This window comes from Pseudomonas sp. EpS/L25 (assembly GCF_001512295.1).
GTDB lineage: Bacteria > Pseudomonadota > Gammaproteobacteria > Pseudomonadales > Pseudomonadaceae > Chryseomonas.
Genome location: NZ_LNUP01000013.1, coordinates 2735 through 115512, shown reverse-complemented (window position 1 = coordinate 115512; position 112778 = coordinate 2735). Strand labels below are relative to the sequence as shown.

Sequence of the window (112778 nt, the reverse complement as noted above, 5' to 3'; positions counted from 1 at the left end):
GGTCGAGCCGTTGCCGGGCGGCGTCGCGGTCGGGGGCCCAGGCGATCAGCTTGGCCACCAGGGGATCGAAGTAGGGCGGGATCTCGCCGCCGGCTTCGACCCAGGTGTCCAGGCGCAGGGCGCGGCCGTCCGCCGGCGGGAAGTCGACCTGGGTGAGCAGGCCGGGACTGGGCTGGAAGTCGCGGCCCGGGTCCTCGGCATAGAGCCGTGCCTGGATGGCATGCCCCTGGGGGACGAGGCTGCGGGCGAGTTCGGCCAGCGGTGGCAGGTCGCCGGCGGCCAGCTCGATCATCCAGCGCACCAGGTCCACGCCCCAGACCTGCTCGGTGACCCCGTGCTCGACCTGCAGCCGGGTATTCACCTCCAGGAAGTAGAAGCGGTCGGCACCGCTGTCGTAGACGAATTCCACGGTACCGGCACTGCGGTAGCGCACCGCGCGGGCGAGGTCCAGGGCGGCAGCGCAGAGCGCCTCGGCCATGCCGGCGGGCAGGTTGGGCGCCGGGGTTTCCTCCAGCACCTTCTGGTTGCGCCGCTGCACCGAGCAGTCGCGCACGCCCAGGGCGAGCACCTCGCCCTGGCCATCGCCGAACACCTGCACCTCCAGGTGGCGCGCCCGCTCGATGTACTTCTCGAGGAAGACGCCGGCATCGCTGAAGTTGTTCTGGCCCAGGCGGCGCACCGCCTCGAAGGCGTCGCCGAGTTCGCTGGCGGAGCGGCAGACGCGCATGCCGATGCCGCCGCCCCCGGCGGTGCTCTTGAGCATCACCGGATAGCCGATCCGCTCGGCGGCGATGAGCGCCGCGGCCAGGTTCTCCAGCAACTCGGTGCCTTCCAGCAGCGGTACGCCCTGGGCACGGGCCAGGGCCCGGGCGGTGTGCTTGAGGCCGAAGGTGCGCAACTGCTCCGGGGTGGGGCCGACGAAGGCGATGCCGGCGGCTTCGCAGGCCTCGGCGAAGGCGGCGTTCTCGGAGAGGAAGCCATAGCCGGGGTGGATGGCCTGGGCGCCGCTCTGGCGGGCCACGTCGAGCAGCTTGGCGGTGTCCAGGTAGGTGGCGGCGGCCGCGCCTTCGCCGAGGCTGAAGGCCTGGTCGGCACCGCTGACGTGGCGGCTGGCGCGGTCCGCCTCGCTGTAGACGGCGACGGAGGCGACGCCCAGCTCGCGCAGGGTGCGCTGGATACGGCAGCCGATGGCGCCACGGTTGGCGATGAGCAAGGTGGTGAACATTCGAGGCGTCCTCGAAGGTGACGGGCCGTCCCGCCGGATGAAGGCTCCCGAGGTCGTCCCCGGGAGGCGCGCGATGCGGCGGACTAGGGCTTGCGCGGCGTGGGATAGCGCGCGGCGCGCAGTTCGCAGAAGCGATACAGCCACGGCCGCAGCCACCGCCAGAGACGCTGGGCGCGGCTCAGTTCCATATCAGCACCTCCGCCGGGGTGGGATTCCAGCCGTTGCAGGGGTTGTTGAGTTGCGGGCAGTTGGAGATCAGCACGATGACGTCGGTCTCGGCGCGCAGCTCCACGTACTTGCCGGGGGCGGAGAGGCCGTCCTCGAAGGTCAGGCCGCCCTCGGGGGTGATCGGCACGTTCATGAAGAAGTTGATGTTGGCGCCCAGGTCGCGCTTGCCGAGCCGGCCATCGTGCAGGGCGGCGCGCAGGAAGTTGTCGCGGCAGCTGTGCATGTGGCGCTTGTCCAGGGCGTAGCGCACCGTGTTGCTCTCCTGGGCACAGGCGCCGCCGAGGGTGTCGTGGCGCCCGCAGGTGTCGGCGACGATGGTCAGCAGGGCATTGCCGCGGTTGGAATAGAGCACCGTGCCGGTGGTGAGGTAGACGCGATTCTGCCGGCGCAGGGTGCGCTGGGGGTCGAAGCGCTCGCGCGGGTCCTGGGCGGCGAAGAACAGGGTGTCGATGGCCTGGTTGCCCTCCAGGTCGTGCAGGCGCAGGGTCTGTCCGGCCTTGACCTCGAACAGGTAGGGCTCGCCGGCCGGGATGGTGTGGCGGAAGACCGCGGTGTCGGGATGCAGCTCGCTTTCGATCAGGCTCATGGCACGGCCCTCAGAGGTACTGGCGTTCGGTGTTGTGGAAGCCGCGGCCGTTCTCCGGGCGCGAGCTGCGGCAGAGCAGGGTGATGCCGTCGCTGGCGACCTTCTGCCAGCTCAGGCGCACCGGCTTGGGCGCATAGACGGGATTGGGGTCCAGCGGGTGTTGCAGGGCGGTGAGCACCACCAGGGTGTCCATGGGCGCATAGAGCTCGACGTAGTCGCCGGCCTGGGAATTCTCCGGGTGGAAGCGGAAGGCGCCGTCGGCGTCCACGTCGACCCGGCTGAACAGGTTGATGGTCATCAGCAGGTCGGCCAGGCCCAGGTCATGCTTGCCCAGTTCCACCAGCAGGTTGTCGGTGCCGTTGCGGAAGAAGCCGTTGCGCAATTCCTGGTAGCGGCCCTGGCCGTACTTTTCCCGGACTTCGGCGGCATCGAGGACACCGCCGAAGCTGTCGTGCCAGCCGCAGGTGTCGGCGGTGAGGGCGGCGAGCACGCGGCCCATGTCCGAATAGAGGCAGTGACCGGCGGTGAGGCGGGCGGTGTGCTGGCACTTTAGGGTGTCCGGCAGGTTCAGGCGCTCGCTCTTGTCCAGGGCGTTGAACAGCAGCAGGCTGACGTTGGCGCCGCCTTCCTGGTCGGTCAGGCGCAGCAACTGGCCGCGGCGCAGCACGAAGGAGGTGTGGCCACCGCCAGGGAGGATTTCGTCGTAGAGGGTGGGGCTCAGGTTCAGAGAAGCGGTCATGGCAGGTCTCGAGGCTCGTGGCGGGGCGCGGACCGCCCGCTGCGGTCCGCGCGACTCGGAAGGGAGGGGTCAGAGCTTGCCGTCGGCGGCCAGTTGGACGTAGCTGGGGTCGAAGTGCAGCTTGAGGTTGCCGCTGTCGCCGGTGACCACGCCCTTGGCGAAGCTCATGCCGATGGCCTCGGGGCTGCGCGCGCCTTCGCCGAGGATGCCGTGCTCGAAGCTGAAGCGGGCGACCCGGGTCATGGTTTCGGGCAGGCTGGGGCTGGTGGCGAAGGCCAGCGCCTCCTGGGGCGTGTAGAACAGCTTGGTGGTGGCCAGCTGCGCCTGGTAGCCGGCGAGGTCGGTACCGGAGGCCTTGGCCATGCTGGTCAGGGCCTCGGTGGCTGCGGGGGTGCCGGACTGCATCAGGCCGAGGATCTCGAACCAGGCGCCGACCAGCACCTTGCCCAGGGCCGGGTTGTCCTTGAGGGTCTGGGTGTTGACCACCAGCATGTCGAGGATCTCGCCGGGAATCTGCGAGGAATCGAACACCTGGGTGCTGCCCGGCTGGCGGCGAATCTCCGCCAGCATCGGATTCCAGGTGGCGGCGGCCTTGACGTCTGGGGTGGCGTAGGCAGCGACGATGTCGGCGTCCGAGGTGTTGACCACCTTGACGTCGCGCTCGCTGAGTCCGGCCTTTTCCAGGGCGCGGGCGAGGAAGTAGTGGGAAACCGAGAGCTCCACCAGGTTGACCGTCTGCCCCTTGAGGTCGGCCAGGGTCTTGCCCTCACCCTTGATCAGCAGGCCGTCGTTGCCGTTGGAGTAGTCGCCGACGATCAACGCCGTGGAGTCCACGCCACCGGCGGCGGGAATGGTCAGGGCGTCCATGTTGGTCATGGCGCAGCCATCGAACTGGCCGGCGGTGTACTGGTTGATGGACTCGACGTAATCGTTGAGCTGCACGACCTCGACGTCGATGCCGTACTTCTTCGCCCATTTGTCGATGATGCCGGCGGAGCTGGCGTAGCCCCAGGGCATCCAGCCGGCGTAGAGCGTCCAGCAGACGCTGAATTTGTCTTTCTTCTCCGCCAGGGCGGAACAACTCAGGGCCAGGGCGAGGCCGGCGACAGCGAGGGAGAGCAGGGGCTTACGCATGGAAACCTCCAGTTCAGGGTCGGATGAGGCGCAGGAGCCGCGGCACTTGACGAACTACTTCGCAAGTCGCGTTCTCCCGGGCTTTTGTCCCGCCGTGTAACCTCGCTGGAGGTCGATGGCTCTCGGACCAGACATCCGCCTGCGCGGATCGGAACCCTAGCCATCCATTTACCTGATTGTGGTGCCGCTTTACCGGGATGTACCCGGTCAGGTCCTGCACGAGACTGACCGAAGCGAATAGCGTGCCAGCCGCACGAACCGCGCCAGCGGTGGGCCGTGGCGCTGCCTCAGGCGACCGGGGTGTCTTGTCTTGGCGCGCGTTGGGCGCCCGCTGCACCGATGCGGGGCGGAAAAGACCCGTGGAAGGGTGCTTCGATGCCTGGCATGGATATCGCTGCGTGGCCGTGGCAGGAGCGGCCTGGCGGTCGCTCGCGGGACGACCCGCCGCGCTGCTCGTCTGGACGACCAGGTAACCTCGTCAGCACGGAGGGTTGCCATGGCGCATACCCCGTTCACGTCCATTCCCCTCATCGATATCGCCGGTCTCGCCTCCAGCGATCTGGCCGAGCGCCAGCGCGTGGCCAACGAACTCGGTCGCGCCGCTCGCGAGGTGGGCTTCCTGCAGATCGTCGGCCACGGCCTTTCTGCCGAGCTGCGCGCCGGGCTGATCGAGCAGGCGCAACGCTTCTTCGCCCGCCCGCTGGAAGAAAAGCTGCGCTTCTACATCGGCCAGTCGAGCAACCACAGCGGCTACGTCCCCGAAGGGGAGGAACGCTTCGCCGGCGGCAGTCGCGATCTTAAGGAAGCCTACGACGTCAACTACGACTACACCGCGGGACCGCAACGCTATCCGCTGCTCGGGCCCACGCTCTGGCCGGACGATCCGGCGTTCCGCGGGGCGGTGGGCGCCTACTACCGCGCCGCCCTGGCCCTGGGCGAACGCCTGTTCCGCGGCTTCGCCCTGGCCCTGGGGCTGGCCGAAGACACCTTCGCCGCCGTTACCCGCCACCCCACCAGCCAGTTGCGGCTGATCCACTATCCGCTGGACCCCGATCCCCAGGCGGATCGCCCCGGCATCGGCGCCCATACCGACTACGAATGCTTCACCCTGCTGCTGCCCACCGCGCCAGGCCTGCAGGTGCGCAATGGCGAGGGCGACTGGATCGAGGTGCCGCTGATCGCCGACGCCCTGGTGGTCAACATCGGCGACATGCTGGAGGTACTCAGCAACGGCCAGTTCCTGGCGACCGCCCACCGGGTGCGCAAGGTCAGCGAAGAGCGCTATGCCTTTCCGCTGTTCTGCGCCTGTGACTATCCCACCCGCATCGCGCCCCTGCCGGGCCTGCCCGCCCGCGAGGGCCGCCACTATGAGCCGGTGATCTGCGGCGATCACCTGTTCGCCCAGACCGCCCAGACCTTCGCCTACCTGCAACGGCGCCTGGCCGAGGGCAGCCTGACGCTTCCCGCCGGCAGCCTGGGCCTGGCCCGCTTCGGTCCGGGGCAGGAGGTGTCGGCATGAACCTCCTCGAACTGGCCCGCCGTCATCCGCAACGGCCCGCGGACGGCGTGCCCGCCTGGATGCTCGGCCACTTCCGCCGCCGCAGCATCACCTTCGCCGACGGCCACAGCGATGCGCGTACCCAGGTGCATTGGCTGCAGAGTCGCAGCTTCACCCTCGACCTGCGCCTGCCGGATGCGCCAGCGCCGCCGCTGAAAGCCTGGGCGGACTACCACGCCGAGGAGTTGCGCCAACTGGCCAACCAGGAAGGCTGGATGGCCGACAGCCATTGGGTGGACGGCCAGCTCGGCTGGCACGGCGGGGTCTCCCTGCAAGTCCATAACCGCTGGCCGGAGCCGGCGCGGCTGCAGCGCATCGGCAACTGCCTGATGGAGTTCGCTCCCAGCGGCGCCTACGTCGAAGACTGGCGCCTGCAGGCCGAGGGCGGCCCGCTGATCGGCCTGCGCCTGTGGGAAGAGCGGGAGGTCGCGAGCGGTCGCCTGCTGGGCCGGGGTGGCGGCCTGATCCTCTGTGGCGATCGGCTCGGCTGGGTGCGCGGTCGTCCCGCGGCGTTGGCCGAATCGTCCCTTACCCTGCGCGAGCAGGTGGCCCAGGCCCAGGGCGATCCCGCCGCGCTGGCCCGGTTGTTCGACGTCGAGACCTCCCTGGCGCTGGCCGATGGTCAGGGCGGCTATCGGGTGGCCCTCTCCACCCTGCCGGCGCGGCTAGGGCAGCCAGTGGCGCTGGACGGCTTCGCCTGGGACGCTGCCGGCCACCTGCGGCAGCAACTGGTCGACGCCGAAGGTTGCCTGATCGAGCGAACCTTCGAGGTCGACACCCTGGAGCCGGACTGGCGCGCCGAGGTCGCTACACCCTGTTCCGCGGCGGCGCAGGCCTGGTTCGTGGCCGAGCGGGAAACCCTGGCCCGGCATCTCGAGATCCTGAGTTGAGAGGAACGCCGGGGCCTGGCGCCCCGGTGTCCTCAGGTTCTCAGCGCGCCAGTCGCTCCTCCAGGGCCTCCGGCAATTCCGGGTGCGCCGCCCGGCGTTCGGCGTTGAGCGGGATGTCGTAGGTGATCCGCGCGCCATAGGCGCCGGGTGCCTGGGGATCGTGACGGATCTTGTCGAACACCAGCAGCCGGGTGCCGAGGCTGAAGCCCTCGGCGAGATCATGGGTCACCATGAACACCGTCAGCCGCGTCTCCTGCCATAACTCCAGCAGCAGGGCGTGCATGTCCTTGCGGATGCCCGGGTCGAGGGCACCGAAGGGTTCGTCGAGCAGCAGCATCCGCGGTTGCATGATCAGCGCCTGGGCGATGGCCAGGCGCTGCTGCATGCCGCCGGAAAGGGCGCTGGGATAGCGCTCCAGGGCGTGACCGAGACCGACCTTGACCAGCAGGGCCGCCGCGCGCTCGCGGGCCTCGCGTCGCGCCTGGCCGAACAGCCGGCCCAGCAGCGGCGAACGGGGCAACTCCAGGCCGAGGGCGACGTTGTCCAGCACGCTCAGGTGGGGGAACACCGAGTAGCGCTGGAACACCACCCCGCGGCTCGGGTCGGGCTCGGCCGGCAGCGGCTCCCCGGCCAGGCGCAGGCTGCCGCGACTGGGGCGCTCCTGGCCCAGCAGCAGCCGCAGGAAGGTGGACTTGCCGCAGCCGGAGGCGCCGACCAGGGTGCAGAACTCGCCCTCGGCCACCTGCAGGTCGAGGCGTTCGAGTACCACCTGGTCGCCGTATTCCTGCCATACGTTGCGGGCCTCGATGAAGGCCGGGGCAGCCATGGGAACAGCCGGGACGCCGTTCATGCCTTGCCTCCTTCGTGCCAGGGAAAGGCGCGCCGGGTCAGGCTGCGCAGGCCCAGGTCCATCAGCCAGGCCAGCAGGGTGATCCAGGCCACGTAGGGCAGGATGACGTCCATCGCCAGATAGCGGCGCACCAGGAAGATGCGATAGCCGAGGCCGTCGGTACTGGCGATGGCCTCGGCGGCGATCAGGAACAGCCAGGCCGAGCCGAGCATCAGCCGCAGGGAGGTCAGCAGCCGCGGCAACAGCTGCGGCAGCACCAGGCGCAGGATCAGCGTCCAGGAGTTGGCGCCCAGGGTCTGGGCCTTGATCAGCAGCTCGCGGGGGATCTCCCGGGCGCGCTGCTCCAGGTCGCGGGCGATGCAGGGGGTGACGCCGATGGCGATCAGCAGCACCTTGGACAGCTCGCCGAGGCCAAGCACGATGAACAGGATCGGCAGGATCGCCAGCGGCGGGATCATCGCCAGGACCGTCAGCAGCGGCGACAGCGGCGCGCCCAGCAGGGGCACGCTGCCCGCGGCGATGCCCAGGGCCAGGCCCACCAGGGCGGCGATACCCAGGCCGAGGCCCAGGCGTTGCAGGCTGGCGAGGGTGTCCTGCCAGAACAGGTAGTCGCCCGAGCGCTTGTCCGCGGTGAAGGCCAGGCGGTCGACGGCCGCGGCCATCTGGCCGAAGCTGGGCAGCAGCTTGTCGTTGGGATTTTCCGCCAGGCGTTCGGCGGAACTGGTCAGGTAGAGCAGCAGGAGCAGGGCGAAGGGCAGCAGCACCAGGAACAGGCGACCGCCGCTACCGGGTTGGCGATTGATCAGGCGCATGAGCGGACCTCGCCAGGCAGGAGGGGCGGGCGTGATGGCGTCCGTTGCAACGAAAGGGTGAGCAGGACGTAAGGGCGATGCATGACAGGCCTCCGGGAGGTGAGAGACGAAAGACAGGAGCCAGCGTCTGACGCTGCGTCTCCCGGGCTTTTGTCCCGCCGTGTAACCTCGCTGGAGGTCGACGACTCTCGGACCAGTCACTCGCCAGGCGAGCCGGAACCCTAGTCGTCCATTGCCGATTGTGGTGCCTCAAACCGGTCGAGCCGGCGCTCCTGCACGTCAAGGGTCTAGCCAGATACGTGCCAGGGCACCAGCCCCGGATTCCCGCCGCCGCCAGCGGCGAGCGAGCCTGACTTTAGTGCGCCCCGAGGACTGTGTGCACCGCTAGAGGGCGTAAGAGCCTGTTCAAAATCTGCTGCGCGGCGGCCAAACGGCGTTGAAAATGGCCTGGGTCGCCAGCCCCGCCTGGGCGGCCCGTCGGAATGCTCATTTACCACTCGTAAACCCGAGCGCGGGTCCGATCCGCTTCCTCAGCCCTTTGATTCGCTGGCGCTCACCCTTCGGGCCAGCCGTTGGCTGTGACTTCCGCTGGTCGTTGCGCCTTGTTTGGCTCTAGCTCGCGAGATTATGAACAGGCCCTGAGAGGTGCGGGCCGAATGGACAGCCCTGAGGGCGCCTGGCGTCTCTTAATCCCGGCTGAATGAATGCGCGATAATCGAGCGCGAGCGGCGGGCGCGGCTTAAGCTTTCCCTAGGCCCATCCGGGCCGTCCTGGAGATCTCCCATGCGCCATTTCCTCTTGGCGTCGCTCTGTGCCCTGACCTTCACCGGCTGCACCGTCTACGACACGTCCCCCCGTTATTACGCCCGTCCGGCACCGCCCGCGGCGGTCTTCTACGGCACGCCGGCCTATCCGCCGCCAGCGGTCATCGTCCGGCCCTATGGCTACGGCTACTACTATCGTCCGGTGCCGCTGCCCCCGCCGCACTGGGGCCCCGGCCCCGGTTGGGGCCCGCCGGGCTGGGGACCGCGCCCCGGCTATGGTCCGCCGGGTTGGGGGCCGCATCCTGGTCCGCGCTGGTAGCGGGTTTGACAGGGGCAGCCGGCTTTTCTAGGGTGCTGCCCTGGTCTTGAACAGGAAGCCGAAGCGTGGACGACGATCGCATCAAGCTCGACCCCCAATGGAAAGCCGCGCTGCGCGACGAATTCGAGCAGCCCTACATGCGCCAGCTGGGCGATTTCCTGCGGCGCGAGAAGGCCGCGGGCAAGGTCATCTTTCCGCCCGGCCCGCTGATCTTCAACGCCCTCAACACCACGCCGCTGGACCAGGTGAAGGTGGTCATCCTCGGCCAGGACCCCTATCACGGGCCGGGGCAGGCCCATGGCCTGTGCTTCTCGGTACAGCCCGGCGTACCGGCGCCGCCCTCGTTGCAGAACATCTTCAAGGAACTCAAGCGCGACCTGAACCTGCCCATTCCCAACCACGGCTATCTGCAGCACTGGGCGGAGCAGGGCGTGCTGCTGCTCAACACCTCGCTGACCGTGGAGCAGGCCAACGCCGGCTCCCACGCCAAGGCCGGTTGGCAGCGTTTCACCGACCGCATCATCGAGGTGGTCAGTGCCGAACGGGAGAACCTGGTGTTCCTGCTCTGGGGTAGCCACGCCCAGAGCAAGCAGAACCTCATCGATCCGCAGAAGCACCTGATCCTCAAGTCGGCGCACCCTTCGCCGCTGTCGGCCCACCGCGGTTTCCTCGGCAATGGCCACTTCGGGCGCACCAACGAATTCCTGCGCAACGCCGGCCTTGCGCCCATCGACTGGGCCCTGCCGCCGCTGTCCTAGAGCGGTTCAGGCGTTTACACCTTGTAATCCTCCGGTGCTTGTTGACCGACCGGTCATCCAGGACAGTCGAGGGGCATGTCCCCGCACCGGAGAGAGCTCATGACCGAGAACAACAACAAGGTCGCGCCCGCCCCCTCGGCGACCGATTCCGCCCAGCCGCCGAGCGGCACCCTGGCACGCTGGAAGCTGGTGGGCCCCGGCATCGTGGTCGCCGTGACCGGCGTGGGTGCCGGGGACCTGGTGGCCACCCTCATCGCCGGCTCGCGCTTCGGCTATGCACTGCTCTGGGCCGCGGTGGTGGGCTGCATCGTCAAGATCGCCCTGGCCGAGGGCTCCGCCCGCTACCACCTGGCCACCGGCTCGACCATGCTCGAAGGATGGCGCTCCCTGGGCATCTGGACCTACTGGTACTTCGGCATCTACATCGTGCTCTGGGGCTTCGTCTACGGCGGTACCGCCATGAGCGCCACGGCCCTGCCGCTGGCCGCCCTGTTCCCCGATGTACTGCCTTTCTGGGCCTGGGGCGCGCTGTCGGGGGTCGCCGGGGCGGTCTTCGTGCTGCTCAATCGCTATGCCGTGTTCGAAGCGGCGATGAAGTTCTTCATCGGCGTGATGTTCGTGGTGGTGGTGGGCCTGGCCATCCTGGTCATGCCCAACCTCGGCCATGCCGTTACCGGCCTGGTGCCGACCATCCCCGAGGGCTCGGCGATCTACACCCTGGGCCTCATCGGCGGGGTCGGCGGCACCATCACCATGGCCGCCTACGGTTACTGGGTGAACGCCAAGGGCTGGCGTACCCCGGCCTGGATGGGCGTGATGCGCCTGGACAACCAGGTGGCCTACATCGCCACCGGCATCTTCGTCATCGCCATGCTGATCGTCGGTGCCGAGTTGCTCCATACCGCGCAGATCACCCTGTCCAGCGGCGACCGCGGCCTGCTCGACCTGGACGAGGTACTGGAGCAGCGCTTCGGCCCGGTGGTTTCCACCATCTTCCTGATCGGTTTCGCGGCGACCACCTTTTCCTCGATCCTCGGCGTCTGGCACGGCGTTTCCCTGCTGTTCGCCGACTTCGTCCGCCAGGCTACCGGGGGTACCGGCGACCGGGGTGATCTGGAGAAGACCCCCGCCTTCCGCTTCTATGTGCTCTGGCTGACCTTTCCGCCGATGGTCCTGCTGCTGCTCGGCCGGCCCTTCGGGCTGATCATCGCCTACGGGGCCTTCGGCGCCTTCTTCATGCCCTTCCTGGCGCTGACCCTGATCTGGCTGCTCAACTCCAAGCGGGTACCCCAGGAGTGGCGTTCGGGTTGGTTGTCCAATGGCCTGTTGGGTCTGGCCGCGGCGCTGTTCATCGTCCTCAGCCTGAACGAGATCGCCCGGCTGTTCTGAGCGGGAACGTCATCGGGGTGAGCACTAGGCGCCCGCCCCGGTTGACGCCACGAGCGGGGTGGGCTGCTGGTGGCACCTCAGGCACCAGAGCACCCCCATGATCAGCAGGCCGATGGCCAGGGCTTCCAGCAGCGTCGGCCACCGCCATTGCCAGAGAAAGCCATAGAGCAGCGAAGACAGCGTTTCGATGACGATGGCCTGGCCGCTCAGGGTCAGCGGCAGGCGACGACTGGCCTGGTTCCAGCAGAAACCGCCGACCACCGAGGCGAGCAGCGCCACGCCAGCGGCCACCAGCAGCGGCTGCACCCAGGCCTGCGGCGTCCGCACCAGCAGTTCCGGCCCCAGTAGGAAGGGCGCAGCCAGTAGCGCCTGGAGGCCGCTCATCCCGCCCAGCAGCAGGGCCCAGTCATGGCTGCCGACGAGTGTCTTGCCGAGGTGACGGGTATTGACCACGGCGAACCAACTCCAGGCCAGCAGGGCGCCACCGGCGCAGAGCAGACCCAGGGCCGGTTGGGCACCCAGGGCCGTGACGGTCAGCGCCTCGTAGCTGATCAGACCCACCCCGAGCAAGGCGCAGCCCAGCGATGGCCAGAGCCGGGTGAAACCCACGGCCCCGGCGTCGGCGCGTCCGGCCAGGGCCACCAGCAGCGGAATCAGGCCGACGATCAGGGTGGTCGCGGCGACGCCGGCCTGCTGCACCCCGGCGCCGACCAGCGCGTAGTAGCCCAGGTTGCCGATCAGGCTCAGCCAGAACAGGCGTCGTCCGTCCACGCGGGTCAGCTGGCTGCGCAGCCGCTGCCAGCGCGGCACGAGCAGCACCAGGGAGACCCCGCCGTAGCAGAGAAAGCGCAGCACGGCGAACTGGGCGCCGCTGAGGTCGGGCACCAGCGCCGGGGCGAGAAAGATCACGCCCCAGCACAGGCCTGCCGCGACCCCATAGCCGACTCCCCCCGCCGATACCCCTCGTTCGTTCATGTCGCTCGCCTTCGTTGGTTCGGCAGCAGTCTGGCGAGCGGGAGAGGGACAGGTCTTGCGCGAGGCTCTGGCGTTTTTTACCCAGGCAGGAACTATCCAGGCGTGCGCTGGCTGCGCCGCCAGGCGGCCGGGCTGATGCCCTGGCGGCGAGTCATGGCCCGGGTGAGTGCGGCCTGATCGGAAAAGCCGACACGCAGGGCGATCTCGGCGATGGGCAGGCGACTGTCTCCCAGCCAGCGCTGGGCCTGGCGCAGGCGCATATCGGTCAGCCAGGCCTGGGGTGTCTGCCCGAAGCGCTCGTGAAAGAGCAGGTGCAGACGGCTCAGGCCGACCCCGGCCAGGTTGGCCATGGTCGCATTGGTCCAGCTACCCGCAGGCTGGGCCTCCACCTGCGCCAGCAGGCGGTCGAAGGCCGAGGCCGGGGCAGTGACGGTTAGGGAGTGCAGAAGCAGGCGCGTGAGATCGCTGGCGTGCCGGGCGAGGGTCGCTGCCGGCGTCAATTCGGCGAAGGCGAGCAACTGCCGCGCCGCCGGTGGAATCGGCAGGCCGGGTTGGCGCAGCGCCTGGTCCAGGGTCTGGGCCGGCAGCCAGTCGGCGGCGCAGTCGATCACCAGGAAACGGCTGTCCGGCGCTGAGCGCTGCGCATGACCGCAGTCGGGCGCCACCAGGGCGGCCAGACCGGTATGCAGCCGCGCGCCGCGGCGGCCTTCTACCTCCAGCTCCATGCCGCCCTGGATGGGCAACACCAGCTGGGCGAAGGGATGGGCGTGGGGCTGGTGGTCGCCCTCATAGCGCTTGATGGCGAGGCGTGGAGTCAAGGCGCACCTCGGCGAGGGGCTGAAGGATCGAAGGTCCCGATCCTAGCACGTCACCGTGGCGACTCAGCGCACCGGCTGCAGCGGCAACTCCACCTCGCCCGCGTCGTTCAGGTCGACCACCACCGGCTCCTGGGTCAGGTACAGCGGCCGGCCGCCGAGCAGGATGCGTCCGCTGAGCAGGTAGCGCTCACCGCTCTTGACCCGCGAGGGGGCGTAGTCGAGGCGGAAGGGCACCTGGCCTTGCTGTTTGACGAACAGGGTGCGCTGGGCGAGGCGACCGGCTGGGGTGTCGCCGGCGCTGGCGCTGTAGAGGCTGACGGTGAGCTTGGCGGTGGGTGGTACCGGTTCGTTGGCGGTGAAGGTGGCCTGGCCGCTGAGGCTGGTCATGCTCGGCTGGGCCGGGGCGCCGGGGGTGGTCTGCGGCTGCTCGGTGGGCGGCAGCGGCTGGCCAGGCGAGGGCGGCGGCGTGGCCGGGCCGGGGCGCAGCCCGCTACAGGCGCTGAGCAGCAGCGAGGTGGCGAGCAGGGTGGCGATTCTTTTCATGGGTAGATCCTGGTTGAAAGCGACTGCTGTGACCCATCCGCGCCGGCTTAGTTGCCCGCCGCGGGTGGCGATTCACGCTCTGGCAGGTCCGGGGCGTCTGGGCGATCCAGCGCCACCTGGCGGATCGACAGGCGAATCTCCGCCGGCAGCACCCGCTTGCCCGCGCCCTCGGCCAGCTCGCCGAGCAGTTCGTGATGACCCAGGGTGCCGTCGTCGGCCTTGCGCAACACCCCTTCGGCCAGCAGCGTCTGGATGAAGTGGCGGAACAGCGACTTGTCGAAGAACTCCGGCGCATTGAGGCCGTGCAGCACCGACAGCCGCTGGGCCATCACCGTGCAGAGCTCTTCCAGCTGCGGCGCGGTCAGGCTGTTCTGCCCATGGTTGAGGATCAGCGCGGTGGTCATGTAGTAGCGCTGCAGCGTCTGCAGGATGGCCCGCGCCAGGAGGGTGAGACGGACGAACTGCCGGGAGCTGGGCGCCGCACGGACGAAGACGTCGTCTTCGATGCGCAGCAGGCCGCGTTCCACCATGGCTTCCAGCCAGCCGTCCACCACCAGCGGCAGTTCCTCGCGCTCCCAGTGGATGAACAGTTCGGCCTGCAGGTAGGGATAGAGTGCCAGGGCGAATCTATGGATCAGCTCGCGGGTCATCCGCCCGGTGTTCTGGAAGAAGCTGGCGATCAGCGCCGGGATGGCGAAGAGGTGCAGGACGTTGTTGCGGTAGTAGGTCATCAGGACCGCGTTCTGCTCGTCCAGGTAGAGGATGCGGCCCAGGGCGTCCTGCTGCTCGGAGAGGAAGCCCAGGCCGCGCACCTCTTCGATCATCGACTGGCCGTCGCCTTCCGGCAGGGTGACGCTGGTGGAGTAGGGCACCCGCCGCAGCAGGTCCAGGTAGAGGTCGATGGCACGCACCAGGGCGCCTTCGTCCAGCGCCTGGCGGTTGGTCGACAGCAGCGCCAGGGCCACCAGGTTGACCGGGGTGACGGCCGCGGCAGCATTGATGCGCCGCACGATGCGCTCGCCCAGTTCATGGGTGACCGGGTTGAACCAGCTGGGTTTCAGATCTTCGTCGAGAGGTTCGTCGCGCCAGCCGGGGCGACGGGCATCGAGGAAGCTCTGCAGGGGGATGGGCTCGCCGAAATTGACCCAGACCCGGCCGAAGCGCTGGCGCAGGGCGCCGAAGACCTTCACCAGGTCGAAGATGGATTCCTTCTTCTTCGCCGCGCCACGCAACTCGCCCAGGTAGGTGCGGCCCTCGAAGACCTTCTCGTAGCCGATGTAGACGGGCACGAAGACGATGGGTCGGCGCGAATCGCGCAGGAAGCTGCGCAGGGTCATGGCCAGCATGCCGGTACGGGGTTGCAGGGTCCGCCCGGTCCGCGAACGGCCACCTTCGACGAAGTACTCGGTGGAGAAGCCGCGGCTGAACAGGCTGTGCAGGTATTCGTTGAACACCGCCGCATAGAGGGCGTTGCCCTTGAAGCTGCGCCTCATGAAGAAGGCACCGCCGCGTCTGAGGATGTTGCCCACCACCGGCATGTCCAGGTTGATGCCGGCGGCGATGTGCGGAGGCGTCAGGCCGTTCTGGAACAGCAGGTAGGACAGCAGCAGGTAGTCGATGTGGCTGCGATGGCAGGGCACGTAGACCACGGTATGGCCGGGCGCCATCTCCTGGATGCGCTCGATGTGGCTGACCGTCACGCCCTGGTAGATGCTGTTCCAGAACCAGCGCAGGCCGACGTCCAGGCAGCGCACCACCGGATAGGAGAAGTCCGAGGCGATTTCCCGGGCATAGTGCGCTGCTTCGTCTTCGATGCGCCCGGGTGTGGCCTTGCGCTGGGCGATCTCCCGGGCGATGGTCGCGCGGACCTGGGGTGCCCGCAGCAGTCCGCGCAGCAGCGTACGCCGGTGCGACAGATCGGGGCCGATCACCGCTTGGCGCACGTTGCGGAAGTGGATGCGCAGGCGACGCATCACCAGTCGCTCCAGACGCTGCGGATCGGGGCGCTGCGTGGCCAGTTCGCCGAGCGACAGCGGCTTGGAGAACTGCACCCGGGTCAGCCGGCCCAGCACCAGGATGCGCGCGGCCTTGCGCAGCCGTCCGGTCACCACCCAGTTGTCGGCCCAGAGCAGCTTCCAGGGGCTGGTCTCGCGATCCGGCGATTGTCCCCAGAAGACACTGACCGGCACCAGCTGGACGTCGTCCAGTCGCTGCTCGGTCACTGCGGCCACCACCCGGCGCAGGGTGGGCGGCACCGAGCGCCGCGCCGGTCGCCCGCGCCAGTCCGGCTTGCCCATGGCATTGAAGTAGGCCAGCGGCTCGGTCTTGCTGCCCAGCACCAGCGGGCGGAGTGGCCGCGGCAGGCCGGCCTTGCGGCACTCCCGGTCGAGCACCGCCAGGTCGCTCAGCGAGGCTTCGGGTAGCACATAGAGCACCGGCTTGCTCGGGTCGATGCGGCTGAGCAGGCTGGCGGCCTGGGTGGTCTCGGAGCGAACCCAGAGATAGAGCAGGCGCTTGAGCAGCGAAAAGGCCAGGAGACGCAGCGGCGAAAGAGTCATGAAGGGCTACCGGATTGACGAGGCGGCAGTGTGCCGGAAGGCCTGGCGGGCGTAAAACCACCCGTCTTGTGCAGACTTCGACCCGCCCGCCGCGGTCTTGTCACCCGTCCTGGGAAATTGCCTGGCAAATTCAGGGAAACCCGGCGCTGGCGTGGCTTCCAGCCATGATGGCACTTTGCGTAAAGAACGTTGATTTTGCCGGGTAAGCCATGCTTCATAAGGCATCGGCAAGTTTTTGCCGATGCTTGGCAGGGCTGCCCACGGGTGGCGTTGCCGGCACGCAGTCCGTACCGACACAACAAGGCAGCCCGGTTGCCCGCACTTGGGCGACCAGGGATAGGAAATCCAGAAAGCTTCGGAGAGATGTGATGGGTGAGCAACGCGAAACCGGGACCGTCAAGTGGTTCAATGACGCCAAGGGCTATGGATTCATTCAACGCGAAGGCGGTGCCGACGTGTTCGTTCACTACCGCGCCATCCGCGGTGAAGGCCACCGCTCCCTGGTCGAAGGCCAGCAGGTGGAGTTTTCGGTGATCGAAGGCCAGAAGGGCCTGCAGGCCGAAGACGTCGCCCGGCTGTAAGAGCCTATTCGCAGCCTGCTGCGCGTCGACCAAACGGCGTTGAAAATGGCCTGGGTCGCCAGCCCTACCTAGGCGGCCCCGTCGCGATGCTCATTTACGTCGTGTAACCCGAGCGCGGGCGCGATCCGCTTCGTCAGCCATCTGATTCGCTAGCGTTCACCCTTCGGGACAGCGGTTGGCTGTTACTCCCGATGGTCGTTGCGCCTTGTTTGGCGCTAGTGTGGTGTTTCAGCAGTTCGCGCAAGAATTGGCGAGTGATTTTTGGGCGGTTCGGCGCTGCGGCCGAAAAAGCACCGCCAAAATGCTGAAACACCACACTAGCTCGCGAGCCTTTGAAAGGGCGCTGGGCCCGTCTCGCGAAGAGCGCCAGGCTCCTCGCGAACTCAGATCATTCGGTCCGCCAGACGATCTCCTCGACACCCGCGTCCGTGACCTTCAGCCAGCGATCCGCGGCGTCCTCGTCTTCCTCTTCGCTCCAGCCACTCGGCGCGCAGCGTACCTGCACCTGCAACGCCGCCTGGGCATCGCGCGCGCACGCCAAATCGTCCACCCAGGGCGAGACGTCGCTTTCCAGCAGCAGGCTGTGCCACTTGCCCACCGCCTTCGGCAGCCAGGTGACCGGAATGGACTCGCCGCCGTAGCGTAGGGTGCATTTGAAGGTCTGCCCCCGGGCCTGCCATTCGCAGGGCATGGCGAACACCTGTTCGAGCCAGGCCGAGACGGCGTCCCGGTCGACGTCCTTGAGGTAGATTTCGATATCGGGCTGGCGCATGGGACTTAGGCTCCGGATTTGACGATCCAATCGTAACGCACGGCCACTCGTACCTCGAAGGGCTCGGCCAGCACGCGCTCGCGGCGTTCGGCATTGACCCGCCAGCCGTGGGGCGTCATGGCCAGCAGATCTTCGCGGGTCTGGCGCTCGGCCAGTGGCAGCACGAATTCGAGCCCCTCGCTGTGGGCCAGTTCCAGCCCCGGCGGTAGATCCTGCAGGTGCTTGTCTTCGGCATAGTCGCGCACCTCATCGTAGAGCCGCTGGCGCAGCTCCAGCAGGTGGGCGCTGGCCGGACCCAGGCGCAGGATGCCGCCACCGGGGGCCAGCACGCGCTGGGCTTCGGTCCAGTCGATGGGGCTGAAGACGCTGGCCAGCAGCTGGCAACTGGCGTCCGGTAGCGGCAGACGCGCCATGCTCGCCACCAGCCAGGTCACCGCCGGGGTACGCCGGCAGGCGCGCCGCACCGCTTCGCGGGAGATGTCCAGGGCGTAGCCGTCGGCGCCGGGCAGGGCCTGGGCCAGGCGCGCGGTATAGAAGCCTTCGCCACAGCCTACGTCGATCCAGCGCTGGGGCGCGCGTTCGGCGGCCAGGTGCGCCAGGCGTTCGGCCAGGGGTGCATAGTGGCCGGCATCGAGAAAGCGCCGGCGGGCCTCGACCATGGCGGCGTTGTCGCCCGGGTCCAGGCTTTTCTTGTGCTGCACCGGCAAGAGGTTCAGGTAGCCCTGGCGGGCACGGTCGAACCTATGGCCGGCGGGGCAGCCGACGCCACCCTCGAATTCGGCCAGTGGCGCCTGGCAGAGCGGACAGATGAGCTTCATGCCAGCAACCGTACCAGGGTGCCGTAGTACACCTCGGTCAGCAGATCCAGGTCGCTGGCCAAGACGTGCTCGTCCACCTGGTGGATGGTGGCGTTGACCGGCCCCAGTTCCACCACCTGGGCCCCCAGGGTGGCAATGAAGCGGCCATCCGAGGTGCCGCCGCTGGTCGAGGCCTCGGGGCGGTAACCGGTGACGGCTTCCACGCTGGCGGCGACGGCGTCGAGTAGCTCGCCCGGCTCGGTGAGGAAGGGCAGGCCGGACAGCGACCAGTCGAGGTGCCAGTCCAGGCCATGGCGGTCGAGGATGGCTTCGACCCGGGCCTGCAGGCCCTCCACGGTGGATTCGGTGGAGAAGCGGAAGTTGAACAGCGCCTGCAGCTCGCCGGGTACCACGTTGCCGGCACCGGTGCCGGAATTGAGGTTGGAGATCTGGAAGCTGGTGGGCGGGAAGAAGGCGTTGCCATCGTCCCATTGCTCGGCGGCGAGATCCGCCAGGGCCTGGGCCGCCAGGTGGATGGGGTTGCGCGCCAGGTGCGGATAGGCCACGTGGCCCTGCTTGCCGCGCACGATCAGGCGGCCGTTGAGCGAGCCGCGACGCCCGTTCTTGACCACGTCACCCAGCAGGCGGGTGCTGGAAGGTTCGCCGACGATGCACCAGTCCAGCCGCTCGCCGCGCGCGCGCAGGCGTTCCACCACGGCGCGGGTACCGTGCAGGGCCGGGCCTTCCTCGTCGCTGGTAATCAGGAAGGCAATGGCGCCACGGTGGTCGGGATGGTCGGCGACGAAGCGCTCCACGGCGATGATCATGCTCGCCAGGCTGCCCTTCATGTCGGCGGCGCCGCGGCCACGCAGCATGCCGTCGGCATCCACGTGGGCATTGAAGGGTGCCTGCTGCCAGGCCTCCAGCGGGCCGGTGGGCACCACGTCGGTGTGACCGGCGAAGCACAGCACCGGCCCCGCGCCGCCACGGCGTGCCCAGAAGTTGTCCACCTCTTCGATCCGCAGGGGCTCGAGGGCGAAGCCCAGGCGCTCCAGGCGCTGCATCATCAGTGCCTGGCAGCCTGCGTCCAGCGGCGTGACCGAGGCCCGGCCGATCAGGTCGCAGGCGAGTTCCAGGGTGGGGGTGAGGGCGGTGGTCATGGCGGGTCCCGGGAGGCGGCTAGGGTTCAGGGGGGAGCGGTATGGTAAAGGAAAACCTATACTGTGGCTTTTGTGGAAAGCCTTCATGACGTTCGATGAACAACGCTTCGGCGGGATCGCCCGGCTCTATGGGCAGGAAGCCGTCGAGCGCCTGGCCGCCAGTCACGTCGCCGTGGTCGGTATCGGTGGCGTGGGCTCCTGGGCCGCCGAGGCCCTGGCCCGCAGTGGCGTCGGCCGCATCCGCCTGTTCGATCTGGACGACGTCTGCGTCAGCAACACCAATCGCCAGGTGCATGCTTTGGCGGGCCAGGTGGGGCGGCCCAAGGTCACGGTGATGGCCGAGCGCATCCAGGCCATCAACCCGGCCTGCGCGGTCAAGGCGGTGGCGGACTTCGTCACCCGCGAGACCATGGCCGACTACATCACCCAAGACCTCGACCTGGTGCTGGACTGCATCGACAGCGTGGCCTCCAAGGCGGCGCTGATCGCCTGGTGCAAGAGGCGCAAGATCGCCATCGTCACCACTGGCGGCGCCGGCGGCCAGATCGACCCCACCCAGATCCAGGTGGTGGACCTCAATCGTACCTACAACGATCCCCTGGCCTCGCGGGTACGCTCGCTGCTGCGTCGCGACTACGGCTTCTCGCGCAATCCCAGCCGTCACTACAGCGTGCCCTGCGTCTTTTCCACCGAACAGCTGCGCTATCCCAAGCCGGACGGCAGCGTCTGCCAGCAGAAGAGCTTCGTCGGCGAAGGCGTCCGCCTGGACTGCGCCGGCGGCTTCGGCGCGGTGATGATGGTCACCGCCACCTTCGGCATGGTGGCCGCGGCGCGAGCGGTGGACAAGCTGATCCAGAAGCCCAGGGGCTAGTTCGGACCGGTAGTGTGGACAACGGCGCAGCCTTGTCCGCGTGGGAGGTGTGTGGGGGGCGACAGTGGAAAACGCTGGCGCGGTTTTCCACGCGACGGGGTTTCGAGCGGGGCGGCCCTCACATATCCTGCGGCGCTTCCTGGGCCGGGCGGGCGTCGGACACGGCGGGGACGTGCAGGCCGGTCTTGGCCAGTTGCTGGCCTTCCATCTGCGGCTGGGTGGTCCAGGTGAGGATGTCGTAGTAACGGCGTACGTTCTGCACGAATTCCACCGTCTCGCCGCCGCGGGCGTAGCCGTAGCGGGTCTTGCTATACCACTGCTTCTGCGCCAGGCGCGGCAGCATCTTCTTCACGTCCAGCCAGCGATCCGGGTCCAGGCCCTGGGATTCGGCCAGCCGGCGCGCGTCGAGGATGTGGGCGATGCCGATGTTGTAGGTGGCCAGGGCGAACCAGGTGCGGTCCGGTTCCTTGATGCTGTCCGGCAGTTCGTCGCGGATCTGGTCGAAGTACTTGGCGCCACCGGTGATGCTCTGCTCGGGGTCCAGGCGGTTGGACACGCCCATCGCCTGGGCGGTGTTGTTGGTCAGCATCATCAGCCCACGCACCCCGGTCTTGGAGGTGGCGTCCGCCGTCCACAGCGATTCCTGGTAGCCCATGGCGGCGAGCAGGCGCCAGTCCAGCTGGTGCTTCTGCGCCACCTTGCGGAAGTGCTTCTCATACTTGGGCAGACGCTCCTGCAGGTGCTGGGCGAAGGTATAGGCGCCCACGTAGCCGAGGACGTCGACGTGGCCGTAGTAGCGCTCCTTGAGCTGCTGCAGGGTGCCGTCGCGACGGACCTTGTCCAGGTAGGCGTTGACCGCGTCGAGCAGGCTGTTGTCCTCACCGGGCTGCAGTGCCCAGGCCTGGCCCTGGTTGTCGCCCAGGTCGAAGGCCACGCGCACGTTGGGGAAGTACACCTGGTTCATGGCCAGTTCGTTGGAGTCCACCAGGGTCAGGTCGATCTGGCCTTCGTCGACCATGCGCAGCAGGTCGCTGACCTCCACCTGGTCGGACTCGTCGAAGGTGAGTTCCGGCACCTGGGCCTGCAGCGCCCTGAGCTGCTGTGCCTGGCTGCTGCCCTTGAGCACCAGGATGCGCTTGCCGACCAGGTCCTTGGGGGTGCTGGGGCGAACGGTGCCGTTGCGGTAGATGACCTGGGGCACCACGTCGAGATAACTGCGGGAGAACTTCAGGCCCTGGCGATTGGCGGAGGGCGTGAGGCCGGCGGCGGCGATGACCGGGCCGTCCGGCGCGGTCAGGCGATTGAAGAGGTCGTCGAGGTTGTCGGCAGTGCTGATTTCCAGGCGCACCTTGAGCGATTCGGCGAAGCCCTTGACCAGTTCGTACTCGAAGCCGGTCTCGCCGTTACGGTCCTGGAAGTAGGTCGCCGGGCTGTTGCGCGTCACCACGCGCAGCACGCCCGCCTGCTTGACCTGCTCGAGGGCGGTCGGCTTGGGCGGCGCGGGCACGTCCGCCTCCCCGCAACTCATGAGCAGGGCGAGGAAGGGCAGGGTAAGCCAGGCGAATCGCTTGAAGGCTCTATTCAAATGGGCTAGCTCGGCCATACGGCATCAAAACGGCACTGGCGCCTTGCTGACGCGCCTATCGGTCGGCCCTCCTGGGGCCTTTCGTTATCGTCGGGACGCTCCGCGCCACCGGTTCGGCCAAAGGCTCTATCCTGAGCCCAATGGGGAGCCGCGTCCATGGGGCGCGGCAGGCCGTATCGGCGGGCAGTATACGCGAGAAGTGGCAAAGCGCCCATTTTATACATACAGCGTTGGTGGTAAGCCTGGATGAACCCTCGTCGCCGGAAGGTGTCCCGGGCGCGCCTTTAGGCTAGAATGCACGGCCCCAAAGTGACTTGGCCCCGAGGCTGTCCCCGATGCTGATCCTGCGCGGCGCTCCCGCTCTTTCTTCGTTCCGTCACGGCAAACTTCTCGACCAGCTGACTCGTCTGGTTCCCGGCGTCTCCGGGCTCTATGCCGAGTTCGTTCATTTCGCCGAAGTCGCCGGCACCCTGAGCGCGGAGGAAGAGGGCATCCTCGGCCGACTGCTGCAATACGGCCCCAGCGTCCCCCAGCAGGAACCCAGCGGCGCGCTATTCCTCATCGTCCCGCGCCTGGGCACCATCTCGCCCTGGTCGAGCAAGGCCACCGACATCGCCCACAACTGTGGCCTGGCGCAGATCGCGCGTCTGGAGCGCGGTGTGGCCTACTACGTCGCCGGCGAGCTGGACGCCGCTGCCCACGGGCAGCTGGCCGCGGCCCTGCACGACCGCATGACCCAGCGGGTGCTGCCGACCCTGGACGCCGCCGCCGACATCTTCAGCCATGCCACGCCCAAGCCGCTCACCGCGGTGGACGTGCTCGGCGGCGGTCACGCTGCCTTGGAACAGGCCAACCTGGCGCTGGGCCTGGCCCTGGCCGAGGACGAGATCGACTACCTGGTCAAGAGCTTCACCGCCCTGGGGCGCAATCCCCATGACATCGAACTCATGATGTTCGCCCAGGCCAACTCCGAGCACTGCCGGCACAAGATCTTCAATGCCAGCTGGGACATCGACGGCGAAAGCCAGGAGAAGTCCCTGTTCGGCATGATCAAGAACACCTACGAGATGAACCGTACCGGCGTGCTGTCCGCCTACAAGGACAACGCCGCGGTCATGGAAGGCTTCACCGCCGGGCGCTTCTACCCCGATGCCGATTCCCGCGAATACGGCGCGCACAGCCAGCCCGTGCACATCCTGATGAAGGTGGAAACCCACAACCACCCGACCGCCATCGCCCCCTTCCCCGGCGCCTCCACCGGTTCCGGCGGCGAGATCCGCGACGAAGGTGCCACCGGTCGCGGCTCCAAGCCCAAGGCGGGCCTGACCGGCTTCACCGTCTCCAACCTGAACATCCCCGGTTTCGAGCAGCCCTGGGAGCAGCCCTACGGCAAGCCCGAGCGCATCGTCACCCCGCTGGACATCATGATCGAAGGCCCGTTGGGTGGCGCCGCCTTCAACAACGAATTCGGCCGTCCGGCCCTGGCCGGCTACTTCCGCACCTTCGAGCAGCAGGTCGAGACCCCTCGTGGTCCCGAGGTGCGCGGCTACCACAAGCCGATCATGCTCGCCGGCGGCCTGGGCAACATCCGCGCCGACCACGTGCAGAAGGGCGACATCTCGGTGGGCGGCAAGCTCATCGTGCTGGGCGGCCCGGCCATGCTGATCGGCCTGGGCGGTGGCGCGGCTTCGTCCATGTCCACCGGCGCCAGCTCCGCCGACCTGGATTTCGCCTCGGTGCAGCGCGAGAACCCGGAAATGGAGCGTCGCTGCCAGGAGGTCATCGACCGTTGCTGGCAGCTGGGTGAAAACAACCCCATCACCTTCATCCACGACGTGGGTGCGGGCGGCCTGTCCAACGCCTTCCCCGAGCTGGTCAACGATGCCGGTCGCGGCGGTCGTTTCGAATTGCGCAACGTGCCCAACGACGAGCCGGGCATGAGTCCGCTGGAGATCTGGTGCAACGAGTCCCAGGAGCGCTACGTGCTCTCCGTGGACGCCGAGAACTTCGAGACCTTCAAGGCCATCTGCGAGCGCGAGCGCTGCCCCTTCGCCGTGGTCGGCGAAGCCACCGAGGAACGCCAGCTGACCGTGGCCGACAGCCACTTCGGCAACAACGCCGTGGACATGCCGCTGGAGGTGCTGCTGGGCAAGCCGCCGCGCATGCACCGCAGCGTGACCCGGGAAGCCGAGCTGGGTGATGGCTTCGACGGTGCCGGCCTGGACCTGACCGAGTCGGTGGAGCGTGTCCTGCGCCACCCGGCCGTGGCCAGCAAGAGCTTTCTGATCACCATCGGCGACCGCACCATCACCGGCCTGGTGGCTCGCGACCAGATGGTCGGTCCCTGGCAGGTCCCGGTGGCCGACTGCGCCGTCACCGCCACCAGTTTCGACGTCCATACCGGCGAAGCCATGGCCATGGGCGAGCGCACCCCGCTGGCCCTGCTCGACGCCCCCGCCTCGGGCCGCATGGCCATCGGCGAGACCATCACCAACCTGGCCGCCGCGCGCATCGAGACGCTCGGCGACATCAAGCTCTCCGCCAACTGGATGGCCGCCGCCGGCCACCCGGGCGAAGACGCGCGGCTCTACGAGACCGTCAAGGCGGTGGGCATGGAGCTGTGCCCGCAGCTGGGCATCACCATCCCGGTCGGCAAGGACTCCATGTCCATGAAGACCCGCTGGCAGGACGGCGGCGAAGACAAGAGCGTCACCGCACCGCTGTCGCTGGTGATCACCGGCTTCGCTCCGGTGCAGGATATCCGCCGCACCCTGACCCCCCAGCTGCGCCTGGACAAGGGCCAGACCGACCTGATCCTCGTCGACCTGGGCCGCGGCCAGAATCGCCTCGGCGGTTCCATCCTCGCCCAGACCCACGGCAAGCTCGGCCAGGCGGCTCCCGATGTCGACGAAGCCGAAGACCTCAAGGCCTTCTTCGCCGTGATCCAGGGCCTCAACCAGGACGGCCTGCTGCTGGCCTACCACGACCGTTCCGACGGCGGCCTCATCACCACCCTGGTGGAAATGGCCTTCGCCGGTCACTGCGGCCTGGCCCTGCGTCTAGACGCTCTGGCCGCCGACCGTGACGAGCTGACCCGTGCCCTGTTCGCCGAAGAGCTGGGCGCCGTCATCCAGGTGCCCCAGGACTTCACCCACGAGGTGCTGGCCCAGTTCAGCGCCGCCGGTCTGGAAGACTGCGTGGCGGTGATCGGCAACCCGGTCAACGGCTACGAGATCAACATCCACTACCACGACGAGCACCTCTACCGGGCCGAGCGGCGCCTGCTGCAGCGCGTCTGGAGCGAGACCAGCTTCCAGATCCAGCGCCTGCGTGACAACGCCGAGTGCGCCCAGCAGGAATTCGACGCCCTGCTGGAGGAGGATCATCCGGGCCTGTCGGCCAAGCTGTCCTACGATCCCAACGAGGACATCTGCGCGCCCTACATCAAGAAAGGCGTGCGGCCCCAGGTCGCCATCCTGCGCGAGCAGGGCGTCAACGGCCAGGTCGAGATGGGCGCGGCCTTCGATCGCGCCGGCTTCGCCGCCATCGACGTGCACATGAGCGACATCCTCTCCGGCCGCATCGACCTGGCGGACTTCAAGGGCGTGGTGGCCTGTGGCGGCTTCTCCTATGGCGACGTCCTCGGCGCTGGCGGTGGCTGGGCCAAGTCCATCCTGTTCAACGCCCGTGCCCGCGATGGCTTCCAGCAGTTCTTCGAGCGCACCGACACCTTCACCCTGGGTGTGTGCAACGGCTGCCAGATGGTCGCCAACCTGCGCGAGCTGGTGCCCGGCAGCGAATTCTGGCCGCGTTTCGTGCGCAACCGCTCCGAGCAGTTCGAGGCGCGGGTGGCCATGGTCCAGGTGCAGGATTCGCCTTCGCTGTTCCTGGCCGGCATGGCCGGATCGCGGCTGCCCATCGCCATCGCCCACGGCGAAGGCTTCGCCGAGTACTCGAACCAGGAAGCGCTGATCGCCGCCGATGTCTCCGGCACCGTGGCGCTGCGCTACGTCGACGGCCACAGCAAGGTCACCGAGACCTATCCGGCCAACCCCAACGGCTCGCCGCTGGGTATCACCGGTCTGTCCAGCCAGGACGGTCGCGTGCTGCTGATGATGCCGCACCCCGAGCGTTGCTTCCGCGCCGTGCAGAACTCCTGGATCCCGGCCGACTGGCAGGGCGAGGACGGCGGCTGGATGCGCCTGTTCCGCAATGCGCGGGTCTGGGTGGACTAAGGGGGCGGCAACGTTCCAGCTCTTCTTAGCCTTCGGGCGAGAAGGGCTGGATCATACGCCAGCCTTCACCAAACCGGCAGCGGGCCGCCATGCATCCCCCGTAGTGCTCTTGCCCCCCTCTCCCTCAGGGAGAGGGCCGGGGTGAGGGCCATCCAGCTGGAGAGTCCCACCCATGCTCAAACTCTGCTTCTACGTCCCCGACGCCCACCTGGAAACCGTCAAGCAGGCGATCTTCGCCGCAGGCGGTGGCCGCATCGGTCTTTACGACAGCTGCTGCTGGCAGGTCCAGGGCCTCGGCCAATTCCGCCCGTTGGCGGGCAGCCAGCCGCACCTGGGCGAGCAGGGCAGTCTCGAACGGGTAGCGGAATGGCGCGTGGAGCTGGTGCTGGCCGACGAACAGGTCGCCCGCCAAGCCGTGGCGGCGCTCAAAGCTGCGCATCCCTACGAGACGCCGGCCTATGACGTGATGCAGGTGCTGGATTTCTAACGGTCCGGTCGTGGGCGGGGTTCAGGGATAGCCGAGCACGGCCTTGATCCGCTCCAACTCCCGCTCCACCCAACGTGGGTCCACCGCGCCCCAATCGCGAATCTCGTAGCCACCGGCATTGTTGCGGGCACCTTCGCCCTGCACGAACTGGCAGTCGATATCCAGATCGGCCAGGGCCAGCAGGGTATCCTGGGCGGTACGCCGCGGCATGCCGGTGGCAGCCATCAGCGCGGGCACGCTGGTAGCGTTGCCGCTGGCTACCAGCCAGGCCACATAGAGGCGACGGTAGAAGCTGGTCTTGGTCTTGCTCACGTCCATGAGAGTCGTCCTGGGTAATAAAAAGCCCACCGCGAGGGTGGGCTTCAGGGGCATCAGAGGGTGGCGATGCGCTGCCGCTGGTCCACCAGCTTGGCCAGGGCCTGTTCGGCTTCGGCCAGCTTGGCGCGCTCCTTCTCCAGTACCTCGGCCGGGGCCTTGGCAACGAAGCCTTCGTTGCCCAGCTTGCCGCCGACGCGCTTGACCTCGCCTTCCAGGCGGCCGATCTCCTTGTCCAGGCGCGTAAGCTCCGCGTCCTTGTCGATCAGGCCGGCCATGGGCACCAGCACTTCCATCTCGCCGACCAGGGTGGTGGCGGACATCGGCGCTTCCTCGCCGGCGGCCAGTACGCGGACCGATTCCAGCTTGGCCAGCTTGTTCAGCAGCGGCTCGAAGTCGGCCAGGCGGCGCTGGTCTTCGGCACTGGCGTTGGCGACGATGATGTCGATGCGCTTGGCCATGGAGATCTTCATCTCGCCGCGGATCTGCCGCACGCCCAGCATCAGTGCCTTGACCCACTCGATATCGCCTTCGGCGGCGGCGTCGATGCGCGCCTCGTTGACCACCGGCCAGGGTTGCAGCATCAGGGTCTCGCCCTGGACGCCGGCCGGTGCCTTGAGGCGCTGCCAGATTTCCTCGGTGATGAAGGGCATGAAGGGATGCGCCAGGCGCAGCACCACTTCCAGTACCCGCGCCAGGGTGCGGCGGGTGCCGCGCTGACGCTCCAGGGAAGCGTTCTCGTCCCACAGCACCGGCTTGACCAGTTCCAGGTACCAGGCGCAGTACTCGTCCCAGACGAATTCGTAGAGCGCCTGGGTGGCCAGGTCGAAGCGGAAGGCGTCGAGCTGACGAGTCACCTCGGCCTCGGTGCGCTGCAGCTGGGAGATGATCCAGCGATCCACCGAGGACAGCTCCACGGGTTCGTCGTTGACCCCGGTGTCCTGGCCCTCGACGTTCTCCATGACGAAGTTCGCCGCGTTCCACAGCTTGTTGCAGAAGTTGCGATAGCCCTCGACGCGACCCATGTCGAACTTGATGTCGCGGCCGGTGGTGGCCAGGGAGCAGAAGGTGAATCTCAGGGCGTCGGTGCCGTAGCTGGCGATACCGTCCGGAAATTCGGCGCGGGTCTGCTTGGCGATCTTCTCGGCCAGCTTGGGCTGCATCAGGCCGCTGGTGCGCTTCTGCAGCAGGGTATCCAGGTCTATGCCGTCGACGATATCCAGCGGATCGAGCACGTTGCCCTTGGACTTGGACATCTTCTGGCCCTGGCCGTCACGCACCAGGCCGTGGACGTAGACGGTCTTGAACGGGATCTGCCCGGTCAGGTGGGTGGACAGCATGATCATCCGGGCGACCCAGAAGAAGATGATGTCGAAGCCGGTGACCAGCACGTCGGTGGGGTGGAAGGTCTTCAGGTCCTCGGTCTGCTCGGGCCAGCCGAGGGTGGAGAAGGTCCACAGGCCGGAGCTGAACCAGGTGTCCAGCACGTCGTCGTCCTGGCGCAGGGCGATGTCACCCAGGTCGTGCTTGGCGCGTACCTCGGCCTCGTCACGACCGACATAGACGTTGCCGGCCTGGTCGTACCAGGCGGGAATGCGGTGGCCCCACCAGAGCTGGCGGCTGATGCACCAGTCCTGGATGTCGCGCATCCAGCTGAAGTACATGTTCTCGTACTGCTTGGGCACGAATTGCACCTCGCCGCTCTCGACCACGGCGATGGCCTTCTCGGCCAGGGGCTTGGTGGAGACGTACCACTGGTCGGTCAGCCAGGGCTCGATCACGGTGCCGGAGCGGTCGCCCTTGGGCACCTTGAGGGCGTGGTCGTCGATCTTTTCCAGGCGGCCGGCGGCCTCCAGGTCGGCGACGATGCGCTTGCGCGCCTCGAAGCGGTCCAGACCAGCGTAGGTGGCGGGGAGGGTGGCGTCGAACATGCCGTTGACGCTGCCGTCCAGGTTGAACACTTGGGCGCCGGGCAGGATGGCCGCATCGGCGTCGAAGACGTTGATCAGCGGCAGGTTGTGTCGCTTGCCGACTTCATAGTCGTTGAAGTCGTGGGCCGGGGTGATCTTGACGCAGCCGGTGCCGAATTCGGGGTCGCAGTAGTCGTCGCCGACGATGGGGATGCGCCGCCCCACCAGGGGCAGCTCGACATACTGGCCGATCAGGTCCTTGTAGCGCGGGTCTTCCGGGTGCACGGCCACGGCGGCGTCGCCCAGCAGGGTCTCGGGACGGGTGGTGGCGACCACCAGATGGTCCATGCCCTCGGCGGTACGGGCGCCGTCCGCCAGCGGATAGCGCAGGTGCCAGAGGTGGCCCTTCTCGTCATGGCTTTCCACTTCCAGGTCGGAAATGGCGGTGTGCAGCTTGGTGTCCCAGTTGACCAGGCGCTTGCCGCGATAGATCAGGCCATCCTCGTGCAGGCGCACGAAGGCTTCCTTGACCGCCTCGGAGAGGCCGTCGTCCATGGTGAAGCGCTCGCGCGACCAGTCCACCGAGGAGCCCAGGCGACGAATCTGCCGGCTGATGTTGCCGCCGGATTCGTTCTTCCATTCCCAGACCTTCTCCAGGAATTTCTCCCGGCCCAGGTCATGGCGCGACAGGCCCTCGGCACCGATGCGGCGCTCCACCAGCATCTGGGTGGCGATGCCGGCATGGTCGGTGCCCGGCTGCCAGAGGGTGTTGCGACCCTGCATGCGACGGAAGCGGATCAGGGCATCCATGATGGCGTTGTTGAAGCCATGGCCCATGTGCAGGCTGCCGGTCACGTTCGGCGGCGGGATCATGATGGTGTAGGGCTCGCCCGACCCCTGGGGCGCGAAGTAGCCCTGGCGTCCCCAGGTCTGGTACCAGGAGGTTTCGATGGCGTGCGGCTGGTAGGTCTTGTCCATGGAGGGGGCTTTTGTCGCTGGAAGAGGAAAGCCTCCGAGTATAGCGACTCCCGCCCGTCGACGGCAGGGCGCCTTGGCGCCCCGGGTCAGGGACGCTGCAGCAGATCGTCCAGGCGCTGCGCCAGTCGGCGCTGAAGTTCGGCCTCCAGGCGCGGCAGCTCTTCGTCCAGCAGTTCCTTGAGAATGGCCGGTGCCTCCTGGCGCAGCCGGACGCGGGCCAGGTCGTCCCGCGGTTCCTGGGGGCTCACGTCTTCGATGGCGTCCGGCACGATCTGGTCGAGCAGGGGCGGGATGGCCTTGAGGCGTTCGGCGCTGGGGGCGATGACGTCGGAAAGGATGGGAATGCCATCGGCGCTGCTCGGGGTGACCGCGTTGCGGCTTTTATCGAGCACCTGGCGGATGGCTTCGAGGTCTTGCAGGACGTGCGCGGGGGGCTTGGTGCTGGTCATGAAATCAGACACGTGACAGCTGATGGTCCTGTAGAGCATAGCCAAGCTTGCGGTAGAAGCGAAAACCTTCGCGCATCGCCTGGCGCACGTCGGGGGCCTCGACGACCACCTCGGCGATCCGGGCGAAACCCGCGTGGCAGGGCGGTGGGGCCAGGCTGAGGTTGACCAGCAGCTCGCCTTTCTGCTCGGCGGGCGTGGTCACGCCCAGCACCACGGGGCTGTCGCTGGCGTTCTCCGCCAGATCGTGGGGAACGAAGCTGTCCGGGCGGAAGGCCCACAGTTGCTCGTCCAGGCGCTGGCGCTGCTCGGCGTCTGCGCAATGCACATAGACCGGTATGCCCTGTTTCCAGGCCTTGTCCACCAGGCGACAGGCGAAGGCCAGCCGCGCCGCGGGATCGGTGGAAGGCAGGACGTAGAAATCGACACGGGTCATGGGCTATCACGGGCAGGGGAGGGAAGCGGCAAGGCCGCGACGTAAGAACCTGTTCACGATCTGCTGCGCGTCGGCCAAACGGCGTTGAAAATGCCTTCGGAATGCTCATTTACCACTCGTAAACTCCGCTTCCTCAGGCATTTGATTCGCTAGCGCTCACCCTTCGGGCCAGCCGTTGGCTGTTACTCCCGATGGTCGTTGCGCCTTGTTTGTCTCTAGCTCGCGAGATCGTGAACAGGTTCTAAGGGCGTCGCGGCCTTGGGCAGGAGCTTAGGCTTCGCTGCTACGGTCGAGCAGGTACTGCACCAGCAGCGGTACCGGACGACCGGTGGCGGCCTTGTCCTTGCCGCCGCTGATCCAGGCGGTACCGGCCACGTCCAGGTGTACCCAGGGATAGGCCTTGGCATAGCGCGACAGGAAGCAACCCGCGGTGATGGTGCCGGCCTTGGGCCCGCCGATGTTGGCCATGTCGGCGAAGGGGCTGTCCAGCTGCTCCTGGTACTCGTCGTGCAGTGGCAGTTGCCAGACACGGTCGTCGGCCTGGTCGCCGGCGCTCTTCACCTGGGCGATCAGGGCCTCGTCGTTGCCCATCAGGCCGGAGACCAGCGAACCCAGTGCGGTGATGCAGGCGCCGGTGAGGGTGGCGATGTCGATCACCGCCTTGGGCTGGAAGCGCTCGGCGTAGGTGAGGGTGTCGCACAGCACCAGGCGGCCTTCGGCGTCGGTGTTGAGGATCTCGATGGTCTGGCCGCTCATGCTGGTGACGATGTCACCCGGACGGGTGGCGGTGCCGCTGGGCATGTTCTCGGCCAGGGCCAGCAGGCCGACCACGTTGATCGCCGGCTTGAGCTCGACCAGGGCGCGGAAGGTGCCCAGGACGCTGGCGGCGCCGCACATGTCGTACTTCATCTCATCCATGCCGGCGGCGGGCTTGATGCTGATGCCGCCGGTGTCGAAGGTGATGCCCTTGCCCACCAGGGTGTAGGGCTGGGCATTCTTGCCCGCGCCCTTGTACTGCAGCACCACCAGGCGCGGCGGCTGGGCGCTGCCCTGGGCCACGGCGAGGAAGGAGCCCATGCCCAGTTCGCGCATCTTCTTCTCGTCGAGCACCTCCACGGAGAGACCGGCGTCCTTGAACTGCTTGCCCAGGGCCTTGGCCTGGTCGGCGACGTAGACCGGGTTGCAGACGTTCGGCGGCAGGTTGCCGAAGTCCTTGGCATAGGCGGTGCCGTGGGTGATCGCCAGGGCGTGGGCCAGGGCACGCTCGGCGTCCGCCTGGGAGGCCTTGGTGGTGACCAGGGTGAGCTTCTGCAACGGCCGTGGATCGGCCTTCTTGCTCTTGAAGCGGTCGAACACGTAGTCGCCATCGGCCAGGGTCTCGGCCAGCAGGCGCAGACGACCGTAACCGTCGCGGTTCTTCACCGGCACATCGCCCAGGGCGAGGGCGGCGTCACCGCCGCCGAGGCTCTTGAGCACGCCCAGGGCGCCGCTGGCCAGCTTGCGGTACTGACGATCGGACAGCCCTTCGGCGGCACCGCTGCCGACCAGCAGGACGCGCTCGGCCTTGATGCCGGGCAGATTGGTGAGCAGCAGGGTCTGACCCGCCTTGCCGGCGATATCGCCACGCTTGACTGCCGCGCTCAGGGCGCCGGACGTCGCGACATCGACGGCGCTGGCCGCTGCGTCGAGCGCACCGCCTTCACCGACGGCCACGACCAGGGTGGCGGTTTTCAGGGTTTCCGGACGAGCGTTTTTGACGACGAATTCCATTAGGAGAAGCTCCCCAAGACAAACACATGAGTTCGCAGGATATAATGCGGGGCTTTCGCCAGGGCCTTTTCCCGGCGATCGGCCTTCAACGGGTGGGCCTTGCGACGCAAGCCGTGTAGCCGAGCTAGTGTGAGCGTTCGCGCCAGAGCCTGACAACCCTGGAGAATCCTGTTTGATCGTCTTCCGCTATCTGTCTCGAGAAGTTCTCACCACCCTCGGTGCGGTCAGTGCCGTGCTGCTGGTGATCATCATGAGCGGCCGTTTCATCAAGTACCTGGCCCAGGCGGCCCAGGGGCTGCTGGACCCCGGCGTGCTGCTGCTCATCATGGGCTACCGCATTCCCGGGTTCCTCCAGCTGATCCTGCCGCTGGGGCTGTTCCTCGGCTTCCTGCTGGCCTATGGGCGCCTGTACCTGGACAGCGAGATGACCGTGCTCACCGCCACCGGCCTGAGTCCGCGGCGGCTGCTGGCCTACAGCATGGCGCCGACCGCGGTGGTCGCCCTGGTGGTGGCGTGGCTGAGCCTGTCGCTGGCGCCCCTGGGCGTGCAGAAGGTCACCGCCATCCTCAACCAGCAGGATGCCATGACCGAATTCGATACCCTGGAGCCCGGGCGCTTCCAGTCGCTGCGGGACAACTCCCGGGTCACCTACACCGAGCGCCTGTCGGCCGATCGCAGCCAGTTGGGCGGCGTGTTCATCTCCGAGCGCAACACCTCCACCGCCAATGGCAAGGACCGTGGCGTGGGCGTGCTGGTGGCCGACACCGGGCGTCAGGAAATCCACCCCGACGGCAGTCGCTACCTGATCCTGCAGAACGGCTTCCGCTACGACGGCGTCCCCGGGCAGGCCGACTACCGGGCGGTGCAGTACGACACCTATGGGGTGCTGCTGCCCAAGCCCGCGGTGAGCGAGGACATCAGCGAGCGGGATGCCGTCACCACCGGCGAACTCATGCGCAGCAACGACCTGCAATACCGCGGCGAGCTGCAATGGCGACTGTCCCTGCCGATCCTGGTGTTCATCGTCACCCTCATCGCCGTGCCCCTGGCCAAGGTCAATCCGCGCCAGGGTCGTTTCCTCAAGCTGCTGCCGGCGATCCTGCTGTACATGGCCTACCTGTCGCTGCTGATCGCTGCCCGTGGCGCCCTGGACAAGGGGCGCCTGCCGCCGGCCATCGGCCTCTGGGGCGTGCACCTGCTCTTCCTGGTGCTCGGCCTGCTGCTGTCCTTCTGGGAACCGCTCAAGGCGCGGTTGCGTGGTAACAAGGCGGGGGTGCCGGCATGAACAAGCTCGACGGCTACATAGGGCGGACCGTCTTCGTCAGCATCCTCGCGGTGCTGGGGGTGATCGTCGGCCTGGCCCTGCTGTTCGCCTTCATCGACCAGCTCGGCGACTTCGATGACAACTATGGCGTCGTCGAGGCGCTCAAGTTCGTCCTGCTCACCACGCCGCGCCGGGCCTACGAGATGCTGCCGATGGCCGCATTGATCGGCTGCCTGATCGGCCTGGGCACCCTGGCCAGCAGCAGCGAGCTGATCGTGATGCGGGCCGCCGGCGTTTCCCTCGGTCGCATCGTCTGGGCGGTGATGAAGCCGATGTTCGTGCTGCTCATCGCCGGCATCCTCATCGGCGAGTACGTGGCGCCCTGGTCGGAAAACCTGGCCCAGAGCGGTCGCGCCCTGGCCCAGGGGGCCGGCAAGGCGCAGAGCTCTCGTCACGGTCTGTGGCACCGCCAGGGACACGAATACATCCACATCAACGCCGTGCAGCCCAACGGCCTGCTGCTGGGCGTGACGCGCTACGAATTCGACGACAAGCGCCACCTGCTGCAATCCAGCTTCGCCCAGCGCGGCGTCTATCACGGCGATCACTGGGAGCTGGAGAACGTCAGCATCACCGACTTCGGTGACCGCCAGACCAGCGTCCGCCAGGAGCCCACGGTGATCTGGAACGTCGAGCTGACCCCGCAGGTGCTCGATACCGTGATCATGGAGCCGGATGCGCTGTCGATCTCCGGGCTGTGGTGGTACATCCACTACCTGGCCGATCAGGGCTTGAGCAACAAGAGCTACTGGCTGGCCTTCTGGTCGAAGGTCTTCCAGCCGCTGGTGACCGCCGCCCTGGTGCTGATGGCCATCTCCTTCATCTTCGGCCCGCTGCGTTCGGTGACCCTGGGGCAGCGCATCTTCACCGGGGTGATCATCGGTTTCGCCCTGCGCATCTTCCAGGACCTGCTGGGCCCCTCCAGCCTGGTGTTCGGCTTCTCGCCGCTGGTAGCCGTGCTGGCGCCGGCGCTGCTCTGCGCCCTGGCCGGGCTGTTCTTGCTGCGCAGGGCCGGCTAGGCGCGCGCGACCACCCTGCACGCGGCCGTCAGACGGGCGCGTGCAGGGCGCGGAAGGCGCCGATCAATGGGCATACACGGCACGCGTCCCTGGAGCACCCTTCTTCACCTTCGTGTAGGGCGAGCTCCAAGTCGATGTCGCGCGCTAGGCGGCACCCTGGGCCCCTGACGTGGGCTGCAGCCAGTTGGCATGCTCCGCGCAGAAGGCCAGGATCCGCTGGACCCGGCGGATCTGGTCTCGGTGGCGGCACTCACCCGTCACCGTGCGCACCAGCAGATCGACATTCTGCATGTGGATCAGGCGCAGGTCGGGGCTCATGTCGGGAAAGTCCTCCATCTCGCCCATGCGCGTCTCGCAGCGCGAGAGCAGGCGATCGATGAAGTCCGGGGAAAAGCGGGCGGGAGACTGAGCGGTTTCCAGGTCATTGACCGCAACCTGGGAGCAGGGGGCAAGCGTTTCCATGCGCAATGTCTCACGTCCGTAGCGAAACCTTACTATTGCACGCTTTGCCCGCAGGATTCAGCTGCCGATTGTCAGCTGCTTTTCGGTAGGCTCTCGGGTCCTGGCGGGATGCTCGCTCTCCTTGGCCGCCGCCTCTAATAGCGCAGCCCGTGCCCTGAGGTATGACTCCTTGCGCTGCAGGTCGGCGGGATGCTCGATGTTTAGACTGGCCAGATAGGCCTGCCAGGTCGCCAGATAGGTCTTCTGCGCATTGCGCAGCAGACGATCCTGTCCACTGGGTAACCGATGCGTTGCCTCCCGAGCCGCTGTCGCCGCCGCGCCCTGGCAATCGCCCAGCTGCCGCCGGAATCCGGGCAAGCGCTCCTGCTCACCGGCCAGCCGGGCGTTGTTGCCGTTCAGCACCAGCAATTCGCAGCCATAGAGCGCACTGTGCAGCCGCGCCTGCAGCAGCCAGCTGGACGAGCGGCCGAATTCGGCCGCCGTGGCGGGCGGTGGTGAGACTGGCTGGCGCACCGCACAGCCGGAGAGGCCGAGCAGCAGCAACAGCGGTAGAAGGGCGGATCGGCGCATATCCCGGTCTCGGCAAGCCATGGTGAATCCCAAGCCTACCGGTAGCCTTCCCATTCCTGATACCTATCCTGCACCTGGTTACCGGCCGGCTGCCAGTGTAGGCAGTCCTTGCCGCTCAAAAGGCTAGGTTCGCAGCCGAGTGGACTGACGATCGCTATGACAGCCGACTAGCAGCAGGGCGAGGCTAGTGTGGTTTAACAGGCTTCCTTCTCCCCGAGGATCGAAGGTACACCCGACATTGGGTGGGTCCGTTTTCAGGATCGAGCAACTACATCGAGTGCAGATTGGGGCAGAGGGCGCTGCCTGGTGCCGGTACGGACTAAAACGAGTGGACGCTACCCAGCCACTGCCAGTACCTGGAATCCGTTCGATCTGTATCTCTTGGCCTTAGTACCGCCTGGGTATCATGCCTCTTTCGCTCCCGGTCGAGGTCACCATGCAACTCAACGACATTCCATTCGGAACCACCGACTGGTCGAAAGTCGAACCTACGGTCCATCCTGGAGCAACCGGCTCAGCCCTATGGCGGACCTGCCACTTCGGTACGGCAAGGGTTCGTATGGTCGAGTACAGCGCGGGTTACCTTGCGGATCACTGGTGCAGCAAGGGACATGTTCTACTTTGCTTGGCGGGTCGGCTGGACACCGAGCTGGATGATGGTCGCGCCTTTACCCTGACTGCCGGCATGAGCTACCAGGTAGCCGACAATGCCGAGGCGCACCGGTCCTCGACCGTTACCGGCGCTAAGTTATTTGTCGTGGATTGAGGCTGTGGGTGCCAGGGCTGCCGAGGACCGCCAGGCACAAAAAAACCGCCTCGAAGGGCGGTTCCTTGACCTCCACGACGATCATGGAGGGTGATGCTTGGTGCCCCGGGGGAGACTCGAACTCCCACTCCTTTCGGAAACGGATTTTGAATCCGCCGCGTCTACCGGTTCCGCCACCGGGGCAATGGCGGCGGAGTATAGGGACGCGGGGAGGCCCGGTCAATCCAAAGTGCGTTGGTGAAAAAGGCCGCTTCCGGTAAGCTGTGCGGCCTTTCGAGATCTACCTGCCATGCACGTCGCCGACTTCCATTTCGAGCTTCCCGAATCCCTCATCGCCCGTCATCCGCTGGCCGAGCGCCGCGGCAGTCGATTGCTGGTGCTCGACGGCCCCAGCGGTGAGTTGAGTCATCGCCACTTCGCCGATCTGTTGGGTTATCTGCAGCCGGGCGACCTGATGGTGTTCAACGACACCCGGGTGATTCCGGCGCGGCTGTTCGGCCAGAAGGCCAGTGGCGGCAAGCTGGAGATCCTGGTGGAGCGGGTGCTGGACGAAGAGCGGGTGCTGGCCCACGTGCGTTCCAGCAAGTCGCCCAAGCCGGGCAGCCGCATCCTCATCGACGGCGGTGCCGAGGCCGAGATGGTGGCGCGCCACGAGGCGCTGTTCGAATTGAAGTTCGCCGAGCCGGTGCTGCCGCTGCTGGAGCGGGTCGGCCACATGCCGCTGCCGCCCTATATCGACCGGCCCGACGAGGCCGAGGATCGCGAGCGCTACCAGACCGTCTATGCACGCAACGCCGGTGCCGTGGCGGCGCCCACCGCCGGGCTGCACTTCGACGAGCCGTTGCTGGACGCCATCCGGGCCAAGGGTGTGGAGACCGCCTTCGTTACCCTGCACGTCGGCGCCGGTACCTTCCAGCCGGTGCGAGTGGAGCGGATCGAAGACCATCACATGCACCGCGAGTGGTTGCAGGTGGAGCAGGCCGTGGTCGATGCCGTGGCCGCCTGCCGGGCACGCGGCGGCCGGGTGATCGCCGTCGGCACCACCAGCGTGCGCTCGCTGGAAAGCGCGGCCCGCGACGGCGAGCTCAAGGCCTTCGCCGGCGAGACGGACATCTTTCTCTATCCCGGTCGACCCTTCCATGTGGTCGATGCGCTGGTGACCAATTTCCACCTGCCCGAATCGACCCTGCTGATGCTGGTGTCGGCCTTCGCCGGTTACCGCGAGACCATGGCCGCCTATGCGACCGCCGTGGCCGAGGGCTATCGCTTCTTCAGTTATGGCGACGCCATGTTCATCACCCGCAATCCCGGGGCCCAGGGCCCGGAGAGCTGATATGAGTTTCATGAATTTCGAATTGCTGGCCACCGAGGGCAAGGCCCGTCGCGGCCGCCTGACCTTCCCGCGCGGCGTGGTCGAGACCCCGGCCTTCATGCCGGTCGGTACCTACGGCACGGTCAAGGGCATGCTGCCGGACAGCGTCGCCGACATCGGCGCCCAGATCATCCTCGGCAACACCTTCCACCTCTGGCTGCGCCCGGGGACCGAGGTGATCCAGCGCCATGGCGACCTGCATGACTTCATGCAATGGCAGGGACCGATCCTCACCGATTCCGGCGGCTTCCAGGTGTTCAGCCTGGGCGCGCTGCGCAAGATCAAGGAAGAGGGCGTCTACTTCGCTTCGCCGGTGGATGGCGCCAAGGTCTTCATGGGGCCCGAGGAATCCATGGCCGTGCAACGCGCCCTGGGCTCGGACATCGTGATGATCTTCGACGAGTGCACCCCTTATCCGGCGGATTTCGACACCGCGCGCCGTTCCATGGAGCTGTCGCTGCGCTGGGCCAAGCGTTCCCGCGAAGCTCATGGCGACAACCCCTCGGCGCTGTTCGGCATCGTCCAGGGCGGCATGCACGAAGAGTTGCGGCTGCGCTCCTTGGACGGTCTGGAGCAGATCGGCTTCGACGGCTACGCCATCGGCGGCCTGTCGGTGGGCGAGCCCAAGGAAGAGATGATCCGCGTACTGGACTTCCTGCCGCCGCACCTGCCGGCGGACAAGCCACGCTATCTGATGGGTGTCGGCAAGCCGGAAGACTTGGTGGAAGGGGTACGCCGTGGCGTCGACATGTTCGACTGCGTGATGCCCACCCGCAATGCGCGCAACGGCCATCTGTTCATCGATACCGGCGTGCTGAAGATCCGCAACGCCGTGCATCGCCACGACGAGACGGCGCTGGATCCGAGCTGCGACTGTTACACCTGCAAACATTTCTCCCGGGCCTATCTGCACCATCTGGATAAATGCGGGGAAATGCTGGGCAGTATGCTGAATACGATCCACAACCTGCGGTATTACCAGCGCGTGATGGCCGGTTTGCGCCAGGCTATCCAAGAGGGTAAATTGGCCGACTTTGTGGACGCCTTCTATGCTCGGCGCGGCCTGCCTACACCGCCGCTCGGCAGCTGAAAGCCCCTGTCCGATCGATGCAGCGAGACGGCGCTAGCCCGCCGTCCGCCGCGGTCGTGAACCGGGGAACCAGGCTCGTCGAGGTGGTCGCGAGCGACCGCCGGCATGTCTTCTCTTTCCGTCATCCAACTCTGCAAGGAGTAGTGCAATGAGTTTTCTGATTTCCACGGCCCAGGCCCAGGAAGCTGCCGCGCCGGCCGCCAACGCCGCACCGGGGGGTGAATACATTCAGTTCATCTTCCTCATCGGCTTCGTGGTGATCTTCTATTTCCTGATCTGGCGTCCCCAGGCCAAGCGCACCAAGGACCACAAGAACCTGCTCGGCGGCCTGCAGAAGGGCGACGAAGTGGTGACCACCGGTGGCATCGCCGGCCGCATCAACAAGGTCACCGACGATTTCGTGGTGCTGGAAGTGTCCGACAACGTCGAACTGAAATTCCAGAAGGGCGCCATCGCCGCGACCCTGCCGAAGGGCACCCTGAAGGCCCTCTGAGCCTTCCTCACTCTAGCTAACACCGGGGCGCGCAAGGCGCCCCGCCTTTATCTCGGGCGGTGTCATGCTCAACAAATATCCCCTCTGGAAGTACCTGCTGATCCTGGCCGTACTGGTCGTGGGCGTCATCTATTCGGTTCCCAATCTGTACCCCGACGATCCGGCCCTGCAGATCAGCGCTTCCAGCACCGAACGCACGGTGACCCCTGCCGATGTACAGCGGGTCAACGCGGCGCTGGCTCAGGCGCAGCTCGCCGTGAAGTCCAGCGACGTCAACGAGAGCGGCAGCCGGCTATTGATCCGCCTGGCCCGTGCCGACGACCAGTTGCCGGCCCAGGAAGTGGTCCGCCGTACCCTCGGCGACGACTTCGTGGTGGCGCTTAACCTCGCGCCCACCACGCCGCAATGGCTGCGCAAGCTGGGCGCCAGCCCGATGAAGCTCGGCCTGGACCTTTCCGGCGGGGTGCACTTCCTGCTGGCCGTGGACATGGACAAGGCCGTGGATGCACGGTTGAGGGTCTATGACAACGAGGTCAAGACCCTGCTGCGCCGGGAGAAGGTGCGCTATCGCAGCATGCCCGACCAGAACGGTGCCCTGCAGCTCGGCTTCACCGACGCCGCCGACCTGCAGCAGGCGCAGAGCCTGATCCGCAAGAACTACACCGATTTCGACCTGACCACCGACACCCGTGGCGACCTGCAGGTGCTGCGTCTGCAGCTGACCGAGGCCAAGCTGCGCGAGATCCGCAACTACGCCGTCACCCAGAACCTGACCACGGTGCGCAACCGGGTCAACGAGCTGGGCGTGGCCGAGCCGCTGGTGCAGCGCCAGGGCGCCGACCGCATCGTGGTCGAGCTGCCGGGTGTGCAGGACACCGCCGAAGCCAAGCGCATCCTCGGCAAGACCGCCAACCTGGAATTCCGCCTGGCTGCCACCGCCGATACCCCACGCGCGTCCACCGAGAGCTTCGAGTTCCGCGAGCCGGGTCGTCCGGCGGTGCCGCTGGAGCGTAACGTCATCATCACCGGTGACCAGGTCACCGACGCCTCGGCGAGTTTCGACGAGAACGGTCGGCCCCAGGTCAACATCCGCCTGGATGGCCACGGTGGCGATCTGATCAATCGCGCTACCCGCAGCAACGTCGGCCGCAGCATGGCCGTGGTGTTCATCGAGCAGCGTCCGGTCACCCGCTATACCACCCAGACCGTGGACGGCGTGCAGAAGGAAGTGGCGGTGCCCGGCTTCGAGGAAGAGCGGCGCATCATCAGCCTGGCGACCATCCAGTCGGCCCTGGGCAACAGCTTCCGCATCACCGGCCTGAACGGTTCGGGCGAAGCCTCGGAACTGGCGTTGCTGCTGCGCGCCGGTGGCCTGGCTGCGCCGATGTACTTCGCCGAAGAGCGTACCCTCGGCCCGAGCCTGGGCGCCGACAACATCGAGAAGGGTATCGATGCCTCCCTGTGGGGCATGCTCTTCGTCTCGCTGTTCCTGATCGCCATCTACCGCTTCTTCGGGCTGCTGGCGACCATCGCCCTGGGCTTCAACATGGTGCTGCTGATGGCCTTGATGTCCATCCTGCATGCCACCCTGACCCTGCCGGGTATCGCCGGTATCGTCCTGACCATGGGCCAGGCGGTGGACGCCAACGTGCTGATCTTCTCGCGGATCCGCGAAGAGATCGCCAACGGCATGCCGATCCAGCGCGCCATCCATGAAGGCTTCAGCCGTGCCTTCACGGCGATCCTGGACTCCAACCTGACGACCCTGCTGGTGGGCGCCATCCTGTTCGCCATGGGCACCGGGCCGGTCAAGGGCTTCGCCGTGACCATGTCGCTGGGTATCTTCACCTCCCTGTTCACCGCCATCTTCGTGACCCGTGCCATGGTCAACCTGATTTATGGCGGCCGGAACGTCAAGAAGCTGTGGATTTGAGGACGCGGCGATGAAAAAGACCATCAACTTCATGGGCGTACGCAACATCGCGTTCGCCATCACCGCCCTCCTGACCGTCCTGGCATTGTTCAGCTGGTTCTACAAGGGGCTTAACTTCGGCCTGGACTTCACCGGCGGTACCCTGATCGAGCTGCGCTACGAGCAGCCCGCCGATCTCGGCAAGATCCGCCAGGAACTGCAGGGTGCCGGCTTCGAAGAGGCCGTGGTGCAGAGCTTCGGCGCCACCACCGACGTGCTGGTGCGGATGCCCGGCGACGATCCCCAGCTGGGCCAGAAGGTGACCACCGCGCTGAAGCAGGCGAGCACCGATGGCTTCTCCCTGACCCGTACCGAGTTCGTCGGTCCGCAGGTAGGCGAGGAACTGCGTGACCAGGGTGGTCTGGGCATGCTGCTGGCCCTGGGCAGCGTCCTGGTCTATGTGGCCTTCCGCTTCCAGTGGAAGTTCGCCGTGGGCGCCATCATTTCGCTGATCCACGACGTGGTGGTGACCCTGGGCCTGCTGTCGTTCTTCCAGATCACCTTCGACCTGACGGTGCTGGCGGCGGTCCTGGCCATCATCGGCTACTCGCTCAACGACACCATCGTGGTGTTCGACCGGGTCCGGGAGAACTTCCGGGTCCTGCGCAAGGCCAGTCTGATCGAGAACATCAACGTCTCGACCACCCAGACCCTGCTGCGGACCCTGGCGACCTCGATCTCGACCCTGCTCGCCGTGGTGGCGCTGCTGGTCTTCGGTGGCGACAACCTGTTCGGCTTCTCCCTGGCGCTGTTCATCGGCGTACTGGCCGGTACCTACTCGTCGATCTACATCGCCAACGTGGTGCTGATCTGGCTGGATCTGAAGAGCGAAGACCTGATCCCGCCGCAGACCAAGGAACTCGACGAACGTCCCTGATGTCCTAGGCATGGTAAAGGGCCTTATGCCCGCTATGACAGTAGTCAGGAGGTTGTAGTGAACAAGTCGATGCTCGTAGGTACGGTTCTGGGTGTCGTCGTCGCCACTGCGGGTGGCGCCGTGGCCTACAGTTTCGTCGACCGCGGGCCTCAGTACGCCGAGGTCGTCGCCGTCCAGCCGGTGAAGGAAACGGTCAAGACGCCCCGCGAGGTCTGCAAGGACGTGACGGTGACCCACCGTCGCCCGGTCCAGGACCAGCACCAGATCGCCGGTACCGCCGTAGGTGCGGTAGTGGGTGGCCTGCTGGGCAACCAGGTCGGCAACGGCAGCGGCAAGACCCTGGCGACCATCGCCGGTGCGGTCGGCGGTGGTTACGCCGGCAACAAGGGTCAGGAATACATGCAGAATCGCGACACCTATACCACCACCCAGACCCGCTGCAACACGGTCACCGACAGCAGCGACAAGGTGGTTGGCTATGACGTGAAGTATCTGCTGGACGGCAAGATCGGCCAGGTCCGCATGGACCACGAGCCGGGCAAGCAACTGGAAGTGAAGAACGGCCAGGTGCTGGCCAGCCAGTGATCCGCGTCAGCGGCTGAGGCCCCAGGGCTTCAGCCAACAAAAAACCCGCTAGCTGGTGACAGGTAGCGGGTTTTTTGTTGTGTCTTGCGCGGTGATCCGAAAACTCTGCCGCTCCGGCCAAGGGCGCAAGGCGCCCCTGGCCAGTGCACTCACTCAGACGGCGGGGCGGGGCGTTTCAGCTTTGGGCCGAAGCCACCGCCGGGCGGAGATCCACGCCGGCGCCTCGAACAGTCCGTTGATGTTGCGTGCTTCCAGGAATTTGGCGACGGCCACCGGCACCAGGATGCCGAAGGCGCAGCCGGCCAAGATATGCAGCAGGCCGTCATTGATGTGCAAGCCCTTGCTCAGGATGATGCGGGCGCCACTGCCGGTCAGCACGTGCATGACGTAGATGGGCATGGACAGGGTGCCCAGGGTCAGCAGCCACTGCAGCGGACGCTGCGCCAGTACCATGCAGGTGGCGCTGACGAAGATGATGCCATTGAGCGCCAGTACCAGGGTGGCCAGGCCGCGGTCGGTGTAGACCAGACCCAGCAGGCCGTGGAACCAGTATTCCAGCACGACGAACAGCAGCCCCGAGCCCAGCATCACCCGGCCGGCCTGCTCCTCGATGGCCTGCTTGAAGTTGTTGAACCAGACGCCGAAGGCGAAGAAGACGAAGTTCTGCGCGGTGAAGGTGAAGAAGAAGTCTTCCGGACCGGCGTTCTGGAACAGATAGACCAGGGCGCCGAAGGCGAACACGGCGAAGAAGGCCATGGGCTTGGCCCAGCGGTAGGCGAGCATGGCCAGGCAGAACACCAGGAACAGCGCATAGAGGAACCAGAATTGCTGGCGTGGCTCCCAGACCGTCAACACCTCGCTGAAGCTCACGCCGCCGTTGGTATAGCGCGACATCAGCGCCTCGACCGAGCCCTGCAGCAGCGACCAGACCAGGAACGGATAGACGATGGTGTCGATCTTGTTCACCAGCAGACCGCCGGTACCGCGCTTGACGAAGGAGTTGTAGAAGAAGAGTCCGGACAGGAAGAAGAACAGCGGCATGTGGAAGCTGTAGATGACGCTGTCCACCAGACCGTGGAATTCGGCGTCCTGCAGGATGCCGGCGTTGAGCAGACCACGGACGACGTGGCCATAGACCACCAGGATGATGCCAATGGCCTTGGCATAGTCGACCCAGAGATTGCGAGTGTTCATTGAATGATCCTTTTCAAAAGAGAACCTGTGCCGCTGGAGCCAAGCGCTGGTGCAAACGAAAGCGTGATCGCTGCGGCGCCAGGGGCGCGCATCGCGACAGGTTCGATCATGGTAGGACTCCCGGAGGAACGACGTCCGTAAGTAGCCGGTGACAGGATGGGGCTCCTTGCCCGCGTTCTGACCGTGGCTATCTGCCATTGTTCATGGCTTGTTTCCTGCTGGACGTGAACCGGACGACACTTTGATGGCTAAGAGCCCCATTGTCCGACGAGCTGTTACCGAATGTTTAGAGGGACTGCTTGAGCAACAGCAGTTGTTTCTCCTTGAGCAACTGCTCGTAGCGGGGCGAGGTATAGATCAGCAGGACCTGTTTCTTGCGGGCGGCACGGGCGCTGAATTTGTAGAAGACGGTGTCGTGATCGAAGGCCAGGTAGGCCTGGGCATCGTCATCGTGGGACAGCTGCTCGAAGGCCTCGGCGGATGACTGGGACGAGGGCTTGCCGTACTTCTGGGTGAGGCCCTCGGCGATCAGGAAGGATTGGGCCAGGGGCGTGACGATGGAGAAGCGCAGGAACTTGCCATTGATGAAGAAGGCGCCGGCCTCGACCTTCTCGCCCGCGAAGGCAAGGTCGTCGCAGCCGAGGTAGTCGACGCCATTCACGTCGCTCTTGCGTGGCTGGAAGTTGCACAGGCGCTTGGCGAGGAAGGTCTTCTGATCGGTGCCGAAGGCGATGCCCGCGTAGCCGTCGACGGCCCGCACGCAGGGCGCGACGAGCATCAGCAGAGTGACTGTGACGAGCGCAAGGAGGGGCGACAGGCTGGACCTGACGGGCATGGTGACTTCGATTCCCTTCACGAAGGCCCAGGGGCCGACTTATCCCGGCCGATGCTAGAAGCTCCGCCAAGGCTTTGCCACCCTCGTCGGCGGCTTTTGTCGAGGGGTTCAGGGTTGGCGTCAGGCGACGCCCGGCGGGATCTGGTCCCGGCCATAATCCTTGAGCTTTTCCAGGTTCTCCGGCTTCTGGTGCTCGGGGACATCGTCCGGCTCGACCGGGGTATCCAGGGGCTCCTGGTCTCGGGTGTCTTGGCTCATGGCAGGGCTCTCGGCAGGGGATTCCCGGCTTTGAGCGGCGTGTCACCCGGTCGGTTCCGCCGGCTCAGTTGCCGGGGGCATCGGTCAACCAGCCTTCGCGCCGCGCCAGGCGCCAGGCCAGGATCGCCGAGATCAGGCCACGCAGGGCCATGAAGGTGAGGAAGGCCAGCCACAGGCCATGGTTGCCGAGTCCACGCAGCAGCCAGCCGAGCGGCAGTGCCAGCAGCAACGCCAGCAGCATCGAGTTGCGCATCTCCCGGGCGCGAGTGGCACCGATGAAGAGGCCGTCCAGCAGGTAGCTGACCATGGCGACCAGCGGCAGCAGGGCCAGATAGGGCAGATATTGGTGGGCTTCCTGGCGCACCGCGGCGATGTCGCTCTGCAGGGCGACGAAGAGATCGCCGCCCAGGGCGAAGGCAACGGCGAACACCAGGCTGGCCAGCAGCGACCAGCCACCGGCGATCACCAGTACCCGGCGTAGGATGGCCCCTTCGCGGGCGCCCAGGGCGTGGCCGGCCAGGGCCTCCACCGCATGGGCGAGGCCGTCCAGGGCGAAGGCGGTGACCAGCAGGCCGTTGAGCAGCAGGGCATTGGCGGCGACGGTGGTCTCGCCCAACTGGGCGCCCTGGGTGGCGAACAGCAGGAACACCGCCTGCAGCGCCAGGGAGCGGATGAAGATGTCGCGATTGACCGCCAGCAGCGGGCGCCAGCTGGCCAGCCGACGCAAGGCCGGGCGGTCGATCCGTCCCGGCCACAGCCGTAGGCGGCGGAGCACTAGCCAGAGGCCGAGCAGCACGCCGCTCCATTCCGCCAGGACCGAGGCCAGGGCGATGCCCTGCACCCCGGCGCCGAGACCGAGCACGAAGACGGTCACCAGCAGCAGATTCAGGGCGTTGGTGGTAAGCAGCAGCACCAGCGGCGTGCGTGCATCCTGGGTGCCGAGCAGCCAGCCGATCACGGCGTAGCTGAGCAGGGCTGCCGGCAGGCCGAGCAGACGCAGGTGCAGGAAGCGCGCGGCCAGTTCGGCGAAGGCGGGATCCAGGCCGAGCCAGGCGAGCAGGGGATCGAGCGCCAGGCTGGCGATCAGCAGCAGGAGCAGCGACAGGCCCAGGCCCAGCAGGCCGGCCTGCAAGAGGATCTGGCGCAGGCCGGCGCCATCGCGCCGGCCACTGGCCTGGGCGGCGAAGCCGGTGGTGCCCATGCGCAGGAAGCCGAGGATACCCAGCAGTGCCGTGTAGAAGGCGCCACCCATGGCCACCGCGGCGAGCTGGCGGGCTTCCGGCAGATGGCCGGCGATGGCGCTGTCGACCAGGGTGACCAGCGGCACGCTGAGGTTGGACAGGATCATCGGCGCGGCCAGCGCCCAGACGCGGCGGTGCAGGACGGGGTGGCGCCAGTCGGCGAGCAGGGTGGTCATGGACGATTCGCAGCGGCCGCAAAGCGCCCATTGTAGGGCAGCTGACGCGAGCGGTCCTCTCCTTGCATGCCGAAAGGATTCGTTACCCCAGTTGGAGCTTTGCCATGTTCAAGCACTACCCCGCCGCCTACCAGCCGTCGCCCGGTACCGCCTTCGAGGTCGACAAGGCCTTCTACGACCGCATCCGCCACCAGCCGGAGGGCCGTACCCTGGTCGAGGCGTTCGAGGTGCCGATCCGTACCGGGCGCGCCTGGCAGGTCCCGGCCGACCACGTGTTCCGCGTCACCGCGCCCCACGGGCCCCAGGTGGGCGATTTCAATGTCTGGAATGCCCAGGATCCCCGCGAGCGCCTCTGGGCGGCGCGCACCCGGCAGCTGCAAGGCGCGCATGTCTCCACCCACGACCGGCTGTGGTCCAACCTGCCGTTCCTGCGGCCGCTGTTGACCATCACCGACGACACCCTGGCCAGCTATGGCACCGACGAGCACGGCGGGCGCATCCACGATCTGCTGGGCACGCGCTGCGATCCCTACGTCAACAAGCTGCTGACCGGCGAAGACTTCCACCACCACTGCCATTCCAACCTGACCCGTGCGGTGCTGCCTCATGGGTTGACCGAGTTCGATGTGCACGATGTGCTGAACATCTTCCAGGTCACCGGGCTGAACGAGGACGGCATGTACTTCATGAAGGCCTGTCCGGCCCAGGTAGGCGACTACCTGGAATTCTTCGCCGAGATCGACGTGCTCTGCGCGCTCTCCACCTGTCCGGGCGGCGATCTGTCGGTGGCGCTCTGGGGACCGGAGAAACAGGACCCGCTGTCGGTCTGCCGGCCGCTCGGGGTGGAGGTCTATCGTCTCTCCCCCGAGTTGCTCGACGGCTGGCGCTCGCCGGAGCGGGCGCCCTATCGAGGCAACCATGGGCTGGAGGTGGTCAAGCCGGCCTGGGAGCGATAGCGGCTATCGGCGCGGGCAGGCGTTTTTCGTTGGACAGCGGTGGTCGTTCTTTCCGACACTCAGACCACTGCCTTCGAGGACCCTGTCATGCCCGCCCGCCTGCTGCTCAATTGCGATTCCGGTGAAAGTTACGGTACCTGGACCCTGGGCGACGATGCCCATGCCATTCCCCTGGTCGACCAGGCCAACCTGGCTTGCGGTTTCCATGCGGCCGATCCCCTGACCATGCAGCGCGCCGTGACCCTGGCGGTAGCCAACGGCGTGCAGATCGGCGCCCATCCGGCCTATCCCGATCTGGTGGGTTTCGGTCGCCGTCCCATGGCCTGCACGCCAGACGAGGTGGAGGCCATGATCCTCTACCAGATCGGCGCGCTGGACGCCTTCTGCCGCGCCGCTGGCGTGCGCGTCGAATACGTCAAACCCCATGGCGCCCTCTACAACGCCCTGGTCAAGGACGATGCCCTGCTCGCCGCCGCACTGCGTGCCTGCGCCCGTTACCGCGAAGGCCTGCCGCTGATGGTGCTGGCCAAGGCCGACAACATCCGCGAGCAGCGCCTGGCCGAGGCTGCCGGTGTGCCGCTGTTGCTGGAGGCCTTCGCCGACCGCGCCTACCTGGCCGACGGCTCCCTGGCGCCGCGTGGCCAGGTCGGTGCCGTCCACCACGATCCCGAACGTATCCTCGCCCAGGCCATCGCCATCGCCCGTGGCGACGACTTCCCCGGCTTCGATGGCCAGCCCATGCGCCTGCAGGCCGACAGCCTCTGCGTGCACGGCGACAACGCCGAGTCCCTGGCGGTCCTGCGGCGCCTGCGCGCGGCGCTGGACGCCCTATGATCGTCCTCAAGCCCTTCGGCGTGGCGGCCCTGCTGATCGAGCTCGCGGAGCGCCCGGATGCCGAGCTGCCGTTGCGCATCGCTCGCCTCGGTGAGGGTATCCGCACCCTTTTCGGTGCGGCGGTGACCGATCTGGTGGCGGGCTGGACCAGCCTGCTGGTGCACTACGACCCGCTGCGCCTGAGCCTGGCCGGATTGCAAGCCGGGTTACAGCCGTTACTGGCTGACTGGCCAGGCGCGGTGAACGCCGCCGTGAGTGGGCGTCTGCACCAGGTGCCTACGCTCTATGCCGGGCCCGATCTGGCCGAGGTGGCCGAGCGCTGTGGCCTGAGCCAGGCCGAGGTCATCGCCCTGCACTGTGGTCGTGATTATCAGGTGGGTGCTATCGGCTTCATGCCGGGCTTCGCCTTTCTCGGGGAGCTGGATGAACGCCTGGCGCTGCCCCGGCGGAGCACGCCGCGTACCGCCGTGCCCGCCGGCAGTCTGGCCATCGCCGAGCGCCAGACCGCCGTCTATCCCCAGGCCTCGCCGGGCGGCTGGAATCTCATCGGCCGCTGCCTGTGGACCGTCTTCGATGCCCAGGCCGAGCCGCCCTGTCTGCTGGCTCCCGGTGACCGGGTGCGTTTCGTGCCGGTCGATGAAGCGACCTTTCGTGCCCAGGGAGGCCGTCCATGAGCGGCATGCAGGTCATCAAGCCCGGTCCCCTGACCCTGCTGCAGGACCTGGGGCGCCAGGGCTGGCAGCACCTGGGCGTGTCACCCGCGGGGCCCATGGACGGCCAGGCCGCGCGCTGGGCCAACCGGCTGGTGGGCAATCCCGTCACCGCGCCGCTGCTGGAGATCGCCCTGGGCGGTGCGGAGTTCGAGATCCAGGCGGACACCTGGCTGGCCCTCACCGGCGCGCCCCTGGACGCCCGGCTGGACGGCGAATCCCTGCCGCCCTGGTCGTGCTTTCCGGTCCACGCTGGCGCGCGCCTGCGCCTGGGCTTCGCCCAAGCCGGCCAACGGGCCTACCTGGCCGCCGCGGGCGGCGGCTTCCAGGCGTCACCGACCCTGGGCAGCGTAGCGAGCAACAGGCGTGAGGGTCTGGGCGGCGCGGATGGTCGGGGCGGGCCCTTGGTGGCTGGACAGGTTCTGGCGTGCGCCAAGGTGCGCGGCCTGCACGAGCGCCGCTGCGGGCCGGCCTGGCGCTTCGTGCCGGACTACCGGCAGAGCCCGACGCTGCGGGTGATCTTCGGCGGCGATGCCGAGGCCTTCGGCATGGCGCAGCAGGAGGCGTTCTGCGCACAACCCTGGCGGCTCAGCCCACAATCCGACCGCATGGGCATCCGCCTGGGCGGTGCCACGCCCCTGGTGCCACCGCGCCGGCAATGGTCACTGGGAGTGGTGACCGGCGCCATCCAGGTGCCACCCGACGGCCAGCCCATCGTGCTCATGGCCGATCGGCAGACCATGGGCGGTTATCCGTTGCTGGGTTTCGTCCATCCGTTGGACCTCGGGCGCCTGGCGCAGTGTCCGGCCCACCACGAGGTGCGCTTCGCCCCGGTGGAGCTGACCGAGGCCCAGGCCGACTGGCGTCGTTTCCTGGCCTTCTTCGGTGGGTGAACGCGCAGTCGGTCTTGCAGGAGGAATCTTGTCCGCTTCGATGAGTCGCACGCTCAGAGGCGATGCCGACTTCCCTTTCTCGGCGGCTGGCTTGAAACTTGCCTCGCCCGTCCCGTTGTGACGACCGACAAGAAGGAGCTGGAACCGGCGATGAAAACTCCCAAACGCATCGAGCCGCTGATCGAGGACGGCTTGGTCGACGAGGTGGTACGGCCCCTGATGAGTGGCAAGGAGGCAGCGGTCTACGTGGTGCGCTGCGGTAGTCAGGTACGGTGTGCCAAGGTCTACAAGGAAGCCGACAAGCGCAGCTTCCGCCAGGCCGCGCAATACCAGGAGGGACGCAAGGTCCGTGGCAGTCGGGAAAACCGCGCCATGGCCAAGGGCACCAAGTTCGGTCGCCGCGAGCGCGAGGACAATTGGCAGAACGCCGAGGTGACGGCGCTCTATCGGCTGGCCGATGCCGGGGTCCGGGTGCCCAAGCCCCACGATTTCCTCGACGGCGTGCTGCTGATGGACCTGGTCACCGACGGCAATGGCGAAGCCGCGCCGCGGCTCAACGACGTGACCCTGAGCGCCGAGGAGGCCCGTCGCTACCATGACCTCATGATCGGCCAGATCGTGCGTATGCTCTGCGCCGGCCTGGTCCACGGCGACCTTTCCGAATTCAACGTGCTGCTGGCCGAGGACGGTCCGGTGATCATCGACCTGCCCCAGGCGGTGGATGCGGCCGGCAACAACCACGCCTTTCGCCTGCTGGCCCGGGACGTGGAGAACATGGCGCAGTACTTCGGCCGCTTCGCCCCGGAGTTGCGCCAGACCCGTTATGCGCCGGAGATGTGGGCGCTCTACGAGAAGGGCGAGTTGTTCGTTCATTCGCAGCTGACCGGTGAATTCGCCGAGCGCGAAGGCCAGGCCGACGTCCGCGCGGTGATGCGCGAGATCGAGGCCGCCCGGCGTGACGAGGAACGCCGTCAGGCTGCGCGCCGCGAGCAGGACGAACCGAGCGGGCGCGAGGAGCCGCCACCACCTTGGTTAAGCTGAGCGTTAAGCAGAACGATTAGCGCTGCGATGAGACGAACGGCCCCAGTGGTCGGGCGATGAACGGCGCCTGTGTGGGACTGGCGCGCTAAACTGGCGACTGAACAGCACAGGACTCTTTTCATGCAAGGCCATCCGGACGTCATCAACTACCTCAACCAGCTGCTGCGCGGCGAGCTGGCAGCGCGTGACCAGTACTTCATCCACTCGCGGATGTACGAGGACTGGGGCCTGATGCGGCTGTACGAACGGATCGGCCACGAGATGGAGGAGGAAACGCAGCACGCCGATGCCCTGCTGCGCCGTATCCTCTTCCTCGAGGGCACCCCGGACATGCGGCCCAACGCCATCACCGTCGGCCAGACCGTGCCCGACATGCTGCGCGCGGACCTGGCCCTGGAGTACGAGGTGCGCGAGGCCCTGGCCCAGGGCGTGGCGCTGTGCAATCAGCACAAGGACTTCGTGACCCGCGAGATCCTGGTCGTCCAGCTGGAAGACACCGAGGAAGACCACGCCTACTGGCTGGAACAGCAACTCGGCCTGATCGACAAGATCGGTCTGCAGAACTACCTGCAGTCGCAGATGAAGGGCGGCTCCACGCCCCACGGCACCGGCCTGTAGCGACCATCCAGCGGCGCCGGCAGGCGCCGCTCAGGCGTCGCGGGCGTCGTCGTCCGGCGCCCGCGGCAGATAGAGCGAGATGGAGGTGCCGACGCCGGGTGTGGTGTCGACCTGGATCTGGCCACCGGATTGGTGCACGAAGCCATGCACCATCGACAACCCCAGCCCCGTCCCTTGCCCTGGCGGCTTGGTGGTGAAGAAGGGATCGAAGATCCGCTCGCGGATATCCGGCGCAATGCCTGTGCCGGTGTCGCTCACCTGTACCCGCACATAGTCGCCTATGGGCAGGCGCTCCGGACGGTCCGGAGCGGTCTGCGGGAGATTGGCCGTGGACAGCAGCAGTTGGCCGCCCTGGGGCATGGCATCGCGGGAGTTGATCGCCAGGTTGAGCAGGGCGCTTTCCAACTGCACCGCATCGATCACCGACGGCCACAACTCGGGCGCCAGACGGGCCTGGACGTCGATGGCCGGGCCGACGCTACGGCGGATCAGCTCCTCCATGGCCAGCACCAGCTCGTTGACGTCGGTGGACTTGGCTTCCAGGGTCTGCCGCCGGGAGAATGCCAGCAGCCGCTGGGTCAGGGAGGCGGCGCGCTCGGCATAGGCCTGGGCTCCGCCGAGCAGGCGGTCGAGCTGGTCGGTGCGCTGCTGCTGCTGCAGGCGGCGTTCGATCAACTCCAGGCTGCCGATGATGCCCGCCAGCAGGTTGTTGAAGTCATGGGCGATGCCGCCGGTCAGTTGGCCGATGGCCTCCATCTTCTGCGCCTGATGCAATGCCTGCTGCGCCTGGGTCAACTCGGCGGTGCGCTCGGCGACCCGCTGTTCGAGGGTCTCGTTGGCGGTGCGCACCGCCTGGAACAGTTGCGCCTGCTCGATGGCGATGGCCGCGCGGGCGGCGAGCGCCGCCATCAGGCGTTCATGGCGCGGCGTGAAGCACGCCGGTTCGGGATGGCCGAAGAACAGTCCGCCGAGCACGTTGCCGTTGCGTGCCACCACGGCGACCGCGAGGTAGCTGCGCACGGGCGGCAAGCCGGGCGGGGGTGCCGATGCTGCACGGTAGGAGTCGCTGGCGAGGTCGTCGCAGCGCACCACGCCCTCGTCACGCACCGTAGGTGCGAACAGTGCCCTGGCATGGGACTGATCGAGACGTTCGAAAGACGCGCGTCCGGCACCCGACAGGGTGAGACGTTGCAGGCCGCTGTTGTTCTCATCGGCCTGGTGGTTGAAATAGGCGCCGACACCCGCCCCGGTGAGTTCGACGCCCGCGTCGGTCACCGTCTGCACCAGGTGGGCGAGATCGAGTTGCGCGGCCAGTTCCGTATCGATGCGCTTGAGCGCTTCCAGGGTGCGGGTCTCTTCGCGCAGTTCCGCCTCGGCGTGCTTGCGATCACTGATGTCGACGATGAATTCGAAAGCACTGCCATCGGGCAGGCGCTTGGCCGCGACCAGCGCCCAGCCGGTGGTGCCGTCGCGTCGCTGGTAACTACGCTCCGCGGGTGGCAGCTGGTCACCATCGCGGCGCAGGTAGGGGGGCGGCCAGGCGATGCGGCCGGCGTGAAGGTCATCGTGGTCGTGACCGCTCATGCGCAGGAAGGCGTCGTTGGCATCGATCAGGCGGCCGGCGGGATCGAAGCAGAGGGCGCCCACCGTCTCGATCTCCAGGGCGGTGCGGAACCGCCGCTCGCTGGCCTCCAGCGCGGCCTTGGCCAGGTGGGCCTCGGTGACGTCCTGCCCCTGGCAGAAGATACCGATCACCTGGCCGGCCTCGTCGGTCAGGGGCTCGTAGATGAAATCCAGGTAGAGGGTCCGCGCCGGTTCGCCTGCGCGCTCCAGCCGCAGCGGGGTGCGCTCGGCGACGAAGCGTCGACCGCTACGGTAGACCTGATCGAGCCACTCGAAGTAACCCTGGTCCTGCAGTTCGGGAAAGACCTGGCGGACCGCATGCCCTTCGAAGGTACGTTCGCCGAACAGCCGGCGATAGGCGACGTTGACGAAGTCGAAGACATGTTCCGGACCGCGGACGATGGCGACGAAGCCGGGTGCCTGCTCGAACATGCGGCGCTGGCGGGCGGCATCGGCGGCACGGCGACGCTCTTCGAGGATTCGTTGGGTGGTCTCGTGACCCTGGTTGAAGATGCCGGCGATCTCGCCCCCTTCGCCACGGATCGCGGTGAAGCTATAGTTCCAGTAGGTCTCGCTGACCACACCTTGGCGCGCCATCGGCAACATCTGGTCGAAGACGGAAAAGCCTTGGCCTGTGGTCATCACCTGGGCGAACTGCGGCCCGACCACTGGCCAGATATCCTGCCAGACCTCTCGCGCCGGACGACCGAGCGCCCAGGGGTGGCGCTCGGCGGGGACGGGCGCCCAGGCATCGTTGTACAGCAGCAGGAGGTCGGGGCCCCAGTAGATGGCCGTGGGAAAGCTCGAGTTGAGGCAGATGCTCAGCGCGGACCTGAGGGATTGCGGCCACAGGGACGGCGGTCCCAGGGGCGATTCGGACCAGTCGTAGGTGCGCAGTCGTGCGCCCATCTCGCCGCCTCCGGCGAGAAAGTCCACCTCGTTCCAGTCGGCAAGCTGCGTTGCCATCTCTCCCACTCCCCTGATACGGCCCTCGTTCCTGGCGTTCTGACCACGGGCGCAGCGCAACTGCAGCAGCGGTCCGCATTTTTTTAGCGGCCCGGGCGTGTTCAGGCTCTCGGAGCGTAGCGCTCGATGGCGTCCGGCAGCGCCCAGCCGGCAGCGAACACGAAGAGCAGCAGGACCAGCGGCAGCAGCACCAGCCAGAAACGGGTGGGCACGGGCTCCAGGCGATTGCCGCCGGTCTTCTGCAGCAATGCCAGGCTCAGGCCGCAGAAACCACCGGCGAGCAGGGCGCCGGCGAGGATGTCGGTGGGCCAGTGCACGCCCAGGTAGACGCGGCTCAGGGCGATGAGCACCGCCGGCAGGGCGGCGATCACCAGCCAGGCCAGGCGCCCGCGCGGTCCGTAGCGACGGCCGACGAGGATGCCCAGGGTGAGGAAGAAGGCGAAGGAAGCCGAGCTGTGGCCGCTGGGCAGGCTGTAGGTGGTCAGGGGCTCGGCGAGCACGTCCGGTCGGGCGCGCGCCAGCAGGTTCTTCAACTGACCGTTGGCCAGCGCGGTGCCCAGGGTGGTGCCCAGGGCGAACAGCAGCGGGCGCCACTGGCGGAAGGCGGCGAGCACCAGGATCAGCAGTGCGGCGGCGATCAGCTGGGTACGGAAGTCGCCCAGCCGGGTGATGACCACGGCGACCCCGTTGAGCCAGCTCTCGCGGTGCTCCTGGACCAGCGCCATCAGGCCTTCGTCGAAGGCGCGCAACTGGTGCCAGCCGAACAGCAGCGCCAACAGGCCGGCCAGGCAGAGGGCGCCGCTGAGCAGGGTGGTGCCGGCGCGCTCGCGCCAGGCGCCATGGGCGATGACCGCCACCAGTACCGCGACGCCGCCGAGGATGACGCCGGCCTGCTGCCAGAAGCCTTCCGGCAGGGGCAGGCGGAAGGCGGCGCCGGTCACCCAGCCCGGGCCGAGGTAGGCGATGGACCAGCCGGCAGCGGCCACCAGGCTGACGCTGACGAACTTCACCAGCGGCATGTCGAGCATGCCGGCGATCAGGGGCAGCAGCGGGCGCAGCGGCCCGATGAAGCGGCCGACCAGCAGGCTGGCCACGCCGTACCTGTGGATGAAGCCTTCGGCCGAGCCGATCCACTCCGGATGGGTGCGCAGGCCGGGCAGGGCGCGGATGCCCTGGTGGAAGCGACGGCCGATGAAATAGGACACCGCATCGCCGAGGATACCGCCGAGAAAGCCCAGCAGCAGGGTGTCGAACAGCCCCAGCGCACCGTTACCGGCGGCGATGGCCACGGCGAAGAGCACCACCGTGCCGGGCACCACCAGGCCGGCCAGGGCCAGGCATTCGAGAAAGGAGATGATGAAGATGGCCGTGCCCAACCATTGATGATGCTGGTTGATCCACTGGGTCAGGCCGGCGAGCAGTTCCGTCATCGAAAGGCTTCCTGGGGTCCGGGGGTCGCGTCCTCAGACCGGCAGGAATTGCCTTTGGTTGCCTCAAGGACGCGGATCGAGACGTAGCGCCTCGGGGCCGGGGGATTGTAAATCGCGCTCGGGAATTTCCCAGACCAATAACTGTGGCGGGGTTTGTCGAAACGCGGGCTGGGGAAGTAGTCGCGCGCCGCGCCGGCGAAGTGCCCGCCGTCCTTGGCGAAGCGCCCGACGCTGGCACCCAGGGCCTGTTCGAGGAAGGGCAGGAAGTTGGAATTGCGCGAGAAGGAGGTGCCGATCAGCGCGACGTTGGGCAGGTCGCCATCACCGAACAGATCATCACTGGCATCGGCCGTGGCGCGGCTGTCGACCCGGGTCAGGCGCAGCACCTCGGGTGCAGGTTGCAGCCGTGGCGGCAGCCAGTCCAGGCCGGCCAGGCGGACCAGATCACCGAGTCGCGGCGCCGGCGCCAGGGGCGTACGAGCGAAGGCCCGCGCCGGGGTGGCCTGGAAGGGCAGCGCCTGGATACGCGCCCCCAGGGCGCTGGCCGCGGCCTCGGCGCCGGTCTCGTTCCAGTGGGTATCGGTGCGCAGGAAGGCTGCTCAGCGGCGCGAGTACCGGAGTGAGATCGAGCACCGGCACGCCGGCGGCGCTGAGCAGTCGGGTCCAGTCGGCGATACGGCTGGCAAAGGCGGCCGGACGGCTGCGCTGGACGAGCGCGGCTCACGGCTGAACCGGCGTGCGAGGTTGTTTGCTGACGCCAAGAAAAAGGCCCGCTTGCGCGGGCCTCCGTCCTTACTCTTCGTTGCGCGACCGGTAGGGCTGCGGCCGCGAGAGTTGCGGTCGACCCTCCTGCTCTTCGAAGAAGTAGCGCAGGTAGAGGTTGCCGTTGACGTCGCGCTCGTCCTGGGCGTTGTCCATGCCCAGGCGTCCGCCCAGGGCGAACTGCCCGCTGAGGCGGTACTCGCCATTGGCCGAAAGGCTGTAGGCCACACCGGTCTTGCTCTTGCTGCCGTACTGGCCTTCGCCCGCGGCTTCCGCCGCGGCCTGCAGGGCCGCATCGTCGGGGTAGCGATCGGCGGCGTCCTGGCGAATGGTCTGCACGCCCAGCATGCCCTGCACCTGGTAGGCCCAGAGATCGCCGCGCTGCGCCCACACCAGGGGTACGCCGATGGCGAAGTAGCGCTGCGGGCTGAAGTAGCCGCCGTGGCCGTAGGTCAGGTGGTTCTGGTTGTTGTCGTAGCCGATCGCCGTGGCCGACAGGCCCACGGTGAACAGGCTGTCCGGACCGTTACGCAGGTAGTAGTAGACCCCGGTGCCGATCTCGAAGCGGTCGTTGTCCTTGACGTCGTGGCCGGTCAGGCGATGGGCCGCGCCGTAGATGTAGGAGCCATAGCGGCCGTCGTCATAACGCAGGCGGGCCAGGCCGCCATTGGCGGTGACGCCACCCCATTCCTGGCCGGTGCGCGGATCGCGGATGCCGCCGTAGGAGGCCAGCGAATCCGTCACCGAGCGACGCGATACGCTCAGGGCGTAGAGCAGGTTCTCGCTGAGGCTGCTCAGCGGGCGTTCCAGGGTCGCGCCGCCAACCACGGTGCTGTATCTCAGGCCCACCGGCGAGACGCCGATGTCGCCCTTCAGGCCGCGACCGGCGTCTTCCACGGCGATGGACGCCGCCACGCCGTTTTCCTTCTGGCTGCCGTCGCTGCTGCTGTCGTTGATGCGGGTCGGGGTGACGCGCACGGCCAGGCGCTGGTCGCCGGCCGGGAAGGAAATTTCCAGGGGCGCGCTGACGGTGGTCTGGCGCGAGCTGCCACTGGGGTCGTAGCTGCGCACGTTCAGGCCCTGGGTGATGCGGATGCTGCGCTCGCGCTGCAGCTGGCCGAGGATCTGCTCGGTGGCCAGGCTGCTCGACAGGCTGCTGGTGGGCACCACGGACAGATCGCTGAAGGGGTTGTCGGCGGCCTTCTGGGCCTGCAGCGGATCGCTCCAGGCGTAGTCGGCGCTACCCGTATTGCCACCAACGGCGGCCGGGACGGCGGTCAGGGCGTCATCGCTGCGTGTCTGGCCGGGCAGGGCGGCAAAGGGGTTGTCGCTGGCGCCGGCGGCACGGGCGGCGGACTCACGATCCTTGCGCTCCACCTGGACCACCTGCTCCAGCAGGCCGGTCGCGGTGCCGGCCATGCCGATGTCGCGATAGAGCAGGGCGGCGCGGCGCAGCACCTGCGGATCGCTCTGGCCGAGCTTGACCGCCCGGTCCAGGTACTGGCGCGCGGTGACGCTGTCCTGCGACTTGGCGGCGATCTCGGCGGCGCCCAGATAGAGCTCGGCGTCCTTGGGGTTGTCGCTCAGGACGTCACGATAGAGCTGGCGGGCTTTCTGGGTGTCGCCGCTGGCCAGGTACATGCGCGCCAGGGCCGCCTGGGCGGCCTTGTCGTCGGGCCGTGCCTTGAGTGCCGGGGCCAGGGTGTCGTAGGCGGCGGCCAGCTTGCCCTGATCGGTGAGGCGGTCGGCCTGGCGGATGCGGTAGCGGGCGAGCAGGTCGTCGTACTGCTGCTTCTCGCCGCTGTCGAGGACCACGCCCTGGAGATCGCGCAGCACGTTGCCCACGGTCTGGTCCTGATTCATCTGCAGCTGGATGCTGGCGTAGTGCAGCTGCATGGCCGGAGCCGGACGGGTATCGCCGCTGATCAGCGGCTTGAGCAGTTCCAGGCCGTGTTCGGGATCGCCAGCGCTGGCGAAGGCCTCGGCCAGGTCGCCGATCAGGTCGGGGTTGCGACCGGCGCGGGCTTCCAGACGCTGCATCAGGCTGCGGGCCTCTTCGCGCCGACCCTGCCTGGCCAGGGCCACGGTTTCGGCCAGCTGTTCGTTGAAGGTGATGCGCGCGGCCAGGGCGTTCATGTCGGGCGAACGCTGCGCCTGGGGGATGCGCATCAGGGTCTGCATGGCCCGCTGGTATTCACCCAGCTCGTTGGACAGCAGGGCGCTGGCGTAGAGTACCTCGGGGCGCTGGGCACCATCCTTGACCAGGCTGTCCACCAGGTCGCGCGCAGCGCGCGGACGGCCCTGGCGAACTTCCAGGCGGGCCTGGGCGAGGCGCAGCCAGGGGTCGTCCGGCGATTCCTTGCGCGCCTGCTCCAGCAGGCGCGAGGCGCCCTGCAGATCGCCGCGGGCCTCGGCGGCCTCGGCTTCCTGCATGGCCTGGCCGGCGCGCAGGCGATCCAGGCCCTTGACCTGGGTCTGGGCGCTCGGCTGCAGGTTCTTGGTCAGTTGCATGGCTTCTTCGGTGCGACCCAGCTCGTTGAGCGCGGCGATGCGGCCGTAGTAGGCGTCGACGTTGGCCGGTTCGCGCATCAGCACCTGGCGATAGGTGGCCTCGGCCAGGTCCCACTGGCGCTTCTGGCTCTGGATACCGGCGAGGAACAGCTGCGCCTCGACCGCCTCGGGCTTGAGGCGAATGGCCTCGACGCTGAAGTCGCGCGCCTCGTCCAGGTTGCGCTTGGCCTCGGCGGCATGGGCGCGCTCCAGCAGGTGGTGGTAGCGAGCCTCGTCCAGGGCCGGCTGCCAGGTCTTGCCGCCTTTCTGGACGGCCTGGGTGAGCAGGCGCTCGGCATCGGCATAGCGTTTCTGCGCCAGGCGGGCGGTGCCCAACTTGCCCAGGGCGTCTGGGTCTTGGGGCGTCTTCTTCAGCTGGGCTTCCAGGGCCTGCACGGCAGCGGCGGTCGGCGGCGCATCGGCAGCGGCCGCCCAGGTGGCTTCGGCATGGATCAGCAGGGCGAGCAAGCCGAGGGACAGGGTGAGGTGCTTGGGCATGGTTCTTTCCGTGAAGGCTGTTAGGCGTCGCTGCAGCACCCGGTCGACGCAGGGCTGGAACGGTTCCGGCTACTTGGGAATAGCTGAACGCAAGCTGAACGGCAAATCTAGCCGCGGATGATTCCCGACAGGCCGTGGCGAGTCAACCGAATCGAAATCGCAATACCATATCCCAGGGCCCTCGGCGCTGGTCGCCCGGGGCGTGGCGACGCTATACTGCACAGCTTTCCCATCGTCTTTCGCAGGCTGCCGACCATGACCGAGTCCGTCTCCGCCTACATGACCCGTCTTGGCCAGGCAGCGCGTGCCGCGTCGCGGGTTGCCGCCCGGGCCAGCACCGCCCAGAAGAACCGTGCCCTGCTGGCCGCCGCCGCTGCCCTGGACGCCCGCCGCGCCGAATTGAGCGCCGCCAACGAGCAGGATCTGAATGCCGCCCGGGCCAATGGCCTGGAGCCGGCCATGCTCGATCGCCTGGCGCTGACGCCCAAGCGTATCGACGACATGATCGAGGGCCTGCGCCAGGTCGCGACGCTGCCCGATCCCATCGGCGAGATCCGCGACATGAGATACGTGCCCTCGGGCATCCAGCTGGGCAAGATGCGCGTACCGCTGGGCGTCATCGGCATCATCTACGAGTCGCGGCCCAACGTGACCATCGATGCCGCCAGCCTCTGCCTGAAATCCGGCAACGCCACCATCCTGCGCGGCGGCTCCGAGGCCATCCATTCCAACCAGGCCATCGCGGCCTGCATCCAGGCTGGCCTGGCCGAAGCCGAGCTGCCGGCCGAACTGGTCCAGGTGGTGGAGACCACCGACCGGGCCGCTGTCGGTGCGCTGATCACCATGCCGGAATACGTGGACGTCATCGTGCCGCGCGGTGGCAAGAGCCTGATCGAACGCATCAGCCGCGATGCCCGCGTCCCGGTGATCAAGCACCTGGACGGTATCTGCCACGTCTATATCGACCGCGCCGCCGACGTCGACAAGGCCATCCGCATCGCCGACAACGCCAAGACCCAGCGCTACGCACCCTGCAACACCATGGAGACGTTGCTGGTGCATGCCGCCATCGCCGAGCGGGTGCTGCCGCCCCTGGCCGCCATCTACCGCGACAAGCAGGTGGAACTGCGCGGTTGCGAACGGACCCGGGCGCTGCTCGGTGCTGACGTCCTGCTCGCCACCGAGGAGGATTGGCGCACCGAGTACAACGCGCCGATCCTGTCCATCCGGGTGGTGGATGGCCTCGAGGCTGCCATCGAGCACATCAATGCCTATGGCTCGCAGCACACCGACGCCATCGTCACCGAGAACTTCAGCGATGCCCGGCGCTTCCTCACCGAGGTCGACTCGGCGTCGGTGATGGTCAATGCCTCGACCCGCTTCGCCGACGGCTTCGAATACGGCCTCGGCGCCGAGATCGGCATCTCCACCGACAAGCTGCACGCCCGTGGGCCGGTAGGCCTGGAAGGGCTGACCAGCGAGAAATACGTGGTCTTCGGCGACGGTCACGTCCGTAGCTGATGAGCAGCCTGCCCACCCGCATCGGTCTGTTCGGCGGTACCTTTGATCCCGTGCACATCGGCCACCTGCGCGCTGCGCTGGAGGTGGCCGAGGCCCTGGCACTGGACGAACTGCGGCTAATCCCCAGCGCCCGGCCGCCGCACCGCGAGGCGCCCAGCGTCGCGGCCGAGGACCGACTGGCGATGGTCCGGCTGGCGGTGGCGGACAGCGCGCCGCTGGTGGTCGATGACCGGGAACTGCGCCGGACGCGCCACTCCTATACCATAGAGACCCTGGAAAGCCTGCGCGCCGAACTCGGCGATGAGGTGCAGCTCCTGCTCATGCTCGGTTGGGACGCCTTTTGCGGCTTGCCGACCTGGCATCGCTGGCGTGAGTTGCTGGAGCTGTGTCACATCCTGGTCCTGCAACGGCCCGATGCCGACAGCGAGCCCTGTCAGGAACTGCGAGATTTCCTGGCGGCGCGCAGTCAGCCCGATCCCCAGGCCCTCAAGGGGCCGGGCGGGCAGATCACCTTCATCTGGCAGAACCCGCTCGCGGTGTCCGCTACCCAGATCCGCGGCCTCCTGGCCACCGGGAAGTCCATCCGCTTCCTGGTGCCCGATGCCGTGCTTGACTACATCCGGACGCACGGACTTTATCCGGCGTCCTCCGAACCGAGGTAAGAGCTACACCATGCAAAGCGAACAACTCGTCCAGGTGGCCATCGCCGCCCTGGAAGACATGAAGGCCCAGGACATCATTTCCCTGGACGTGCGCGAGAAGACCAGCGTGACCGACATCATGGTCATCGCCAGCGGCACTTCCAGCCGCCACGTCAAGTCGCTGGCCGACAACGTGCTGGAGAAGGTCAAGCAGCAGGGCGTACGCCCGCTGGGCAGCGAAGGCCTGGAAGGCGGCGAATGGGCCCTGCTGGACCTGGGCGACGTGGTCGTCCATGTCATGCTGCCGACCACCCGCGAGTTCTATGACCTCGAGCGCCTCTGGCGCGGTGCCGAGCAGAGTCGCGCCGCCCACGGCGAATAACGCCCGTGCGCCTGCGTCTCATCGCCGTCGGCTCGCGCATGCCGCGCTGGGTCGAGGAGGGCTGGCACGAGTACGTCAAGCGCCTGCCGCCGGAGCTGCCGCTGGAACTCGTCGAGATCCCGCTGCAGACCCGCGGCAAGAACGCCGACGTCGCCCGGCTGATCCGCCAGGAGGGTGAGGCCATGCTGGCCAAGGTGCAGCCGGGCGAGCGCGTGGTGACCCTGGAGGTCACCGGCAAGCCCTGGAGCACCGAGCAACTGGCTGAAACACTCCAGCAGTGGCGCCTGGAAGCCCGCACCGTCAACCTCATGGTCGGCGGCCCCGAGGGCCTCGCACCCGAGGTGCAGGCGCGCAGTGAGCAGCGCTGGTCGCTGTCGCCGTTGACGCTGCCGCATCCCCTGGTGCGCATTCTCGTCGGCGAGCAGCTCTATCGCGCCTGGACCGTGCTGGCCGGCCATCCGTATCACAAGTAGTCCATACCTGCGATGTCGCAACCCATACGCCTCAAGGACCACGAGAAAGACGCCCAGCTCGTCCGCGCCCGCGTGACGGTCAGTGCGGCGGTGTTTTTCGTGCTCGCCTGCGTACTGGTGGCGCGCATGTACTACCTGCAGGTCATCCAGCACGACTACCATTCGACCCTGTCGGAAAACAACCGCGTCCACGTCCAGCCGATCCCGCCCACCCGCGGGCTGATCTACGACCGCAACGGCATCATCATCGCCGACAACCGGCCCAGCTTCAGCCTGACCATCACCCGCGAGCGCGCCGACGACTGGCGCCAGACCCTGGACACCCTGGTGCAGGTGCTGGGGTTGACCGAGGAAGACCGGGAGCTGTTCGAGAAGCGCATGAAGCAGGGCCGGCGTCCCTTCGAGCCGGTACCGGTGCTGTTCGAGCTGACCGAGGAGCAGATCGCCAAGATCGCCGTCAACCAGTTCCGCCTGCCCGGCGTCGAGGTGACGGCGCAGCTGGTGCGGCACTATCCCATGGGCGAGCACTTCGCCCATTCGGTGGGCTATGTCGGACGGATCAACGAACAGGAACTCAAGCGCCTGGATCCGGTGAACTACAGCGGTACCCACCACATCGGCAAGACCGGCGTGGAGCGCTTCTACGAGCCCGAGCTGCATGGCGAGGTGGGCTACGAAGAGGTGGAAACCAACGCCCGCGGCCGGGTGCTGCGGGTGCTCAACCGCACCGATCCCAAGCCGGGCAAGGACATCGTCCTGACCATCGACTCGCGGCTGCAGGCCGCCGCCGAAGCGGCCCTGGGCGGCCGTCGGGGCGCCATCGTCGCCATCCAGCCCAAGACCGGCGAGGTGCTGGCCATGGTCAGCCAGCCGAGCTACGACCCCAATCCCTTCGTCACCGGGATCAGCTTCAAGGAATACTCCGAGCTGCGCGACTCCATCGATCGCCCGCTCTACAACCGGGTACTGCGCGGTCTCTATCCGCCCGGCTCGACCATCAAGCCGGCGGTGGCCATCGCCGGCCTGGACAGCGGCGCCACCACGCCCCAGGCGAAGGTCTTCGACCCGGGCTACTACGAACTGCCCAACTACGACCACAAGTACCGCAACTGGAACCACGGTGGCGACGGCTACGTGGACATGGACATGGCCTTGATGAGGTCCAACGACACCTACTTCTACGATCTCGCCCACAAGATCGGCATCGACCGGCTCTCGGAGTACATGGGCAAGTTCGGCCTCGGGCAGAAGGTCGCCCTGGACATGTTCGAAGAGGCACCGGGCCTCATGCCTTCCCGGCAGTGGAAGCGCGCCACCCGCCGCCAGGCCTGGTTCCCCGGCGAGACGCTGATCCTCGGTATCGGTCAGGGCTACATGCAGGTGACTCCGCTGCAACTGGCCCAGGTCACCTCGCTGATCGCCAACCATGGCCAATGGATCCGTCCGCACCTGGCCAAGACCCTGGACGGCCAGCCGCCGGTGGACAGCAATCCCATGCCCGACATCGACCTCAAGGACCCGAGCTACTGGGATAGAGCCATCCACGGCATGGAAATGGTGGTGCAGAATCCCCGCGGCACCGCCCACAAGCTCAACGTCGGCGCCCAGTACCGCATCGCCGGCAAGAGCGGTACCGCCCAGGTGGTCGCCATTCGCCAGAACGAGAAGTACAACTCGGCCGCGCTCAAGGAACGCCACCGCGACCACGCCCTGTTCGTCGCCTTCGCCCCGGTGGACAATCCGCAGATCGCCGTGGCGGTCATGGTGGAGAACGGTGAATCGGGTGGCGCCGTGGCCGGCCCGGTCGCGCGCCAGGTGCTCGACGCCTGGTTGCTGGACGAGCAGGGCCACCTCAAGGCCGAGTACGCCAAGCCCGGCACCGCCGGTGCCACCGCCTCAGCGACCAAGGTGCAGCCATGAGTCTCGCTCCCAACTTCGATCGCACCATCCCCGAAGGGGACGTGATGAAGCGGCGTGCCACGCTGCTGCAACGCCTGCACATCGACGGCCCCTTGCTGATCCTGCTGCTGATGCTGGGGGCGACCGGACTGTTCGTGCTCTATTCGGCGGGCGGCCGCAATCTCGACCTGCTGTTCAAGCAGGCCAGTTCCTTCGGTCTCGGCCTGGTAGCCATGGCCATCGTCGCCCAGCTCGAACCCCGCTTCATGGCCCGCTGGGTGCCGCTGGGCTACGTGATCGGCGTGGCCCTGCTGGTGGTGGTGGACGTCATGGGCCACAACGCCATGGGCGCCACCCGCTGGATCAACATCCCCGGGGTGATCCGCTTCCAGCCGTCGGAGTTCATGAAGCTCCTGATGCCCATGATGATGGCCTGGTACCTATCCAAGCGCAGCCTGCCGCCGAACTTCAAACACAGCCTGATCAGCCTGTCGCTGGTGGTGGTGCCCTTCGTGCTGATCCTCGACCAGCCCGACCTCGGTACCGCCATGCTGGTACTGGCCTCGGGCGGCTTCGTGCTGTTCGTCGGCGGCCTGCAGTGGCGCTGGCTGATCGGTGCGGTGAGCGCCGCGGTGCCCATGGCGGTGGCCATGTGGTTCTTCGTGCTGCACGACTACCAGAAGCGCCGGGTGCTGACCTTCCTCGATCCGGAGATGGACCCGCTGGGCGCCGGTTGGAACATCATCCAGTCCAAGGCGGCCATCGGCTCGGGCGGGGTGTTCGGCAAGGGTTGGCTGCTGGGTACCCAGTCTCATCTGGATTTTTTGCCGGAAAGTCACACGGACTTTATCATTGCCGTCCTCGGCGAAGAGTTCGGCATGGTCGGCGTCTGCCTGCTGCTGGTGCTCTATCTGCTGCTCATCGGTCGCGGCCTCACCATCACGGTGCAGGCCCAGACGTTGTTCGGCAAGTTGCTCGCCGGCGGCGTGACGATGACCTTCTTCGTCTATGTCTTCGTCAACATCGGCATGGTCAGCGGGCTCTTGCCGGTCGTGGGCGTGCCGCTGCCGTTCATCAGCTATGGTGGTACCTCGGTGGTCACCTTGCTCACCGGGTTCGGAGTTTTGATGTCGATCCACACGCACCGCAAGTGGATCGCCCAGGTTTAACAGGTAATGAAGAAGGGTTAGATGCCGATAATGGGATGGATGCGTCGCTGCCTGCAGGGCTTCGGCCTGGTGGGTGCGATGGGCGTGACGACCGGCGTCGTCGCGGGAGACTACGACACGGCACCGCTGGCGCGCGACTTCATCGCCGAGATGAGTCAGAGCTATGGTTTCGCCCCGGAACAGCTGCAGGCGCTGTTTGGCGAGGTCGAGCGCAAGCAGGCCATCCTCGACGCCATCTCGCGTCCGGCCGAGCGGGTCAAGCCGTGGAGCGAATACCGTCCCATCTTCATTACCGATCGCCGCATCGCCCAGGGTGTGGAGTTCTGGAAGGCCCACGAGGAAGCCCTGGCGCGCGCCGAGCGCGAATTCGGCGTGCCGGCCCAGTTCATCGTCGCCATCATCGGCGTGGAAACCTTCTACGGTCGCAACACCGGTAACTACCGGGTGCTGGATGCGCTCTCCACCCTGGCCTTCGACTATCCGCCCCGTGCGCCCTTCTTTCGCAGCCAGTTGCGCGAATTCCTGCTGCTGGCCCGGGAGCAGCAGGTCGATCCGCTCAGCCTGACCGGCTCCTACGCCGGGGCCATGGGGTTGCCGCAATTCATGCCCGGCAGCTTCCGCGCCTATGCGGTGGACTTCGACGGCGACGGCCACATTAATATCTGGTCCGATCCCACCGACGCCATCGGCAGCGTGGCCAACTACTTCAAGCGCCACGGCTGGTCCGGCGGCGGTCCCACCGCGATCCGCGCCCAGGTCAGCGGCAGCCGGGTGGAGGAGGGTGTGGTACCCGGGATCGAGCCGATCAAGAGCGTCGCCGAGCTGCGCGCCCTGGGCTGGAACGCCCAGGACCCTGCCCTGCGCGACGATTTGCGTGTAACCTCGTTCCGCCTCGACGGAGACAAGGGACCGGAGTACTGGATGGGCCTGCCCAATTTCTACGCCATTACCCGTTACAACCGCAGCGTCATGTACGCCATGGCGGTGACCGATCTGGCCAATGCCATCGCCGAGCGGCATGCCGCCGAGGGTGCCAAGCCGTGATGCGCCTGACCGCCCTGGCACGCCTGGCCGGCTGCCTGGGGCTCGGCCTGCTGCTGGTAAGCTGCTCCAGCCAGGCCCCCAAGCCAACCAGCAAGGGCGTCGCCGGGCCGGGTGGCTACCTGCGTCCCCATCGTGACGGCGCGCCCTGGTGGGACGTGGACGTCAGCAAGATTCCCGACGCCGTGCCCATGCCGTACAACGGGCCGTTGAAGAACAATCCCTACACCGTGCTGGGCAAGACCTATTTCCCGCTGACCGATGCGCGCAACTATCGCGTGACCGGTACCGCGTCCTGGTATGGCACCAAGTTCCACGGCCAGGCCACCGCCAACGGCGAGACCTACGACCTCTATGGCATGACCGCGGCGCACAAGACCCTGCCGCTGCCCAGCTACGTGCGGGTCACCAACCTGGACAACGGCCGCAGCGTGATCCTGCGCGTCAACGACCGCGGTCCCTTCTATTCCGACCGGGTCATCGACCTGTCCTTCGCCGCCGCCAAGAAGCTCGGCTACGCCGAGATCGGCACTGCGCGGGTCAGCGTCGAGAGCATAGATCCGCAACAGTACTGGGCCCAGCGCGGCCAGGCGGTGCCCATGGTGCTGGCGCAGCCGCGCCAGGCGCCGGTGGCGCAGAAGACCACCGAGGTGCAGACCTTCGGTGCCATCGAGACCTACACCCCACCGGTCAACCAGCACGCCGAACCGGTGACGCCGGCCGCCGTCGACGCAAAAAAAAACGTTTCTGCCCCAGCCGCTGGGCTCTATCTGCAGGTGGCGGCCTTCGCCAATCCGGACGCTGCGGAATTGCTCAAGGACAAGCTCAGCGACCTGACCGGTGCCCCGGTGTTCATCAGCTCGACGGTGCGCAACCAGCAGACCTTGCATCGGGTCCGTCTCGGACCGGTCCAGCCGGCTGAGGTCGCCCAGCTCCAGAACAGCGTACGCGTGGCCCGCCTCGGCCAGGCGTCTGTCGTGCAACCGGATTGAAGCAAGGATGCTTCATGACGCCCAGTCGCCGGCCCCTGCCATCGTGATCCGCCTCGCGCGAATCGCCGTGGGTCGGGCGGTCTGGGTCCGCTGCTCCTGCCATACCCCAACCTTTCAGAGATTCGGATGACAATCGCAAAACTCGCTCGACGCCTGCTCTTCCTCGTAACGATCGCCTGTGTCCCGGCCGTCTGGGCGGCCGAGACAATGATTCCGGCGGCGCCCCAGCTGGCAGCCAAGGCCTGGATTCTCATGGACGCCAACAGCGGCGCCGTGCTCACCGAATCCAACTCCGACCAGCGCCTGCCGCCGGCCAGCCTGACCAAGCTGATGACCGCCTACATCGCCACCCTGGAAATCAACCGGGGTCGCATCAAGGAATCCGACATGGTCACCGTCAGCGAGCACGCCTGGCGTACTGGCGGTTCGCGGATGTTCATCAAGGTCGGCACCCAGGTGTCGGTCGGTGATCTGCTGCACGGCATCATCATCCAGTCCGGCAACGATGCCAGCGTCGCCCTGGCCGAGCACATCGCCGGCAGCGAAGACGCCTTCGCCGACATGATGAACACCACCGCGCAGAAGCTGGGCATGCAGAACACCCACTTCATGGACGCCACCGGCCTGCCGGACCCGAATCACTATTCCTCGGCCCATGACATGGCCATCCTGGCGCGCGCCATCATCAACGCCGATGCCCAGCACTACGCCATCTACTCCCAGAAGGAATTCTTCTGGAACAACATCAAGCAGCCCAACCGCAACCTGCTGCTGTGGCGCGACAAGACCGTGGACGGCCTGAAGACCGGTCACACCGACGAAGCCGGCTACTGCCTGGTGGCCTCGGCCGTGCGCGACGGCATGCGCCTGGTCGCCGTGGTGTTCGGCACCAACAGCGAGCAGGCGCGCGCCGCCGAGACCCAGAAGCTGCTGACCTACGGCTTCCGCTTCTTCGAAACCCAGTCCTTCTACAAGAAGGGCACCGAACTGGCCAAGGCGCCGGTGTGGAAGGGCGACGCCCGGGAAGTCCAGGCCGGTCTGGCCAACGACCTGACCATGACCCTGCCGCGCGGCCAGGCCAAGAAGCTGCATGCCGAGATGGTGCTCAATCCGCAGCTGATCGCGCCCATCGCCCAGGGCCAGGTGATCGGCAAGGTCGAGGTGAAGCTGGATGACAAGGTGGTGCACACCGCCGACCTGGTCGCCCTGCAGCCGGTCGAGGAGGGTGGCCTCTTCCGTCGCCTGTGGGATAGCATTCGCCTGTTCTTCTACGGATTGTTCAACTGATCCGTCGTCCTGGAAAGGCCCGCACTCGCGGGCCTTTCAGCCCCTGCCGACAGCGGTCGGCCTGGAAGTCCGCATGACCGAAGACGTACAACCCCCCAAGATCGAATTTCCCTGCCCGCGCTATCCGATCAAGGTGATCGGCGATGCCGGTGCCGATTTCGCCGAGCTGGTGCTCGACACAGTGCAGCGCCATGCGCCGGATCTCGACCGCGGCACCCTGGTAACCCGTGACAGCCGCAATGGCCGCTTTCTGTCCGTGCAGGTGCTCATCACCGCCACGGGCGTGGACCAGCTGCAGGCCATTCACCAGGATCTGCGCGCCACCGGCCGCGTGCACATGGTGATCTGATGACGACTCCCGCCCCGGTGAGCCTGGGCGTGCGCCGCTGGGGCTTGCGCCCCTACGAAGCGACCCTGGACGCCATGCGGCGCTTCACCGACGAGCGCGGTGCTCAGACGCCCGACGAACTCTGGTTGCTACAGCACCCGGCGGTCTTCACCCAGGGCCAGGCTGGCAAGCCCGAGCACCTGCTCGCCGTGGGTGATATCCCGGTGGTGCAGGTCGATCGCGGCGGCCAGGTCACCTACCATGGTCCGGGTCAGCTCATCGCCTATGTGCTGCTGGACGTTCGCCGCAAGGGCCTGGGCGTGCGAGAATTGGTCAGCGCCATGGAAGACAGCCTGATCGCCCTGCTCGCCGACTGGGGCGTGCGCGCGGAGGCCCGGGCCGATGCGCCGGGCGTCTACGTGGACGGCGCCAAGATCGCCTCCCTCGGGCTGCGCATTCGCAATGGCCGGTCCTTCCACGGCCTGGCGCTCAACGTTGACATGGATCTGGCGCCGTTCCGCCGGATCAACCCCTGCGGTCATGCCGGCCTGGCCATGACCCAGCTACGCGATCTGGTGACCGGGCCATTAGCTTTCGACGAAGTCCGCGAGGCTCTGGTGCGTCACCTGAGCGTCCGCCTGGGCTACCCCGAACCGATCACCCTGGAATCGGATTGACATGACCACGACAGTACAAGACAGCGTCCAGACCCTCACCCCGCCCGCCCGCCCGAACAAGGTGGAAGCCGGCGTCAAGTTGCGTGGCGCCGAGAAGGTCGCACGCATCCCGGTGAAGATCATTCCCACCGAGGAGCTGCCGCGCAAGCCGGACTGGATCCGCGTGCGCATCCCGGTCACCCCCGAGGTCGAGCGCATCAAGCAACTGCTGCGCAAGCACAAGCTGCACAGTGTCTGCGAAGAGGCCTCCTGCCCGAACCTGGGCGAGTGCTTCTCCGGTGGCACCGCCACCTTCATGATCATGGGTGACATCTGCACCCGCCGCTGCCCCTTCTGCGACGTCGGCCACGGCCGGCCGAAGCCGCTGGACGTGGACGAGCCGAAGAACCTGGCAGTGGCCATCGCCGACCTGGGTCTGAAGTACGTGGTGATCACCTCGGTGGACCGCGACGACCTGCGCGACGGCGGTGCCCAGCACTTCGTCGACTGCCTGCGCGAGATCCGCAAGCTGACCCCCGGCATCCAGCTGGAGACCCTGGTGCCGGACTACCGCGGGCGTATGGACGTGGCCCTGGCCATCACCGAGCAGGAGCCGCCGGATGTCTTCAACCATAACCTGGAGACCGTCCCGCGCCTGTACAAGGCCGCGCGCCCGGGTTCGGACTTCGAGTGGTCGCTGGACCTGCTGCAGAACTTCAAGAAGCGCGTGCCCCACGTGCCGACCAAGTCCGGCCTGATGCTGGGCCTGGGCGAGACCGACGAGGAAGTCATCGAGGTCATGCAGCGCATGCGCGAGCACGAGATCGACATGCTGACCCTTGGCCAGTACCTGCAGCCCTCGCGCAACCACCTGCCGGTGCAGCGCTTCGTCCACCCGGATACCTTCGCCTGGTTCGCCGAGGAAGGTGCCAGGATGGGCTTCAAGAACGTCGCCTCGGGTCCGCTGGTGCGTTCGTCCTACCACGCCGACCAGCAGGCGCACGGCGCGAAGAAGATCGGCTGATCCTCCCGTCGTCATGAAGAAGGGCAGCCTGGTGGCTAATGCCAGTCAGTTAAGCCTTTGTTTAGCGGGTTGGAAAGACATTGACGGTTGTGTGCAACCGTGAAGTTTGGATCCGGGCTTTAGGCCTTCTATCGCGGCCATGGGCCGCTCCTACAGCAGCCGGATACCCTGCAGGAGCGGCCCATGGCCGCGATAGGTAGGCTCCTTGGCATGGGCTCAATGTCGATCAGTTACAAAAACGCCGTGTTCTTGCGCAGAGACACGGCGTTTTTGTGGTCATCAGGGTAGCGCGAAGCTCAGTGTGGACTGCGACCAAGGCTTAACCTGACTGGCATTAGCCCAATGGCTGCCTTTTTCCTTGGTGGCTCCAAAGCCGGCAAGCCCCCCACCGATCTGCTTTCAGCTCCCTCTCCCTGAGGGAGAGGGTTGGGGTGAGGGCCCTCTTCAACCGCGCAACACGCCATCCACCAGTGCCTTGGCCTCTTCCTGGATACGCCCCAGGTGGGCTTCGCCCTCGAAGCTCTCGGCGTAGATCTTGTAGACGTCCTCGGTGCCCGAGGGACGGGCGGCGAACCAGCCGTTCTCGGTGACCACCTTCAGACCACCGATGGCGGCACCGTTGCCGGGCGCCTCGGTGAGGATGGCGGTGATCGGCTGGCCAGCCAGCTCCTTGGCGGTGACCTGGGCCGCGGAGAGCTTGCTCAGCCGAGCCTTCTGTTCGCGGTCGGCAGCGGCGTCGATGCGCTGGTAGACCGGCGCACCGAAGCGCTCGGTCAGCGCCTGGTAGCGCTCACCCGGGTCCTTGCCGGTCACGGCGGTGATTTCCGCGGCCAGCAGACCGAGGATGAGGCCGTCCTTGTCGGTGGACCAGGCGCCGCCAGCCTTGCGCAGGAAGGAAGCCCCGGCGGATTCCTCGCCACCGAAGCCGAGGCTGCCGTCCAGCAGGCCGTCGACGAACCACTTGAAGCCCACGGGCACCTCCACCACCTGGCGGCCGATGCCCTGGGCCACACGGTCGATCATCGAGGAGGACACCAGGGTCTTGCCGATGCCGGCCTGTGGGTTCCACTGCGGACGGTGGGTGAAGAGGTATTCGATGGCCACTGCCAGGTAGTGGTTGGGATTGAGCAGGCCCACGGAGCGGGCGACGATGCCGTGGCGGTCGTGGTCGGTGTCGCAGGCGAAGGAGACGTCGAATCTGTCCTTGTTCTCGATCAGGCCGGCCATGGCGTGGGGCGAGCTGCAGTCCATGCGGATCTTGCCGTCCCAGTCCAGGCGCATGAAGCGGAAGGTGGGGTCGACGCGGGTCGACAGCACCTGCAGCGGCAGGCCATAGCGCTCGGCGATGCGCGGCCAGTAGTGCACCCCTGCGCCGCCCAGGGGGTCGACGCCGAAGGTCAGGCCGGAGTCGCGGATGGCTTCCAGGTCGATGACCTGGCCCAGGCCGCCGACATAGCTGTCGAGGAAGTCGAATTTCTGGGTGGTGGCGGCCTTGAGCGCCTGGCGGTAATCCATCCGCTTGACGCCTTCCAGTCCGGCTGCCAGCAGGGCATTGGCGCGATCCTGGATACTCTTGGTGACATTGGTATCGGCCGGGCCACCATTGGTGGGGTTGTACTTGAAGCCGCCATCGGTCGGCGGGTTGTGCGACGGGGTGATGACGATGCCATCGGCCAGGCCCGAGCGGCGGCCGGCGTTGTATTCGAGGATGGCGTTGGACAGCGCCGGAGTGGGCGTGTAGCCCGGCTCGCCGTTGGTCTCGGCGCAACCGGCATCGATGCGTACCTCCACGCCGTTGGCGGCGAGCACTTCCAGGGCGGAAATGAAGGCCGGCTCGGACAGGGCGTGGGTGTCCATGCCCATGAACAGCGGGCCGTCGACGCCCTGGGCCTGGCGGTATTCGCAGATGGCCTGGGTGATGGCGAGGATGTGCCACTCGTTGAAGCTGCCCTTGAGCGAGGAACCGCGGTGCCCGGAGGTGCCGAAGGCCACCTGCTGACCAGGATCGCTCGGATCGGGACGATCGCTGTAGTAGCGCGCCACCAGGCGCGGCAGGTGGGTCAGGGTGTTCTCGTCGGGGAGGCGTCCTGCAGTGGGAGCGAGCGTCATGAAAGCGTCCTGTATACGTCGGAAAGAGGCAGCGGTCGGGCACGGGCCGAATCTGAGCGATCACCGCGGCGCGGTGAAGGTGTCAGCCACGCCCATAGACCGTGGCGCCCGCCGAAGGTGCAGCCTACACCGGCTGGGCCAGGTCGCACTGTGATGACGGGCTCAGCCAAGATAGCCCAAGCGCAGCAGATAGTGCAGGACGGCGTAGGCGCCCAACAGCAGCAATCCGCCAAAGAACAGCTGGCGGAACCGGTTCTCGTCGAGGCGCTGGCGCACGCGCTGGCCCAGCCACATCCCTGCGAGGGACGGTAGCAGCAGCAGGCTGGAGGCGCCCAGTCGCTCGACTGCCAGCGCGTCCTGCCACCAGAGGCCCACCAGCAGGGCCAGGGTGGCGACGGTGAAAGTCAGCCCCAGGGCCTCGATCAGCTGTTCCTTGTCCAGCGCCAGACTCTGCAGATAGGGCACCGCCGGCAGCACGAAGACCCCGGTCATGCCGGTGATCAGGCCGGTGACCAAGCCCACCAAGGGAGCTGCTTTGCCTGCATGACGGCCCGGTGCGGGCAGCCGCCAGCCCGTCCAGCCGATCAGGCCGTAGGCGACCAGCACCGCGCCCAGCCCGGCGGCGAGTCCGGCGCCATCGCCCCGGGTCAGCAGCGGGATACTGAGCAGGGTGCCCGGCACCAGGGCCAGTTGCAGCGGCAGCAGGCGCTTGAGCGTCTGCCAGGGTGAGGGACCGGCGCAGAATTGCCAGACGTTGGTGAGCAGCGAGGGAATCAGCAGCAGGGCGGCGGCTTCGGCCGGCGTCATCAGCAGCGCCAGCAGACTCATGGCGACGGTGGGCAAGCCCAGGCCGAGCACCCCCTTGGTCAGCCCCGCGAGCATGAAGATCAGAATACAGAGCAGCAGCGTCATGGGCCTCTCCTTCGCTGGAGGGGTTACCATGCGGCCCGGGACCGCAGGTGAGAAGCCGGGATTGGCGAAGGCTGCCTGAGGTTGACACGGAGGCTCTCTGGCGATGCGCTACGACCTGCTCGACCTGCGTCTGTTTCTCCATGTCGTGGAGGCGCGCAGCATCACCCTGGGCGCCGAGCGGACCCACCTGGCACTGCCCTCGGCCAGCGCCCGCATCAAGGCTTTGGAAGACCGCCTGGGCACGTCCCTGCTGATCCGCCATGCCCGGGGCGTGCGCCCTACGCCGACCGGCCTGATCCTGGAGCGTCATGCCCGGGCGATCCTGCAGCGGTTGGAGATCCTGACCCAGGATCTTGCCGGCGCGGTGGCGGACAGTCGTACGCGGGTGCGGCTGTTGGCAAATGGCGCCGCGGTCATGGAGCACCTCGACGAGCCGTTGGCTGACTTTCTCCAGGCGCAGCCCAGGGTGGACGTGGATGTCGAGGAATTACCCAGCCCGCGCATCGTGCGGGCGCTACGTGAGGGGCGTGCCGATCTGGGGATCTTCGTTGCGGCGCCGGGTGCGGAGGGGTTGCAGGTCCGGCCCTTCCGGGCTGATCCTCTGGTGCTGGTCGCGGCACCGGGCAGCTTGCCGTTCAGGGACGGCGAGGCGGTCGACTTCGCCGGACTGCTCGAGCAGCCCTTTGTCGGCCTGTCCCGTGGCAATGCCTTGCAGCTGCATGTGGAAGCCCAGGCGGCGCAGTGGGGCCGGGAGCTGGCGATCCGCATTCGGGTGCCGAGTCCGGTCCAGGCCTGTGCCCTGGTCGCCCGCGGGCTGGGCATCGCCATCCTGCCGGCTGCGAGCCTGGCCCGGGCAGGGCGGGGGTTGGCGTTGGCCAGTCATCCGCTGAGCGATGCCTGGGCCCGGCGCGAACTGGTGGTGGGCTGTCGGGATTTCGCCGAGCTATCGCCGGCGGCGACAGCTCTGCTGGAGGTACTGGTGGGGGGAGGCTGAGCGATACGGCTGAGCGACGACCCGGCCTCAGCCGCGCAATTTTTCCAGCAGCTGATGATTGGGATAGCCGTCGGCAGGCCAGCCCTGGGCTTGCTGGTAGGCGCGGATGGCCTTGCGGGTGTTGGCGCCGATGATGCCGTCGGCACTGCCCGGATCCAGCCCGAGGGCAGCCAGGCGTTGTTGCAGTTCGACTCGCTCGCTGCGACTCAGCGGCAGGTCGTCGGTGGGCCAACTGGCGGCGATCTGCCCGGCGTCGCGATAGCGCTCCGAGAGCAGCGCCACGCCCAGGGCGTAGGACGTCGAGTTGTTGTACTTGAGGATGGTGCGGAAGTTGTTGAAGACCAGGAAGGCCGGGCCGCGATGCCCGGCAGGAAGCAGCAGCGAGGCGCTGTCGCTCGGTTGGGCTGCCGGCTGCGGCAGGTCGAGCCCCTGGATGCCGAGGGCGGTCCATTCGGCCAGGGTCTTGCGTACGCTCATGTCGGCCAGGCTGTAGTCGAAATTGGCCGGCACCCGCACCTCGTAGCCCCAGGGCTTGCCGTCCTGCCAGCCGGAGGCCTTGAGGTAGTTGGCCGTGGAGGCCAGGGCGTCGGCGGTGGAGCCCCAGATGTCGCGGCGACCATCGCCGTCGAAGTCCACCGCGTACTGGTCGTAGGTGGTAGGAATGAACTGGGTCTGGCCCATGGCGCCGGCCCAGGAGCCGATCATGCGATCGGCGGTGACGTCGCCGTGCTGCAGGATGCCGAGCGCAGCGATGAGCTGGTCCTGGGCGAAGTCCGGGCGGCGGCCTTCATAGGCCAGGGTGGCCAGGGAGCGGATCACCCCCTTGTTGCCCATGTTGTTGCCGTAGTTGCTTTCCATGCCCCAGAAGGCCACCAGCCGGGCGGGTTCGATGCCGTAGCGGGCCTCCAGGGCGGCGAGCAGGCCGGCCTGCTGGATGATCAGGTTCTTGCCATTGCGCACCCGCAGCGGTGAGACGGCGGTGTTCAGGTATTCCCAGACCGGCTTGGTGAATTCCGGCTGGCTGCGATCGGCGGCGATCACCGCCGGATCGGGCTCGACGCCGAGGAAGGCCTGGTCGAAGGTGCTCGCCGAGATGCCCCGGCCGAGGGCCAGGGCGCGGAAGCGGCTGCGCCATTGCTCGAAGCTTTCGTCCGGCTGCGGCATGGCTTCGGCGGCCGTGGCCGGCGCCGTCGTGGCGGATGCAGGGGCAGGCGAAGCGGGAGAGGAGGGCGCCGCAGTCGGCGTGGACTGGTTCTGGGCGCAGGCGGCCAGGGCGGCGGTCAGCAGGGTGACCAGGGTACCGGCGAGCAGGCCGCCAGTCTTGAATCCGCGGGATTTCCCGAGTTGCATCTATCTCCACCGGACGTCTAGGCAGGAGCCGTCACCTTAGCACGCTCCACGTCCTCGCGTCTGGTAACCGCCTTTCAGGCCGCCAGAAAGACCGAAGCCTTCTCGTCGTGCAACGAGAAGGCTTCGCGGCGGTAGCTGCCTTTGCCCTTGGCGGGCTTTTCCTGGCGTGAGCGATAGCGGGGATCGCTGACGAGGACCTTGGCCTTGTTGGGGCCGCGGCTGTATTTCTTGGCCATGCGTGCGTGCTCCGGTGGGATGGGTACTACCCCTAGATAGGGGCTAGCCAGTCTAGTGCAAGGGCTGACCAATGCAAGAGGCACTAGGGCGAGGGCTTGCCCAGCGCCAGGCGTTTGCCGGCGAGCTGCAGGGCGAGACTGGCCAGGGTCAGCCAGACATCCCCTGGCGCCTGGCCCTTGATCTGTTCGTCGGCGACCTGGGCGTCGCGCAGCAGGGTTTCCAGGCGGCGGGCGCCGTGGCGCTGCAGGGCGCGGGTCATCAAGGGACGCCGCTTGTCCCACACCGGGGGTTTGACCTGGGTGAAGGCGCGCTCCAGTGGCGTGCCGCTTTCCTGCAGATGGGCGAGGTTGGCCAGCAGCCGTAGCTCCCGTGCCAGGGCCCAGAGCACCACGGCCGCTTCCACGCCTTCGCCGCGCAGCCCTTCGAGGATGCGCAGGGCGTGGGCCGCGTCACCGGCGAGGGCGGCGTCCAGCAGGCCGAAGACGTCGTAGCGGGCGCTGTCGGCTACCGAGGCGCGCACGGTCTCGGCATCCACCTGGGAGCCTTCGGTGAGCAGACGCAGCTTCTCGATCTCCTGGGCGGCGGCCAGCAGGTTGCCCTCCACCCGTTCGGCGATGAGTTCGACCGCTTCGGGGGTGGCGGCCAGGCCCAGGCGCGACAGGCGCTGGTTGATCCACTGGGGCAACTGCGCCAGTTCCACCGGCCAGATCTGCACGAATTGCGCCTGGCCATGCTCCAGCAGGGCCTTGGCCCATTTGGTCTTCTGGGCGGCTGCATCGAGGCGCGGCAGGCTGATGAGCAGCAGGGTGTCCTCGGCGGGACGGGCCAGGTAGTCGAGCAGGGCGGCGGAACCCTTGTCGCCCGGCTTGCCGGTGGGCAGGCGCAGTTCGAGGATGCGTTTCTGGGCGAACAGCGACAGGCTGGCGCCGGCCTCGTAGAGGCGACCCCAGTCGAAACTGGCGTCGACGTCGAAGACCTCGCGTTCGTCGAAGCCCTGGGCACGGGCGGCACCGCGGATGGCGTCGCTGGCTTCCTGGCAGAGCAGGGGGTCGTCACCGCTGACGGCATAGACGGCGGCCAGGGAACCCTGGAGCTGCTTGCCCAGCTGGTTGGCGTTGAGTTTCATGATAAGCCGTGACGGCAGCCCGGAGCCTGGCGGCTCCGGGCGCGGCGCTTAGCGCGCGGGGGTGGGGATGTCGATGGGCGACTGCTGCGGCGGCGTGGATTCGCGGGCGCGGCGCTCGGCTTCGGCCTGGGCGGCCGCGCGGGCGTCGGCGTCGCGTTGCAGCTTGTCCAGGCGCTCCGGCGTCAGGGCCTGCAGGCGCGCGGCCAACTGCTGTACCAGTTCGCGACGCATCTCGCGGCGCAACTGGTCCTTCTGCTGTTCGGAACCGACGATGTTGTTCTGGTCGGTCACGTAGTAGCGCTGGGTTTCCAGGTAGTCGCTGACCAGCACGGCCTGGTTCTTGCCGACGATGGTGTAGGGCTGGCGGGTGGTCAGCTCGACCTCGGCGCTGCGCGCGCCGCTGGTGTAGCTGGCGGTGCGCTCGCTCTGGGCTTCGCCGCCCAGGTCCAGGGTGTAGGGCGCACCGGAGGAGACCCGTACGTGGGCATCCTCGAGCATGTCGCGTACTTCCTTGACGGTCTGGCCATAGGCGTCGCGCGCCGTGAGGTTCAGCTCGCTGAGGCTCAGGCGCGTTTCGCCGGTGCCGCGCAGCTGGAAGCCGCAGGCGGTCAGCAGGGTCGCCAGGCCGATGACCGCAAGGCCGGGGAGAATCCGTTTCTTCATCTGTTGTCTGCTCCGTTCGCGTGTCTTAGTTGGCGACGATGTTGACCAGTTTACCCGGGACCACGACGACCTTGCGGATGGTCAGGCCTTCGGTGAAGCGTGCCACGTTCTCGTTGGCGCGGGCGGCGGCCTCGATGGCCTCGCGGCTGGCGTCGGCCGGCACTTCGATCTGGCCGCGCAGCTTGCCGTTCACCTGGATGACGATCTGCAGGCTGTCCTGCACCAGGGCGCTTTCGTCCACCTGCGGCCAACGGGCATCGATGACCGCCTCGGCGTGACCCAGCTGCTGCCAGAGGCCGTGGGCGATGTGTGGGGTAATGGGCGCCAGCAGCAGGGTGACGGCCTCCAGGCCCTCCTGCAGCAGACGGCGATCGGTGTCGCTGTCCTGGGCGGCCTTCTCCAGCACGTTCATCAGGGTCATGACGGCGGCGATGGCGGTGTTGAACTTGTGATGCTGACCGATATCCTGGCTGGCCTGGCGGATCGCCAGGTGGATGGCGCGGCGCACCTCCTTCTGGGCCGGGGACAGCTCGCCAAGGACGCCGGTGCTCGGCAGACCACGGGCGACGTGGGCCTGGGCCAGGCGCCAGACGCGGCGCAGGAAGCGGCTGGCGCCCTCGACACCGGAATCGGACCATTCCAGGCTCATGTCGGGCGGCGAGGCGAACATCATGAACAGGCGGCAGGTGTCGGCGCCGTACTGGTCGATCATCGCCTGGGGGTCGACGCCGTTGTTCTTCGACTTGGACATCTTCTCGACGCCGCCGATTTCCACTGGCTGGCCGTCGCTCTTCAGCCGCGCGCCGATCACCTTGGCCTTGGCATCGCGTTCCACCTCAACATCGGCCGGGTTGAACCAGTCCTTGCTGCCGTTGGGGTTGATCCGGTAGTAGGTCTCGGCCACCACCATGCCCTGGGTCAGCAGGTTCTCGAAGGGCTCGTCGGAATCGATCAGGCCCTGGTCGCGCATCAGCTTGTGGAAGAAGCGCGAGTAGAGCAGGTGCAGGATGGCGTGCTCGATGCCGCCGATGTACTGGTCGACGGGCAGCCAGTAGTTGGCTTCTTCCTTGTCCAGCATGCCGCCGGTGAAGTTCGGCGAGGCATAGCGGGCGAAGTACCAGGAACTCTCGACGAAGGTGTCCATGGTGTCGGTCTCGCGGCGGGCCGGCTGGCCGTTGCGCGGATCGACGGTCTCGTAGAATTCCGGCATGCGCGCCAGGGGCGAGCCGGCGCCGTCCGGCACCACGTCCTCGGGCAGCACCACCGGCAGCAGGTCGGCCGGTACCGGGATGTCGATGCCGTCGTCGCCGTGGATGATCGGGATCGGGCAGCCCCAGTAGCGCTGGCGGCTGATGCCCCAGTCGCGCAGGCGGAACTGGGTGCGCGGCTGGCCCAGGCCCTTGGCCTGCAGGGCCGCGCCGATGGCGTCGAAGGCGGCGTCGTAGCTGAGATTGTCGTAGGCGCCGGAATTGATCAGGAAGCCGTCCTTGCTGCCGTACCAATCCTTCCATTGCACCGGGTCGAACTGGTAGCGCTCGTATTCCTCGGGGCTGAAGTCGTCCGGGTTGGCCAGCACCTGGGTGGCCTCGGCGGTATCCACCACCTGGACGATGGGCAGGCTGTACTTGTTGGCGAATTCGAAATCGCGCTCGTCGTGACCGGGCACGGCCATGACCGCGCCGTCGCCGTAGTGCATCAGCACGTAGTTGGCGACCCAAACCGGCAGGCGGGTGTCGGTCAGCGGGTGACGGACGAACAGGCCAGTATCCAGGCCCTTCTTCTCCTGGGTGGCGATGTCGGCTTCGGCGACGCCGCCGCGCTTGCATTCGTCGATGAAGGCCTGCAGCTCGGCATTGTCCTGGGCAGCCTGGGTGGCCAGCGGGTGTTCCGCGGCCACGGCGACGTAGGTGGCGCCGAGCAGGGTGTCGGGGCGGGTGGTGAAGACCTTCAGGGTGCCTTCGGCGCCGATGCTCGCCTGGTCATAGGGGAACTGCACCTCCATGCCGCGGGACTTGCCGATCCAGTTGCGCTGCATGGTCTTGACCTGCTCGGGCCAGCCGGGCAGCTGGTCGAGGGAATTCAGCAGCTCTTCCGCATAGTCGGTGATGCGGAAGTAGTACATGGGGATCTCGCGCTTCTCGATCAGCGCGCCACTGCGCCAACCGCGGCCGTCGATGACCTGCTCGTTGGCCAGTACGGTCTGGTCGACCGGGTCCCAGTTCACCGTGCCGTTCTTGCGGTAGATGATGCCCTTCTCGAACAGCTGGGTGAACAGCCACTGCTCCCAGCGATAGTAGTCGGGCTTGCAGGTGGTGACCTCGCGCGACCAGTCGATCGCCAGCCCCAGGCTCTGCAGCTGGGACTTCATGTAGGCGATGTTCTCGTAGGTCCACTTGGCCGGGGCCACGCCGTTCTTCATGGCGGCGTTCTCGGCGGGCATGCCGAAGGCGTCCCAGCCCATGGGCTGCAGGACGTTCTTGCCCAGCATCCGCTGGTAGCGGGCGATGACGTCGCCGATGGTGTAGTTGCGCACGTGCCCCATGTGCAGCTTGCCGCTGGGGTAGGGGAACATCGACAGGCAGTAGAACTTCTCCTGGCCCGGGCGCATGGTGGCCTTGAAGGACAGATTCTGGTCCCAGAAGGACTGGGCGGCGGCTTCTATTTCGCGGGGCTGATAGTGTTCGTGCATGGGCGTGTCGAGGGCTGCAGAGGCGTTTGATCAAGCCGCCAAGCATACATGACCCCCCGAGCGCGGGGAAATGTCCTAGTCCGCCGCTTGCTTCGCACTCCGGGGGAGGCAGGGTTGGAAGGGCCGTACTAGGCTGATCAAACGTCCGTTCAATTATCCGGGAGGATGATCGCCATCATGGGAAAGTTTCGACGCGAGTCCGAAAAGCTGCCCGTCGACGTACGCCTGCAGCGACGGCTGGCCCTGGCCCTGGATGAGGCCGCGACCCAGGAGCGTCTCTATGACACTGCCAATGGGGAAATCGAGCTCCAGGGACTGAGTACGGCCGAGTACGCCCTGGTCAAGCGCTGGCTGGCGCGCCACCAGGCGACGGAGGCGGCCCCGGCCTGTTGCCTGGGTTGCGGCCGAGTGCGGCCGGCCGGGGCCTACTGCGCCCAGTGCCAGGGTGGGCGTGCCCCGCTCGAGAAGCCTTCTGTGCGGACCGGCGCTCCCCTACACTGAGCGCCGACGCGACCCGGGGGTCGCTCCGACCGGAGGGACCATGGGCCTGCGCTACTTCTTCAAGCAACTGCTGCTGCCCCCGGGCGGCTTGCTCTTGCTCCTGCTCTGTGGCTGGTGGCTGCGCCGTCGGCATCCGCGCCTGGGACTGGCCTGTTTCGGTCTTGGTCTGCTGGGACTCTGGATCAGCACCCTGCCGGTGGCGGTGGAGTTCGGCGGGCGCCTGCTCGAGCGCGATGCCGCCTTGCCCCAGGCGAGCTGGCCGGGCCTGGCGCAGCGGGCGGACGCCATCGTCGTGCTCGGTGCTGGACGGGCGGTGGACGATCCGGGTTGGGAGGGCGACGCCGCGAGCAGGATGGCCGTGGAGCGCTTGCGCTATGCCGCCCGCCTGGCCAAGGCGACGCAACTGCCGGTCTTGATCACCGGCGGTTCGCCCTATGGCCGACCGCTGAGCGAGGCGACGCTGATGACCGAGGTGATGGAGCGTGACCTGGGCGTGCCGGTGCGCTGGCAGGAAGGTGCCAGCCGCACCACCTGGGAGAATGCCACCCTCAGCGCGCCGCTGCTGCGCGACGCCGGGGTGAAGCGGGTGGTGCTGGTGACCCAGGCCTACCACATGGCGCGGGCCCGCTGGTGCTTCGAGCGTCAGGGCTTCGAGGTGATCGCCGCGCCCATTGGCTTCATCGGCGTGCCCAATGCCCGCCCCTTCGGCGGCTGGTTGCCAGAGGCGGGGGCGATCGAACAGACCGCCCAGTTGCTCAACGAGGCCGCCGGACTGTTGCTCTATCCGCTCGCCTATCGTTGAGCGCCTGTTCAAAGTCTGCTGCGCGTCGGCCAAACGGCGTTGAAAATGGCCTGGAAGGCCAGCCCCGCCTGGGCGGCCCTGTCGCGATGCCCGTTTACCTTTGGTAAATTCGAGCGCGGGTCCGATCCGCTTCCTCAGCCATTCTCGCGGGGCCGCCCAGGCCTGGTCTGACCCTCGCTCGCCAGGCTTTGCTAGCTCTGAGTGACCACCAGCGGCGCGTCTTCGGGACGATCCTGCCGACGCAGCAGCAGACCCCAGAGCAGTACCAGGGCGGAGAAGATCGCCAGCGGCCAGAGGCGGTAGTGCAGGTAGGGGGTCAGGCCGTCCATGGGTACCACGGTGCCCTGCAGTACGCCGACCTGGTAGGCCGGGATCTGCCGGCTGATCCGACCGAAGGGGTCGACCAGGGCGGTGATGCCGTCGTTGGTGACCCTTACCAGCCAGCGACCGCTTTCCAGGGCACGCATCTGCGCCATCTGCAGGTGCTGCTTGGGACCGATGGACTTGCCGAACCAGGTGTCGTTGCTGATGGTGAGCAGCAGCTGACTCTGGGCCGCCAGGTCGGCGACGAATTCCGGATAGACCACCTCGTAGCAGATGTACGGCGCCACGCGGTAGCCCTTCACCAGTAGCGGCTGCTGGTGCTCGGGGCCGCGGACGAAGTCGGACATGGGCAGGTCGAAGAAGCCGATCAGGCCGCGCAGGTACTCCTGCAGCGGCACGTACTCGCCGAAGGGCACCAGCTTCTGCTTGTAGTAGGTGCCCGAGCCGTTGCCGACCGCGGTGATGCTGTTGAAGTAGCGCGACTCACCGTTGGCATCGCGTTCGCGGTCGGGCAGGCCGGTCACCAGGGCCCCACCATGGGCGGCCACCTGGGCACCTTCGGCGGCGAGGAAGTCGCCGACGTATTCACGTAGCACGGGGATGGCGTTTTCCGGCCAGACCACCAGGTCGGCATCGGTCTGCTCGGCGGTGTGGTCGCGATAGAGTGCCAGGGTGGCGCGGGCGTGGTCGGGATTCCACTTGAGTTCCTGGGCGATGTTGCCCTGGACCCCGGCGACCTTGAGCGGGGTACCGGCCGGGTGCGTCCAGACCTGACCCTTGAAGACATCGCCGGCCACCCAGGGCAGGGCGACCAGTACCAGGGCCGCGATCAAGGCCAATGGGCGCAGGATCAGTCGTGGAGCGTTGACCAGCAGCGCTGCGGTGAAGGCCAGCACCGCGGAGATCAGCCAGACGCCGCCCAGGGGCGCCAGGCCCTGCAGTGGACCGGTCAGCTGGCTGTAGCCGAGGAACAGCCAGGGGAAGCCGGTCAGTGCCCAACTGCGGAACAGTTCCAGGGCGAACCAGAGACCGGCGAAGGTCAGCGCATCGCCCAGCGGCGCCTGGTTGCGTCTCAGGCACAGGGCCCAGAGCCAGGCCGGCAGGGCGAAGAACAGCGCGATGCCGGCGCTGAAGCCCAGGGTGAGAAACAGCGCCAGGGGCGTCGAGGCGGCGCCGTAGGTGTGGATGCTGACGTAGATCCAGCTGGTACCGGCAAGGAAGGCGCCGAAGCCGTAGCACCAGCCCCGCAGGAAGGCGCGCCAGGCGCTGAGGCCCTTGAGGCCGAGGTAGAAGAGACCGGCGGAGAGCAGCGCCAGCGGCCAGATATTGAAGGGGGCCAGCGCCAGGGGCGTGAGGGCACCGGCGAACAGCGCCAGAAGGTTGCCCTTCCAGCCAGGTTGAGAGATCCAGCGCATCGAAAATCCTTGGTCCGATCGAGGCTGCGCAAGCTTACTCGTCGCCGCGAGGGAGTGCCAAAGGCGTGTGAGGGAGAGAGCGAGGCAGGTCGCAGTTGGGGGAGGGGGAGAAAAGCGATCACGGCCATGGCGGTCCGCCGATGCGGCCGCTCCTACAGGAGTGTCCGTGCCTGTAGGAGCGGCCCATGGCCGCGATGCGATCAATAGCGTGTTGCCCTCGCCCCAGGGGAGAGGGGGTAGGAGCCGTGCTAGCGGTTGACCGGGGTGACCCGCAGCAGGTGGATGCGGCGGCCGTCGGCGTTCAGCACGCGGAAGCGGAAGTCGTCGATCACCGTTTCCTCGTTGCGCTTGGGCAGATGGCCCAGCCGATTCATCACCAGGCCACCGGCCGTGTCGGCCTCGGCATCGGCGAAACGGGTCTCCAGGGTCTCGTTGAGCGTCTCTATGGGGGTGAGCGCCTTGACCACGAAGTCGCCATTGGGCAACGACTTGATGAAGCTCTCTTCCTCCACGTCGTGCTCGTCCTCGATCTCGCCGACGATCTGTTCCAGCACGTCCTCGATGGTCACCAGGCCGGCAACGCCGCCGTATTCGTCCACCACGATGGCCATGTGGCTGTGGGTCGAACGAAATTCACGCAGCAGTACGTTGAGGCGCTTGGACTCGGGCACGAAGGTGGCAGGGCGCAAGGCCGTCTTGAAGTCGAAGACCCGCGCATGGTCCAGCAGCAGCGGCAGCAGGTCCTTGGCCAGCAGCAGGCCGAGCACGTCGTCGGGGCCGTCGCCGATCACCGGATAGCGAGAGTGCGCCGCCTCGATCACCGCCGGCAGGAATTCCGCCGGGGTCTGCTGGGCGCGGATGCTGATGATCTGGGAGCGCGGCACCATGATGTCGCGCACCTGCAGGTCGGCCACCGAGATGGCGCCCTCGACGATGGACAGCACCTCGCTGTCGAGTACCTTGTTCTCGTGCGCCTCGCGCAGCAGCTCCAGCAGTTCCTGGCGACTCTTGGGTTCATGGGCAAAGGCCTGGACGATGCGTTCCAGCCAGGAACGATGCCCAGTGCCTGATCGATCTTCGTTCATGTGCGTGTCATTCACCGTAGGGATCGGGGTAGCCCAGTTCAGCGAGCAATTGGCGTTCCAAGTCTTCCATCTCCTCGGCTTCGTCATCGTCCAGATGATCGTAGCCGAGCAGGTGCAGGCAGCCATGGATGACCAGGTGCGCCCAGTGCGCGTCGGCAGGCTTGCCTTGCTCGGCGGCCTCGCGGGCCACCACGGGGGCGCAGATCACCAGATCGCCGAGCAGGGGGATGTCGAGAAATTCGTCCGGCACGTCGGCCGGGAAGGACAGCACGTTGGTGGCGTAGTCCTTGTGCCGCCAGGTGCGGTTCAGCTCGCGACCTTCGTCTTCGTCCACCAGGCGGATGGTGAGTTCCGAGTCACCCTGGCGGGCGCGCAGGGCCCGTTCGCACCAGCGGCGTAAGTCCGGCTCCTCGGGGAGGTCGGCCGCCTCGCTGGCGACCTGGACGTCCAGTTCAATCGCCATGGCGATCCTCTCCGTTGCCACGCGGCTGGGCCTGCAGCGCCTCGAAGCGGTCGTAGGCTTCGACGATGCGCTGCACCAGCGGGTGGCGCACCACGTCCTTGGACTCGAAGTGGGTGAAGCCGATGCCGGGCACGTCGCGCAGGACCTCGATGACGTGCTTGAGGCCCGACTTGGTGCCGCGCGGCAGGTCGACTTGGGTGACGTCACCGGTGATCACCGCGGTGGAGCCGAAACCGATACGGGTGAGGAACATCTTCATCTGCTCGAGGGTGGTGTTCTGACTTTCGTCGAGAATGATGAAGCTATTGTTGAGGGTGCGGCCGCGCATGTAGGCCAGCGGTGCGACCTCGATGACCTGGCGCTCGATGAGCTTGGCCACCTGCTCGAAGCCGAGCATCTCGTAGAGGGCGTCGTACAGCGGGCGCAGGTAGGGGTCGATCTTCTGCGCCAGGTCGCCGGGCAGGAAGCCAAGCTTCTCGCCGGCTTCCACCGCCGGACGCACCAGCAGGATGCGGCGGATCTGCTCGCGCTCCAGGGCATCCACGGCGCAGGCCACGGCCAGATAGGTCTTGCCGGTACCGGCCGGGCCGATGCCGAAGTTGATGTCGTGGTCGAGGATCGACTTGACGTAGCGCTGCTGGTTGGCGCCACGGGGGCGGATCATGCCCTTCTTGGTGCGCAGGGCCACGCTGGTGTCGCCACCGCGGTGCTCTTCCTGCAGGGCTTCCAGGCCGGATTCCTGCAGGTAGAGGTGCACCAGTTCCGGGGCCACGCCCGTGCCGCTGGCGGTCTCGCGATAGAGGCGCTGCAGGAGGTTCTGGGCCGCGCGGGTGCGCTCGGGGTCGCCGACCAGTTCGAACTGGTTGCCGCGGTTGCGGATCTCGATGCCGAGACGGCGTTCGATCTGCCGCAGATTCTCGTCGAGCTGACCGCAGAGGTTGGCGAAGCGGTCGGCATCGAAGGGGTCGAGGGTGAAGTGCTGGAGCGTCTGGGGGGTATTCAAGGTGAGCTGGGGGACCCTTTGGAGTGACTTTACGAAAACTTGACGTGGATTGAGAGTAACCCGCGTCGCGCCCTTGGCAAAGGGCGCGTGTGACCATCCATCAGGCCAGCGCGGCGGCGACCGGCGAACGCGCACCGCTGGCGACGGGGGCCAGCAGGGTGCCGCGCAGGGAGTGCGGCAGGGCCTCGTCGATGTGCACCTGGACGAACTGGCCGATCAGACTGGCATCGCTGCAACGGAAGTTGACGATGCGGTTGTTCTCGGTACGGCCCTGCAGCATGCCCGGGTCGCGTTTGGAGAAGTCGCTGACCAGGATGGCCTGGACGCTGCCGGCCATGCGCCGGCTGATCTCGAAGCCCTGCTGGTGGATGCGCGTCTGCAGGATCTGCAGGCGCTGCTTCTTGATCTCATCAGGGGTGTCGTCGACCAGGTCCGCCGCCGGGGTGCCGGGACGGGCGCTGTAGATGAAGGAGAAGGAGAAGTCGAAACCGACGTCTTCGATCAGCTTCATGGTCTGTTCGAAGTCCTTCTCGGTCTCGCCCGGGAAGCCGACGATGAAGTCCGAGCTGATGCAGATGTCGGGCACCGCCGCCTTGAGCTTGCGAATGCGCGACTTGTATTCCAGCGCCGTGTGGTTGCGCTTCATGGCCGCCAGGATGCGATCCGAACCGGCCTGTACCGGCAGGTGGACGAACTTAACCAGCTCCGGGATCTCGGCGTGGGCCTGGATCAGGGCGTCGGAGAATTCCAGCGGGTGCGAAGTGGTGTAGCGGATGCGGTCGATGCCGTCCACCGCTGCCACCACGTAGAGCAGCTCGGCGAAGTCGGCGATGCGGCCGTCGCCGGTGGTTCCGCGATAGCCATTCACGTTCTGGCCCAGCAGGGTCACCTCGCGCACGCCATGCTCGGCGAGGTGGATGATCTCGGCCAGGACGTCGTCCAGTGGCCGGCTGACTTCCTCGCCGCGGGTGTAGGGGACTACGCAGAAGGTGCAGTACTTGCTGCAGCCTTCCATGATGGAGACGAAGGCGCTGGGGCCGTCGATGCGCGGCTCGGGCAGGCGGTCGAACTTCTCGATCTCGGGGAAGGAGATGTCCACCTGGGGCGCGCGAGTGGTACGCGCAGCGTCGATCATCTCCGGCAGCCGATGCAGGGTCTGGGGCCCGAAGACCACGTCGACATAGGGCGCGCGGTCACGGATGGCGGCGCCTTCCTGGCTCGCCACGCAACCGCCGACGCCGATCACCAGGTCGGGATTCTCCAGCTTGAGTTCGCGCCAGCGACCGAGTTGGGAGAACACCTTCTCCTGCGCCTTCTCGCGGATCGAGCAGGTGTTGAGCAGGATGACGTCGGCCTCGGCCGGATTCTGGGTGACTTCCAGGGGCTCGCGCTCGCCGAGCAGGTCGACCATGCGCGACGAATCGTATTCGTTCATCTGGCAGCCATGGGTTTCGATATAGAGCTTCTTGGACATGCGCGGCGAGGAGTCGGTAGCGAGTGGACCGCGCATTATAGTGATGGCCTTCCGAGCGGGGAAGAGCCGCCGGGAGGGCTTGCCGCCGCACCGGCCGGCCTGGCTCTGGGGGAGGGACGCGACAGCGGGTCGCCCCAGCTGTCGTCCGGGCAGGCCCATGCTATGCTCGCCGCCCTTTTCATCAGTGAATCTTGCACCCGTCCATGAGCTCATCCACCAGCAAGCCGGCCATCTACAAGGTCATCTTCGTCAACCAGGGGCAGGTCTTCGAGATCTATGCCAAGCAAATCTTCCAGAGCGATCTCTGGGGCTTCCTGGAGATCGAGGAGCTGGTGTTCGGCGAGCGTACCCAGGTGGTGGTGGACCCGAGCGAAGAGAAGCTGAAGGCGCAATTCGAAGGAGTGGTGCGCAGCTTCGTGCCGATGCATTCGATCATCCGCATCGACGAGGTGGAGCGCCTGGGCCAGCCCAAGATCAGCGAGGCCAAGGGCGGCACCAACGTCATGCCGTTTCCCATGCCGATGCCCGACAAGCCCTGAGAACCTGTCCAGAGTCTGCTGCGCGTCGGCCAAACGGCGTTGAATGGCCTGGGTCGCCAGCCCTACCTCGTGTGGTGTTTCAGAAGTTAACTACACGATTTTGGCGGTGCTTGTTCGGCCATAGCGGCGGACCGTCTGGGCGGCGTTGCCAAAAATCACTCGCCAATTCTTGCGCGAACTTCCGAAACACCACGCTAGGCGGCCCCGTCGCAATGCTCATTTACTTTTGGTAAACCCGAGCGCGGGGCCGGGCTGTGGGCCAGCCGTTGGCTGCTACTCCCGTTGGTCGTTGCGCCTGGTTCGTCTCTAGCTCGCGAGACGTTGAAGAGGTTCTGTCCGTCCGCCGGATCAGTTCTGCGGCGGCTGGAAGGGATTCAGGTTGCCGGCGGTCTGCATGTCCTGCAGGTAGTCGCGGAAGATCTGGCCGAGCACCTGGGTGGCCATCTCCAGTTCGTCGCGACGCATCTGGGCGCTGACCAGATCGGCGGTGTCCATGGCTTCGTCGTTGCCATTGATGGCGGCCATCTTCAGCACGATGTAGGCCTGGATGTTGTTGGGCGGCACGCCTTCGCCACGGAAGAACATGTTGCCGAGTCGATTCTGCGCATCGGCGTTGCCCTTGAGCGACGCCTGTTCGAACCACTGGCGGGCCTGGTTGAGATCCTTGGGCGTTTGCTTGCCTTCGTAGTAGAAGTCACCGAGCTCATACTGCGCCTGGGCGTCTCCGTCATGGGCGATCTGTTGGCAACGGGCGATCGCCTGCGCCAAGGCTTCGTTGGCCAGATTCAGGTTGCACCGGCTGGTGCTGGGGACGAGCAGGGAGTTGCCACCGGCCCAGGAGGCCAGGGGCAGCAAGAACAAGGCTGCGCAGAGGATACGACCAGCGCGGTGCATGAAGCGCCTCCACAATCGAGGCAGGTTCTAGGAACCCGGCCGGCGAAACGCGCCGACGTCTCATTATGGGTCAAGCCGCCGCACGCTTTCAAAACCTTTACGCGTTGCGGTGGAACTTTTTCATCTGTGACGCCGACCTCTCAACTAACTGGGAGGCCGGCGGGGCACAGAGGTTCCGCAACCGAGACGGATGGTACCTGGTGTGGTGTTTCAGAAATTACCTGCACAATTTTGGCGGCGCTTTTTCCCCCGGGCGTTGTTGCCACTCCTCGCCATGGCCCTGCTATGACTCGTCGCGGCGCCTAGCCCAGTCGGAACGCCGAACCGCCCAAAAATCACTCGCCAATTCTTGCGCGAACGTCTGAAACACCACACTAGTCCTTGAAGGTGGCGAAGGCACGCTCGGCCGCATCCAGGGTGATGCGCAGCTCTTCGTCGCCATGGGCAATGGAGGTGAAGCCGGCCTCGAAGGCACTGGGTGCCAGGTACACGCCGCCATCCAGCATCAGGTGGAAAAAGCGCTTGAACCTGTCGCTGTCGCTGGCCATGACGTCGCTGAAGGTGACGATGTCTTCGGCGCCGCTGAAGTAGAGACCGAACATGCCGCCCGCCTGGGTGGTGACGAAGGGCACGCCGGCGGCATCGGCGCGATCCTGCAGGCCCTGCAGCATTCGCGTGGTGTAGTCGGTCAGCTCGGCGTGGAAGCCCGGGCGGCGGATCAGCTGCAGGGTGGTCAGGCCGGCGGCCATGGCCAGCGGATTGCCCGAGAGGGTACCGGCCTGGTAGACCGGGCCGAGCGGGGCGATCTTTTCCATGATCTCGCGCTTGCCACCGAAGCAGCCCACCGGCATGCCGCCGCCGACGATCTTGCCGAAGGTGGTGAGATCCGGGCGGATGCCGTAGTGCGCCTGGGCACCGCCCAGGGCGACGCGGAAGCCGGTCATGACCTCGTCGAAGATCAATACGGCGCCGTACTGGTCGCAGAGGCGGCGCAAGCCTTCCAGGAAGCCCGGCGCAGGCGGTACGCAATTCATGTTGCCGGCCACCGGCTCGACGATGATGCAGGCGATCCGGTCGCCGACCTTGGCCAGGGTCTCTTCCACCTCGGCCAGGTCGTTGTAGGCCAGGGTCAGGGTGTGCTGGGCGAAGGCCGCCGGGACGCCCGGGGAGCTGGGCACGCCCAGGGTCAGGGCGCCGGAGCCGGCCTTGACCAGCAGGCTGTCGGAGTGGCCGTGGTAGCAGCCCTCGAACTTGATGATGGTGTCGCGCCCGGTGTAGCCACGCGCCAGGCGGATGGCGCTCATGGTGGCCTCGGTGCCGGAGCTGACCATGCGCACCATTTCCATGGACGGCACGATCTCGCAGATGAGGTCGGCCATGGTGGTTTCCAGGGCGGTGGGGGCGCCGTAGGAAAGGCCGTGCTCCAGCTGGCGACGCACGGCGTCGAGCACGTCGGGGTGGCTGTGGCCGAGGATCATCGGCCCCCAGGAGCCGACGTAGTCGACGTAGCGCCTGTCATCCTCGTCGACGATGTAGGCGCCCTGGGCGTGCTTGAAGAACAGCGGCGTGCCGCCGACGCTCTTGAAGGCACGAACCGGTGAGTTGACGCCACCGGGGATGTGGCGCTGGGCTTGGTCGAAGAGTTGCGCGGAGCGGGACATAGGGGTCTCCTTGAGCGGGATCAGGCCGCGAACAACCGGGCGAAGGCGCGCGCACGGCGCTCCACCTCGCCCGCGCTGGCGGCGGAAAACAGACTGTGGACGACGGCGAGCAGGTCGACGCCGTGGTCGAGCAGGCGCGGAGCGTTGTCCAGGGTGACGCCGCCGATGGCGCAGACGGGCAGGGCGAAGCGGCTACGCGCCTGGTCGAGCAATTCCCGGGGCGCCGGTGGGGCATTCGGCTTGGTGCTGGAGGCGAAGAAGCGGCCGAAGGCCAGGTAGCTGACGCCAGCCTGGGCCGCGGCCTCGGCCAGTTCCAGGCTGGCGTGACAGGTGCCGCCGATGATGGCGTCCACACCCAGGTCGGCGCGGGCCGCGGCCAGGGAGCCGTCTTCCTGGCCGAGGTGCAGGCCGACGCCCAGCTGGCGGGCCAGGGCGAGGTCGTCATTGATGATCAGGTGGGCATGGTGCTGCCGGCAGAGTTCGGCAAGCGCCGCGGCATCGTCATGACGGCGACTGGCGTCCTGCGACTTGTCGCGGTATTGCACCAGCCGGGCGCCGCCTTGCAGGGCGGCTTCGACGTAGGGCAGCAGGCGACCCTCGGCGAGCAGGGCGCTGTCGGTGATGGCGTAGAGGCCGCGCAATGAACTCATGAGCAGAAATCCAGCGGCAGGCGACGCGGCACGTACTGGCCACGCCCGGGACGCTCGGCGTCCCTCAGGGTACGCCAGGTGTAGTCCAGGGCGCTGCGCACGGCGCTGGGCAGGGCTTCGCCCAGGGCCAGGCGGCCGGCCAGGGTGCTGGCCAGGGTACAGCCGGAGCCGTGGTAGCTGCCGGGCAGGCGTTGGCAGACGTGGGTCTCGCAACGCCCGTCGCGGTCGTAGAGACGGTTGTGCACCTCGTGTTCTTCGCCATGGCCGCCGGTGATCAGCAGATGGGCGCACAACGGCAGCAGGCGCTCGGCGCATTGCTCCGGGGTACCGTCGGGCAGCTCGGCGAGGATGCGTGCCTCCGGCAGATTGGGGGTGGCGATGGTGGCGCGCGGCAGCAGCCGCTCGCGGATGGCGTAGCCGACCTCGTCTTTGCCCAGGGTGCCACCGCCGCCGGCACGCAGCACCGGGTCGCAGACCAGGGGTACGCCAGGCAGGGCTTCCATGATTTCCAGCACCGTCTCGACCATCTCCACCGAACCGAGCATGCCCAGCTTGACCGCCGCCACCGGCAGGTCGGCGATGATCGCCCGGGCCTGGGCCAGTACCCATTCGCGATCCAGCACCCGGAAATCCTGGACGTCGACGGTGTCCTGCACGGTCAGGGCAGTGACCGCCGGGGCCGCGTGGCAGCCCTGGGCGAGCAGGGCTTCGATGTCGGCCTGCAGGCCGGCACCGCCACTCGGATCGTGGCCGGACAGGCAGAGGACGACGGGACGTTGGGGTTCGAGGGTCATGGACGTCAGCCTAGCAAAAGGAAAGGAGGCGCAGCGGCCGGGCGGCGCAGGGAGTGGCACCCTACAACGACCTTGCGCCCCGCGCCACCCGTTGACATGGGACCCGGCGCGGGACGAAGGAACTCCGCGGCCGGTTGGGTAGCCGATATACTGCAGCTTTGCTCGGGAAAGGCGGTTCTATGGCGTTGTGGCGGTTGTTGCGTGATTTCTTCCTCCGCCAACGGCGTGCCTACGGGACCGCCATCCTCTGTCTGTTGGGTGTCGGCCTGCTCAACCTGACGCTGCCCTGGTGGATCGGCAAGGCCATCGACGCCCTGCGCGCCGGCGAGCTGGATCAGACCGGCCTGCTCTGGCGCGTCGCCCTGATCGTGGCGGTCGGCTGCGGCCTCTATGTACTCCGCTATCAATGGCGGGTGCGCCTGTTCGGCACCTCCTACCAGGTCGGTGTGGAGCTGCGCGATGCCTTCTTCGCCAAGCTGGCGCGGCTGGACCCCGGTTTCTTCCAGTCCAGTCGCACCGGTGACCTGCTGGCCCGCGCCACCCAGGACATCGACGCCGTGGAGACCGCCGCCGGCGAAGGGGTGCTGGCCAGTTTCGACGGCATGCTGACCCTGTTGCTGGTGCTGCTGGCCATGTTCATCGGCATCGACGCGCCCCTGGCCGCCCTGGCGCTGTTGCCCTTTCCCTTCATGGCCTGGGGTTTCTATCGCGTGGCGCGGCGGGTGCAGCAGCGCTTCGGCTTGGCGCTCGCCGGCTTTTCCGCCCTCAACGACCGCACCCAGGAAGCCTTGAGCGGCTTGCGCATGTTGCGCCAGCATGCCCTGATCGAAGCCGAGCTGGACGACTTCGACGCCCGCGCCCGCAGCGTGGCCAAGGCCGACTACCAGGTGCAGCGCACCGAGGCGCGCTATGAGCCGATCATCTTCGTCGCCCTGAGTCTCGCCACCCTGCTGACCCTGGTCATGGGCAGCTGGCGCTATCTCGACGGCCACATCACCCTGGGTCAGTTGACCAGCTTCAGCCTCTATCTGGTGCAGCTGATCTGGCCGATGTTCGCCATCGGCTGGTGCTTCAATCTGCTGCAGCGCGGCGAGGCCGGGGCACGCCGGCTGGAAGAGGTGTTCGCCGTCACCGAGCGCATTCGCGACGAGGGCACCCAGACGCCGCCGGACCAGGCCGATCTGTCGGTCTACATCCCGGCCTTCACCTATCCCCAGGCGCGCCAGCCGGCCTTGCAGGACGTGGTCATCGACCTGCCGGCGGGCGATACCCTGGGCATCGTCGGCGCCACCGGCAGCGGCAAGAGCACCCTGCTGCGCCTGCTGTTGCGCCAGTTTCCGCTGGAGCAGGGCTGCATCCGCCTGGGCGGGGTGCCGTTGGAGGACTATCGGCTGGGCGACCTGCGTGCCCAGTTCGCCTATGTGCCCCAGGATCCCTTCCTGTTCGCCCGCACCCTGGGCGAGAACGTCGCCCTCAGTCGCCCGGACGCCACCGCCGGGGAGATCCGCGAAGCCCTGGATGCCGCCGCCTTCGGCACCGATCTGGCGGCCCTGCCGAAAGGGTTGGATACGCCGGTGGGGGAGCGCGGCCTGACCCTTTCGGGTGGCCAGCGCCAGCGGGTGGCCCTGGCCCGGGCGCTGCTGTCGCCGGCGCCCATCCTGCTGCTGGATGACACCCTCTCGGCGGTGGATACCGCTACCGAGGCGCGGCTGCTGCGTACCCTGGCGCAGTTGCAGGGACGGACCACCCTGATCGTCAGCCACCGCCTCTCGGCGGTGCAGCAGGCCGATGAGATCATCGTCCTCGACCAGGGCAGCCTGGTGGAGCGGGGGCGCCATGCCGAGCTGCTCGCCGCGGGTGGGCTCTATGCTCGCCTCTGGAATCTGCAGCAGGCGGAGGAGGCCAGCCAATGACCAGGACGCGCGTCCTCTCGCTGCTGCTCAAGCCGGTGCTGGCCAACCCGCGCAAGCTGGCCGGTACCCTGGCGATCCTGGTGGTGGCCACGCTGTTCGATGTGCTGGGACCCTGGTTGACCAAGTACTACCTGGACAACTACCTGGTGCCCCACGACCTGCGCCTCTGGCCACTGGTGGGCCTGGTGGCGGCCTATGTGGTCTCCCAGGGCCTGGCCGCCTACGGTCGCTACCTGCAATCGCTGAGATTCGCCGAGATCGCCATGGACGTGGTGCTCTTGCAGCGGCGCCGCCTGTTCCGTCACGTGCTCAGCCTGCCACAGAGCTTCCATGACCGTACCGCCACCGGCGAACTGGTGGCGCGGGTCACCAACGACACCGATGCCCTGCGCGAACTCTATGTGGCCTTTCTCGGCAACATGGTCGGCAATATCGTGCTGCTGATCGGCATCCTGGTGGCCATGGCGCTGCTCGACGTGCGGCTGATGGCCATTGCCGTGCTGCTGATCCCGGCGGCCATGCTGATCGTCTGGGCCTACCAGAGATACAGTGGTGCGGCGGCCATGGAGGTACGGATGCTGCGCGCCGAGCAGAGCGCGCGGCTGGGCGAGGCCATCGGTGGCATGGGCCTGCTGCAGGCCTTCAACCAGACCGAACGCTTCCGCCAGGATTTCCAGCGGCTCAACCAGGCGCAATACGGCGCGCGCATGCGCACCATCCGCGTGTCCGGGCTGCTGCTGCGCTCGGCACTGGACCTGGTGAGCGTGGCGGTGCTGGCGGTACTGCTGCTGGTCTATGGCCTGGGGCACCTGGAGGGCGGTGCCCAGATCGGCGTGCTCTATGCCTTCGTCACCTACCTGGGCCGGGTCACCGAGCCGCTGATGGACATCACCCAGAGATTCAACCTGTTCCAGCAGGCCTCGGTGGCCGGCACCCGGTTGCTGCACCTGCTGGAAGAGAAGCCGGCACTGAGCGGCGAAGATGACCGCCCCATCGCGACCGCGCACTTCCACCTCGACGCCGTGCGCTTCCGCCATGCCGGCGCCGGGCACGACACCCTGCACGGCATCGACCTGGACATCCCTCCGGGCACCTTTCTCGGCATCGTCGGCCCCACCGGCAGCGGCAAGTCGACGCTGCTCGACCTGCTCGCCGGACTGCAGCCGGTCACCGGCGGCCACCTCTGCCTGGACGGCCGCGAACTGGGCAGCCTGACTCCGGAAGTGCTGGGCGCGGCCCTGGCCAGTGTGCCCCAGGAGCCCTTCATCCGCTCCAGCAGCCTGAGGGACAACCTGCTGCTCGGTAGCCAGGTGCCGGATGCGCGCCTGGGCGAAGCCCTGGCCGCCGCCCACCTGGATGACCTGGTAGCGCGCCTGCCCGAGGGCCTGGACACCCTGCTGGGCGAGCGCGGCTTCACCCTGTCCACTGGCGAGCGGCAACTGCTGGCGCTGGCCCGGGCGCTGCTGCGCGAGCCCAAGGTATTGCTGCTGGACGAGGCCACCGCCAGCATCGACAGCGCCACCGAGGCGCGGCTGCAGGGGGCGCTGGACGAGTTGCGTGGCCAGGTCACCCTGATCGTGGTGGCGCACCGGTTGTCCACCATCCGCCATGCCGACCGCATCCTGGTGCTGCGTGATGGCCGCAAGGTGGAGGAGGGCAGTCACGAGGCCTTGCTGCAGCGGCCCGACGGGCACTACCGGCGCCTGTGGGAGCAGCATGCCCAGGGGGAAAAGACGCTTTAGCGGTGGAAGCCGTTGTCACGTGGGGGTGTTAGGGTGTCAGCTATAGCCTGCGTCCCAACAAGGAAACCCGCATGACCTCCGTACCCGAGGATTTCACCGCCGTCGCCACCGCCAGCGAGGCGGTCGACCGTCTCGCGGCACTGCACGACGAGGCTACCCAGGCCCTGGGTGCTGCCCTCAAGCGCTATCTCAAGGATCGCGTCGAGCCGAGCGCGGCCGAGCGCGAGCTGTTCCGCTACCCCGAGATCCGCATTCGCTATCGCGCGCCCGGCGTGCCGCCAGCCACCACCCGCGCCTATGCCAAGATCCAGCTGCCGGGCACCTACGTGGCCACCGTGACCCATCCGGCGGCCTTTCGCGGCTATCTGCTGGAGCAGCTCGAGCCGTTGATGCGCGACTACGACCTCCAGGTCGAGATTGGTCGCAGTCGGCAGGACATCCCCTATCCCTACGTGGTGGAGCAGGGCGACGAATTGGCCGGCAGTGGCGTGACCGCCGCCGAGCTGGCACGGGTCTTCCCCAGCACCGATCTTTCCGCCGCCCACGACGACATCGCCGACGGCCACTACGACTGGGAGCGCATCGATCCGCTGCCGTTGGCGCTGTTCGACGCCGCCCGCACCGACTTCTCGCTGAGACGCATCGTCCACTACACCGGCAGCGACTGGCGCCACGTGCAGCCCTGGATCCTGCTGACCAACTACCATCGCTACGTTGACCAGTTCATCCAGCACGGTCTGGAACAGCTGCGCAGCGATCCGCGCTTCGAGCGCCTGGTGCTGCCGGGCAACGTCATCATCGAACGCGACATGGACCCCACCGAGGCCCAGGCGGTCATCGCCGCCATCGCCTGGCACCGCTTCCAGATGCCGGCCTACCACCTGATCGCCGGTGACGGCCATGGTGTCACCCTGGTCAACATCGGCGTCGGCCCGTCCAACGCCAAGAACATCACCGATCACCTGGCGGTGCTGCGTCCGCACTGCTGGCTGATGATCGGCCACTGTGGCGGTCTGCGACAGTCGCAGACCATCGGCGACTACGTGCTGGCCCACGCCTACATGAGACGCGACGGCATCCTCGACCGCGTGGTGCCACCGCACATCCCCATCCCGGCGCTGGCCGAGGTGCAGGTGGCGCTGCAGGAAGCCGCCGCCAGCGTCACCGGCGAACGCGGCGAGGCGCTCAAGCGCCGCCTGCGCACCGGCACCGTGCTGACCTACGACGACCGTAACTGGGAGCTGCGCTGGGCCCAGGAACGCCCGTTGATCAACCTGGCGCGCGCGGTGGCGGTGGACATGGAAAGCGGTACCATCGCCGCCCAGGGCTATCGCCTGCGGGTACCCTATGGCACCTTGCTGTGCGTGTCCGACAAGCCCCTGCACAGCGAGATCAAGCTGCCGGGCTCGGCCAACGCCTTCTATGCCCGCGCGGTGAGCCAGCACCTGGCCATCGGCATCGCCGCCCTGGACCAGCTGCGCACCCAGCTCGACTCCCTGCACTCGCGCAAGCTGCGCAGCTTCGACGAGCCGCCGTTCCGGTAGGGCGTCGATAGTGGGTGTGTCGGGCTTCGCTGTGCCCAACCCAACGTACGGACAGCGATGATTCAGGACCGACGGAAGCCGATAGTCGCTGGGATGACCCTCTCTCCCTCTGGGAGAAGGCTGGGGGTGAGGGTGCCCCCGGCAATGAATGTCCGGTGGAAAAGGCTGCGCCGTTTTCCACGCTACGGTGCTATATGGAGGCCGAGCGTCGCTCGGATGGCCCTGGGGTAAGGTCGTCCTTGCAGCCATGCTTCCATGGAAAAACTGCGCCGTTTTCCATGCTACGGTGCTAAGGGGCTGATCGCGGCCATGGCGGTCCGCCGGTGCGGCCGCTCCCACAGTACTCCCGGGGACTTTGTTGATCGCGGCCATGCGCCGCTCCTACAGGGGGTGATGCTTTTGTAGGAGCGGCCCATGGCCGCGATAGCACAACTCCACCGTCAAGACCCACCGATGGCGTTGTCCGGCATCTTGATTCTCCGCTTGGAAACCCCCTGTCATCGCTCCATCGGAACATCTCGTCGCCTGCTTCGGTCGGTTGCAGGAGGGGGTGAGTCCGCAGGTGTCACCGTTCGGTAAAGATCATGGATTTAACATTGATCTTCAGGGCGTCTGGCCCTAAAGTTCGCGCCCGAACGTCCATGCTGGAAACGATCCATCCGGCTCAAGTACCGACGACGAGACAGCGAGGTCAACGCCAGTACGCGTTGACCTTTTTGCTTTCGGCGATGTGCCTTGGGAAGTAGGCGAACCAAAGTGGGGAAACGGATTAGGCGTTCAGAACACCCCCTCATTCAATTTGTTCTGCCCATCGGGAGTCCGACGCATGTCCATCAAGGTCGAAGATTACTATTCTCGCGAAACCTTCCAGAAGATGAAGGCCTTCGCCGACCAGCAGGAAACCCCCTTCGTCGTCATCGATACCGCCACCATTTCGCGGGCCTATGACGACCTGGTGAACAACTTCCCCTTCGCCAAGATCTACTACGCGGTCAAGGCCAACCCGGCCATCGAGATCACCGAGTTGCTGCGCGACAAGGGCTCGAACTTCGACATCGCCTCCCGTTACGAGCTGGACAAGGTGATTTCCGCCGGGGTCGGTCCGGAGCGCATCAGCTACGGTAACACCATCAAGAAGGCACGTGACGTCCGCTACTTCTACGAGAAGGGCATCCGCCTGTTCGCCACCGACTCCGAGGCCGATCTGCGCAACATCGCCAAGGCCGCCCCGGGCGCCAAGGTCTATGTGCGTATCCTCACCGAGGGTTCCGATTCCGCCGACTGGCCGCTGTCGCGCAAGTTCGGTTGCAACCCGGACATGGCCCTGGACCTGTTGATCCTGGCCAAGCAGCTGGGCCTGGATCCCTATGGCATCTCCTTCCACGTGGGCAGCCAGCAGCGTGACATCGACGTCTGGGACGCCGCTATCGCCAAGGTCAAGGTGATCTTCCAGCGTCTCAAGGAAGAAGACGGCATCACCCTGAAGATGATCAACATGGGCGGCGGCTTCCCGGCCAACTACATCCAGCGCACCAACAGCCTGGAGACCTACGCCGAGGAGATCATCCGCTTCCTCAAGGAGGACTTCGGTGACGAGCTGCCGGAAATCATCCTGGAGCCGGGCCGTTCGCTGATCGCCAACGCCGGCATCCTGGTCAGCGAGGTGGTGCTGGTGGCGCGCAAGTCGCGTACCTCCGTGGAGCGCTGGGTCTACACCGACGTGGGCAAGTTCTCCGGCCTGATCGAAACCATGGACGAGTCCATCAAGTTCCCCATCTGGACCGAGAAGAAGGGCGAGATGGAAGAGGTGGTGATCGCCGGCCCCACCTGCGACAGCGCCGACATCATGTACGAGCAGTACAAGTACGGCCTGCCGCTGAACCTGGCCAGCGGTGATCGCCTCTACTGGCTGTCCACCGGTGCCTACACCACCAGCTACAGCGCGGTGGAATTCAACGGCTTCCCGCCGCTGAAGTCCTTCTACCTCTAAGCCCGAGCGTCGTACCCAAGCCCGTCTCCCGCAAGGAAGGCGGGCTTTTTCATGCCCGCGAAACGAGGCGTATCCACTGTGTCAGGAGTTGTCACGAATAATTTACATTCGCTATGGATTTGATAATCGTTTGCAAATAGAATCGCGCCGCATTCACAAAAGGAGGCGGCTCGCCATCATGTCCAAGGAACTTTCCTCGCTGTCCCAGCGCCGTTTGCTGCTTTCCACCTTCAGTGTCGCGGTCGCGTCCCTGTCCACCGGCGTTGTCGCCCAGGAAGCCCGGGAGCCGGTGACCAAGCTGGAGAGCCTGACCATCGAGGGTCGGACGCAGGAGGAGGGCTTCAAGACCGAGCAGTCCGCCTCGCGCAAGTACACGGCGCCGCTGCTGGACACCCCGCAGACCGTCACCACGGTGCCGGCGCAGGTCATCCAGGACCAGCAGGCGCTGAGCCTGAGATCGGTACTGTCCAACGTCTCCGGCATCACCTTCAACGCCGGTGAGGGCGGCGGTGGTTCCGGCGACAGCATCAACATCCGGGGTTTCAGCGCCAACTCGAACATCCAGATCGACGGCCTGCGCGACAGCACCCAGACCAATCGCACCGACACCTTCAACCTGGAGTCGGTGGAGGTCATCAAGGGGCCCAACTCGGTGTTCGGCGGCGCTGGCACCACCGGCGGCTCCATCAACCTGATCAGCAAGAAGCCCCAGGAGCGCCAGTTCACCCGCATCGGTGCGGGTCTGGGCACCGACAGCTATCGCCGGCTGACCCTGGACAGCAACCAGCCGCTGCAGGGCGTGGGGAGCGATAGCGCCTTCCGCCTGAACCTGATGGCCCACGAGAACGACGTGCCCGGTCGCGACCAGATCGACCGCGAGCGCTGGGGTATCGCGCCGTCGCTGGCCCTGGGCCTGTCGGACGATACCCGCCTGACCCTGAGCTATTTCCACCAGACCGACAACAACCAGCCCGACTACGGCGTGCCGGCCCTCAACGGCAAACGCCTGGCCGGGGTGGATCGCGACGCCTATTTCGGCTTCAACAACATCGACAAGGAAGACATCAACAACAATGTCTTCACCGTGGAGCTGGAACACAGCTTCAACGACAACCTGAACCTGCAGAACCTGACCCGCTACAGCCGTATCGAGCGCGACGTGGTGATCTCGGCCTCCCACGTCAACCTGGCGGGCGTGGCGCCGGGCCGCTATCGCCCGGCCGGGCCGCAAGGCTATGGCCGCGACGTGACCGCGGAGATGTGGATCAACCAGACCAACCTGACCGGCACCTTCGACACCTTCGGCCTGGGCCATTCCTTCGTGCTGGGCGCCGAGTTCTCCCGCGAGGACTACGACCGCGACACCTACAGCTACGGCCTCACCTTCCCGGCCGCCGGCTATTCCCTGGCTGCGCCGCCGGAGCGCTATGACGGCGCGACCGACAAGCAGACCTCGGCCATCGCCAACAACGTGCTGACCGACAAGGCCGTCTATGCCTTCGACACCATCGCGCTGAATCAGTACTGGGATCTGAACCTGGGCCTGCGCTATGACTGGTTCGACGGCGACAGCGACACCACGGCGGTCAGCAACGGCGTGCGTGGTGCCAAGACCCACCTGAGTTCCGATGACGCCAAGCTGAGCGGCCGGGCTGGCCTGGTATTCAAGCCCGCGCCCAATGGCCGTGTCTACGTGGCCTATGGCACGTCCTTCAACCCCTCGGCGGAGAGCCTGACCTCCACCGGTGCCGGTCTGAACGCAGCCAACCAGGATCTGGGCCCGGAGAAGAACAAGACCTGGGAACTGGGCACCAAGTGGGAATTCCTCGACAAGCGCCTGGAGCTGGATGGTGCCCTGTTCCGCGTCGAGAAAACCAACGCCCGGGAAACCCTGGTCGACGGCAGCACCGCGCTGGCCGGCGAGCAGCGCGTGCAGGGCATCGAGCTGGGCGCCACCGGACGCATCACCCAACAGTGGAACGTCTACGCCAACTTCACCTTTCTCGACAGCGAGACGCTCAAGGCCGCCGATACCCCGGACGGGCGCAATCGCGAAGGCCAGGCCCTGGCCAACACGCCGCCGCGGTCGCTCAATCTCTGGACCACTTACGAGCTGCCGGCCGGCTGGCGAGTGGGCTATGGTGCGCGCTACGTCAGCGAGCGCAACGTGACCTCGAGCAACGACGGCGCCAAGCTCGATGCCTACTGGCTGCACAATGCCATGGTCGGCTATCGGGTGAACCGCAATGTCGACCTGCAGCTCAACGTCAACAATGTCTTCGACAAGGACTACGTGGAGCGGGTGCGCTCGCAACTCGGCGCGACCACGCGCTCGTCGGCCATCGAGTATGGCGATGCGCGTTCCGCCATCCTGACCGCGACCTACAGCTTCTGAGGTCGCCTGAAGCAACCGAAGCCCTGCCGCCGCGGGGCTTTCGGCTTTGAGGAGAAAACCACCGATGATGATCAGCGTTCCAGGCGTGCTGACGCCCGAGCAGGTAAGGGATTGCCGGGAGCGGCTGGAGGCTGCCGCCTGGGCCGATGGCAAGCATACCGCCGGCTTCCAGTCGGCCATGGCCAAGGACAATCTGCAGTTGCCGGCGGACGAGCCGGCGGCGCGCGCGGTAGGCGAGCTGCTCCAGCAGGCCCTGGCGCGGCATCCGCTGTTCGTCGCGGCGGCGCTGCCGGCACGGGTGTTTCCGCCGCTGTTCAACCTCTACCGCGGTGGCCAGTCCTTCGGCCTGCATGTGGACAATGCCCTGCGTGCGCTGCCGGATGGCAGCGGCTACCTGCGCACCGACCTCTCCGCCACGCTGTTCTTCTGCGAGCCGGACGAATACGACGGTGGCGAGCTGGTGGTGGAAGACACCTATGGCGCCCACAGCGTCAAGCTGGCGGCAGGCGATCTGATCCTCTATCCGGCCAGCAGCCTGCACCGGGTGCTGCCGGTCACCCGCGGTACCCGGCTGTGTTCCTTCTTCTGGATCCAGAGCCTGGTGCGCGATGCCGGTCAGCGCGGCCAGCTGTTCGAACTGGACCAGGGTATCCAGCGGGCGGCGGCCGAGCTGGGGCAGGGCCACGAGGCCTGCCTGCAGCTGACCGGCGTCTATCACAACCTCCTGCGGCTGTGGGCCCAGCCCTGATCCGCGGGAGTCTGTTCCAGCTGCACAGCTTGCTCGGGCTGGCGGCGGGCCTGGTGCTGATGGTGCTGGGGGTGACGGGAGCGCTCTACAGCTTCCAGCTGGAGTTGCTGGAGCTGCTCAATCCGCCGCCGACCGCCGCGACGCCGGACCGGCGCCCCCTGACGCTGCCGGAGGTGCGGCAGCGCCTGCTCGCTCCGGGTCAGGAATTGAGTTTCGTCTCCAGCATGGCCGGGGAAGGCTACGGACTGCTCGGCCTGGCGCCGACGAGTGGCCAGGGCCGTGGCGAGGTGCTGCTGTTCGATCGCTACACGGGCGAGGTGCTGATGGCGCCCCGCGGCCAGACGTTCTTTCGTCTGGTCCTGGACCTGCACCGCTCCCTGGCCCTGGGACCGGTAGGCAAGGCCTTGACCGGAGCCGCCACCCTGATCCTGCTGGTGCTCTGCCTGTCCGGCCTCTATTTGCGTTGGCCACGCCAGGTGCGCCGCTGGCGTGCCTGGCTGGCGTTGGATTGGGGGCGGCGCGGGCGCAGTTTTCACTGGGACCTGCACGCCGTGGTCGGCACCTGGTGCCTGCTGTTCTATCTGCTGGCGGCGCTTACCGGCCTCTACTGGTCCTACGGCTGGTACCGCGAGGCCAGTGAGCGACTGCTGGGCGCGGCGCCGGAGCCCCGGACCTCGGGCGTGGTGGCGCGCCAGGACGTGGACCTGGATGCGCTCTGGCAGAGTTTTCGGCAGGAGACCGGCGGACGGGTCGAGGGCTACGGCCTGTTGCTGCCCAATCCGGGACGCAAGGTCAGCCATCCGACCCTCTGGTACCTGCCCGACGATGCCGAGCATGTCCGTGCCCTCAATCGCCTCGTCTTCGACGGCCAGGGGCGGGTGCTCGATCATCGCCGCTACCGCGAGCAGCCGCTCGGCGCCCGGTTGCTGCTCAGCGTCTATGCCCTGCACTCGGGTGAATACTTCGGCTCGATGGGGCGGGTAGCCATGGCGCTCGCCAGCCTGGCCATGCCGTTGTTCCTGGTGACCGGGCTCTGGCTCTATCTGGATCGGCGGCGCAAACGTCGCCAGGCACGCCAGGTGCGGGCTGCTCTGGCTCCTGCTACGGACGGTGCCGCCGACTGGCTGATCGGCTACGCCAGCCAGAGTGGCCAGGGTGAGGCCTTGGCCTGGCAGGCGGCTGGCCAGTTGCAGGCGGCGGGGTTGGCCACCGAGGTCGTTCCGCTCGGCCGCCTGGATATCGAACGTTTGCAGAGTGCTGCGCGCGCCCTGTTCATCGTCGCCACCCACGGCGATGGCGAGGCACCGGATGCGGCACGTGGTTTCGAGCGGCGAGTGCTGACCGCCACGACGTCGCTGTCGACGCTCGGCTATGGGGTGCTGGCCCTGGGCGACCGGCGCTATGAGCGTTACTGCGCCTTCGCCCAGCGGCTGGACGCCTGGTTGGACGCGCAAGACGCCCGGTCGTTGTTCGCCAGGGTGGAGGTGGACAACGGTGACCAGCGGGCTTTGGGGCTCTGGCGCGGGCAATTGCAGGCCCTGAGTGGCGTGGTGGCCGAGGCTCCGGTCGAATGCGCCCTGCTGGCCTGGCAGCTGGAAGACCGGCAGTGCCTCAATGCCGGCAGTCCTGGCGGGCCGGCGTTCGAGTTACGGCTCAGGCCGCCGCCAGGCAGCCACTGGGCGCCGGGTGACATCCTGGAAGTCGCCCCTCGGCAGAGCGCTGCGGGGGTCGCTGCCTGGTTGCAATCGCTTGGGCTGGACGCCACGACGCCCGTTGCGGTCGACGGGACCGCCATGCCCCTAGCCGCCGCCCTGGAAAGGCGTTGGCTGCCGGATGACCAGGCGCCTCTGCTCGGTCTTGACGCCCAGGCGCTGCTGGCGACGCTCCTACCCCTGTCCCTGCGCCAGTACTCCATCGCTTCGCTGCCGGAGGAAGGCGCGCTGCGGCTGCTGGTGCGCCAGGAGCGCAAGGCCGACGGGCGCCTGGGCATCGCCTCCGGTTGGCTGACCACGGTTCTGCAACCGGGCGACCTGGTACTGGCGCAGTTGCGCGCACACCCCGGCTTCAGACCGCCGCTGGATGGGCGTCCACTCATCCTGATCGCGGCCGGTACGGGGCTTGCCGGCGTCCGGCCGCTGCTGGCGGCGCGCATCGCGGCGGGCTACCGACGCAATTGGCTACTGTTCGGCGAACGCACGGTTGCGTATGACGATTTCTATGGCGCGGAGCTGGACACCTGGCAGGCCCAGGGCGCGCTGGCGCGGCTGGACCGGGTGTTCTCCCGCGAGGGCGAGGGCTACGTGCAGGATCGCTTGCTTCGACAGGCAAATCTGCTGCACGACTGGCTGGCAGAAGGGGCGACGATCATGGTCTGCGGCAGTCTGCCGGGGCTCGGTCGTGGGGTGCACGCCACCCTGCAGGCGCTGCTCGGTGAAGACGAAGTCCAGCGGCTGCTGGAAGAGGATCGCTACCGCCGCGACCTGTACTAGACCTAGGCCCGGGCGATGCACCAGACGCCAATGCCGATCAGCACCACGCCGGCCAGCTTGCCCAGGGTGACCGGGTCCTGGCGAAAGCCGGCCCAGCCGAAATGATCCAGGCTCAGGGACATGGCCAGTTGGCCGGCGATGACCAGCGCCATGAACAGGGTGGCGCCGATGCGTGGCCCGGCGAACGCGGCCATGGCGATGAAGAAGGCGCCCAGCAGGCCGCCGCACCAGTGCCACCAGTGCAGTTCGCGCAAGGCGCCCAGGGTGGGCACGCCGCGCTGCCAGAGGGTCAGCCCGAGCAGGGCGAGCAAACCCACCATGAAGGAGATGGAGGCCGCGGCGAAAACGCTGGAGAAGTGCCGGGCGAGTTGACCGTTGATGCCGGCTTGCAACGGCAGGCAGGCACCGGCGACGAAGGGCAGGACGAGTAGCCACCAGACGGGCATCGACAGGACTCCAGACAGAAAAAAGGCCGCGCAGTATGCCCCAGGGTGGGGCGAAGCGGTCGAACCGGCGACTCCCGGTTGGGCTCCAAGCCCTGTCAGCAGGGGAGAAATCGCCATGGCGCCACCCACGCAGGAATCTCTTCCGATTCATGAAGACCTGGGGTTGCAACGCTGGATCTGGCGTTGTGAACGCCTGGGCTGGGTGCTGTTGGGCCTGTTCGTGGCGCTGGCCCTGGCCGGGTTGTTCGCCAGCGGCGGACCCTGGGCCCAGGCGACGCGCGTCAGCCCGGACGGCCAGCTCAAGGTGACCTACGAACCCTTCCAGCGCCGCGGTGCCCCGGCGACCCTTACCCTGGAACTGGCGCCCGGCAGCACCCGCATCGGCCTGGACGAACGCCTGGTGGCCGACTGGACGGTGGAAGCCCTCTATCCGCAGCCCCAGCGCATGACCAGCAGTGATGGCGTGCTCTGGCTCGACCTGGTGTCGGGGACGGGACCGAGTCGCCTGCACCTGGCCCTGCGCCCGGATGCCCTGGGCGCGGTCGACTGGCGGCTCCTGAGACCTGGCCAGGCGCCCCTTACGCTGTCGACCTTCATCTACCCCTGAGGACTCGCCATGGAATCCGTATCGCGCGCCGCGGCCATCTACGTCTTCCTGCTGGTGCTCTTTCGCATCACCGGCCGTCGGGCCCTGTCGGAGATCACCACCTTCGATTTCGTCCTGCTGCTGGTGATCGGCGAAGCCACCCAGCAGGCCCTGCTGGGGGATGACTTCTCGGTGATCAACGCCTTCGTGGTGATCGCCACCCTGGTGCTGATCGATATCCTGCTCTCGCTGTTCAAGCGGCGCTCGCCCCAGGTGGGGCGCTTTCTCGATGGGGTGCCACTGATCGTGGTGGAGTACGGCAAGCCGCTGACGCAGCGGCTGCGCAAGGCTCGCCTGACCGAGGAGGACATCCTCGAAGCGGCGCGGCAGAGTCAGGGGCTGGAGCGGCTGGAGCAGATCCGCTTCGCGGTGCTGGAAAAGAATGGGCAAATTTCGGTGATACCCGAGCCGGATGCGAAATGATCCGGCTGGGCGACGCGAGAAGGGCAGGCTGATCCTGCCCTTCTTCATGGTCTGGATGAAGCCGTGTTACCGCTGGCCGCCGCCGCTGTTCTGGCCACCCTTGCGACCGGCCTCGGAGGCCTTCTCGCGGTCGTTGGCGAAGTTGCCGCCGCTGTTCTGACCGCCCTTGCTGCCGGCCTCGGCGGCACGCTCGGGATCGTTGGCGAAATTGCCGCCGCTGTTCTCACCGCCCTTGCGGCCGGCTTCGGCAGCCTTTTCACGGTCGCTGGCGAAGTTGCCGGGATTGGAGTTGTCGGTACTCATCGTGAATTCCTCTTGCTCGTGGACTGGAGGAGCCAGGCCCACCCGGACGTGGCTCCGCTACCGGGGGAGGTGCCTAGCGGCTTCCGCCCTTGCGTCCGGCTTCGGCAGCCTTTTCGCGATCATTGGCGAAATTGCCGCCACTGTTCTGGCCGCCCTTGCGCCCGGCCTCGGCGGCCTTTTCACGGTCATTGGCGAAGTTGCCGGGATTGGAATTCGAATGCTTGGTGGTCATGGTCGCTCTACCTCTTTGTGGGAATGTAGTGCAGAACTCATTGCCTGCCTGGGTATTGAGGGGCGGGCGCGGCGAGGTTTCCCGGCGAGGAGATGGGTGGTCGCTGGCCATCCGCCACTACCAGAGCTGTATCTAGATTCGGCCGAAGGGCGGTCCAACCTGGCCGCTGGGCTGGACGACGCGTGATGCCTGGCGGGGGCGACAAAACCTGGACGCAGCGGTGCCGCTGCGTCCAATTCCTGTGGCTTTTACCCTGTACGACGGGTGGCGCCTGGCTAGAAGCCGTCGATGGGAATCTTCAGGTAGCGCCGGCCATTGGCCTCGGCTGGCGGCAGGGTGCCGGCGCGGATGTTCACCTGGATGGCTGGCAGGATCAGCGTCGGCATGGCCAGGGTGGCGTCGCGGCGAGTCCGCAGGGCGACGAAGGCGTCTTCGTCCACGCCATCACGGACGTGTACGTTGAGGGCACGCTCTTCGCCCACCGTGGTTTCGTAGCGCGGTTCGCGCCCTGCGGGCGGATAGTCGTGGCACAGATAGAGCCGCGTGGCTTCCGGCAGCGCCAGCAGCCGGCGGATCGAGCGATAGAGGTCGCGGGCGCTGCCACCGGGGAAGTCGCAACGGGCCGAGCCGACATCCGGCATGAAGAGGGTGTCGCCAACGAAGACGTGCTCCTCCTCCACCTGATAGGCCATGTCCGCCGGCGTATGACCGGGTACGTGCAGGGCGCGGGCGCTGAGGGCGCCGATGTGGAAGACCTCGTCGGGCTGGAACAGGTGGTCGAACTGGGAGCCGTCGAGGCGAAATTCCGGCTCCAGGTTGAAGACGTCCTTGAAGGCGCCCTGGACGCGGCGGATGCCTTCGCCGATGGCGATGCGCCCGCCCAGTTGCCGGCGCAGGTAGGGCGCGGCGGAGAGGTGGTCGGCGTGGGCATGGGTCTCCAGCAGCCACTCCACGGTCAGCCCCTGATCGCGCACGAAGCGGGCGACGCGATCCGCCGACAGGGTGGCGGTGCGGCCCGAATGTGGATCGTAGTCCAGCACCGAGTCGACGATGGCGCAGCGGCTGCCGGGCGCCTCGTAGATCACATAGGTGAAGGTGGACGTGGTGGCGTCGAAGAAGGGTTCGATGCGCGGAGTCATGACCGGGCCTCGTGAGCGAAGGGATGGTTCACCTTACCACGGGGCTCCGCCGCTCCGCGGCGTGCCTCGTCGCCGCAGGCCGTATGGACTACAGCAGACCGTTCGTCGCCCCGCTACGGAATTGCAACGGATGCAACAGGATGTTTCGATACCTCCGAGGTAACGTGCGCCGGTCAAGTCCGCTGCGTCGAGGTCAAGCGTGTCTACAACCGATTCCCTGGCCAAGTCGGCGGCGCAGCCCCTGCGATTCGCCCTGGTCGGTGCTGTGGCCACCGGAGTCCACATGGCCGTCGCCGCCCTGCTGTTGGGGATATGGAGCTGGCCAGCCTATCTTGCCAATCTGGGCGCCTTCCTGGTCGCTTTCGGCGTTTCCTATTTGGGTCACCGCTATCTGACCTTCGCCCGTACCGGCTCGCCGTGGCGCTTCCTGCTGGTGGCGCTGGCCGGCTTCGGCCTCAACAATCTGTTGCTGACCGGGCTGCTCGCCTGTGGCCTGCCGGCGCTCTATGCACTCCTGGCCGCCACCGCCCTGGTGCCGGTGTTCAGCTATCTGCTGTCATCCCTGTGGGTGTTCCGATGAGCGATGCCGTGAAGCTTTCCCTGGTGGTGCCGGTCTTCAACGAAGAGCTGGCCATCGGGCTTTTTTACCAGGCGGTCTGCCTCCATCCCGAGCTGTCGCGGCACGATCTGGAGCTGTTGTTCGTCGACGATGGCAGCCGCGACGGCAGTGCCCGAGTACTGGAGCGTCTGCACCGAGAAGACCCGCGAGTGGTGCTGCTGCAGCTGTCGCGCAATTTCGGCAAGGAGGCGGCGCTGTTCGCTGGCATCGAGCACGCCACGGGGGACGTGGTGGTGCCGCTGGACGTGGATCTGCAGGACCCGCTGGACGTCATCCCGCGATTGCTCGAACAGTGGCGGCAAGGCGCCGACGTGGTGCTGGCCAAGCGCGTCAATCGCAGCAGCGACAGCCCGCTCAAGCGCCTGACCGCCGAGGGGTTCTATCGCCTGCACAACCGTATCGCCCAGACGCCCATCGAGGAGAACGTCGGCGATTTCCGGCTGATGAGTCGCGAGGTGGTGGACGCCATCAAGGACCTGCCGGAGCGCAACCTGTTCATGAAGGGCATCCTCTCCTGGGTCGGCTTCGACACCCGCGTGGTGGAATACGAGCGCGCCCCGCGCAGCGCCGGCAGCAGCAAGTTCAACGGCTGGAAGCTATGGAACCTGGCGCTGGAAGGCTTCACCTCCTTCAGCACCGTGCCGCTGCGGCTGTGGACCTATCTCGGTGGCGGCGTCGCCCTGCTGTCGCTGGCCTATGCCGGGGTCATGGTGTTCCGCAAGCTGGTATTCGGTAATCCGGTGCCGGGCTATCCCTCGCTGATGACCGCCATTCTCTTCTTCGGCGGCGTACAGTTGATCGGCATCGGAGTGCTGGGCGAATACATCGGCCGCATCTACATAGAAACCAAGCGGCGGCCGCGCTATGTGCTCAAGCGCGGGGCGAAGCGCGACGGCTAATACCGCGCCTGCTGCATCTCCCTGAGCCGACTCAGGGTGCGGCGGAAGGGGAATTCCAGAAAGCCACGGGTGTACAGCCGCTCCAGCGGCACGGCGGCGTTCAGGTAGAGCGAGCGGCGGCGGTCGTAGGCTTCGTCGACCAGGGCGATGAAGCGGCGCACGGCGTCATCCTGCGGCGCCAGGCGGGGCAATTCGCGGTCGCCCGCGACCACGCGCTCCACGCCGTCTTCCGTGCCGCGAGCGATGCGCCCTTCGCGGGGATCACCCGACAGGCAGGGCACGCCGTCCAGCAGCAGGGTGGGAAAGCTCGTGCAGAGGTCGATGTAGTCGGAGGTCGCCCAGGTGCCCTGGCAGAGGGTGGCGAAGTCCAGCCAGAGGGCGCTTGGCGCCCGCTTTATCACGGGCAACAGGCGCCCGCCGATTGCCAGGGGCTCGCAGGTGGTCGCCTGCCCGGCGGTGAGGCGTTCGAAGGTGGTGGCCAGGGCAGCAGGCTCGTTCACCCAGTAGCGGGGTTCGGGTTCGCCCTCGTGCAGGCGGTGATCCTGGCCGCCGTCCACTTCCAGTACGTCCAGCTGCGCCTGGAGCGCGGCGATGGCCGGCAGCAGGCGCTCGCGGTTGAAGCCGCCGGCATAGAGCTGCTCCGGCGGCTGGTTGGAGGTGACCACCAGCACCAGGCCCTGGTCCAGCAGGGCGCGCAGCAGGCCGCCCACCAGGATGGCGTCGCCGATGTCGCTGACGAAGAGTTCGTCGAAGCACAGCACCCGTACCTCGGCGGCCAGTTCCCGGGCCAGCACCTGCAGGGGATCGCGGGTGCCGGCGAGCTGGAACTGGCGCTGGTGCACCCAGCGCATGAAGTGATGGAAATGCTGGCGGCGGGCGGGCACCGGCAGGCTGGCGTGGAACAGGTCCAGCAGCCAGGTCTTGCCACGGCCGACCGGCCCCCAGAGATAGAGACCGCGTGCCGGACGGCCCGCCAGCAGCGCCGTGTGGCAGGCTTCCAGCTGCAGGGCGGCGGCTTCCTGGGCTGCATCGGGCAACCGGTCGCCACGGGCCAGGGCCTGGTGATAGGCAGCGAGGGGGGAAAGGGCAGTCGACATGGCCGCCACTCTAGCGCCCACCCCGACGCCAGACCATGCCTCGGCGGAATGATGTGAGTCCTTTATAGCGTTTGAAGGCCAGCCGCGACGGTTCGATAGTACGAAGCGATCGCTGCCGGACGCGCCTGGCAGCCCTCCGCTATCCCGACTGGAGCCCGTCATGGCCGCCGCTTCCACCCTGCACCTCGCCCAATGCCTCGCCTCCGTGGGCGTCTCCGAGATCCTCAAGATCACCGAGCGCGCCAACGCCCTGCGCCGCCAGGGCGCCGACCTGCTGGTGCTGGGCGCGGGCGAGCCGGACTTCGATACCCCGGAGCACATCAAGGAGGCGGCGATCCAGGCCATTCGCGCCGGCCACACCAAGTACACGGTGCTCGACGGCAGCCCGGCGCTCAAGGAGGCCATCCGCCGCAAGTTCGCCCGGGAGAACGACCTGGTGTTCGCCCAGGACGAGGTGACCGCCTCGGCCGGTGCCAAACAGGTGATCTTCAACGCCATGATGGCGACCCTGGACGCGGGTGACGAGGTGATCATTCCCGCGCCCTTCTGGGTGACCTATGCCGACATCGTCACCATCCTCGGCGGCACGCCGGTGGTACTGCCGTGCCGTGAGGCAGACGGCTTCCGCCTCACCGCCGAGGCCCTGGAGGCGGCCATCACCCCGCGCACCCGCTGGGTGATGCTCAACTCGCCGTCCAACCCCTCGGGGGCGGCCTATGGCGAGGAACACTATCGCCCGCTGCTGGAGGTGCTACTGCGCCATCCGCAGGTCTGGCTGATGGTCGACGACATGTACGAACACATTCTCTACGACGGCTTTCGCTTCGTTACCCCGGCGGCGCTGGAGCCGCGACTGCGCGAGCGGACCCTGACCATCAACGGCGTCTCCAAGGCCTATGCCATGACCGGTTGGCGCCTGGGCTATGCCGGTGGACCTAAGGCGCTGATCCAGGCCATGGCCAGTGTGCAGAGCCAGGTGACCTCCTGCCCCTGCTCGGTCAGCCAGGCCGCGGCCATCGCCGCCCTGGATGGGCCGCAGGACATCGTGCGCGAGCGTTGCGAGCTGTTCCGCGAGCGACGGGATCTGGTGGTGGACGCGCTGAACGCGGTGCCGGGTCTGTCGGCGCGGCGGCCCGAGGGGGCCTTCTACGTCTACGCCAGTTGCGCGGGGGTATTGGGTCGGCGGACGCCGGGCGGGGAGCTGATCGATAGCGATACGGCCTTTGCCCGCTACCTCATGGACGAGGGCGGGGTGGCGGTGGTGCCAGGCTCGGCCTTCGGCCTGGCGCCTTACTTCCGGGTTTCCTACGCCACCTCCTACGAGGTGCTGGAGGAAGCCTGCCGCCGGATCGCCGAGGCGACCCGGCGGCTGCTGGCCTGATCAGCCGGCCGGCGGGGCGGGGGGCGCCGGCGGTTGTGCGCCCGGGGCAACCGGCTGGACGCCGGGCGGC

General features: G+C 67.1%; 100 protein-coding genes, 1 tRNA gene, 2 pseudogenes and 2 riboswitches (1 of these 105 cut by a window edge). Of the genes and pseudogenes, 52 read left to right on the top strand and 51 right to left on the bottom strand.

The window, feature by feature from the left end; all coding sequences use genetic code 11:
* From uca to AR540_RS14495, 4 genes are all read right to left on the bottom strand, one after another.
* Positions 1-1225: the 5' end (the start) of an urea carboxylase gene (gene uca, locus AR540_RS14510; protein WP_059229914.1), read on the bottom strand. It extends 2375 nt beyond the left edge of the window; only the first 1225 of its 3600 coding nucleotides appear in the window; it begins with the start codon at positions 1223-1225; the stop codon falls past the left edge of the window.
* A gap of 178 nt (positions 1226-1403) precedes the next feature.
* Positions 1404-2039, bottom strand: a complete 636-nt coding sequence (locus AR540_RS14505) for an urea amidolyase associated protein UAAP2 (RefSeq protein ID WP_059229913.1) — start codon at positions 2037-2039, stop codon at positions 1404-1406.
* Between the two features lie 10 nt (positions 2040-2049).
* Positions 2050-2778 carry an urea amidolyase associated protein UAAP1 gene (locus tag AR540_RS14500; RefSeq protein ID WP_059229912.1) on the bottom strand — a complete coding sequence of 243 codons (729 nt, stop codon included), beginning with the start codon at positions 2776-2778 and terminating at the stop codon, positions 2050-2052.
* 69 nt (positions 2779-2847) lie between these two features.
* The gene (locus tag AR540_RS14495) at positions 2848-3912 is read right to left on the bottom strand and encodes a putative urea ABC transporter substrate-binding protein (protein WP_059229911.1); all 1065 of its coding nucleotides are present in this window, start codon (positions 3910-3912) and stop codon (positions 2848-2850) included.
* Between the two features lie 71 nt (positions 3913-3983).
* Positions 3984-4083, bottom strand: a riboswitch (guanidine-I (ykkC/yxkD leader).
* A gap of 325 nt (positions 4084-4408) precedes the next feature.
* Here AR540_RS14495 and AR540_RS14490 point away from each other — a divergent pair.
* Positions 4409-5431: an isopenicillin N synthase family dioxygenase gene (locus AR540_RS14490; RefSeq protein WP_059229910.1), complete on the top strand. Its 1023-nt coding sequence runs from the start codon at positions 4409-4411 to the stop codon at positions 5429-5431.
* Positions 5428-6360: a hypothetical protein gene (locus tag AR540_RS14485; RefSeq protein ID WP_059229909.1), complete on the top strand. Its 933-nt coding sequence runs from the start codon at positions 5428-5430 to the stop codon at positions 6358-6360. The genes AR540_RS14490 and AR540_RS14485 overlap by 4 nt, the downstream gene beginning before the upstream one ends.
* A gap of 40 nt (positions 6361-6400) precedes the next feature.
* Here AR540_RS14485 and AR540_RS14480 read toward each other — a convergent pair whose 3' ends face one another.
* Both AR540_RS14480 and AR540_RS14475 read right to left on the bottom strand, forming a co-directional pair.
* Positions 6401-7210, bottom strand: coding sequence for an ABC transporter ATP-binding protein (locus AR540_RS14480; RefSeq protein ID WP_059229908.1), 810 nt, complete (start codon positions 7208-7210; stop codon positions 6401-6403).
* Complete coding sequence (locus AR540_RS14475; protein ID WP_059229907.1) at positions 7207-8022, bottom strand: ABC transporter permease; 816 nt, start codon at positions 8020-8022, stop codon at positions 7207-7209. Before AR540_RS14475 ends, AR540_RS14480 begins: the two co-directional genes overlap by 4 nt.
* A 137-nt stretch (positions 8023-8159) precedes the next feature.
* A riboswitch (guanidine-I (ykkC/yxkD leader) is annotated at positions 8160-8258 on the bottom strand.
* 547 nt (positions 8259-8805) lie between these two features.
* Between AR540_RS14475 and AR540_RS14470 the strand changes: the two genes are divergently transcribed.
* The 3 genes from AR540_RS14470 to AR540_RS14460 all read left to right on the top strand — a co-directional run bounded on the left by AR540_RS14470 (position 8806) and on the right by AR540_RS14460 (position 11252).
* Positions 8806-9105 (top strand): hypothetical protein, encoded by a 300-nt coding sequence (locus tag AR540_RS14470; RefSeq protein ID WP_059229906.1) that lies wholly within the window; start codon positions 8806-8808, stop codon positions 9103-9105.
* Positions 9106-9170: 65 nt separating this feature from the next.
* Positions 9171-9863 (top strand): uracil-DNA glycosylase, encoded by a 693-nt coding sequence (ung, locus tag AR540_RS14465; RefSeq protein WP_059229905.1) that lies wholly within the window; start codon positions 9171-9173, stop codon positions 9861-9863.
* Positions 9864-9962: 99 nt separating this feature from the next.
* Positions 9963-11252 carry an Nramp family divalent metal transporter gene (locus tag AR540_RS14460; protein WP_059229904.1) on the top strand — a complete coding sequence of 430 codons (1290 nt, stop codon included), beginning with the start codon at positions 9963-9965 and terminating at the stop codon, positions 11250-11252.
* Between the two features lie 24 nt (positions 11253-11276).
* Here AR540_RS14460 and AR540_RS14455 read toward each other — a convergent pair whose 3' ends face one another.
* From AR540_RS14455 to plsB, 4 genes are all read right to left on the bottom strand, one after another.
* Positions 11277-12227 carry a DMT family transporter gene (locus AR540_RS14455; RefSeq protein ID WP_059229903.1) on the bottom strand — a complete coding sequence of 317 codons (951 nt, stop codon included), beginning with the start codon at positions 12225-12227 and terminating at the stop codon, positions 11277-11279.
* A 92-nt stretch (positions 12228-12319) separates the two neighbouring features.
* A complete protein-coding gene (locus AR540_RS14450) occupies positions 12320-13045 on the bottom strand; it encodes an AraC family transcriptional regulator (RefSeq protein WP_059229902.1) in 726 nt (241 codons plus the stop codon).
* A gap of 63 nt (positions 13046-13108) precedes the next feature.
* Positions 13109-13588 carry a YbaY family lipoprotein gene (locus tag AR540_RS14445; RefSeq protein WP_059229901.1) on the bottom strand — a complete coding sequence of 160 codons (480 nt, stop codon included), beginning with the start codon at positions 13586-13588 and terminating at the stop codon, positions 13109-13111.
* A 47-nt stretch (positions 13589-13635) separates the two neighbouring features.
* Positions 13636-16146: a glycerol-3-phosphate 1-O-acyltransferase PlsB gene (gene plsB / locus AR540_RS14440; protein WP_059229900.1), complete on the bottom strand. Its 2511-nt coding sequence runs from the start codon at positions 16144-16146 to the stop codon at positions 13636-13638.
* A gap of 368 nt (positions 16147-16514) precedes the next feature.
* On the opposite strand from plsB, the gene AR540_RS14435 reads away from it, so the two are divergent.
* A complete protein-coding gene (locus tag AR540_RS14435) occupies positions 16515-16727 on the top strand; it encodes a cold-shock protein (RefSeq protein WP_017641736.1) in 213 nt (70 codons plus the stop codon).
* A gap of 388 nt (positions 16728-17115) precedes the next feature.
* Here AR540_RS14435 and AR540_RS14430 read toward each other — a convergent pair whose 3' ends face one another.
* From AR540_RS14430 to dapE, 3 genes are read right to left on the bottom strand one after another with little or no spacing between them, the layout of a single operon-like run.
* Positions 17116-17499 carry a hypothetical protein gene (locus AR540_RS14430; RefSeq protein WP_059229899.1) on the bottom strand — a complete coding sequence of 128 codons (384 nt, stop codon included), beginning with the start codon at positions 17497-17499 and terminating at the stop codon, positions 17116-17118.
* 5 nt (positions 17500-17504) lie between these two features.
* The gene (locus AR540_RS14425) at positions 17505-18317 is read right to left on the bottom strand and encodes a putative RNA methyltransferase (protein ID WP_059229898.1); all 813 of its coding nucleotides are present in this window, start codon (positions 18315-18317) and stop codon (positions 17505-17507) included.
* Positions 18314-19456 (bottom strand): succinyl-diaminopimelate desuccinylase, encoded by a 1143-nt coding sequence (gene dapE, locus AR540_RS14420; protein ID WP_059229897.1) that lies wholly within the window; start codon positions 19454-19456, stop codon positions 18314-18316. Before dapE ends, AR540_RS14425 begins: the two co-directional genes overlap by 4 nt.
* An 85-nt stretch (positions 19457-19541) precedes the next feature.
* On the opposite strand from dapE, the gene tcdA reads away from it, so the two are divergent.
* On the top strand, positions 19542-20327 hold the full coding sequence (tcdA, locus tag AR540_RS14415; protein WP_059229896.1) for a tRNA cyclic N6-threonylcarbamoyladenosine(37) synthase TcdA: 786 nt from the start codon (positions 19542-19544) through the stop codon (positions 20325-20327).
* A gap of 118 nt (positions 20328-20445) precedes the next feature.
* On the opposite strand, the gene mltF is transcribed toward tcdA, so the two are convergent.
* The gene (mltF, locus tag AR540_RS14410; protein ID WP_059229895.1) at positions 20446-21930 is read right to left on the bottom strand and encodes a membrane-bound lytic murein transglycosylase MltF; all 1485 of its coding nucleotides are present in this window, start codon (positions 21928-21930) and stop codon (positions 20446-20448) included.
* 317 nt (positions 21931-22247) lie between these two features.
* On the opposite strand from mltF, the gene purL reads away from it, so the two are divergent.
* Together purL and AR540_RS14400 are read left to right on the top strand one after the other, a co-directional pair.
* Positions 22248-26147 (top strand): phosphoribosylformylglycinamidine synthase, encoded by a 3900-nt coding sequence (gene purL, locus AR540_RS14405; RefSeq protein WP_059229894.1) that lies wholly within the window; start codon positions 22248-22250, stop codon positions 26145-26147.
* A gap of 172 nt (positions 26148-26319) precedes the next feature.
* A complete protein-coding gene (locus tag AR540_RS14400; RefSeq protein WP_059229893.1) occupies positions 26320-26634 on the top strand; it encodes a hypothetical protein in 315 nt (104 codons plus the stop codon).
* A gap of 21 nt (positions 26635-26655) precedes the next feature.
* On the opposite strand, the gene AR540_RS14395 is transcribed toward AR540_RS14400, so the two are convergent.
* From AR540_RS14395 to AR540_RS14375, 5 genes are all read right to left on the bottom strand, one after another.
* Entirely contained in the window at positions 26656-26952 is a 297-nt protein-coding gene (locus AR540_RS14395) for a winged helix-turn-helix domain-containing protein (protein WP_059229892.1), read from the bottom strand.
* Between the two features lie 53 nt (positions 26953-27005).
* Entirely contained in the window at positions 27006-29837 is a 2832-nt protein-coding gene (locus AR540_RS14390) for a valine--tRNA ligase (protein WP_059229891.1), read from the bottom strand.
* Between the two features lie 86 nt (positions 29838-29923).
* Positions 29924-30286 (bottom strand): hypothetical protein, encoded by a 363-nt coding sequence (locus AR540_RS14385; RefSeq protein ID WP_059229890.1) that lies wholly within the window; start codon positions 30284-30286, stop codon positions 29924-29926.
* A 4-nt stretch (positions 30287-30290) separates the two neighbouring features.
* Positions 30291-30719, bottom strand: coding sequence for a DNA polymerase III subunit chi (locus AR540_RS14380; protein ID WP_059229889.1), 429 nt, complete (start codon positions 30717-30719; stop codon positions 30291-30293).
* Positions 30720-30989: 270 nt separating this feature from the next.
* Positions 30990-32489, bottom strand: coding sequence for a leucyl aminopeptidase (locus AR540_RS14375; RefSeq protein WP_059229888.1), 1500 nt, complete (start codon positions 32487-32489; stop codon positions 30990-30992).
* A 172-nt stretch (positions 32490-32661) separates the two neighbouring features.
* Between AR540_RS14375 and lptF the strand changes: the two genes are divergently transcribed.
* Together lptF and lptG are read left to right on the top strand one after the other, a co-directional pair.
* Positions 32662-33774: an LPS export ABC transporter permease LptF gene (lptF, locus tag AR540_RS14370; RefSeq protein WP_059229887.1), complete on the top strand. Its 1113-nt coding sequence runs from the start codon at positions 32662-32664 to the stop codon at positions 33772-33774.
* Positions 33771-34832 (top strand): LPS export ABC transporter permease LptG, encoded by a 1062-nt coding sequence (gene lptG, locus AR540_RS14365; protein WP_059229886.1) that lies wholly within the window; start codon positions 33771-33773, stop codon positions 34830-34832. Before lptF ends, lptG begins: the two co-directional genes overlap by 4 nt.
* A 144-nt stretch (positions 34833-34976) precedes the next feature.
* Here lptG and AR540_RS14360 read toward each other — a convergent pair whose 3' ends face one another.
* Together AR540_RS14360 and AR540_RS14355 are read right to left on the bottom strand one after the other, a co-directional pair.
* Entirely contained in the window at positions 34977-35294 is a 318-nt protein-coding gene (locus AR540_RS14360; protein ID WP_059229885.1) for a hypothetical protein, read from the bottom strand.
* Between the two features lie 57 nt (positions 35295-35351).
* The gene (locus AR540_RS14355) at positions 35352-35864 is read right to left on the bottom strand and encodes a hypothetical protein (protein WP_059229884.1); all 513 of its coding nucleotides are present in this window, start codon (positions 35862-35864) and stop codon (positions 35352-35354) included.
* A 436-nt stretch (positions 35865-36300) separates the two neighbouring features.
* Between AR540_RS14355 and AR540_RS14350 the strand changes: the two genes are divergently transcribed.
* Positions 36301-36630: a DHCW motif cupin fold protein gene (locus AR540_RS14350; protein WP_059229883.1), complete on the top strand. Its 330-nt coding sequence runs from the start codon at positions 36301-36303 to the stop codon at positions 36628-36630.
* 98 nt (positions 36631-36728) lie between these two features.
* On the opposite strand, the gene AR540_RS14345 is transcribed toward AR540_RS14350, so the two are convergent.
* Positions 36729-36813: transfer RNA gene (locus tag AR540_RS14345), tRNA-Leu, on the bottom strand.
* A gap of 106 nt (positions 36814-36919) precedes the next feature.
* On the opposite strand from AR540_RS14345, the gene queA reads away from it, so the two are divergent.
* The 6 genes from queA (at position 36920) to AR540_RS14315 (ending at position 43019) form a co-directional block, all read left to right on the top strand.
* Positions 36920-37963 (top strand): tRNA preQ1(34) S-adenosylmethionine ribosyltransferase-isomerase QueA, encoded by a 1044-nt coding sequence (gene queA, locus AR540_RS14340; RefSeq protein ID WP_059229882.1) that lies wholly within the window; start codon positions 36920-36922, stop codon positions 37961-37963.
* Between the two features lie 10 nt (positions 37964-37973).
* On the top strand, positions 37974-39092 hold the full coding sequence (tgt, locus tag AR540_RS14335) for a tRNA guanosine(34) transglycosylase Tgt (protein ID WP_059229999.1): 1119 nt from the start codon (positions 37974-37976) through the stop codon (positions 39090-39092).
* 148 nt (positions 39093-39240) lie between these two features.
* Positions 39241-39585: a preprotein translocase subunit YajC gene (gene yajC, locus AR540_RS14330; RefSeq protein ID WP_058762149.1), complete on the top strand. Its 345-nt coding sequence runs from the start codon at positions 39241-39243 to the stop codon at positions 39583-39585.
* 64 nt (positions 39586-39649) lie between these two features.
* The gene (gene secD / locus AR540_RS14325; RefSeq protein ID WP_059229881.1) at positions 39650-41518 is read left to right on the top strand and encodes a protein translocase subunit SecD; all 1869 of its coding nucleotides are present in this window, start codon (positions 39650-39652) and stop codon (positions 41516-41518) included.
* Positions 41519-41528: 10 nt separating this feature from the next.
* The gene (secF, locus tag AR540_RS14320; protein ID WP_059229880.1) at positions 41529-42434 is read left to right on the top strand and encodes a protein translocase subunit SecF; all 906 of its coding nucleotides are present in this window, start codon (positions 41529-41531) and stop codon (positions 42432-42434) included.
* Between the two features lie 57 nt (positions 42435-42491).
* Entirely contained in the window at positions 42492-43019 is a 528-nt protein-coding gene (locus AR540_RS14315; RefSeq protein WP_059229879.1) for a glycine zipper 2TM domain-containing protein, read from the top strand.
* A 153-nt stretch (positions 43020-43172) separates the two neighbouring features.
* Here the strand turns inward: AR540_RS14315 and AR540_RS14310 are convergent, their stop codons facing one another.
* From AR540_RS14310 to AR540_RS14300, 4 genes are all read right to left on the bottom strand, one after another.
* On the bottom strand, positions 43173-44213 hold the full coding sequence (locus AR540_RS14310; RefSeq protein WP_059229878.1) for an acyltransferase family protein: 1041 nt from the start codon (positions 44211-44213) through the stop codon (positions 43173-43175).
* 286 nt (positions 44214-44499) lie between these two features.
* Positions 44500-45048: a hypothetical protein gene (locus AR540_RS14305; RefSeq protein ID WP_059229877.1), complete on the bottom strand. Its 549-nt coding sequence runs from the start codon at positions 45046-45048 to the stop codon at positions 44500-44502.
* 120 nt (positions 45049-45168) lie between these two features.
* Entirely contained in the window at positions 45169-45306 is a 138-nt protein-coding gene (locus AR540_RS25750; protein WP_177339238.1) for a hypothetical protein, read from the bottom strand.
* Between the two features lie 64 nt (positions 45307-45370).
* Positions 45371-46723, bottom strand: a complete 1353-nt coding sequence (locus AR540_RS14300) for an MATE family efflux transporter (RefSeq protein WP_059229876.1) — start codon at positions 46721-46723, stop codon at positions 45371-45373.
* Between the two features lie 104 nt (positions 46724-46827).
* Between AR540_RS14300 and AR540_RS14295 the strand changes: the two genes are divergently transcribed.
* The 6 genes from AR540_RS14295 (at position 46828) to bfr (ending at position 51775) form a co-directional block, all read left to right on the top strand.
* Positions 46828-47679: an urea carboxylase-associated family protein gene (locus AR540_RS14295; protein WP_059229875.1), complete on the top strand. Its 852-nt coding sequence runs from the start codon at positions 46828-46830 to the stop codon at positions 47677-47679.
* Positions 47680-47766: 87 nt separating this feature from the next.
* Complete coding sequence (locus tag AR540_RS14290; protein WP_059229874.1) at positions 47767-48513, top strand: 5-oxoprolinase subunit PxpA; 747 nt, start codon at positions 47767-47769, stop codon at positions 48511-48513.
* Positions 48510-49187: a 5-oxoprolinase subunit PxpB gene (gene pxpB, locus AR540_RS14285; RefSeq protein ID WP_059229873.1), complete on the top strand. Its 678-nt coding sequence runs from the start codon at positions 48510-48512 to the stop codon at positions 49185-49187. Before AR540_RS14290 ends, pxpB begins: the two co-directional genes overlap by 4 nt.
* Entirely contained in the window at positions 49184-50116 is a 933-nt protein-coding gene (locus AR540_RS14280) for a biotin-dependent carboxyltransferase family protein (protein ID WP_059229872.1), read from the top strand. Before pxpB ends, AR540_RS14280 begins: the two co-directional genes overlap by 4 nt.
* 150 nt (positions 50117-50266) lie before the next feature.
* Complete coding sequence (locus tag AR540_RS14275; RefSeq protein ID WP_059229871.1) at positions 50267-51157, top strand: PA4780 family RIO1-like protein kinase; 891 nt, start codon at positions 50267-50269, stop codon at positions 51155-51157.
* Positions 51158-51277: 120 nt separating this feature from the next.
* The gene (gene bfr, locus AR540_RS14270) at positions 51278-51775 is read left to right on the top strand and encodes a bacterioferritin (protein ID WP_059229870.1); all 498 of its coding nucleotides are present in this window, start codon (positions 51278-51280) and stop codon (positions 51773-51775) included.
* Between the two features lie 30 nt (positions 51776-51805).
* Here the strand turns inward: bfr and AR540_RS14265 are convergent, their stop codons facing one another.
* The 4 genes and pseudogenes from AR540_RS14265 to AR540_RS14250 all read right to left on the bottom strand — a co-directional run bounded on the left by AR540_RS14265 (position 51806) and on the right by AR540_RS14250 (position 59604).
* A complete protein-coding gene (locus tag AR540_RS14265) occupies positions 51806-54364 on the bottom strand; it encodes an ATP-binding protein (protein ID WP_059229869.1) in 2559 nt (852 codons plus the stop codon).
* Between the two features lie 101 nt (positions 54365-54465).
* Positions 54466-55794 (bottom strand): bifunctional DedA family/phosphatase PAP2 family protein, encoded by a 1329-nt coding sequence (locus AR540_RS14260; RefSeq protein ID WP_059229868.1) that lies wholly within the window; start codon positions 55792-55794, stop codon positions 54466-54468.
* A gap of 63 nt (positions 55795-55857) precedes the next feature.
* Positions 55858-56493 (bottom strand): annotated as a pseudogene (locus AR540_RS24890) (alginate O-acetyltransferase AlgX-related protein); the annotation flags it as partial.
* Between the two features lie 93 nt (positions 56494-56586).
* Positions 56587-59604 (bottom strand): cellulose biosynthesis protein BcsC, encoded by a 3018-nt coding sequence (locus tag AR540_RS14250; protein ID WP_059229866.1) that lies wholly within the window; start codon positions 59602-59604, stop codon positions 56587-56589.
* 255 nt (positions 59605-59859) lie between these two features.
* Between AR540_RS14250 and AR540_RS14245 the strand changes: the two genes are divergently transcribed.
* From AR540_RS14245 to lipA, 12 genes are all read left to right on the top strand, one after another.
* The gene (locus AR540_RS14245) at positions 59860-61125 is read left to right on the top strand and encodes a glutamate-5-semialdehyde dehydrogenase (RefSeq protein WP_059229865.1); all 1266 of its coding nucleotides are present in this window, start codon (positions 59860-59862) and stop codon (positions 61123-61125) included.
* Positions 61125-61787, top strand: coding sequence for a nicotinate-nucleotide adenylyltransferase (nadD, locus tag AR540_RS14240; RefSeq protein ID WP_059229864.1), 663 nt, complete (start codon positions 61125-61127; stop codon positions 61785-61787). The genes AR540_RS14245 and nadD overlap by 1 nt, the downstream gene beginning before the upstream one ends.
* A 10-nt stretch (positions 61788-61797) precedes the next feature.
* A complete protein-coding gene (gene rsfS / locus AR540_RS14235) occupies positions 61798-62148 on the top strand; it encodes a ribosome silencing factor (protein WP_007159669.1) in 351 nt (116 codons plus the stop codon).
* 5 nt (positions 62149-62153) lie between these two features.
* On the top strand, positions 62154-62621 hold the full coding sequence (gene rlmH / locus AR540_RS14230) for a 23S rRNA (pseudouridine(1915)-N(3))-methyltransferase RlmH (RefSeq protein WP_007159668.1): 468 nt from the start codon (positions 62154-62156) through the stop codon (positions 62619-62621).
* Between the two features lie 12 nt (positions 62622-62633).
* Entirely contained in the window at positions 62634-64541 is a 1908-nt protein-coding gene (gene mrdA / locus AR540_RS14225) for a penicillin-binding protein 2 (RefSeq protein ID WP_059229863.1), read from the top strand.
* Between the two features lie 44 nt (positions 64542-64585).
* Entirely contained in the window at positions 64586-65689 is a 1104-nt protein-coding gene (gene rodA / locus AR540_RS14220) for a rod shape-determining protein RodA (RefSeq protein ID WP_153014252.1), read from the top strand.
* A gap of 39 nt (positions 65690-65728) precedes the next feature.
* Positions 65729-66733, top strand: a complete 1005-nt coding sequence (gene mltB / locus AR540_RS14215; protein WP_442963795.1) for a lytic murein transglycosylase B — start codon at positions 65729-65731, stop codon at positions 66731-66733.
* Positions 66733-67722, top strand: a complete 990-nt coding sequence (locus tag AR540_RS14210) for a septal ring lytic transglycosylase RlpA family protein (protein ID WP_059229860.1) — start codon at positions 66733-66735, stop codon at positions 67720-67722. Before mltB ends, AR540_RS14210 begins: the two co-directional genes overlap by 1 nt.
* Positions 67723-67848: 126 nt before the next feature.
* Complete coding sequence (locus AR540_RS14205; protein ID WP_059229859.1) at positions 67849-69009, top strand: D-alanyl-D-alanine carboxypeptidase family protein; 1161 nt, start codon at positions 67849-67851, stop codon at positions 69007-69009.
* 73 nt (positions 69010-69082) lie between these two features.
* Positions 69083-69358, top strand: coding sequence for a DUF493 domain-containing protein (locus AR540_RS14200; protein ID WP_058762176.1), 276 nt, complete (start codon positions 69083-69085; stop codon positions 69356-69358).
* On the top strand, positions 69358-70014 hold the full coding sequence (gene lipB / locus AR540_RS14195; RefSeq protein WP_059229858.1) for a lipoyl(octanoyl) transferase LipB: 657 nt from the start codon (positions 69358-69360) through the stop codon (positions 70012-70014). Before AR540_RS14200 ends, lipB begins: the two co-directional genes overlap by 1 nt.
* Before the next feature lies 1 nt (position 70015).
* Positions 70016-71017 (top strand): lipoyl synthase, encoded by a 1002-nt coding sequence (gene lipA / locus AR540_RS14190; RefSeq protein ID WP_059229857.1) that lies wholly within the window; start codon positions 70016-70018, stop codon positions 71015-71017.
* A gap of 444 nt (positions 71018-71461) precedes the next feature.
* Here lipA and pgm read toward each other — a convergent pair whose 3' ends face one another.
* Both pgm and AR540_RS14180 read right to left on the bottom strand, forming a co-directional pair.
* Positions 71462-73126, bottom strand: a complete 1665-nt coding sequence (gene pgm / locus AR540_RS14185) for a phosphoglucomutase (alpha-D-glucose-1,6-bisphosphate-dependent) (RefSeq protein ID WP_059229856.1) — start codon at positions 73124-73126, stop codon at positions 71462-71464.
* Positions 73127-73288: 162 nt separating this feature from the next.
* Positions 73289-74038, bottom strand: coding sequence for a sulfite exporter TauE/SafE family protein (locus AR540_RS14180; RefSeq protein ID WP_059229855.1), 750 nt, complete (start codon positions 74036-74038; stop codon positions 73289-73291).
* A 103-nt stretch (positions 74039-74141) separates the two neighbouring features.
* Here AR540_RS14180 and AR540_RS14175 point away from each other — a divergent pair, with 103 nt between their 5' ends.
* Positions 74142-75032 (top strand): LysR family transcriptional regulator, encoded by an 891-nt coding sequence (locus AR540_RS14175; protein WP_059229854.1) that lies wholly within the window; start codon positions 74142-74144, stop codon positions 75030-75032.
* Positions 75033-75059: 27 nt separating this feature from the next.
* On the opposite strand, the gene AR540_RS14170 is transcribed toward AR540_RS14175, so the two are convergent.
* From AR540_RS14170 to leuS, 5 genes are all read right to left on the bottom strand, one after another.
* Complete coding sequence (locus AR540_RS14170; protein ID WP_059229853.1) at positions 75060-76382, bottom strand: lytic murein transglycosylase; 1323 nt, start codon at positions 76380-76382, stop codon at positions 75060-75062.
* 74 nt (positions 76383-76456) lie between these two features.
* Complete coding sequence (gene arfA / locus AR540_RS14165) at positions 76457-76618, bottom strand: alternative ribosome rescue factor ArfA (RefSeq protein ID WP_059229852.1); 162 nt, start codon at positions 76616-76618, stop codon at positions 76457-76459.
* 83 nt (positions 76619-76701) lie between these two features.
* Entirely contained in the window at positions 76702-77745 is a 1044-nt protein-coding gene (gene holA, locus AR540_RS14160; RefSeq protein ID WP_059229851.1) for a DNA polymerase III subunit delta, read from the bottom strand.
* Positions 77746-77793: 48 nt separating this feature from the next.
* Positions 77794-78408: an LPS-assembly lipoprotein LptE gene (locus tag AR540_RS14155; protein WP_059229850.1), complete on the bottom strand. Its 615-nt coding sequence runs from the start codon at positions 78406-78408 to the stop codon at positions 77794-77796.
* A gap of 25 nt (positions 78409-78433) precedes the next feature.
* Positions 78434-81097, bottom strand: a complete 2664-nt coding sequence (gene leuS, locus AR540_RS14150; protein WP_059229849.1) for a leucine--tRNA ligase — start codon at positions 81095-81097, stop codon at positions 78434-78436.
* A gap of 177 nt (positions 81098-81274) precedes the next feature.
* On the opposite strand from leuS, the gene AR540_RS14145 reads away from it, so the two are divergent.
* Both AR540_RS14145 and AR540_RS14140 read left to right on the top strand, forming a co-directional pair.
* A complete protein-coding gene (locus tag AR540_RS14145) occupies positions 81275-81598 on the top strand; it encodes a hypothetical protein (protein WP_236712071.1) in 324 nt (107 codons plus the stop codon).
* A 40-nt stretch (positions 81599-81638) separates the two neighbouring features.
* A complete protein-coding gene (locus AR540_RS14140; RefSeq protein ID WP_059229847.1) occupies positions 81639-82400 on the top strand; it encodes a YdcF family protein in 762 nt (253 codons plus the stop codon).
* Positions 82401-82591: 191 nt separating this feature from the next.
* On the opposite strand, the gene lnt is transcribed toward AR540_RS14140, so the two are convergent.
* The 5 genes from lnt to miaB form a co-directional block, all read right to left on the bottom strand.
* Entirely contained in the window at positions 82592-84139 is a 1548-nt protein-coding gene (lnt, locus tag AR540_RS14135; RefSeq protein WP_059229846.1) for an apolipoprotein N-acyltransferase, read from the bottom strand.
* A 248-nt stretch (positions 84140-84387) separates the two neighbouring features.
* Positions 84388-85224, bottom strand: coding sequence for an HlyC/CorC family transporter (locus AR540_RS14130; protein ID WP_059229845.1), 837 nt, complete (start codon positions 85222-85224; stop codon positions 84388-84390).
* Positions 85225-85231: 7 nt separating this feature from the next.
* Positions 85232-85687 carry an rRNA maturation RNase YbeY gene (gene ybeY, locus AR540_RS14125; protein ID WP_059229844.1) on the bottom strand — a complete coding sequence of 152 codons (456 nt, stop codon included), beginning with the start codon at positions 85685-85687 and terminating at the stop codon, positions 85232-85234.
* Positions 85677-86690: a PhoH family protein gene (locus AR540_RS14120; RefSeq protein WP_059229843.1), complete on the bottom strand. Its 1014-nt coding sequence runs from the start codon at positions 86688-86690 to the stop codon at positions 85677-85679. The genes ybeY and AR540_RS14120 overlap by 11 nt, the downstream gene beginning before the upstream one ends.
* A gap of 100 nt (positions 86691-86790) precedes the next feature.
* Complete coding sequence (miaB, locus tag AR540_RS14115; RefSeq protein ID WP_153014251.1) at positions 86791-88164, bottom strand: tRNA (N6-isopentenyl adenosine(37)-C2)-methylthiotransferase MiaB; 1374 nt, start codon at positions 88162-88164, stop codon at positions 86791-86793.
* Between the two features lie 203 nt (positions 88165-88367).
* On the opposite strand from miaB, the gene AR540_RS14110 reads away from it, so the two are divergent.
* Positions 88368-88703, top strand: a complete 336-nt coding sequence (locus tag AR540_RS14110; RefSeq protein ID WP_059229841.1) for a DUF1820 family protein — start codon at positions 88368-88370, stop codon at positions 88701-88703.
* 348 nt (positions 88704-89051) lie between these two features.
* Here the strand turns inward: AR540_RS14110 and AR540_RS14105 are convergent, their stop codons facing one another.
* The 4 genes from AR540_RS14105 to AR540_RS14090 form a co-directional block, all read right to left on the bottom strand.
* Positions 89052-89597: a tetratricopeptide repeat protein gene (locus AR540_RS14105; RefSeq protein WP_059229840.1), complete on the bottom strand. Its 546-nt coding sequence runs from the start codon at positions 89595-89597 to the stop codon at positions 89052-89054.
* 374 nt (positions 89598-89971) lie between these two features.
* Positions 89972-91258, bottom strand: a complete 1287-nt coding sequence (gene hemL / locus AR540_RS14100) for a glutamate-1-semialdehyde 2,1-aminomutase (RefSeq protein WP_059229839.1) — start codon at positions 91256-91258, stop codon at positions 89972-89974.
* 20 nt (positions 91259-91278) lie between these two features.
* Entirely contained in the window at positions 91279-91908 is a 630-nt protein-coding gene (thiE, locus tag AR540_RS14095) for a thiamine phosphate synthase (protein ID WP_059229838.1), read from the bottom strand.
* Entirely contained in the window at positions 91905-92702 is a 798-nt protein-coding gene (locus AR540_RS14090; protein WP_059229837.1) for a hydroxymethylpyrimidine/phosphomethylpyrimidine kinase, read from the bottom strand. Before AR540_RS14090 ends, thiE begins: the two co-directional genes overlap by 4 nt.
* Positions 92703-92881: 179 nt before the next feature.
* On the opposite strand from AR540_RS14090, the gene AR540_RS14085 reads away from it, so the two are divergent.
* From AR540_RS14085 to AR540_RS14055, 7 genes are all read left to right on the top strand, one after another.
* On the top strand, positions 92882-94615 hold the full coding sequence (locus tag AR540_RS14085) for an ABC transporter ATP-binding protein (RefSeq protein WP_059229836.1): 1734 nt from the start codon (positions 92882-92884) through the stop codon (positions 94613-94615).
* Positions 94612-96357, top strand: coding sequence for an ABC transporter ATP-binding protein (locus AR540_RS14080; protein WP_059229835.1), 1746 nt, complete (start codon positions 94612-94614; stop codon positions 96355-96357). The genes AR540_RS14085 and AR540_RS14080 overlap by 4 nt, the downstream gene beginning before the upstream one ends.
* A gap of 71 nt (positions 96358-96428) precedes the next feature.
* Positions 96429-97901 (top strand): AMP nucleosidase, encoded by a 1473-nt coding sequence (amn, locus tag AR540_RS14075; protein ID WP_059229834.1) that lies wholly within the window; start codon positions 96429-96431, stop codon positions 97899-97901.
* An 826-nt stretch (positions 97902-98727) separates the two neighbouring features.
* Complete coding sequence (locus AR540_RS14070; RefSeq protein ID WP_059229833.1) at positions 98728-99891, top strand: type III PLP-dependent enzyme; 1164 nt, start codon at positions 98728-98730, stop codon at positions 99889-99891.
* A 178-nt stretch (positions 99892-100069) separates the two neighbouring features.
* Positions 100070-102286, top strand: coding sequence for a TonB-dependent receptor (locus AR540_RS14065; protein ID WP_059229832.1), 2217 nt, complete (start codon positions 100070-100072; stop codon positions 102284-102286).
* A 64-nt stretch (positions 102287-102350) separates the two neighbouring features.
* On the top strand, positions 102351-103034 hold the full coding sequence (locus tag AR540_RS14060; RefSeq protein ID WP_059229831.1) for a Fe2+-dependent dioxygenase: 684 nt from the start codon (positions 102351-102353) through the stop codon (positions 103032-103034).
* On the top strand, positions 103034-105523 hold the full coding sequence (locus AR540_RS14055) for a PepSY domain-containing protein (RefSeq protein WP_059229998.1): 2490 nt from the start codon (positions 103034-103036) through the stop codon (positions 105521-105523). The genes AR540_RS14060 and AR540_RS14055 overlap by 1 nt, the downstream gene beginning before the upstream one ends.
* A 2-nt stretch (positions 105524-105525) precedes the next feature.
* Here the strand turns inward: AR540_RS14055 and AR540_RS14050 are convergent, their stop codons facing one another.
* Positions 105526-105975 (bottom strand): DMT family transporter, encoded by a 450-nt coding sequence (locus AR540_RS14050; RefSeq protein ID WP_236712076.1) that lies wholly within the window; start codon positions 105973-105975, stop codon positions 105526-105528.
* Positions 105976-106084: 109 nt separating this feature from the next.
* Here AR540_RS14050 and AR540_RS14045 point away from each other — a divergent pair, with 109 nt between their 5' ends.
* Together AR540_RS14045 and AR540_RS14040 are read left to right on the top strand one after the other, a co-directional pair.
* Positions 106085-106576 (top strand): hypothetical protein, encoded by a 492-nt coding sequence (locus AR540_RS14045; RefSeq protein WP_059229829.1) that lies wholly within the window; start codon positions 106085-106087, stop codon positions 106574-106576.
* Positions 106577-106585: 9 nt separating this feature from the next.
* Complete coding sequence (locus AR540_RS14040; RefSeq protein WP_059229828.1) at positions 106586-107038, top strand: DUF421 domain-containing protein; 453 nt, start codon at positions 106586-106588, stop codon at positions 107036-107038.
* Between the two features lie 66 nt (positions 107039-107104).
* Here AR540_RS14040 and AR540_RS14035 read toward each other — a convergent pair whose 3' ends face one another.
* The 3 genes and pseudogenes from AR540_RS14035 to AR540_RS14025 all read right to left on the bottom strand — a co-directional run bounded on the left by AR540_RS14035 (position 107105) and on the right by AR540_RS14025 (position 108712).
* Positions 107105-107341 (bottom strand): general stress protein, encoded by a 237-nt coding sequence (locus tag AR540_RS14035; protein ID WP_153014247.1) that lies wholly within the window; start codon positions 107339-107341, stop codon positions 107105-107107.
* A 73-nt stretch (positions 107342-107414) separates the two neighbouring features.
* Positions 107415-107546, bottom strand: a pseudogene (locus AR540_RS14030) (general stress protein); the annotation flags it as partial.
* Between the two features lie 302 nt (positions 107547-107848).
* Positions 107849-108712 carry an MBL fold metallo-hydrolase gene (locus tag AR540_RS14025; protein ID WP_059229825.1) on the bottom strand — a complete coding sequence of 288 codons (864 nt, stop codon included), beginning with the start codon at positions 108710-108712 and terminating at the stop codon, positions 107849-107851.
* Positions 108713-108911: 199 nt separating this feature from the next.
* Here AR540_RS14025 and AR540_RS14020 point away from each other — a divergent pair, with 199 nt between their 5' ends.
* Complete coding sequence (locus AR540_RS14020; protein ID WP_153014246.1) at positions 108912-109292, top strand: GtrA family protein; 381 nt, start codon at positions 108912-108914, stop codon at positions 109290-109292.
* A gap of 8 nt (positions 109293-109300) precedes the next feature.
* A complete protein-coding gene (locus tag AR540_RS14015; protein ID WP_059229996.1) occupies positions 109301-110230 on the top strand; it encodes a glycosyltransferase family 2 protein in 930 nt (309 codons plus the stop codon).
* On the opposite strand, the gene zapE is transcribed toward AR540_RS14015, so the two are convergent.
* Entirely contained in the window at positions 110227-111327 is a 1101-nt protein-coding gene (gene zapE / locus AR540_RS14010; RefSeq protein WP_059229824.1) for a cell division protein ZapE, read from the bottom strand. The genes AR540_RS14015 and zapE overlap by 4 nt on opposite strands.
* 160 nt (positions 111328-111487) lie before the next feature.
* Between zapE and AR540_RS14005 the strand changes: the two genes are divergently transcribed.
* The gene (locus tag AR540_RS14005; protein WP_059229823.1) at positions 111488-112708 is read left to right on the top strand and encodes a pyridoxal phosphate-dependent aminotransferase; all 1221 of its coding nucleotides are present in this window, start codon (positions 111488-111490) and stop codon (positions 112706-112708) included.
* The last annotated feature ends 70 nt before the right edge of the window (positions 112709-112778 follow it).

Coding starts and splice junctions, on each gene's coding strand:
- AR540_RS14505 (WP_059229913.1), bottom strand. CDS start 2,039: ATGAGCCTGATCGAAAGCGAGCTGCATCCCGACACCGCGGTCTTCCGC.
- AR540_RS14500 (WP_059229912.1), bottom strand. CDS start 2,778: ATGACCGCTTCTCTGAACCTGAGCCCCACCCTCTACGACGAAATCCTC.
- AR540_RS14495 (WP_059229911.1), bottom strand. CDS start 3,912: ATGCGTAAGCCCCTGCTCTCCCTCGCTGTCGCCGGCCTCGCCCTGGCC.
- AR540_RS14490 (WP_059229910.1), top strand. CDS start 4,409: ATGGCGCATACCCCGTTCACGTCCATTCCCCTCATCGATATCGCCGGT.
- AR540_RS14485 (WP_059229909.1), top strand. CDS start 5,428: ATGAACCTCCTCGAACTGGCCCGCCGTCATCCGCAACGGCCCGCGGAC.
- AR540_RS14480 (WP_059229908.1), bottom strand. CDS start 7,210: ATGAACGGCGTCCCGGCTGTTCCCATGGCTGCCCCGGCCTTCATCGAG.
- AR540_RS14475 (WP_059229907.1), bottom strand. CDS start 8,022: ATGCGCCTGATCAATCGCCAACCCGGTAGCGGCGGTCGCCTGTTCCTG.
- AR540_RS14470 (WP_059229906.1), top strand. CDS start 8,806: ATGCGCCATTTCCTCTTGGCGTCGCTCTGTGCCCTGACCTTCACCGGC.
- AR540_RS14460 (WP_059229904.1), top strand. CDS start 9,963: ATGACCGAGAACAACAACAAGGTCGCGCCCGCCCCCTCGGCGACCGAT.
- AR540_RS14455 (WP_059229903.1), bottom strand. CDS start 12,227: ATGAACGAACGAGGGGTATCGGCGGGGGGAGTCGGCTATGGGGTCGCG.
- AR540_RS14445 (WP_059229901.1), bottom strand. CDS start 13,588: ATGAAAAGAATCGCCACCCTGCTCGCCACCTCGCTGCTGCTCAGCGCC.
- plsB (WP_059229900.1), bottom strand. CDS start 16,146: ATGACTCTTTCGCCGCTGCGTCTCCTGGCCTTTTCGCTGCTCAAGCGC.
- AR540_RS14435 (WP_017641736.1), top strand. CDS start 16,515: ATGGGTGAGCAACGCGAAACCGGGACCGTCAAGTGGTTCAATGACGCC.
- AR540_RS14430 (WP_059229899.1), bottom strand. CDS start 17,499: ATGCGCCAGCCCGATATCGAAATCTACCTCAAGGACGTCGACCGGGAC.
- AR540_RS14425 (WP_059229898.1), bottom strand. CDS start 18,317: ATGAAGCTCATCTGTCCGCTCTGCCAGGCGCCACTGGCCGAATTCGAG.
- dapE (WP_059229897.1), bottom strand. CDS start 19,456: ATGACCACCGCCCTCACCCCCACCCTGGAACTCGCCTGCGACCTGATC.
- tcdA (WP_059229896.1), top strand. CDS start 19,542: ATGACGTTCGATGAACAACGCTTCGGCGGGATCGCCCGGCTCTATGGG.
- mltF (WP_059229895.1), bottom strand. CDS start 21,930: ATGGCCGAGCTAGCCCATTTGAATAGAGCCTTCAAGCGATTCGCCTGG.
- purL (WP_059229894.1), top strand. CDS start 22,248: ATGCTGATCCTGCGCGGCGCTCCCGCTCTTTCTTCGTTCCGTCACGGC.
- AR540_RS14400 (WP_059229893.1), top strand. CDS start 26,320: ATGCTCAAACTCTGCTTCTACGTCCCCGACGCCCACCTGGAAACCGTC.
- AR540_RS14395 (WP_059229892.1), bottom strand. CDS start 26,952: ATGGACGTGAGCAAGACCAAGACCAGCTTCTACCGTCGCCTCTATGTG.
- AR540_RS14390 (WP_059229891.1), bottom strand. CDS start 29,837: ATGGACAAGACCTACCAGCCGCACGCCATCGAAACCTCCTGGTACCAG.
- AR540_RS14385 (WP_059229890.1), bottom strand. CDS start 30,286: ATGACCAGCACCAAGCCCCCCGCGCACGTCCTGCAAGACCTCGAAGCC.
- AR540_RS14380 (WP_059229889.1), bottom strand. CDS start 30,719: ATGACCCGTGTCGATTTCTACGTCCTGCCTTCCACCGATCCCGCGGCG.
- AR540_RS14375 (WP_059229888.1), bottom strand. CDS start 32,489: ATGGAATTCGTCGTCAAAAACGCTCGTCCGGAAACCCTGAAAACCGCC.
- lptG (WP_059229886.1), top strand. CDS start 33,771: ATGAACAAGCTCGACGGCTACATAGGGCGGACCGTCTTCGTCAGCATC.
- AR540_RS14360 (WP_059229885.1), bottom strand. CDS start 35,294: ATGGAAACGCTTGCCCCCTGCTCCCAGGTTGCGGTCAATGACCTGGAA.
- AR540_RS14355 (WP_059229884.1), bottom strand. CDS start 35,864: ATGCGCCGATCCGCCCTTCTACCGCTGTTGCTGCTGCTCGGCCTCTCC.
- AR540_RS14350 (WP_059229883.1), top strand. CDS start 36,301: ATGCAACTCAACGACATTCCATTCGGAACCACCGACTGGTCGAAAGTC.
- queA (WP_059229882.1), top strand. CDS start 36,920: ATGCACGTCGCCGACTTCCATTTCGAGCTTCCCGAATCCCTCATCGCC.
- tgt (WP_059229999.1), top strand. CDS start 37,974: ATGAATTTCGAATTGCTGGCCACCGAGGGCAAGGCCCGTCGCGGCCGC.
- yajC (WP_058762149.1), top strand. CDS start 39,241: ATGAGTTTTCTGATTTCCACGGCCCAGGCCCAGGAAGCTGCCGCGCCG.
- secD (WP_059229881.1), top strand. CDS start 39,650: ATGCTCAACAAATATCCCCTCTGGAAGTACCTGCTGATCCTGGCCGTA.
- secF (WP_059229880.1), top strand. CDS start 41,529: ATGAAAAAGACCATCAACTTCATGGGCGTACGCAACATCGCGTTCGCC.
- AR540_RS14310 (WP_059229878.1), bottom strand. CDS start 44,213: ATGAACACTCGCAATCTCTGGGTCGACTATGCCAAGGCCATTGGCATC.
- AR540_RS14305 (WP_059229877.1), bottom strand. CDS start 45,048: ATGCCCGTCAGGTCCAGCCTGTCGCCCCTCCTTGCGCTCGTCACAGTC.
- AR540_RS25750 (WP_177339238.1), bottom strand. CDS start 45,306: ATGAGCCAAGACACCCGAGACCAGGAGCCCCTGGATACCCCGGTCGAG.
- AR540_RS14300 (WP_059229876.1), bottom strand. CDS start 46,723: ATGACCACCCTGCTCGCCGACTGGCGCCACCCCGTCCTGCACCGCCGC.
- AR540_RS14295 (WP_059229875.1), top strand. CDS start 46,828: ATGTTCAAGCACTACCCCGCCGCCTACCAGCCGTCGCCCGGTACCGCC.
- AR540_RS14290 (WP_059229874.1), top strand. CDS start 47,767: ATGCCCGCCCGCCTGCTGCTCAATTGCGATTCCGGTGAAAGTTACGGT.
- pxpB (WP_059229873.1), top strand. CDS start 48,510: ATGATCGTCCTCAAGCCCTTCGGCGTGGCGGCCCTGCTGATCGAGCTC.
- AR540_RS14280 (WP_059229872.1), top strand. CDS start 49,184: ATGAGCGGCATGCAGGTCATCAAGCCCGGTCCCCTGACCCTGCTGCAG.
- AR540_RS14275 (WP_059229871.1), top strand. CDS start 50,267: ATGAAAACTCCCAAACGCATCGAGCCGCTGATCGAGGACGGCTTGGTC.
- bfr (WP_059229870.1), top strand. CDS start 51,278: ATGCAAGGCCATCCGGACGTCATCAACTACCTCAACCAGCTGCTGCGC.
- AR540_RS14265 (WP_059229869.1), bottom strand. CDS start 54,364: ATGGCAACGCAGCTTGCCGACTGGAACGAGGTGGACTTTCTCGCCGGA.
- AR540_RS14260 (WP_059229868.1), bottom strand. CDS start 55,794: ATGACGGAACTGCTCGCCGGCCTGACCCAGTGGATCAACCAGCATCAT.
- AR540_RS14250 (WP_059229866.1), bottom strand. CDS start 59,604: ATGCCCAAGCACCTCACCCTGTCCCTCGGCTTGCTCGCCCTGCTGATC.
- AR540_RS14245 (WP_059229865.1), top strand. CDS start 59,860: ATGACCGAGTCCGTCTCCGCCTACATGACCCGTCTTGGCCAGGCAGCG.
- nadD (WP_059229864.1), top strand. CDS start 61,125: ATGAGCAGCCTGCCCACCCGCATCGGTCTGTTCGGCGGTACCTTTGAT.
- rsfS (WP_007159669.1), top strand. CDS start 61,798: ATGCAAAGCGAACAACTCGTCCAGGTGGCCATCGCCGCCCTGGAAGAC.
- mrdA (WP_059229863.1), top strand. CDS start 62,634: ATGTCGCAACCCATACGCCTCAAGGACCACGAGAAAGACGCCCAGCTC.
- rodA (WP_153014252.1), top strand. CDS start 64,586: ATGAAGCGGCGTGCCACGCTGCTGCAACGCCTGCACATCGACGGCCCC.
- mltB (WP_442963795.1), top strand. CDS start 65,729: ATGCGTCGCTGCCTGCAGGGCTTCGGCCTGGTGGGTGCGATGGGCGTG.
- AR540_RS14210 (WP_059229860.1), top strand. CDS start 66,733: ATGCGCCTGACCGCCCTGGCACGCCTGGCCGGCTGCCTGGGGCTCGGC.
- AR540_RS14205 (WP_059229859.1), top strand. CDS start 67,849: ATGACAATCGCAAAACTCGCTCGACGCCTGCTCTTCCTCGTAACGATC.
- AR540_RS14200 (WP_058762176.1), top strand. CDS start 69,083: ATGACCGAAGACGTACAACCCCCCAAGATCGAATTTCCCTGCCCGCGC.
- lipB (WP_059229858.1), top strand. CDS start 69,358: ATGACGACTCCCGCCCCGGTGAGCCTGGGCGTGCGCCGCTGGGGCTTG.
- lipA (WP_059229857.1), top strand. CDS start 70,016: ATGACCACGACAGTACAAGACAGCGTCCAGACCCTCACCCCGCCCGCC.
- pgm (WP_059229856.1), bottom strand. CDS start 73,126: ATGACGCTCGCTCCCACTGCAGGACGCCTCCCCGACGAGAACACCCTG.
- AR540_RS14180 (WP_059229855.1), bottom strand. CDS start 74,038: ATGACGCTGCTGCTCTGTATTCTGATCTTCATGCTCGCGGGGCTGACC.
- AR540_RS14175 (WP_059229854.1), top strand. CDS start 74,142: ATGCGCTACGACCTGCTCGACCTGCGTCTGTTTCTCCATGTCGTGGAG.
- AR540_RS14170 (WP_059229853.1), bottom strand. CDS start 76,382: ATGCAACTCGGGAAATCCCGCGGATTCAAGACTGGCGGCCTGCTCGCC.
- arfA (WP_059229852.1), bottom strand. CDS start 76,618: ATGGCCAAGAAATACAGCCGCGGCCCCAACAAGGCCAAGGTCCTCGTC.
- holA (WP_059229851.1), bottom strand. CDS start 77,745: ATGAAACTCAACGCCAACCAGCTGGGCAAGCAGCTCCAGGGTTCCCTG.
- AR540_RS14155 (WP_059229850.1), bottom strand. CDS start 78,408: ATGAAGAAACGGATTCTCCCCGGCCTTGCGGTCATCGGCCTGGCGACC.
- leuS (WP_059229849.1), bottom strand. CDS start 81,097: ATGCACGAACACTATCAGCCCCGCGAAATAGAAGCCGCCGCCCAGTCC.
- AR540_RS14145 (WP_236712071.1), top strand. CDS start 81,275: ATGGGAAAGTTTCGACGCGAGTCCGAAAAGCTGCCCGTCGACGTACGC.
- AR540_RS14140 (WP_059229847.1), top strand. CDS start 81,639: ATGGGCCTGCGCTACTTCTTCAAGCAACTGCTGCTGCCCCCGGGCGGC.
- lnt (WP_059229846.1), bottom strand. CDS start 84,139: ATGCGCTGGATCTCTCAACCTGGCTGGAAGGGCAACCTTCTGGCGCTG.
- AR540_RS14130 (WP_059229845.1), bottom strand. CDS start 85,224: ATGAACGAAGATCGATCAGGCACTGGGCATCGTTCCTGGCTGGAACGC.
- ybeY (WP_059229844.1), bottom strand. CDS start 85,687: ATGGCGATTGAACTGGACGTCCAGGTCGCCAGCGAGGCGGCCGACCTC.
- miaB (WP_153014251.1), bottom strand. CDS start 88,164: ATGTCCAAGAAGCTCTATATCGAAACCCATGGCTGCCAGATGAACGAA.
- AR540_RS14110 (WP_059229841.1), top strand. CDS start 88,368: ATGAGCTCATCCACCAGCAAGCCGGCCATCTACAAGGTCATCTTCGTC.
- AR540_RS14105 (WP_059229840.1), bottom strand. CDS start 89,597: ATGCACCGCGCTGGTCGTATCCTCTGCGCAGCCTTGTTCTTGCTGCCC.
- hemL (WP_059229839.1), bottom strand. CDS start 91,258: ATGTCCCGCTCCGCGCAACTCTTCGACCAAGCCCAGCGCCACATCCCC.
- thiE (WP_059229838.1), bottom strand. CDS start 91,908: ATGAGTTCATTGCGCGGCCTCTACGCCATCACCGACAGCGCCCTGCTC.
- AR540_RS14090 (WP_059229837.1), bottom strand. CDS start 92,702: ATGACCCTCGAACCCCAACGTCCCGTCGTCCTCTGCCTGTCCGGCCAC.
- AR540_RS14085 (WP_059229836.1), top strand. CDS start 92,882: ATGGCGTTGTGGCGGTTGTTGCGTGATTTCTTCCTCCGCCAACGGCGT.
- AR540_RS14080 (WP_059229835.1), top strand. CDS start 94,612: ATGACCAGGACGCGCGTCCTCTCGCTGCTGCTCAAGCCGGTGCTGGCC.
- amn (WP_059229834.1), top strand. CDS start 96,429: ATGACCTCCGTACCCGAGGATTTCACCGCCGTCGCCACCGCCAGCGAG.
- AR540_RS14070 (WP_059229833.1), top strand. CDS start 98,728: ATGTCCATCAAGGTCGAAGATTACTATTCTCGCGAAACCTTCCAGAAG.
- AR540_RS14065 (WP_059229832.1), top strand. CDS start 100,070: ATGTCCAAGGAACTTTCCTCGCTGTCCCAGCGCCGTTTGCTGCTTTCC.
- AR540_RS14060 (WP_059229831.1), top strand. CDS start 102,351: ATGATGATCAGCGTTCCAGGCGTGCTGACGCCCGAGCAGGTAAGGGAT.
- AR540_RS14045 (WP_059229829.1), top strand. CDS start 106,085: ATGGCGCCACCCACGCAGGAATCTCTTCCGATTCATGAAGACCTGGGG.
- AR540_RS14040 (WP_059229828.1), top strand. CDS start 106,586: ATGGAATCCGTATCGCGCGCCGCGGCCATCTACGTCTTCCTGCTGGTG.
- AR540_RS14035 (WP_153014247.1), bottom strand. CDS start 107,341: ATGAGTACCGACAACTCCAATCCCGGCAACTTCGCCAGCGACCGTGAA.
- AR540_RS14025 (WP_059229825.1), bottom strand. CDS start 108,712: ATGACTCCGCGCATCGAACCCTTCTTCGACGCCACCACGTCCACCTTC.
- zapE (WP_059229824.1), bottom strand. CDS start 111,327: ATGTCGACTGCCCTTTCCCCCCTCGCTGCCTATCACCAGGCCCTGGCC.
- AR540_RS14005 (WP_059229823.1), top strand. CDS start 111,488: ATGGCCGCCGCTTCCACCCTGCACCTCGCCCAATGCCTCGCCTCCGTG.